We start from the raw sequence: 115,343 nt of genomic DNA, 5'->3' as shown, positions 1-115,343 counted from the left end.
TTCTCTTCAGTCATGTCGGCTGCTTTCATCCAAGCATTACCAAATACTTTTGGGTTATACCAAATAAACCCAACAAAAAGCGCCGAAACGGCAGCAACTAGAATTGCTAAAAAATTCATTTCCATAATAGTATAAATTTTAGTTAGAAGTTAAATATAAATAAAATTATAATACTAACTATTTTAAACACTCAAAACCAGTTAAATAGCTTGAGCTTCTAACACCAAAATGTCGTTCTTATCCTCAAGCGCCTTAGTAATAAACTCATTAATAGCGTCATTCTTATCTAGGCCATTTTCTAACAAAACTCCCAAAACCAAAGTCACCGCAATACGAGTTCCTACCTTTTTTACCGCAGTATTGAAAAGTGGTGCCAATTCGTCGTAACTTACTTCTTTTGCTAATTCTTGTATTTCGGCCTTCACTTTCGCCTGTTTATCTTCTGGATAATTAGTGTATTTTTTTCCTAATTGCTGTATAACATTGATGGCCTTCCGTTGCGGTTTTTGCGGAGTAGATTTATTTGCCTGTTGTTCCTGTTTAGGTTTAGGTTTTACTTTAGCCCAAGAATCTCTTAACCCCACCGTTTTGTTGAAGATTAATTTTTCTTCGGAAGCATCATCATCTACATTAAAATAACCCAATCGTTGAAATTGGAATCGCTCACTTATTTTAGCCTCTTTTAAACTAGGCTCAACAAAAGCTTCAATGGTTTTTAGGGAATTCGGATTTAAAAACTCCATAAAATCCTTGTCTTGATGTGCATCAGGGGCTTCATCCATAAACAACCTGTCGTACTCCCTAACCTCAGCTTTTATGGCATGTTGAATCGATACCCAATGTAGTGTCCCCTTTACTTTTTTAGAAGTATCTTCAGAATAGGTACAGTGGATTTCAGTAATGTTTCCGTCACCGTCTTTTACAACACTTTCAGCTTTTATGATGTAAGCATTTTTAAGTCGCACTTCGCCTCCCAGCTTCAATCTGAAAAATTTGTTACCTGCTTCCTCTTTAAAATCGTCTTTTTCAATATAAAGCTCTCTTGAAAACGGCACTTTTCTAAATCCGGCGCTTTCGTCCTCTTGGTTGTTTTCAGCATCCAGCCACTCTACTTTATCTTCTGGATAATTAGTAATAACAAGTTTTATCGGGTCTAAAACAGCCATAACACGAGGTGCTGTTTTATTTAAATCCTCACGGATGCAAAACTCTAAAAGCGATACATCAATCACATTATCGCGTTTGGCCACTCCAACGGTTTCCACAAACTTTCTTAACGATGTTGGGGTATAGCCGCGACGTCGCAAACCGGAAATAGTAGGCATTCTAGGATCGTCCCAACCAGAAACAACACCTTCTTCTACCAATTTGAGCAACTTACGTTTACTCATAATGGTATAGCTTAGGTTTAAACGTGCAAATTCGCGTTGCTTAGGCCTTAACTTGTCAGGATTAACCACTTGGTCTAAAAACCAATTATAAAGCTCTCTATGTGGCTTAAATTCCAAGGAGCACAATGAATGTGAAACCTGTTCAATATAATCACTCTCGCCATGTGTCCAATCGTACATGGGGTATATACACCAATCGTTACCCGTTCTGTGGTGCGCCTTTTTCATAACCCGGTACATAATAGGGTCGCGCATTAGCATATTAGGGTGTTGCATGTCAATTTTAGCACGTAAAATGTGCTCGCCCTCGTCAAACTCCCCGTTTTTCATGCCTTCGAACAAATCCAAGTTTTCAGCTATAGTCCTATTTCTATAGGGTCCATCAACGCCTGGTTGCGTTGGTGTGCCTTTCTGTTCGGCCATGGCTTCACTACTTTGTGAATCTACATAAGCCTTTCCTTCTTTAATCAGTTTAACGGCCCAATCATACAACTGCTGAAAATAATCTGAAGAGAACAATTCCTTGTCCCAGTTATAGCCCAACCAAGCGACATCCTTTTTAATAGCATCGACATATTCTTGCTCTTCTTTGGCCGGATTGGTATCATCAAATCGAAGATTAACCGGGGCTTTATAATACTCGCCCAAGCCAAAACTAATACCAATGGCTTTGGTGTGCCCAATGTGCAAATAGCCGTTAGGTTCGGGTGGAAAACGGAAACGCAAATCGTTTTTAGGCAATCCGTTTGCCAAATCTTCTTCTATAATTTGCTCAATAAAATTGAGAGATTTTCTTTCTTCAGACATAATGTGTACTTCATTCAAAATGAGATCTACAAAATTAGGTAATTTTATATGAATTTAATGTTGTGATGGCTTTTAAAATGTAACACATCAATCGTATTTACTACCAATAAATAAAACACAAAACCATGCAGCACAGAAATTACGAATGCCCTAAATGTCATAACAAAACTTATAAGGTGGGACAAATGCGAGCCACTGGCGGTACGCTATCCAAAATATTTGATGTTCAAAGCCAAAAATTCACTTCGGTAACTTGCGAACACTGTACATATACCGAATTTTATAAAACCAAAACAAGTGCTATTAGCAATGTTTTTGACTTTTTTACAAATTAAGTGAGACAAATTTCTTTATGAAATTTTACTTACTATAACGAACTGAATAGTATTTTTGCCACATGGGAATTATAAAAGTTGAAAACATACGAGTATTTGCCTACCATGGCTGCTTAAAGGAAGAAACAAAAATAGGCAGTGACTACCGTGTGGATTTAGAGATAGAAGCCAACTTACGTACATCGGCTAATACTGATGCATTGAGCGATACGGTTGATTATGTGTTTTTAAATAGGGTTATTAGAGAGGAAATGAACATTGCCTCACATCTTCTCGAAACCGTTGCAAAACGCATTTTATCACGTATTTTTGAAGAAGATAAACTAGTTGATCGCGCCACAGTTTGGGTAAGCAAACTCAATCCGCCTATTGGTGGTGACGTGGAGCGCGTTACGATTAAAATGACCGAAAAACGTAAAAATTGATTTTAACTATTGAAAAGTCTTAATTTTTTTTACATTTGCAGCAGATTCCCGATGTCTCGGGAATGACAATTTCAGAGGTTTATCAAAACCTGTTTTGATAATCTTTTTTTAAAATTGGCGTCGTGGCCGAGTGGCTAGGCAGAGGTCTGCAAAACCTTTTACAGCGGTTCGAATCCGCTCGACGCCTCTAAAAGCTTTCAGTTTGGGCTGGAAGCTTTTATTGTTTTAACTTTAGATATAAAACATTCAATCGATTTCATATCAAGTCGTTGTGGCTAATTTGATAATATCGTACTAAAAACAGGATGACTAAAAAGAAATCAAAATGGATAATTAGAATTCTACTGTTTTTGGGAACTATAATCTCTTTGTATTTTGTTCCTTGGCCAATAATAAAGGCATGGATAAATCCCCTTCCAGAAAACGTTCAGGAACAAGTTAATCAAGCAACTGATTATGGTTTTGATGGTATAATTGTATATGTAGATATAGGTGGAAAGGAGCCTGATTTTTATGCTGCTGGAACTAAAAACAGGGAGAGTAAAACCCCAGCAGATCCACATGAATTATTTAAAATTGCCAGTGTAGATAAACTGTATAATGCAGTTGCTGTCTCAAAACTAGTGAATAGAGGTAAACTCTCATTAGATAAAACCCTAGTCGAATATTTACCTGAATTGAAAGGTAGAATAGAAAATGCTGATAAAATAACTGTCAGAATGTTAGTTCAGCATCGTAGTGGCATCCCAAATTTCACGGATACTTTTAATTACTGGGTTAATCCAAAAGAATCTGATAATGAAAAATTGGCCTTAGTTCTTGATAAGAAAGCAAATTTTGAACCTGGTGAAGATTATGAATATTGCAACACAAACTATTTATTACTCAACAGAATAATGAACCGAGTCCTTGGATATGATACATTCCGTTACATTCAGGAAGAGATTTTAACCCCTCTTAACCTAAACTATACTTTTGGCTCAATTAAAAATGTAAATATAGATGATGTAATGAGTGGTTACTATGTAGGCTATGATAAAGATTTAAAAACTGATGATATTGGCTCAATGTTGGCAACAGCGGAAGATGTAGGCAAATTTGTTAGAGCTCTAAATGATGGCTCTGTATTTACAGATAAAAAAGAACAGGGAATCTACACCTCAATATACGAGTTTGAACATACAGGTTTGATTCCAGGCTATCAAACGATTGCCAAATATAACAATGATATCGATGCGGTAGTCATTCAATTTACAAATACAGTCGACTTTGAAGGCTACAACTGGAGATTATCGGAAATAATGTATGATAGAATTATAAAAATAATTAGAAATAAAAACTAGCCACAACAAAGCGTATAGTGCATACCCTTCGGTTTACACACCATATACAAACCGTTAAACGAACCCATTCTAAAAATCAATTAATCGGGCTAATCTGCTCTAATTTTTCTTTGTTCTTCTCGTAAGTTTTTGGAAACAGCCCCTGTAAAAACAACAATACTCCAAAACCTAAAATAACCATAGCTATTATTTTTTTGGTTTTAAAAATAAGCCTTGGTGTTAACTTAGCTTTCAGTTTTTTAGCTATTAAAATCTTGATGATATCGCAAACAAAATAAGACAGCAACATGCCACCAATAAAAACAAAACTGCCATGTTCTGAACTAGTTAACGAGTCGCCCAACACGATAAAACCCAGCCAACCCAAAAGCACACCGATATTTATAAAATTAAGTAAAAAGCCTTTTACGAATAGCTTTCCGTAACCTTTTTTTATTTCAACTTTGTGGTATTCTTTGACTATGGCTCGAAAAGATTTCGAGGTTTTCATAAAAGAAATAACCCCATAAACCATTAACAACACGCCACCAAATATTAAAAAATTAGGATCGTTGCTTATTTTTCCTCGAAGATTATTGGTGCTATAAAAGGCAATGATTATGAAAATTATATCTGCCAGAATTACGCCTAAATCAAAAATTAAAGCGCTCCTGAAGCCTTTGGTCGCACTAGTTTCCAAAAGCACAAAAAATACCGGCCCGATGGTGAAAGCGAGTATAATTCCGAAAGGAATAGCCGTTAAAATATCATCAATCATAAAAATGAGAGGGTTTCAATACAAAGTAAAGAAATATTTTAAAACTATTGTCCTATCGAGGATTGGATTTGACTTTAAGGGACAAAAAAAGGGCATGATAATTAAACCACACCCTTTTTAAAAAGCTACTAAACAAACTAATTCTTAATGAGTTTTATACTTCCAATACCGTTTGCTGTTTTAATTTGAGCAAAATATAAGCCTGCCTTTAAGCTTGAACCGTCAATGGTTGTTTCTCTACTATTGGGCGTAAGCGATAATACCGTTTTTCCTAATGCATCATAAACTCTGATTGCTTGCATTTCTATATCCGCAGTCTTAACCGTCCAATTACCTTGCGTAGGATTAGGATAGGTTTGTAGTTGTGCTAAAATATTATCACTAACACCTAATGTTGTGTTTTTGTGTAAATAAAGGTTATCGTAATAAACCGTACCTAAATTAGATGTTATGATGAACTGTACAATATCATTTCTATCAGCGTTGGTAACAGCTGTAAATTCGCTTAATGGAATATCTATAGAAATCCAAGTGCCAGGATTTGGGTTTGTTAAAAAGTTTCCATTTGTTCCTGAGTATTCAAGAGCATTGGCTTCTCCGCCTCCGCCATTCCAATTAGACAGCTTAATGTTGAAACTTTTATCTAATGTTTCTGTTTCCGTAAAAATATCCATGTGGAAATGAGTAAAATTAGTAGCATCAAATCTACCTGAAACAAACTCGACACCCTCGCAGCCTAAACCAGTAACTTTTTTAGTGGCGTTTCCGTCTACCATAACTTCTTGCGTCGTTCCTGGACACCATGGTGTATCAAAAGTATCTACCGAAATATTAGAATAGGCATCACTAAATATTGATATGACATCAGCAGCGGCTCTTGCAGGTGGTGTTGGAGCAGCCATTGATGGCCCCTCTTCAATAATAGATACTGTATATGTTTCGGTATCAGTTCCATTTTGTGCAGTTACTACAACCGTAGCATCTCCAGGTATACCAGAAGCTTGAGTTATAACAGCAGTTGCCGAGCCATTAGTTGTTGTGGCTCCAGTAATTTGAGGAACGTCAACCGTTCCTGTTGGAACAGCGTATGTATAGTCTGTTGTTGCTGGACTAAAACCACTTATTGTAGCTCCTTCAACTTCTAAATCACTCAAAGTCGCATCTGCCGCTGGGTCTGCTGGTGACTTCCAGAAATACAAATTATCTACATAAATACCATCAGTACTTCCATTTCCGCCATCAAATTTAAATTGAATACAATTGGAAAGGTCGCCTGTTATGCCAGGTACAGCAATATCGACGCTTATCCAGCTACCTGCTCCGGTATTGGTTATAGGGTTTGCTATTTCAGCTCCTGAACTTATCACATATATATTGGGGTTAAAAGACCCATCTACCCAAATATCAACGTGTAAAAACTCCATAGCCGATATGTTTTGTGCACTGCCAAACTGAACACCTTGATAGTTAAAGTTTGGGTAACCTAATACAATGTTTCCCGTACCTGGGTCAAAACTAGTATTTGCTGTTCCAAAACCACTCTGCCCCCAATTAGGGTTGAATTCTGAACCTGCAACATCCGTATAGGCTCCGCTAAAAATGGATATAACATCAGCAGCGTCTCTAGCTGGTGGGTCGGTGGCATTATCGGTTGGGCCTTGCGCAAAAGCAAACGACCCAACAATTAATAAGACAGACATTAAAGTAAATTTTTTCATCATAATATAGTTTTAATTAATAATTAGTTTTTTGGTTTTCTTAAAATTAGTCAATTGGTAATGAGATATATAAAATCAAGCCACAACAAAAAACATACATTCACAAAAAAATATGGGTTTTTTTATGAATTCAGTAATACAAGGGGTTTTCAGAGCAATTATAAACATGATTTAAGACGTAAAACAGACCATGTTGTGGTGATGTTGTGGTGAAACAATTTGATGTATTGAAACAAATAATAATTTACCTTAACTTAAAGTTCGCTATAACAACTTTTTAGCTCTTATTTTAAGTGGAAAAGGTGAAAATTTAGTCTCTTCATCTTTATCCCATAAGCCCCAAAAGGCACCTACATCACCTTCGGAACCAACCTTCCAAGATTCATCAAACGACGAAAAATAGAACATTTCGATATCATCTTCTTCAGACCAAAATTGAGAATTCACAAAGTATTTTATGGCGTTTTGATAGGAGGGAAGCGCGCCTTCTAAACCTTCACCTTGACTGGGCCATCCCGTTTCGGTTATAATTACTTTTTTTCCATTTCCAGCTTTTACTGCTTGACGAAACATATCTTTCATGTACAACAAGGCATAATCAATATGGCAACCTTCCCAATAGGGGTAACAATTTGCTAAAATAACGTCGCAGGCTTCAGTTATTTTGGGTCTTTGTCTAAACTCATAGTATGCATCAACATATCCCATTGGAATTTCAGCGGGTATTGCATCCTTTACTTGCTTCATAAAGCTTAAAAGTTCAGACTCTGTTAAATCACCTCTGTACATCACTTCATTGCCCACTGCAGCGATATCGACAAAACCTTTATTAGCCAATTTTATAAGGCCTTCAACTTCTTTTCTGTTTATTTCGGCATCGTCACCCAACCAAGCGCCAACTAAAGTCTTTATGCCATATTCTTTGGCTATCACGGGAATCAATTCATTACCATCAGTACACGAAAAGGAACGTATCCAATTTGTATAGGGCTTAATTATTTTCATGCGCCTTCTAATCTGTTTCTCTGTAATTTGGTCGCCGGGTTGCTGGCCTTCTTCATAAGGACTAAAACAAATACCATGCATCCCTTTTTTGAGAACGCGTTTAAATACATTCTGTAAGCCCTTAGTTGTTTTATTATCAAGATTTACTCCTGCTAAAGACCCTATTTTTTCTTCTCTATACGACATTTTTCATCAAGATTTTAATTTATAATTCACCTCGTCTTGCTACCAGTTCATCTTTTATTTGTCTCGCTCTATCTTCATTTAGGCTATACCTCCACATAACAATCATGGCCAAGGCCGCAGTCGTGGCAGGCACAACGATATCAGCAATTCTAAGTTGTGTCATCGTTTCGGCAGCTTGAACGGATACATTCTGGTCGAAACCAACAATTTTTAATATCACACCGCTCAATATAATAGCTAATGCCTGACCCAATTTTACCATCCACCAATAGATGGCACCAAAAGTACCTTCCTTACGGGGCATACCATTCTCAAGCTCATCTAGGTCACAAACATCAGCAGTCATACTCATCATTAACGTAAACAGTCCACCCATCCCGAAAGCAAATAAAGGAATTGGTAAAAATATAAGCCATGGAACGCCATTACTCACGTCAATGCTAAACCATGACATTCCCATACTATCCAAATATGGATTTAAAACTTCAAAAATTGAACCTACACCTCGGTTTAAACTTTGACCAAAAGCCGTTTGATTAAAACTATCATTTAGCTGCACATCGAAACCCCACCATTTTAATAGGTACCCAAGAATTGATAGGAATGTTGAAATTAAAAATGCATTTCGTTTCCCCCATTTGGTGGCCATTTTAGAAATAATAGGAATTACCAAAAAAGCTGTAATCATGGCGTTTAAGGTGTTAAACCAAGCTGGCCAGGTACCCGCTTCCACCCAACTGCCGTGATTCATGTAGAATACAATAATAAACACCGAGAACGCCGCCACAAGTTGAAACCCATTGAAGACTAAAAAAGTAGCACCGCAGAGTTTCATGAAAGGCTTATTTTTAGAGACTTGTTTAATGCCTTTTACAAGCTCTTTTAAATTAGCCGCAAGCGTTCTAAAATTAATGACTTGCCGGTTTTCCATGTGTGCAGAATCTATTCCTCTGCAAAATATAGCTGGTAGTATTCCAAATAAAATGCACACGCCACCAACAATCACCGCCATGGTCCTGACACCTTGAGCGGGATTATCGAACGTATTTACATCTGGAATGATAACATATAACCAAGGCACAATCATCCAGGCAATTTGCCCCATAGAATTCGCCAAACTCATTAGTCTGGTTCTTTCATTATAATCGGAAGTCATTTCGTAACCTAATCCAACAAGAGGTGTAGCAAACATCGTGTTTCCTACAAGAAATAGTATTTGCAGAATCATCACATACCAGAAATTGAAGGTTTGCGATGCATTTTCATCCAATTGCCACATTAATATGAAAAGTATGCCACTAATTAATGCGCCTCCAAAAATATAAGGCCTTCTTCGTCCCCAACGTGATTTGGTATTATCTGAAATAAAACCCATTATTGGGTCTGTTAAGGCATCAAATATTCTTGGCAACCCTCCCAAAAGACCTGCCCAAACGGGGTCCATTCCAAAAGCCGTTAAGATGAACACTTGCAAATAAACACCTAATACTCCTGGTAGCAAATTAAGAACGAAATGGCCTGCACCGAATGCTGCCTTTTGTCCTACTGGAACTTTATCCTTTGCTGCTGTTTTTATCTTAGACATATTTTTTTGGTTTAGTTGGTTTTTAATTATTTATTTGAAATAATCACGGTTTGTAATGCTTTCCCATCTATGGCAAAGCGTTTTGTTTTGCCCTCTAAGGACAGGTTAATACTTTTTGGTATTTCAGTTTCGTTAAAAATGACCACTGCTATGGTACCGTCTGGATTTTTTGCGGCAGCCATCATAAGGTCTTCATCTGGATTCTCTATGCCAATAACTTGGGCATTCGGCCTAATGTATTTACTAAAATGTGCCATGGTATAATAGAGCGGGGTAAAGTAAACTTCATCTTTATCGGGGTCTACAATTACAGGAGCAACGCACCAATTTTCGAACCAGTTAGGTCCGCCTTGTCGGTCTAAAACCATATTCCAATCTACCCAACCATCTACCCAATTATTAAGGCAGCCAATAATATCTCTGGCATATCGGTTAACAGGTGCATACTTTGGATGTAAATATTTTTCATCCTCTGATGCCCAGTCCCAGCCCCAATCGGTGGCTTCCTTAGCCCAATACCACGCATCGTCATACCATTTTGGTACTTCAGAATCCACACAGCCTTCGGTCTCAATTAAAAATTTATTAGGCGCTTTTTTATGGGCATACTGCAAGGCTTCAGGAAAATAATCATAGGTGCTTTCATACCAATGAATAGCCGTTCCATCAAAGTATTTTGACGATGCATTATCTCTGTACATTTCATCTACCCATTCCTTTAATCCTGCACGGTTTTGGTCGTAACCCAAAATTATTTTATCGCCGTAACCATCTGCTTCTAATTTTGGTCCCAAATGAAACTGAACAAAATCGGTCATTTCCTTGGGCGAAAAGTGCATACTTTCCCAGTTATTGCCATTTCCGTGCGGCTCATTTTCTACGGTAAAACCCCAAATATCTATGCCTTCAGCTTTATAAGCATCCAGGTATTTTGAAAAAAACAAGGCCCAAGTATCATAATATTTAGGAAGCAATTTTCCACCAACCCAACTCTTGTTGTCCTTCATCCAAGGTGCGGCTGTCCATGGTGATGCAAATATTTTAAACCCATCTTCTGAAACGGCCATGGCATCTTTTATCATGGGAATTAAATCGTCCCTATCTTCTTCTATAGTAAAATGCTCCAAGTTTTTATCGCCTTCAACAGGTGTATATGAATAATTGCTGAGTGAGAAATCACAAGAATTCATGTGTGTTCGTGTAAGCGAATATCTAGCTCCATTTTTTCCAAAATAGGCTTGAATAATGGTATCTCGATTGGCTTTGCTTAGCTGATTTAAGAGATATGCTGAAGACTCTGTAAATGCACCTCCAAAACCGGTTATGGTCTGATATGTTTTTTCTGGCAATAGATTGACATTTACCAAACTATCTGAATGTTGAAATGCCTTTAATTCGGTAAGTTTATTTCCTGCCAATGAGGTTTCAATAATTTTAACTTCCAATTCTTTTTGCGTTTCAGTACAACCCATAATGATTAAAAAAAGTCCGTAAAAAAATATATTTAGTGATTTCATTATCTCATATTTTAATTTCTGATTAATGTGATATGCTCGTTTCAACCTCAGCTGGTGGAACCAAAACATCTTTCATTAAAGCATCTTTATCGCCGTTATATGTTTTTGTAATGGATTTTCCGTCCCTTGTCAATCCTTTAAAAATGCCTTTATCAACCAAGTCCCAAATAGCATATTTGGCCTGGCCTTTAAGATTGATAAGGCCGAAATGATTTTCTGAACCCAATTTGTTTGCGGCATCTTTCCATTGCTCATCGAAAGCCTCGAAATAAAAGCAGGATATGTTGTTCTTATTTGTCCATTCTCTAATGAGCTCATGGTAGCGGCCAGATTTGTATTCATCGCAAGCCCTAGATCCTTTTGCTCCATAATGCCCGTTAGAAACCGATGCCCAACCTGTTTCACCAATATGCACTGGCTTATTAACCCCTAAACTTTTCATGTAATTGGAAACACTGTCGTGTTGTTTTTGTGCAAACCTTAAAGCACGCTGCATGGCTGCTTCTATCTTTTCATCATCAGAAAGTTCATTTTCACCTTCCGGAACTAACCAAAAGGCAGGATTATAGTGAGAGTTATGCATAGGGTAGGTATGCATTGAAATATAATCGACTGCCTTGCTTAGTTGTTCTAAATCTTCTGTATGATAACTTGGATCTCCGCCGCCCCATGATGAAAAATCATCAGAACTGGTTATCCATAACTCTTTTGGTAATTCGCCGGATTGCTTTAAATCCTGTAAATATGTTACCCACTTTAAAATGACCTCGGGCTGTACATAATAACTTGTTGCCCAACGTACCATAGCTTCGTTTCCTACAGCAATTATTTTTACAATGTCTGGGTACTGTTTAGCCAAATTTACGGCGCGGGCAATTTCGCCTGCGTTTTGCTCGCTTTCAATATGGTGGTTTGGCTCAAGGTCTGTCCATGCATTTATACAATCAATCCATGCGCCAAGCATCACATACATTTCAAAACTAGAATCCTGTTCCTTTAATTCCTTTATAGCCTTTAAAATATTAGGAGCCTGTTGCAACTGCACATTATAGGTTCGCAATACTTTTATGCCCATAGCCGCCAAAATTTTCAAATCCTCCTTAAGCTGGGCTATTGAGGGTTGGCTATCTCTTGAAATATCACGATAACCACCATAAGAAATGGCTAAGTATTCCGGGTTTCCTAAAATATCCGCTGCTGAAATATGCTTAGTTCTTGTCACGATTTTAATCTCTTTTTTTGAATTATGCACACACCCAAAAACACAAATTATAAGAGCAACTACCGCTAAAATGTTTTGAAGGCATTTCATTATTATCATTTAAGGTTTTTTACTGATACTACTATCCTGTCTATATCTCCAGTGCGTTCAAATATGGTTTTGGAGGTGCTTCCATCAAGTTTTAAGCTGTCGAACTTTTTCAATGTTCCGTTGTTGTAGAGCACTTCTAATTTTTCGGAATCTGACAACTTGTAAACAACAGGAACTTGGCAATAGGTAAAACACAATGAATGTTCTTCTAAGCCTATTTGCTTTTCATCTCCATTAAGATCTACATAACCAAATGTTTTTGGTTCTTTTATCAGCTCACTTTCACGAAGCAAACAAGGATTAAAAACCACGGTTCCATCCTCAACAAAAACACCCAGTTCACCAATTCTGCATAAAATATCTTCTTTCACTTGGCCAGTCATTCCAGGCTGTTGAGCCCCTTTGGTTGCCGGCGTATGGGAGTAGGGGTCGGTTGGAAATGCACCGTATAATTCTGGAGATTTATGCACCCCAATTCCCGCCTGTATTTCATAATAGTGTTCCAATAATCGTCCTATGATTTCTTCACTTTCATTGGAATTAATAGCGAGCAAGCAATTTTCCTGAACCGCCAATAGCAGCTTTGAAACCATGTGCCAATAGATAGACCCTAAGCCTTCATAGCCATAGAATGTACCCGAACGCCCTGTAAAAGCTTTATGGTTAAAAACCTCTTCAAAGGCATCTAACACTAATTTAGATTCGGCATTAACTAATGATTTGTATTCATTCGGAAGCTGTTTTAAAGCTTCGCTTAAACTATCAGCATTGTTGAAATTACCGTTAAAGTGGTAATTGCCATTCACATCCTTTTCAATAATTTGACGGTTGCCCGCCTCAACCAACTGAGAAAGTAATTTTGAATGTTGCACCTGCTCTTTCGAGATGTTGTTCTTTTTATCAAAACGGGGCAATTCTTTATTCGGATATAAAATATAACTGTATTGGTCTGGCCTAAACAAGGTGCTATTTTTTAAACCGTCCAATAATTTTAATGCTTCTTTAGGGACTAAATAGCCAGAACTCAATACGGCTACTTGGCCCTCTAACATTTCCGGTAGATAGGAAATGGATATTTCCTTATCGTTTTCAACCGTCATTAAATTGTAAGCGTGATACATGTTATCTACCCGCTTGTTGGCTTTTATAGTTTGTTGTAAATAAGCCCTTGTAATGGTTAAAAATTCTAATATACTTTGCTTACCTAATGTTTCTTTTTCGCCTGTAAAACCATCTTTATAAATTGTCAATCGATAATCACTTCCTGCTTCACCAAGGCCATCTAAAACCGTTTTTCTATCCTCGTTTGAAATGGTTTGATTCAAAATATCCTTGTTCGCTTCGAGTGTTGCGTAAACACCTCCGAAAAACGTTTTCAACTCTGAAGATAGCTCAACGGATTCTACGTTGGACTTAGTTACAACATCTTCGAAAAACGTTAAAAAGCGTTCTAAGTAACATAGTGTTACCATAGAAACGCCGTTTCCTACTAAAGCGTTATTGGCATCGTTCCATTCTGGACGTTGGGTATTTAACCAAATACCGCCCTCTGGAATAAAGTTTGAAACTTTTGCCAGCACAGTTACAAGCAATTTTTCGATTAAATTCACTTTGTAAATACTCAATTTTTGGTCTACCAAAAGCGCACCATCCGCACCCAGCTGACTTTTCTTTTCGTTGATTTTATGATCCAGTTCATAATCAAAATCAATAGTGTCCTTCGGGTTTCTTAAAATATCGGTATGGCTCTTAATTTTATAAGGCACATTGGCGTAAACAAATACGTCTTGGTTAAATAAATCTTCAAGAGCGTTAGGGTAGTGGGTTTCTATAAATTCTAAAAACTTTAACAAGTAAATTATTTGGTGATCACCCCAATAGCCAATGTAAGACCATGGGTCGTTTTCTTCAATAATTTCCCAGTCAAAACCATCTTTGGTTACCCTATAAGGGTTATAGCCATCAAAAGTTGTCGCATTAAGAAACTTGTGAATCATACTCTCGATAAACTCGGGATAGGCATGGGCGAGGGCTTCCCAGTTTTGAAAAATGTCGCGCCAGTTTCCTTCGTAATCTAATATTTTTGAGCCGTCAATTTCACTTTGTGTGTTGATAGAAAATTTATTCCACGGTCTACTGGGATCGCCATGTCTTCGGCTAAACTTCAACGGTAAGTATTCCAAGCACAAGCGCTTAAAATCTTTATCATGATCGTTCTCAGCAACGTTTCTAATATATTTTTGAGTAAATCGCTCCGGTAGATTTTCCAAAAGCTCTTTTTTACTTATATAAACCTTGGTGTTGGCTTTTTCTAAATATGTTAAAAAGTCCCATTTTTCAATGTTATAATCATCATCAAAAATACCTCCACGCATAATGTTGAACAATGTATTTGCAAAATGCCTAGTATTGGTCAATGCATCGGCAGTAAGTTGCAAGCCGTCTGAAGCCGCAGCCAGGGCTATTAAATTTTCAGTACCCCTGTTAATGTCCTTTTGAACTATATCCTCGAGATTGGATTCATTTTTAATTCGTGAAGCCATATCTTCAATCTGCGTTACAGACTGGTTTACATTAGCCACAAAACTCCATGTTTTTGATTCATTGCCATTTAATCCTAAAGTTTCACTGATGAAATAAGCCCCTTTTTCAGCTTTAATATCTTCCTCTTGCTTTACATCACCAACTCGTCTAAAATTATCCAACTGCAAAGAAGACAGTAAATACTTTGGTTTATCCAATCCAAATGACCAAATCATGTTTGCTTTGAGAGCCTCACTAGGTTCTGCTTTATCCACAATGATAGAGCTTAAGGCATAAATTCCTAATCCAACATTTGGTTTGAGTTCGCTCTTTTTATAAGCATCAACCAAGTTGCTCCTGGAATTTTGCAAATCAGAGCCAACACCATATGGTATAATATTTTGCAGCCCATCGAGAAGGGTTACTTCAACTTTATCGGAGGAATTATTTATCAATTCAGACTTCTTAACAAAACCGAATTTGTTGCTAGAGTTCCATTGGTATCTAAACGTTAAACCTAAATCTTCATTGATTTCTTCAAAAACTACTTTATTTCCATAGACATTTTTGTATAGGTTTTGCTGTATCTTATACATGCCTATTTGACGGATTGAAAACGGTTCCCATATAAAAGTTTTTCCATTTCTGTTCAAATGAAAAATGGATTTGCTCCCTGTAATATCAGCAGATTCGCTTATTTTATCGTCCGTGTAATAGGGAAATAATGCATATTCTGAATTTTTCCTTCCCGCGGTAAGGCCGCCATTACTTGAAACAAACATCCAATGGTTGGAATCTGAAACTATACTCATAAAAAATGGGCGCATAGCATCACTATTTTCTATCTTGTAATAGTCTTCGTTTTCAAAGTCTACAAGACCTCCTTTTGTAAAATATTTGTCTTCTAAATTCTTGTTTTCAGTTGCTGTAATCATTACTTAATTAACTTTTAAGGCATAATAATGCCCCATGAAATTTAAATTTTATAAATAAGTTAAAGGGATTAACCTTTTAAAATTGAATTATTCGTACACTCTAACATAGTCTACCTCCATAGTTTGCGGAAACACAGTTTGAGCATTTGGTGACCCTACATAATTCCCTCCCACTGCTAGATTGATGATGATATAGAAAGGATGATTGTAAACCCATTCACCAGGCACATCGTCTGGGGTAATTTGGTTATACAAAAAGCCATCTACATAAAAATTAATGTAATCTTCGCCCCATTCAATACCAAAAATGTGAAAACCCGTATCGAAACGGTCGCCTTCCAATTCGAACGGTTTAGTTACCGCCTCTCCTCCAGAATATCCAGGACCATGAAGGGTTCCATTAATAATTGTAGGTTCTTGACCGCGGTTTTCCATAATGTCGATTTCACCAATTTGAGGCCAAACTTCCATACCATTATTGTCATCGCCCAACATCCAAAACGCAGGCCAAATTCCCTGTCCCCATGGCAGTTTAATTTTCGCTTCAAATCTTCCATAGGTTTTTTGAAACTTACCCTTGGTTTGAATTCTAGCTGATGTATAAGAAGCACCTTCAAACGATTCTTTTATGGCAGTAATATGAAGCATGCCGTTTTCAACCTTAATATTTTCAGGTCTATCGGTATAATATTGCAATTCGTTATTCCCCCATCCCGGAATACCTTGTTCTGCACCGTTGCCCATATCATAATTCCACATGGCTGTGTTTGGTGGCCCATCAGTATCGAACTCATCGGACATTACTAAGCTATTCAATGTTGTAACGGTTTGTGTTTCGTCGGTTTCACAATTAAAAAACAGCACCGATAAAAGCGATAAAAGCAGCGCCCTGTAGCGAAGCGTTTTTATGTTATATGTAATTTTCATATTTAAATTTTTTAATTCGTTTTCTTAATTCGAGAAGTATAGGTTATCGATAAACAATGTTCCGGTTGGCGCATTCACTAAAATGATTTGTGCAAGATGAGCTGTGCTCGTTAATCCTGTAAAATCGGTTAGAGGTATATTGTATCGAACCCATTGGTTGGTTGGTGTTGGTCCTAAATTAATTTCAAATTCAGAATCGTCGCCTCCTTGAAATGCCCCATTTGCACCAAAGTCAACTAATTTTATCTTTAATTCATTGGCATCTGGAGACCAAACATCTAAATGAAGCGTTGTGGTTGCTGAAGCATCGATAATATTTGCTCCAAGAAACTCGAGTCCTGTGAAATTTAGATTAGAATATTTTAAAACTTCATTTGAAGCAATGGTCTCAACCGATAGAACCGAACCGCTATCAAAATTATTCAACCCGTCATTTCCAATATCTGAATAACTATCACTAAAAATAGAAATAACATTGTTGGCAACTTCATCTTCCGTTGGCGTATCGGGCGCATCAGTTGGTGTTGTTGGAACTTCATATAAATATAAGTTATCCACTAAAATATCGGTTATTGTTCCTGTTGCGTTAGGGTTTGTTCCTTCTGTTACCAAAACTATTTGCCCTATGTTAGCCTGTGATGTTAAACCGAAACTAGACAACAGAATGTCAATACTGGCCCAGCTGCCACTAACTAATTGTGCATTGGTTATGGTAACGCTACCTGCAGAGTCGTCACCACCACTAAACGCAGCATCGGCACCAAAATCCCTTAATTCAACTCTAACAAAGTCTCCCGGATTTACTGGGTTTTCAACTTGAATATCGATGTGCATGTGCGTCATTTGTGAAGCCGCAATTGTTGGCGAGGTAAATTCCATTCCCACAAAATTCATTTGCGTATATTTTATAATATTATCGCCATTAATTACAATATCGGCTTGCCCTTGAGTAGTTTGGAAAGGCGCATAATAGCCATTATAAAAATCTACTGGAACATTAGTATAAGCATCACTAAAAATGGAAATAACGTTAGCGGGATCTCTCGTTGGAGTGGGAGCAGGCGTAAAATCGCCTAAAGACTCTAAGGTTAGTGAACCCATAGCCTCTAAACCACCCAAGGTTGCAGTTACAACCGCAGTACCACTACCCACAACCGAAACTACTCCTAAATCGCTCACCGTAGCCACATTAGGGTTTGAAGAACTGAACTCGAAATATCCAGGAGCCGCATTAACCGTTTGGTCTAAACCCGTAGACAAATTAAACGTTTGGGTAAGCCTATCTAATACATTCGATGACCCAATAAAGGTTTGTTGAACCACATCTTCACCTCCCAGAATAGCAGGTCTTGGCTGGGCTATGGTTCCTAGTTTTTCAAACTTTAACTCGTCTATCCAGAACGAATAACCTTTGCTGTCCTCAGGACCTTCGGCGTACCAAAATAGCCCAGCTTCCTCTGTTAATTTTGAAGCATCAGGAATAGGAATAATATATTGTCTCCAGTTTGTTGTTAACTGAATACTTGTACTCACTTGATATTTGTTTTCCTCGAAGTCTTGACCAAAACCAATTTCGTTTATAGTGCCACCCGTGGTCCCTTTTGCCCAGAATGTTAAAGCATCGTATTCGGTTAAGTCACGACCCGTTGCTGTTCTAAAAATAGCACCCGCATAAGCGCCTGAAGGGTCTCCAACGTTGGGTACATCAAATCGCATAGATGCCGTTCCGTCATATTTTTCTTCATCGTCAACACTAAACGCTTCGAAGTAAGAATCACCAAAAGGAAAATAATCTAAACCACCACTAAACCCATCAATAAAAACATTGGGGTCTGAGCTAAAACCTGCGAGTTCTTTGTCGCCCGAAGGGTCTCTTTCACAGCTCAAGCTTACAAAAACCAGAGCTAAAATGAATGTGAATTTTATGTTATCGAATTTTATAGTTTTCATTGTTCTCAGTTTTTTATTTTCCAATGTTGATGTGTATATATGTTCTTATTTCCCATTCTTGGCCATCATCAAACCCCACAGGGCTTAAAGGAGCCACGCCAAATTCTGGAGCTTGATTAGGCAAGTATCTTGGTGAATTTTCGTTAAGCGAACGCCATGTGCCACGAATTCCAACTTGTGTGTTCGGAAGGATAAACCAATCGGGTTTGCCAACTGTTGTTGACACATCCAACATTAATTGTACTGGAAATGTTAAATTGAAATCGCGGTGGTAGTCAAAAGGTCCCCAGTCATTAATTTTAAATGCATGGGTTACTTTTAGTTTGTTATAAATTAACCTGATATCTCCACCAACGCGTTTAATTAGTCTTTCGTCACTACCATTGGCTTGAGCGTTACCAGCATAAAGATTTGCAATAACACCAAGGTCTGGACTTACTTTTGATACAATGCGGGAATGTGCTTCCCATAAATCTTGTGCTGGTGCCGAGCCGGGAAAAGCAAATAAAGTACGGTTACTCAAAAACCCGATAGCAGCATCTTGAGCCGTTGGATGATGCCTAAACACAAAACCTAGATTAAATGCGAATTTGGCATCTTCAGACCTATCGTTGTCCCATTCGTACATCCACGTACCTGGGGTAGGGTCGTATGTTAGCAAAAGTTCTCCTGCTGTGGTTTCTCTGTTTCCCCGAACCGCAAATGGATCATCAAAAATATTTCTTAACCTTCCAGGGGCCTCCACATCATTGGGCATTGGGCCAACAATTGGTTTTTGCCATAAAAAGTTAGGCGCTATTTGAATATTACCAAATGTATAGGTAAACCCTGTAAGGAAGTTAGTCTGGTTTCCGCTACCACTATCTTTTAGTCTCCACCCGGTAAATGTTTTGGTATTGTCTGCACCGCCGTTGGCAACCAAGCCCATTGCAGCACCTTGGGCGTACCAATTGAACCGCCCTTTTTCAAGCGTGATTTTAGCTTTTGCTCCCCAATTGTCTTTGCTACTAATTTTATCGGTGTATACCGTGTAATTCCCTGCATCGCCTTCGGTGTATTGGAATTCTCTTCCGTTTAATGGTTGACCGGCCCAAAGACCACCCAACTCGATTCCTAAGGAACCGAACTCTCTTTTAAGATAAAGCGATAGCCTTCGTGTTTGCGGCATCGGTATAGCGTTTGAAGAAACCACTTCTCCTATATCGTCGATATCTTCATGATACACCCCTGCAATATCCCAATGAGCCAATTTTGTTTGGTACTTTAATAATATCGCTGGGTTTGCTCCCCACCATAATTGAGGGCCGAAAGCCGCCTTAAATCCGTCTATCGCTCCTTTACCATCAACTTCAAAACCTGAAATTTCACCATTGTATATATCAAGGTTTGGACCATAATTTGCCTCTGGATATAACCCAAAGAAATCACCCTCATAACCCCAGTGGTAATGCCCCGTTCTATAAAACCCTCTTAAATTGAAATCTTTGGCATTCCATTCATAAGATGCATTATAAACTTGAACTCTGTTATTATCAGTTAAAGTTACGGGGCCGTTATCTGAATTTACTGTTATTGGTCTTGCTCTGTTTTCATAAAAGATTTCATCAATAGGATTTTCAGCCACATTGCCAATGATGTTGAAATTAACTTCCGCTCGCATATTGGCCGAAGGGTTTCCTTCTACACCAACAAAGTAGGATTGCATATGATCGAACCCTAATTGATTCGGGTATACTTGCTCATCTGGATTAGGCGCGTCTGGGGTTGTAATTAAACTTCCACCTGTATTGAATGTGGTAAATTCTGCCCTTAAATTACTTAGGCGAATTTTACCACCGCTTTGTGCTTCTAAAGCTGCTTTATCGCCACGCGCTTTTAAAACAGCCTCCATGAGCTGAATGTTACTAAAGTAGTTTTTCACAAAATCGGCATCAACACCTTCTCCATAAGGGTTTAGTTGGTGCGCTTCCTTTAAAGCGTAATAAGCTGCACGCGGATACAATTCGTATAAACCTCTTGCGTTTGTTGGCCCTTTTGCGCAAATACCAAACCACTCTTCATTCATATTGTTTTCACCTTCGGCAGCTAAATCTAAAGCATAACCGCCGTTGGACCATGATGCATTATTATCGTGTACATCGGCATTCTTCCTGTCATCAAAACCATACTTCCACCAACCATCACTAAATTGAAACGTAAATCCTCCAATGGTGTTTCCAGCTTTACCTAAACCCGCCGCATTTTCATAAATCTCTTTCCAGTTATTAACCATGTAATAGGCTTGAGACTTTTGGTCTTCCCTATTTTCTATGGCATTGAAGGCATCAGCACCAAACTCTGTAAACATTAATGGCTTATTAAGTTTTTCCTTTACCACTTTAAACATATCGGTAAACGATGCCCCGCGGTAAGTGTTTGTTCCGTATATGTCAACATCTTTACATTCTTCGGCTACAATATCTATAAACAACACATCGCCATTACATATCGCCACAGGGTGCGAAGCGTCCATAGACTTCATTTTTTTTGCTGCCTCGTTCATTAATTTGTACATGGGTCTTCCTCTAGATTCGCCTATGTAGTCTATTCTTTGTTGGTCGTCTGGAAAATCTTCAGTTTCTGCACCTTGCCAAAACAGTCCGTAGTTATTTTCATTTCCTAATAAGTACAGTAGCAAACCAGGGGTGTCCTTATATTCTCGTACTAACTTCTCTACTTCAGACATTAAAAACTCTTGAGTTTTTTCTTCTGAATAAATGGTAACTGGTGTCCAAACACCATCTAATGTTAAACCATAACGCCCAAATGAATGATTGAGCATGGTGTAAATACCATAGTTTTCGTAGATATACTTTATCCAACGCGCCGGAACGCCCGTATACTGACGTATAACATTAACATTCATGTTCTTTAACAGTGACATTTCTGTATCGAGACCCGCTTTAATAACATCATCGGATTTTTTCCAGAAATCGGCATTAACGGTATTGGTGCCTATAGGAATGTAATCCCAGTTCATACCATTAATCATGAAGTCCTTTCCATTGACAACTAGTTTCATACCTTCCTCATTGCTTACAATAGATACTTTATCGGCTTGAGCAAAAGCGGTTATGGTTAAAAAGAAAAGTACTAATCTTAGAAAATTGTTTTTCATAGCTTATTAAGTTTAAGTCAGTATTTAGAAACTTTCCATTTGAAAATAGATAAAGCTTCAAGGTGTTTATAGAGTTCGAAAACTCGCATCGTTTTCGGATTATTTAAAATTACTCTATTTAAATATGAATTTGATAAAAAACACCTCAACAAAAAACATACAATTCAAAAATTATGTGTAATTACTCCTGATTACGCAATAGTATAAAGAGATTATTAAGGTTTTACAAGTGTTTTAAAACTTTCCTAAATAGATAAAAAACATGAAATGTTGTGGTCTTGTATAGGTGTAAGGGAAAGATGTTGTACTCTTAAATTTCTAGAATATAGTCAGTAAAGCCTGCTTCGTATTGTAATTCAAGTTTTATTCTTAACCTGTATTGTTTAACTCCAGCACCCTTTCCTAGGTTTTATTTAAAAACATACCTATACAAGCTCGAAACATTTCTTTCTCCTAAATAAAAAAGGGTTGACCTGCTTTACACAGGTTAACCCTTTAATTTTTAAATATAAAATTATTCATAAACTCTTACATAATCAATTTCCATAGTATCTTGGGTAAAATTAGGATCTATTGTTCCTCCTAATGATCCTCCCATGGCTACATTTAAAATCATAAACATATCGGCATTGTAAGGAATATTACTACTGTTTTCAAGCGACATGAAAAATTCGCCATCTACAGATAATTTGATACTTTCTTCTGTCCACTCTGCACCATAAACATGGAATGCTGTGGTTGAAGTTGGGTTGGAAATTTCATCGGTAGGCGCATCGCCACCCGAATTACCAGGAAAATGAAATGCCCCGGATGTTTTTGATTTATCCTGACCCGTTTGTTCCATGATATCAATTTCACCACAATTTGGCCATCCAACCGTATCGAAATTAGCTCCAAGCATCCATATAGCTGGCCAAGTTCCTTGGGCCGCCGGTAGTTTCGCTCTCACCTCTACTTTTCCGTATGTAAACTCATATAAGTTTTCAGACTTTAATCTGGCGGAAGTATATCCTCCATTTCCATCCGCTTTTGCGGTTATTTTTAACAAGCCATCTTCAACAACCACATTTTCAGTATTATCGGTATATGTCTGTACTTCTTGGTTTCCCCATCCGCCAGCACCTAAATCGTAGGTCCAGTTGGCTGGGTCTGGTGCACCATCCGTATCAAATTCGTCAGACCAAACCAAGGTTTCAAAAGAACCTGCTGCATTTGGATCTTGTGTTTGAAATGTACAATACCAAGCTAAAGAAGGATCTACACCATCAACAACTCTTACATATAGTGTGCTATTTGTAATTGTAATGATTTCAAACAAGCTGTTTTTACAGTACCAGCTCATAAAACCGTCATCAGATAATAAGATACTAGTTCCTCTATAAGATGGATCTTGAGCATCTTCTGTTGCTACTGATGATGAGGGTATTAAAGACACATTACTTAATTCACCTAATGAAGGCACAATATCTTTACCATGACAGGTATCACCATCAACACCTAAACTTCCAGCAACGCCTCCAGGAAGGTAGGCTTGACCAACAGTTTGTTGAAATGTTAAATTGCCTTCAGCATCTTGAGAAAATACTAACTCAGCGTCGTACATACATAATTTATCCGGATGAAATGGATTTGAATTAAAGTAGGTCGGAAAGGTATGATCTCCCGGATTTGGGACATCTTTTATGTTACTTCCTAAAGCAATATTACTTGGTTTATCAGCTGCCCAGTACCATGTTTTACTGTTTCCAGCACCACCACTTAAAAAGTCTTTGGCCTCTGGGTCTTCAAAAGCACTGCGTACCGTTACGTTTTTTGATATACTGGATTGCACACCGCCTGTGCCAACAGCGTTTACAACTACGGTATAAGTGTTAACCCCAACACTGGTAAAACGATGCGTGACTTTTCCTGTTTGATTAGTCTCGGTAAATCCATCGCCAAAATCAAATTTATAAGCCAATGCACCACTAGAAGTGGCTTCAAAATTTACAAGACCGCTACCATCTCCATCTGCATCGCTACAGCCTTCGCAAACCACTGTAGGTGTAAGCTTCAAATTTGTTGGAGCTATTATATCTCCAAATGAAGCGTCATCATCCTGACATCCTGTAAAAACTAACGCCAGTGCAAGGAAAATACCAATGCTATATTTTAACTTTATATTTTTCATAATTTATTCTTTTTAGATTTTCACTAGTTTATATTGCCATATTACACCTCCACCAACATCAATATAAACTGATATCGTATTACTATCTATAAACTCAACATTATAAACTACAGCCTCTGGTGCTTCTGAAGGACTACTAAGTTCAGCGCCGTTAACAGCTTTGGCAAGGCCAATATATGCCCCTACACCGTTTAATGTGAACGTTCCGGCACCACTATTATAACTATAAGTTGCTGGATTGGAACCATCATGAGGAGCTACAGGCGCACCGCATGATTCTCCGCCCCCTTGCCAAGCTTCTGTCCATGTTTCTGAACCTAGTTCATTTTTAAACGAACCATCTGATCCAAATACATATAAGTCATCATAGTAGCATGCTCTATCTCCAACACAAGTGGCATCACAATTCCACCAGCTCGTATCTCCTAAGGATGGACCTACTCCTAAAGCACCTGCTTCATTAGCTAATTGCCATGTTCCGGTTAAAGGGGTAGACACCACGCCTGCTCTTATTAACCTAAATTGCCAAAATGTACCACCTCCCACATCAATACTCACGCTTATGGTATCGTTATCTAAAAATTCAAGGTTATAGGTAATTGATGCCGGAGCATCACCAGGATTTGTTAGTTCTCCTCCATTAAATGCTTTTGGTAAGCCTATAAACGCACCTACCCCATTTAAGGTAACGGTTCCAGCACTTTCATTATAAGTATAAGTTGCAGAGTTGGAACCATCGTGCGGAGCAACTGGAGCGCCACATGCGTCTCCACCTCCTTGCCAAGATTCAATCCAAGATTCGGCACCTAAGTCGATTTGGAAAGACCCATCTTGTCCAAAAATGTAAACATCATCATAATAACACGCTCTATCCCCAAAACAGGCCGTATCGCAATTCCACCAACTTACATCTCCAATAGCAGGTCCTACTCCTAAAGCACCTGCTTCTGGAGCCATTACCCATTGGCCAGGTAATCCTGTAGCGCCAGTTGATGGTATGGTTTGATTAATATCATCAATATAAAATGTCCAGTCTGAACCTCCAGAACCTACAACACCAAAATCAAAAAAGAATACTAGTTTTTGATAGGATTGCGATTCATCAATGTCGGATAGATCAAAAGTAACTTCTTCCCAAGCACTGTTTCCTTCAAGGGTAGTTTCCTTCTCAATAAAAATAGTGTTATCATCAAGGTTTTCAATTTTCAATATCAGTTTACCTCCTGGTCTTGGAGACCAAACTTTCATCTTCATTGCTTTTTTTAGACTAAAATCGATTGGTGAAGACATAGTAATTACATTTCCTGCCCATACTTCTGGTCCACCTTTTACAATTTCACCAACTTTTGCTGATGAATTTCCATTGGTATCAGGATTGTCAATCACTGCTGCCGAAGCACCACCAAACCCGATAAAAGCAGAATCATCAAAAACTTCAAAATCGATTGGGAATACTACTGGAGCAGAAATAGTGACTACCTGTTCCAACTCACTAGATTCGGCACCACCACTTAAGGCAACCACTTTAATGGTGTAATCGCCTACACCAGGATATTCATAGCTTACAGTTCCGTCTAACTCCAAAGGTGTCCCTTCTTCTTCTGGATTAGAAGTATCAAAGAATACTATAAAACTAGAGGCATAATCAGCACTTGCAGATACATTTAACAAAAATGGATTTGCTCCATCAATTGCAGTATTAATAACTATGTTTTCAGGGGGTCTAAACGATACATTTACCGTTTGTGTACCAGTGGCAGATTCACCATTAATACCAGTAGCGGTAATAATAGCTTGATAAGTTCCTTCAACATACACATGCTCGGCATATTCTCCAGGGGTTAATGATTCTGACAGTTCAGAACCATCTCCAAAATCTACTACGTAACTTGCTGCACCCTCACCTGTAGGTGTTATTTGCGTAAGCCCAGTATTATCGGGAATTACATTCACACCAGCAGAAATGTTTGTTGGTACTGCAATATTGTTAACAAAATCGATGTTTTCATCCTCCTCGCAACCAAAAACCATCAGTAAAGCGACAAAACAAAAACTACTTATAAACTTCATTGTTTTCATAATTTTTCTTTTTTTTTAATAATTAGGGTTTTGTTCCCAATTTCCGTTAGAAAACTGGATTTCTTCAATAGGAATAGGAAACACATTATGTTTTCCTTCCTGAAAACCAGGAATTCTAGATCCATTATCTGTTCTAACCAGGTCGAAGAAACGATGACCCTCTCCCATGAGCTCAAGGCGTCTTTCATTAGCAATATCAGCAGTTAAATTTGTGCCCGTATTGGTAATATCTACAGAGCTATCTGTAACGCCATAGGCGCGACGTCTTACTCTGTTAAGGTATTCTTGTGCTTTTGTATCGCCCAAACCACCACTATTATAAGCCTCTGCAGCCATTAATAGCACATCGGCAAAGCGTATAGCCCTGTAATTCCCCGGGTTTGTTAAGTTTAAATCTCCTGCTGCATCCGAACTTCTTTTTCTCGGAATATACTTTCTATTAAAAAAGCCTGTGTGCTCATATCCCGTTCCAAAAGTTGCACCTTCTTGTGCGGCCCACGCATCAATATCTAAAATAGCTATATCCTTCCGTAAGTCAATGTCATCAAAGGCATCATACGCTTCTTGGGTTGGCACATTAAAACTAAATCCTGAGGAAAATAATGGTCCTGTATAATTTCTAATACCACTAAAACCAATAGCTACGTTGCCTTCACTACATTGTAAACAATCGAATCCTGCACCTTCAACATCTGTATATTGTACTTCAAATACAGACTCGATACTATTTTCACCTTCAGCTTCCCAAAGCATTTCGTAATCTTCAACCAACTCATAGGGTCCCATTTCAATTAAATCATCCAAAACTGATTTGGCCTCACTATATTTCTTTTGGTACAAATACGCTTTTCCTAATAGTGCTTGGGCAGATCCTTTAGTTGCTCTACCTGCTTGTGGTGCTGTATAGGTTAAATTATCAACTGCAAATTTTAAATCGTCTTCAATTAAATCGTACACATCAGCAACAGGTGAACGCGGAATGGACGTTTCGTCACCAATTTGAAAACGTGTTTCTTTTAAAGGAATTGGCCCAAACCATTTTACTAATTCGAAGTAGTAATAGGCTCTTAAAAACCGAGTTTCAGCTATAAGCGATTCTCTACCATCAAACTCTGTTTTGTCTTGAAATTCCAAAATAAAGTTTGTTCTACTAACGCCAGCGTACATCCAGTTCCATACATCTCTAAGGTTACTATTAACTGGGGTATGAATCATATCATCAATTTGTTGCCAGCCTATTACATCTGTGGCACTTTCTCCTCCACATAGGGTGTTATCTGAAGCTATTTCTCCAAGTATAGCGTTTACGTAAGTAGCTTGTAACAAATCATAGGCTCCTACTAAAGCATCATAATAATCGGATTCAGAATTGAAATAATTCTCTGAATCAATATTATATACTTCAACATCTTCTAAGTAAGCATCGCCACAAGAATGAGTTCCAAATGCAATTAGCGTGATTGCTATAGCTTTCGTTATTTTTTTTATATATTTTTTCATCTTGTAAATTATTTTAGATTGATAGATTTAAACCAATAATAAATTGTCTCGCAATAGGGTAGAAACCATAATCGATTCCTCCTCCAATAGCATCACCATTTGTTGCTGCTGGATCGTAACCATTATATTTAGTAAACGTAAACGGATTATTTATTAGAGTATAAATGCGAAATTTGCTTATTCCTAGTTTCTCAATGACATCATCGCCTAGCGAATACCCTAACTGAATGTTCTGAATTCTTAAAAAAGAAGAATCTTCTACATAAAAGTCTGAAAACAATCTATTTGTTGTTCCTGCATTAGTTACTCTTGGCACAGAGTTGCTCGTACCTTCACCGATCCATCTGTCTAAATAGAGTTTTAATCTGTTTACATTAGATTGGTCACGCTCATAATTTCTTACCGTTTCTTTTCCTAGCTCTGCATACATGTACGCCCCGAAATCCCAGTTCTTATAATCAAAACTTAGGTTAAGCCCCATAATATAATCTGCTTGTGGTTTTCCTATTTTGGTTCTATCTGCATCAGTGATTTCTCCATCGTTATCAATGTCTAAAAATCGAATATCTCCGGGAGCGGCATTGCCGGCCTGTGCCGAAGCATCGACCTCTGCTTGGTTTTGGAATAAGCCATCGGTTTTATAACCTAAAAAGTATCCCACTGGCTGCCCAGGCTCCAAAACGGCTATTTGAGGTTGTCCTACACCAAAGTCGCCACCTCTAGAAGGAATATTATCTCTTACTTCAAGTACTTCGCCTTCTATTTTTGTGACATTATAGTTTATACCAAAAGAAGCATTATCATTAATTTGGCTTTTATAACCTATAGCTAATTCAATACCTGTATTTCGAGTGGTACCGGCATTAACAGTTGGTAAACCTGCACCGGGTGCAAAACCACCAAGAATTCCAGAGACAGGAAAATTCTCTATCAACAAATCCTCTCTGTCTTCAATGAAATAATCTGCAACAATGGTTATTTTGTTATTGAACATGTTTAAATCCAAACCAACATCGAACTTTTTAGCGGTTTCCCAAGTTGCGTCTGGGTTTGGTATTCTACCACTAGCTCTACCGTTAGTAATTGCGCCGTCTAAAACATATGTGGCTTCACCATCTAATAATGCTCTGTATAAATCGGCACCGGTATTATTACCTAGCGTACCAAAACTACCTCTTAGTTTAAGAAAATTAATGGTATTGGAATCTTCTAAAAAAGGCTCATCTGAAATTTTCCAACCAGCTGTAACCGAAGAGAAATAATCTATTCTGTTATCTGGGGCAAAATCGGAAGATCCATCGCGACGAATCATCGCAGAAAGCAAGTATTTACCTTTATAGTCGTATTGCAACCTTGCAAAATATGATGATAGCCTACTATCATATGTAAAGGAGTTAGCGTTTTTAGTTTCGCTAATACCATCTGCTAGTTGTATCTCGGCAAAGTCCCAAGAGTTATTTGGAACATCAAAACCAGTTCCGCTTAAATTATCGCCCCAATCCCTAATGGCACTGGTACCAAGGGTAAACGTAGTATTGTGATTATCGGCAAATGTTTTTTGATAACTAGCAAATGTTTCCCATGTATAAGAATTATTGGTGTTTCGATATTGATTAACACTGCTTCGCGGATTGTTAAATACCTTTCCAGAGCCATATTCAACCTCTGGTTTAAATGTTTTTCCTTTATCGTTATAAGACCTTATACCAAGACGCGAAGTGATTGATAGGCCCTCTATAGGGGTATAAACCAATTGAAAAGTACCTTCAATAGCATTACCCGTATAATCATTATACGTGTTTGCTATTTGCGTTAAAGGATTAATGACCTCATTACCTAAAAATCCAGAAGGGTCTCCTTCATTAATGCCATAAGTTGGTGCATAGTTAAGTGCATTAAATAAAGGCTCTCCTAAGGCATTTTCGCCAATGGTTTGTCTGTTCGAATTAAAATAATTAGCCGATGTTGTAAACTTCAACTTCTCACCAATATCAAATCCCAATTTAATTTTAACGTTAGCTCTCCTAAAGTTTGATTTTTCTGGAGATATAATACCTTTTTGGTCTATATAAGATCCGCCAAAGTAATAGGTGCTGGATTCTCCACCTCCTGAAGCGCTTACATTGTGGTTCATTATAGGCGCTGTGGTGAATAATTCATCTTGCCAATTAGTGCCAACACCTAAGCCACTTATGTTAGGGTAGGGCAAGGCCTCTCCGTTTGCTGCGTGACTTTCATTTAGTATGAGTGCATACTCTGTGGCATTGAGATAAGGGAGTTTACGTGTAGTTTGTTGAACACCTGTAAACCCATTATAATTAATTTTTAAAGCCTGATTTTTCTTGCCACTTTTAGTTGTAACCAATACTACCCCATTTGCACCTTCAATACCATAAATAGCAGCTTGCGCATCTTTTAATATAGAGAATGTTTCAATGTCACTTGGGTTAATGGTATTTAAATCACCTTTATAACCGTCAACAATAACCAAAGGTCCGTTATCTCCGTTTGAACTTACACCTCTAATTAAAATATTAAATCCTCCACCTGGTGAACCTGAGGGTGCCGTTACAGCAACCCCTGCAGAAGTTCCTTGTAGAGCTTGTGCAGCATCTACCGGTTTTAAATCTTCAATGGTTTGGGAATCAACAATTGCTACCGCGCCTGTAACGTCCTTTTTCTTTTGTGTACCATAACCAATAACGACCACTTCGTCTAATTTGGCTAAATCTTCTTCCATTATAATGGTCAAAGAAGAAGTGTCATTTATTGTTACTTCTTTAGTTATATACCCTATATAGCTAAAGGAAATTACCGAGCCCGTACTGACATATGGAATTGTAAAATTCCCATCGAAGTCCGTAACAGCTCCTTTAGTTGTGTTTTTTACTATAACATTTACTCCAGGAATCGGAAATCCGGTATTGTCCTGAACCACGCCGCTCACTTGTATATTTTGAGCGCCTGAGTATGCTATGAAAAATAACATCAAGATTTTAATTAATGAGTGTCTCATAAAGTTAGATTTTTCGTTTCGGTAAAATTAAGCTCAAACTTTATTGTATTGAAATAAACAGCCACTACAAAAAGTATACATCACAAAAAAAGTGATTGAAAATTACGAATATGTTAATATATCCTTAGTTTTACTGTGCCTATGAAAGGTTATAAAAATAACCAAACACACCAAGAAGAACATAAATGCTGTGGTATTGTATAGGTGAAAAAACCTATTGTTGTGTTGTTATATTTCTAAAATATAATCTGTTAAGCTAGATTCGTGGGGTAAATCCATTTTTTTTCGCAACCTGTAACGCTTTACTTCAACACTTCTTGGGGATATGTTTAATAGCGGAGCAATTTCCTTTGAAGATAAATTTAACCTAAGGTAAGTACAAAGTCGTAAATCGTTTGAAGTCAATTCTGGATGGATACTTTTTATTTTCTTTAAAAAATCTTTATCGGCATTATTGAAGGCCTCTTCAAATAATTGCCAATCATCTGCGTCGTTTAAGTTTTTATCAATGATTTTAACAACTTGATTGACGTTACTGCCTTCCTTCTTTAACTCCTTTTTAAGATTGTTTAAAAATTCATTTTTCTTAATGATATTCATCGTTGAGATACTCAATTCTCTATTTTTACTTTCAATATCCTGCCTTAGTTTGTCGTTTCTAAATCGAGTTAATTGCTCTCTATTTTCGAGTTCCTTTAGCTCTAGATCTCGCTGTGTTTTTTCAAGTAATTTTTCTCTTTGTTTTCTATAGTAGCGCTTATAAACATTATGCATAAATAATGAAAACAAAGCTATAAAAGCGATGTAGACGGCTATCATCAGTTTGCTTAATAACCAAGGAACTGCAATCTTAAAACTATAAGATTCCAAATTTTTTGACATTTCATTGCCAATGCGCGAACGAACATAAAAGGTGTAGTCTCCAAAAGGCAAGTTCTCGAAAATCTCATTGGGTTTGGTTGACCACTGACTCCATTCATTATAAATACCATCTAACCTATATTGGTATTCGGCCACTTGGTACTTATTAAATATAGGTACACTATAATGAAACTCTAAATTGTTTTCTGTGTTTTTAAATTGACCATCAGCTGAAGAATCTATAAATCTTGAATTGGCAGCATTCTTTGAGCTACTAACTAAAATCTGATTAATTTTTACGCTATGTTCTTGGTTGATTAAATCATCTAAATTAATTAAGATGTAACCAGATGAAGTTCCGTACAAATAGGTATTTACATTAATCTGGGTTATATTTTCAAAACCAATTACGTCATTTCTAACAGTACTAGGTAATGGTATTTTATTAATTTTTGGTACACCACTCAACCTATCGGTAGTTAAATAGTTTATACCAAGTTTAGAAAAAGACCACAGTTTATTGTTATTTGTACCTGCAACCAACCTACCTGAAGTATAGTTATTAACATCAATTAATCCACTAAGAATCGTATCTTTAATAAATTTACTCTTCCCTAAATGGTATTTAAAAACCCCTTTTTTATCAGCGTATAAAATATCCTGAACATACTCTATTAAACTAGTGCTTTCTCCAGAGTTTTTAAAATCATTTACCGTTGCCACGGTAGCCTCTGTAAACTCATTATTTAATATGATTTTAAAAATGCCTTTGTATTCATGGTTTACCAATAACTCGGTATCGTTAATCATTTCAAAGTATCTACTTGAAACATTAAAACCTTCAATTTTGTTTCTTAATGACCATGTTCCATCTATATTTTCAATCACATATAAACCATCATAATTTCCTTGAAGTAATAAATTTTTATAGTTTTTAAATGACTTTATTTTCCAAGTACCTTTAACATCTGAGACCAATTCAAAGCTATTACCATTCACTACAAACGTGCCAGAATCATGACCGCAAAAAAGGGTTCCATTAATATTATTTAAGGTCCAAACAGCCCCTTGTGATTCATCAATAAATTTAAATTCCTTTTCTGTTTTATGATTGCGATAGAAAAGTCCGCGATTAGTACCCAGATACAAATTGTCATTAAAAACAATAGATGTGTTTACAGAACCTATTTTACCATCTCTGTCGTTATAAATTCTGAATGGAGATTTAATATTTATACAATTAATACCAAACTCTAAACCCAACCAAATGTTATGTTCTAAATCTTCGAAGACTGACAACACTGTATTACTACCCAATCCTTTATGTTGATTAATTTGATAATTTATTTCTCCTTCTGGTGTTAAGTGTAATATACCATTAGAAATACTGCCTAGAATAAAACTTTCATCCTTCAATTTTGTGCTGCAATAAATTCGATCTTCTAAAAGTGTACCGTTGGCTTCAATATTCCATTGGATCAATTTATTATTGTTTAAAATAAAAAATCCTTGATCTTGTGTTTGTAACAATAGCTTTCCTCTGTGATTAAACATATTAACCATGAGGTTTTCCTTTAAAATAACATGATTAGAGACTAGTTTTGCTAAACCTTTATCAATTTCATATAAACCATCTTTTGCCTTTTGAAAATAAACCCGATTATCAACTTTAAAGCTTTTGTTTATAACAGTTTCAGAGTCAATAATGCTGTAAGTATTATTTTTTACATTGTATATATATATCCGCTTTAATGATTGGAACAAAACAAAATTTTCAATACCAATTATATTCCATATGTCTTCGTCTTCAAGAAAAGCGACATTAAGCTGCTTCGAAATGGAAACATAATTTAAAACACCAAGGCTATTTTTAGACCAATAACCAAATTCTCGGTAACAACCTGTATAGATTCGATTATCAATAACCTCTACCGATCTTACAATGGTTTTATTTGGAGATTCATACAACTGCCACTCCTCGCCATTAAATTCGAGCAATCCTTTGTTATTGCCTACATAAATAAACTTGTCTGAAGATTGAGATATCGACCAATTTTGATTTTGAGCTCCGTAAATATCTGGAGTATATATTTGAACAGGCGGAAGCTCTTGAGCCTTAATTTTTAAGGAATTACAAAAAAGGAAACCTAGTAGTATTATTCCTAGTAGTCTCAATTTAATTTGGTATTAGTTGTATAGGTACTAAGATAATAAAAATAAAGACTTAAAAGTTTACAGTAGTGTTTTTGTATAGTTGTTATATAAACAAAAAAACACCAATATGGCGTTTTTTTTGTTTATCTATTATTAAAATTATCTACTACATACGGGTTATCGTACCACCTAACACTTTACTTTCGTTAATGGTTTCTGGATTGCCATAAATATAAATAGTCCCTCCAGCTCTTACTTTGGCATCAACCTGTTTTGAAGCATTCACGTAAGCTTCTCCCGCAGCGCTAATAGATACATCGGTACTTTGAGTTTTTAGAGATTTTCCATCATAAATGCCGCCGGTTAGCAAAGAAATATTTTGCTTTTTTGATGAACCTATTGTAGTTACTGAACCTCCAGTAACAGCTCTTACATTAGCATATTTTACATTAATAGGTACTTCTATAATACCTCCTTCTTGTGCTTTTAAATCTATTTCAAACTGTTCGATAATGTCTTTGGAAGCTACTTTAGAACCTTCATTTACGTCTATAATATCAATGGCTGTATAATAGAGAACCACTTTGGTTTCAGCACCATCAAAAGCTTCATCAAGTTTCATTTTAATTTTTAGCTTTCCTTCGTTATTAACAATTACAACATCTTCTTTATTTTCTCCAGAAATGATGGCTTTATTCTCATTCGACTTTTTTAGTTCTACCTGAATTAAATCAAAAACCTTTAGTTCGGTAAATTCTCCAACTTCTTTTTCAATAGTATTCTGAGCAAACAAAGTTGTAGTGACGAAGAGTATAAAAAATTTTACTAGTGTTTTCATTATTTTTATATGATTGATTTTTATAATAACGCAAACCTATCAATAATTATTCCACTGCAATTCAGTTTTGTGAAAACATTAATAATTTCAATATAACTTTAACCTAGGAAACTTTCACTGCTGTACCTGTTGTAGATACTAAAATATACGTAGTGTTTGGTACAGTTTCAAAATCAATGGTAATTCCAACAACAGCATTGGCTCCCAATTTTATGGCATTTTCCTTTAGTTTTTGGAAGGCATCTTCTTTTACTTCTTCAATGCTGTTTTCTAAGGTTTGTAGAAACTTTTCAATTTTAAAAGAAAAAGATGTTTTTCTGGTATTGGCACCAACTCCTGAAACTACACCCAAATAATCGGTTATTTTAAAGCCTTCGATAGTGTTTGTCGTGGTTAATATCATGGTTTTTAGTTTTAATATGAGTATTATTTTCAACTAAAATGTTACACTTTAGGCTATTTAAAACGAAAAACTGTAATTAGATTTTATTAAATCAAATTTACTGAACAGATTCTTACGTTGTACCTCCCTAAAACAACAGCTAATCTTCAGGTTTACCAATAAGATTAAAATCGAGATGTTTCTTAACTAAATCGGTATTTTTAACTTTCACTATAACCTCCTCGCCCAATTGATACATGGTTTTAGTATTTCGACCAACCATAGCGTATTGGTCTTGATCGAAAGCATAATGATCGTCCTTCATATCACGAACACTAACCATACCTTCACATTTGTTTGAAATTATTTCAACGTAAATACCCCAATCGGTAACTCCTGAAATAACGCCAATAAACTCTTGATCTTTATGGTCTTCCATAAAACGGATTTGCATATATTTTATAGAATCGCGTTCGGCTTTAGTCGCTAACATTTCCATATTACTGGAATGCTGGCACTTTTCTTCGTAAGCAGCTTCGTTTGCTGATTTTCCTCCATCCAAATATTGTTGCAACAAACGGTGCGCCATAACATCTGGGTAACGCCTAATAGGTGATGTAAAATGGCTGTAATAATCGAAAGCCAACCCATAATGACCAATATTGTGTGTTGTATATTCAGCTTTGCTCATACTTCGAATAGCCAATGTATCTACTAAATTTTGCTCTTTTTTACCAACTACTTCTTTTAATAAATTATTTAGTGAAGCTGAAGTGGTTTTACGGTCCTTAAAATTCAGCTTATAACCAAATTTAGAAACAATACCTTGTAAGTTGGCTAATTTACTATCGTCAGGTTCATCGTGTACACGGTACACAAATGTCTTTTTTGGTGATTGTTTACCAATAAATTCGGATACTTTCCTATTGGCCAACAACATGAATTCTTCAATCAGTTTATTAGCTTCTTTACTTATTTTAAAATATACACCTTCCGGATCGTTATTTTCATCCAAATTAAATTTTACTTCAACCTTATCAAAGGAAATGGCTCCATTAGACATACGTTTTTTTCGCATTATTTTTGCGAGTCTATCGAGTACTAAAATAGCTTTAGCAATTTCAGGTTTGGTTTTATATTCCTTTTCTGAAAGTGAAACTTTTTGAGGAATTTTAGTATTGATTGATGAGATTCCTGCCTTCGCAGGAATAACAAAATCAGTATTATTTTCAATAACAACTTGCGCTTCTTCATAAGCAAAACGGGCATCACTATACGTAACGGTTCTACCAAACCATTCGTTTTTAATTTCAGCTTTGTCGTTTATTTGAAACACAGCCGAAAACGTATATTTTTCTTCATTTGGTCGTAAGGAACATGCATTGTTTGATAACACTTCTGGAAGCATAGGCACTACACGATCTACCAAATAAATAGATGTAGCCCGTTCGTAGGCTTCATCGTCTAAAACTGTACCTTCTTTTACGTAATGCGATACATCAGCAATATGAATACCTATTTCGTAAAGTCCGTTATCTAAACTCTTAAACGATAGCGCATCATCAAAATCCTTAGCATCTTTTGGATCGATGGTAAAGGTTAAATCCTGTCGCATATCGCGGCGTTTGGCTATTTCTTCCTTAGTAATTGATGTATCCAACTCGTTTGCATAAGCTTCTACATCATCAGGAAAATCATGCGGTAAACCATATTCGGCAAGAATAGCGTGTATTTCGGTATGGTGCTCTCCTGGTTTTCCTAGAACTTTTAAAACGTTTCCATAAGGTGAATCGGCTTTTTCTGGCCAATCTTCAAGTTTTACAAGAACTTTATAGCCATCTTCAGCATCTAACGTTTTATTGATGGGTACAAAAATATCTTTATACATTTTTGTACTATCGGGAATAACAAAGGCATAATTATTATTTTTTTGCATTTGAATAACTCCAACATACTCCGATTTTGCACGCTTTATAATGTTGGTGATTTCACCTTCCATTCTACCGCGCTTTCTACGTTTGTATACGTAAAATTCTACTTCATCACCTTCTAATGCCTTGTTAATATTATTGGATGCTATATAAATATCCTCATCAAAATCTTTTGAAATAACATATCCTGAACCTCTTGCGGCTAAATCTAAAATACCAATATGATATTCGGCCGTTACAATAGCTTTAAACTTACCTCTATCTACCTGCTCTATCTCTTGCTTTGCTGCTAGTTTAGCCAGGGTTTTAATAATTTGGTTACGGCTACTGGCATCGTTAACACCAAGTTTAGCTGCTATTTGTTTATAGTTGTATGATTGATTTCTGTCTTTTTTTAAAATACCAAGTATGGTATTTGTAAGATTGGAAATGCCTTTTTTGGATTTCCCTTTTTTCTTTTTACTCATTAATTTTTGTAATCTTAATTGAATTTCTAAAGTTAATTGAAATTCGGTTATTTAATAGCAATAATTTAGGCGAAGAATTTGCTATTTGTTTTACAAAGCTACGATTTAAATATTAAACCTATGTTTTGTTAAGATTAAATAAAAAAAAGACTCTCAAAGTGAATGTCTTTTAAAGTATATTTTAATCTGTAATTATTCTACAATTATTTTCTGAGCAGACTTACCTTTATGGGTTTCTACCTCCACATAATAAAGACCACTTTTTAAATTTTTGGTGTCTATTTTATTGGTTTTAGCTGAAAACAAATATTGGCTTTGAATGTTGTAAATGTTGATTTGTTTTAGTTCTAAACCAGTATTTAATTCGATGTTTAAAACATCGTTTACTGGATTGGGATAAATTTGAAAACTATTTTTTACTAATTCGTTAGTAATCAAGTTTTCACAATTTTCATTGAAGCTAGCAGTAGTATCTTTTCCTGATGACCAATTGGTATTCATATAATCGGCGTCATCTACTTGGATGCATTCTAGGTTTAGGTTAGAAGTAGCATTAAAATAACCTATTATGGTATTATTACCATTTTTTAAATTTAAACTAATTAAGTTATTATTAGAACAGATTAGATTAACCAAACTAGTGTTTTCACTTACATCCAAACTAGTTATACTATTCCCTTCACATGATAAATCTCTTAAATTGGTGTTTTTAGTTACATCTAAATCACTTAAATTGTTATAAGAACATCGTAATCCTGTTAAAACAATATTAGAACTAACATCTAGATTAGTAAGATTGTTATCAAAACATGATAGAATTAATAAATAAATGTTCTTGCTAACATCTAAACTGTTTAATTTATTATCAAAACAAAATAAATCTTCAAGGATAATATTTTTACTAACGTCAAGAGAACTTAAATTATTCCCATTGCAAAATAAAGTTTCTAAATTAACATTCTGACTAATATTAAGAGTGTTTAAATTATTGTTAGAACAACTTAAATTGGTTAAGCCTGTATTAAAACTTACATCTAAACTACTTATATTATTTCCAGAACAATTAAAATAATATAGATTAAGGTTTTGGTTTATATTGATGTTACTCAAATCATTATTTGTACAAGCTAAATAAACTAAATCAATATTATTTTCTACATCTAAATTACCAATATTATTATCAGAACATGACAGCTGCCTTAAAGCTGTATTTCCACTAACATTTAAACTATTAAGATTATTACCATAACAAAGTAATTCAGTCAAAGCAACATTAGAACTAATATTTAAACTGTTTAAGTCGTTCTCGTAACAACGTAAAGACTTTAAAGCAATAAAATCTTCTATTCCTGTTAAATCGGAAATATTTTTATTATTTACATTCAAATGCGTAACACCACTAATATTTTCTGTTAAAACATAATCATCCAGCACATCATCATAACCTAAATCGATTAAAGCCTGCTCAAAGTTATCATCGGGTACATATGTTTGTTGGGCGGTAAGGAAATTACTAATTAAGATTAAAGCAAGTAGTAAGTAATTATTTTTCATATTTATAATTGTATACATTCCTACAATATTACAAAATATACTTTTTAAAAAGTAAAAAATCCTACAATCAACTTAAATGCTAAACTTATCCACATTATATATCATATTAATATTTTCTTTTAAAATTTAAAAAATAAAATGTTGGTTATTATAGGCTGTTAATATGTGGTATAACTTTTTTTACTTTTATTTTGATTACAATAAATTTACGTTCTATTAAAACTTAGTTAACAATAGATATTATTTTAAAGGGTTAATTTTTAAATGATTTCAATTTTATGTTCACAGTTGTTAACAACCTAAATTAACTATTTATAACTAATAAGTTTTTTTCAATGGTTGTTTATATCCATCAAATTTTAGTCTGAAAAGATTTCCAGAAAAAAGGAATTAAAAATTAGGTTTTTAATATTGAATTTTTGCTTGGAAAAATAAATGAATAATCCCAATTTTAGTTTTATAAAACTATCAACACTTATTAACAAGTAATGAATACAACCATTCACAATGTTAATAATTGTTACCTTTGTATTATTATACTTTAATATATAAAAAATGAAAATTTCTATAGGCAACGACCACGCCGGAACCGATTATAAACAAGCTATTGTTAAACACCTGGAAGCTAAAGGACACAGCATACAAAACTATGGTACCAATAGTAATGATAGTGTAGATTACGCCGATTTTGTACATCCTGTAGCCAATGATGTTGAAAACGAAAAAGCCGATTTTGGTATTCTCATCTGCGGAAGCGCAAATGGTGTAGCCATGACTGCAAATAAACATCAAAAAATCCGTGCCGGTTTATGTTGGAATAAAGAAATAGTACACTTAATACGCAGTCATAACAACGCTAATATTTTGTGTATTCCAGCGCGATATACAGCTATACAACAAGCAATAGAAATGGTAGATGTATTTTTAACTACCGATTTTGAAGGTGGTCGCCACCAAAATAGAATCGATAAAATTCCTATTTCGTGCTAAATGGGTCATAGCCACTCGCATAACCATTCTCATGGGCATCCCGATTTAAAAGGCCGGAATCTGCTTATTTCTATTTTATTAAACATACTTATTACGGTTGCCCAAATTGTAGGCGGACTCATTTCTGGTAGTTTGGCCCTATTAAGTGATGCCTTACACAATTTTAGCGATGTGGTATCATTGGTTATTAGTTATATAGCTAATAGAATTGCTAAAAGAAAAGCCTCTTTCCAGAAAACATTTGGTTATAAACGAGCTGAAATATTAGCGGCTTTTGTTAATGCCGCTACTTTAATTATTGTAGCCGTATTGTTAAGTATTGAGGCGATTGAGCGGTTTCAAAATCCCCAGGTTATAAAATCTAACCTAGTTATTTGGCTGTCCATTATTGCTATTTTAGGTAATGGTTTAAGTGTGCTTTTATTAAAAAAGGAATCCAAAACCAACATGAACTTAAAAAGTGCCTATTTGCATTTACTTACCGATATGATGGCTAGTGTTGCTGTATTAATTGGTGGTTTGCTTATGAAATTTTATGAGGTATATTGGGTAGATAGTGTTTTAACTTTTGCGATTGCTATTTATTTGGTTTACATGGGATATGATTTGTTAAAAGATTCCACAAAAGTATTGATGTTGTTTACTCCAGATAGTGTACCTATAGATAAAATTGTTTCTGAAATAAATGCTTTTGAAAGTATAAAAAATGTGCATCATGTTCATGTTTGGCAATTGAATGAAGATGAAATTCATTTAGAAGCCCATATTGATTTTTCCGAGGACATTACCCTTTCAGAATTTGATGTTATTTTACATAAAATAGAAGATTTGGTTCTCTCTAAATATGATATTAACCACGTTAATATTCAACCGGAATACGGAAAAGTAGATGCTAAAGATGTAATTGTTCAAGATTGATAAATTTATTTATCATACTTAACTTGTTTCAGTATCCCATTACAGACTATGATAAAAATAGAAGTCAAATCTTTCGAAGAACTAAATAAGCAAGAGCTCTATGATATGCTTCAGCTTCGTAGCGAAGTATTTGTGGTAGAACAAGATTGTGTATATCAGGATATTGATGGAAAAGACGAAAAGGCACTGCACGTTTTAGGTTTTAATAATAATAATAAATTAATTGGCTATACTCGAATTTTTAAGCCAGGCGATTATTTTAAGGAAGCTAGTATTGGTAGGGTAGTAGTGGCTAAAAGTGAAAGGTACCATAATTATGGAAATCAACTTATGGAAGCTTCAATTCAAGCGGTAAAAGAATACTTTAATAAATCTTTAATTAAAATTTCCGCTCAATGTTATTTAAAACAATTTTATAATAATTTGGGATTTAACGCGGTAGGAGAGGAGTACCTTGAAGATGGTATACCCCATACAGCTATGTTAGGTTCTTTTTAGCGTTTCAAACGCTTATCAATCAAAAACAAATTATCAAAAACATTTTATAGGCTAAGCTATTAATTGGTATTACCAATGTAAGTTATAACAATTTCTACCCGCCTGTCTAATTTTGGGTCGCCACCCAACGGAAATTTTCGGCGCATTCCTAAATGGCGCATCCGTTTTTTATCTACGCCCTTTTTAGCAAAATAATCGTAAACGTATTTGGCCCGTGCTTCCGATAAATTACGTTTTTTTGTGCGCCTATCTACGGCATCTCTAGTAAATTGGGTGCAACATACATGGCCCTGAATAGTGAAATAAATATCGTCGCGTTCAACTAAAGCTTTTGCAATAGATTCTAATGTTTTTTTGGAGCCTGGCGTAACGGTTGCGTAACCAGTTTTAAATAAGATATTTTTAAAAATAATTTTATCACCAACGGCACTCTCGTTAATAAGGTCTATTTCATTTTTTTCTTTGGGTTGCTTTGGAGTTTTGGCTACAACAGGTTCTTTGGGTTTAGGTTTTACAATAATTTCTACTTTTCGGTTTAAGCCTCTAATTTTTAAAAGGTCTTTTTCTTCAACTATTTTTAACAGAATTTCACCTTTTCCATCAACGTTAGAAATAAGGTCTTCACTAATTTCATTGTTGGAGAAAATGGCCTTAATAGCATCGGCACGTTGTTGCGAAAGTTTTAAATTATAGGTATTTGCTCCTCGGTCATCACAAAAACCAAAAATGGATATGGATTCAATATCTAAATCAGAAAGAGTAGAAATAAATAAAAGCAAACGGTTTTCTTCGGTTGGGGGCACAACAAATTTATCTGTATCAAAATATACTTCATGCTTTAGCTCGTTTTGTGATGAAACAACAGAACAGCTTAAAGTCAGTAATATTAATACCAATAATTTACGCATATAATAGGGTAATAGAAATAGGTAATAAATATACCATTTTTAATCGAAAACCGTGCCAGAAGCTTATAAATAGGATGTTTTATAGGTTGATTGTAGTTTGTTGACTAATATTTATTTTAATTTTCATGCATTTATAATTATTGCAAATAGTTATGGTATGTTGAAAGATTTCCTAAAATTTCTGTTGCCTTTTTAATTTCAGGATTGTACATTTTATAATAGTCATATAGGCCTTCACGATAAACGTACCTTTTAACTATTTCTTCAGTAAGCAGTTTTAATAGAAAATCATTATTTTCATCTATGATACTGCTTTTTGATTGTTCTAAATTAGAAATCAAGTTATTGTAATCGATTTCAATATCATCGTTTAATTCTTCTTTTTTAGCGGTTTCAAAAGCTTTTTTAAGTGCTTTTTCTGTATCGGTTTCAAAAGAAAAATTATTGGATTTCAAATAGTTTTTAAAATCTAAAAAGTCTTTGCTGGTAAGTTTAAAGCTATTGATATCATCGATTTGATGACTGTAATGATACTTTGTAGCGTAATCGAAAATTAAATTATTGTTTACAATGGCCGTTGTAATGGGTGAGGTTTTATAGGTGCCCATGGGAACATCAGGATAAACTCCACCGCCATCAAATACTTTTCTTCCATTTTTGGTTTTAAACTCATGGTAATTTTCTTGATCAATTTTAACCGCTTCACCTTTTTCGTTCCTGTTCCAATAATCTAATGCCTGGATACATCTACCAGAAGGGGTGTAATACCTGGAAATGGTTATTTTTACTTGCGTACCATAAGTAAGTTGCTTTGGCCGCTGCACTAAACCTTTACCAAAACTTCGGGCACCGACAATAACTGCACGGTCTAAATCCTGTAATGCTCCAGACACAATTTCGCTTGCCGATGCACTTTTTTCATCAATTAAAATAATTAATGGAATTTCAGTATCAATAGGTTCACGTTGTGTAAGATAGGTTCGGTTATATTTTTTTACTTTCGACTTTGTAGTAACTACCAATTGCCCTTTAGGTACAAATAAATTAACAATATGGATAGCTTCATTTAATAATCCTCCTGGGTTTCCGCGTAAATCCAAAATCAATTTTTTGGCACCTTGGGCTTTTAAATCACGAAGTGCGTAGTTAGTTTCGACATAAGCTTTCCTACTGAACCGGCTTAAAACTATATAACCTGTTTTATCGTCAACCATTGAAAAATGTGGCACGGCTTTTATCTCTACTTCAGCCCGTTTTATCGTTGCTGTTTGGGTTTTGCCTTGGCGTTTAAATGTTACTTCAACCGGAGTGTTAGGTGTACCTTTTAATAAATCTCCCGCATTCTCTTTATAGTCAGCAACTACTGTGTTTCCTACTTTTATAATTTCATCACCAGCTTTCAATCCTGCTTTGTCAGCAGGATAGTCTTTGTATGGCTCAACAACAATTAATTTATCTTTTAAAGTTTGAATTTTAGCACCAATTCCCGTGTAATCGCCCGTATTGTTTATTCTAGCAGCTTCAACATCCTGCTCGTTCATAAAATTCGTATAAGGATCTAAATCCTCTAACATACTTTTTATGGCCGTATCCATTAAATCTGCTGGATTGGTTTCGTCAACATAGTTCATGTTTAGTTCTTTGAACATTGTTGTAAAAATTTCTAGCTGTTTGGCGATTTCAAAAAAATCGTTTTGAAAGGCCGTGGTACTAAAAAAGATAGCACTAGCAAGTATGGGAATTATGATTCTTTTTTTTAGTAAGTATTTCATGTATTCAAGGTTTCTATTATTCTGAAATTTTACTCAAAAATTTAGCAAACAGCTGGTTCATTCGAGTTTCAATAAGGGTAAAATTGGGTTTTTCTTTGCCAATGTACAAAATCATAAACGCATGTTGTGTTGTTAAATTGTTAAAATAACCTGCTTTATTTATACGGTAAGCTTCTCTTAGTAAACGTTTTATATAGTTTCTATCAACAGCAGTTTTAAAATGGCGTTTACTAACAGATACGCCGGTTTTAGCAATAATATTTTCCTCAAAAGAAGTGCTTAAATAAACCAAACGTAATGGAAATGCAGAAACCGATTGTCCCTCGTTAAACATTTGGTCAATCAGCTTTTTACTTTTTAGTTTTTCTCTTTTTGGGTAAGATGCATCCATATTAAAATTTGTAAACGCAAAAGTAACAATAACAAATAACACCACACTCGGGTTTAAGCTACATGATAAAAATCATTTTTAGAATCCATAAATAACGGTAATTTAATCTTTTTAAATTGAAAATAGACCTTGTAATGTTTTAGCCTTTTCTTGGTTTAAGAATAATATTGTAGTTTAAGTTCAATTTTAAATGATGTCGTTATGGGAGATTTAAATGTTGCTAAATTAAAAACCAAAAGAGACAGGGTTAACTACATCCATCATTTACTAAACGACATTAAGGCATTGGATATGTTGGTTGATAATGGGCTGATAGAAGATGGACCATTACGTATTGGTGCAGAACAAGAATTTTGCTTAGTAAATGATGAGTTTTTACCCGAAAGTAAGTCATTAGAACTTCTTGAAGCTATTAATGAAGACCATTTTACAACCGAAATAAGTAATTACAATCTAGAAATTAACCTAGATGTATTTGAGCTAGGTAATGATTGCTTTTCAAAACTGCACCAACACCTTGATTCTTTATTGAATAAAGCAAAAAAAATAGCAGAAAAAAAAGGTATTAAGCTTATTTTAACGGGTATTTTACCTTCGTTGTCTGTTAATAATGTTGATGAGAAAAGCATGACTCCCGTTGAGCGTTATTCCGTTTTAAACGATGCTATTAAGGAAAGAAGGAAAAAAAGTTTCGATATCCATATAAAAGGTGTCGACGAACTTAATTTATTGCACGATTCTGTTATGTTGGAAGGTTGTAATACCAGTTTTCAAGTGCATTTACAACTTAGCCCCAATACTTTTGTTGACAATTATAATTGGGCACAAGCTATAGCCGGACCGGTTTTGAGCGCCTGTACAAACTCGCCCATTTTGTTTGGAAAAGAACTGTGGATGGAAACCAGAATTGCTTTGTTTACGCAAAGTATTGACACACGGGCTAACAGTTATTTGTTAAATGAAAAGCAGTCTCGAGTTAGTTTTGGCAACAATTGGCAAACAGGATCTATCTCAGACATTTTTAAGGACAACATTTCTAGATTTAGAAGTTTTTTAACTACCAATTTTACCAAAGACAGCGCGGAAATGATAAAAAATAATGAAATTCCAAAACTACGCGCTCTGGGTTTACATAATGGCACTGTATATCCATGGAATAGGGTTTGTTATGGCACGACTAACGGCAAACCAAATTTAAGAATTGAGAATCGATACTTGCCTTCTGGACCCACTACCTTCGATGAAATAGCCAATATGATGTTTTGGATAGGTGTCATGTTAGGAAAACCTAAAGAATATGATAACATCCATAAAAAATGGGATTTTAAAGATGTAAAAACAAATTTTTTTAATGCCGCACGTTACGGTAAGGCCACCCAATTTTATTGGGATGGTAAATACGTGTCAAGTCACGCCCTTATTTTGGATGAATTGCTCCCCATGGCATACAAAGGCTTGTACAGGTACGGTATTGCACCAAAGGATGCCGAAAAGTATTTAAAAATTATAAAAGACCGAGTTATGGGAACCACGGGATCAGAATGGCTATCACGGAATTATAGAATCCTATTGAAAAACCATGGTCGGTTTGAAGCCATGCAAATCCTTACTGCCAAAATGTATGAAAAACAGGAAAGAGGATATCCTGTTTCTACATGGAATATGCTCGATACCTTTAAAGATGGAGCATTTATCAAAACCAAACTGGTAAAACATGCCATGAGCTCAGATATTTTTTCAGTAGATAAAAAAGACAGTATTGAATTGGTTTTACATATAATGAAATGGAAAAATATTCACCATATGCCTGTAATAACACACGATAGTGCTTTGGTTGGCCTACTTACATGGAAGGATGTTGAACCTCATTTAAACGAACTTAAAAAGCAAAATCTCAGTGTTTCTAAGTTAATGAAAACTGAACTGATTACTACAGACGAATATACATCATTAGAAGAAGCAGAAAGATTAATGAATCAACATGGTATTGGGTGTCTTCCTGTAGTCAAAGAGAAAAAGTTGGTAGGTTTAATAACGAAAAACGATTTAAGCTGAACAAATTGAACATTTTCTATTTATGATTGATTTATACAGTAAAGCATTAAAAGCGAGTTTAAAAGTTGACCGGATACTTGGCAAAATAGAGGGCCTTCAACCGGGTCCTACCATTGTATTTTTTGGAGGCATTCACGGTAATGAAAATTCGGGTGTTTTTGCACTCAAAGAAGTGATGCGAGGAATAAATCGGGCTTATGTAAAAGGGACTATCTACGGCATTTCGGGAAATTTAAAAGCTCTAAGTGAACAAAAGCGCTATATAAATGAAGATTTAAACCGGCTTTGGACTAAAACCAATATAGAACACATAAAACAAAAAAGTGACTTAAATCCAGACGAAAAAGAATTGTTGGAGTTGCTAGACATCTTAAATGCCATTTTAGAAAACCAACAGCCCCCGTTTTATTTTATCGATTTACATACTACATCCAGCAAAACACTCCCTTTTATTACCATTAACGATGCTTTGATAAATAGAAAATTTTCGCAACAGTTCCCTGTACCTATTGTTTTGGGTATCGAAGAGTATTTAACGGGGCCATTATTGAGCTACATCAATCAATTGGGTTACGTTTCATTAGGATTTGAATCTGGGCAACATTATGAGTTTTCTTCAATATTAAATCATATCGATTTTATTTATTTGGCATTGGTTTATTCAGGGATTGTAGAAGAAAAAGCAGTTATGGACTTTTCAAAGCATTATGAGCAATTAAAGAGTCAAGCGCAACAAAACTCTGATATATTTGAAGTTATTTATGTCCATAAAATAAAACCTCAAGAAATTTTTAAAATGCAAAATGGTTTTAAAAGTTTTGAAAAAATAAAAAAAGGTTCACCTTTGGCTGAAAGTAACGGTATTAAAATTTCAGCAGCCAACAACGGAAATATTTTTATGCCGCTTTATCAACAAAAAGGAGCAGAGGGTTTTTTTATAATTAAGCCTATTAATTCTTTTTTCTTAAAATTATCTTTAGTACTAAGACGTTTAAAAACAGATAGTTTTTTGGCTCTTTTACCGGGTATTTCATGGGTGGATAAAAAAGAAGGTATTTTGCAGGTAAATTTAAAAATAGCTAAATTTTTCGCTAAGGCATTTTTTCACTTGTTAGGGTACAGAAACCGTCAAATAACCGAAACCCATTTAAGGTTAAATAATCGAGAACGCGTTGCAAAAACCGCTATTTACAAAAAAGAACCATGGTATAAAGGTAGAATTTGACTGTTGTTATTGTTGCTTAATTTTTTCCTTAATTAGGGAATAGGCGGTTTTAAATTCGAACAATCTTCCTGTTTGAAGTATGGTTTCACTCTGACCATTTTTTAAAAGGAACACAATTCTGTTTTCATTATATAAAGTTTGGGCATCAGCATCAGCAATTGGACTCCGTCCACCAAATATCAGAAACTGTCTTTTTAGAAAAATAGTCCTTTCAATATCGTTCAGGCGAATTCTTATAGTCTTATTAAATTCGGGCACGAAACTTTTTGATTCAAACTCTACAAACTCATTATTAATTCTCAAATAGTTTTTTGATGAAAATAAAGCGAACAGAGTACTAATGAAAACTATAATCAATCCAAAAAAGGACAGTTCCTCATAATTTTTTATAAAAATTGGAATTACCATAAGAAGGAATCCAATTATAAAAAGGGCATATTTAAAATTAGTTAGCCGTTTATTATTAGGTATAATTTTAAACTTTTTATTCACCATCAAACTTTTGAAGCTAGTCTAATTCTTGTTTTTTTGAGCCCTAAGCCGCTTTACATAATTTTTATAAAGCTGTCTCCAGCTTCTACCGTTGTTATTTAAATATTGCTCGTTCTTGGTTTTATAAATTTCGAAAATGGCCGAAATTTGTTTCATATTTTTAAAATCTATGGCCATTTCTCGCGCTTGCTTAAGATTTTTTAAAAGCTCGGCATCTTCTTTTGGCGTCATATCGGTTACAATTTCACGATAGGCCTTCATGGTAAAAGCCACTTTACCAATGGTGTATTTATCTAGAACAGCTTCTACTTGCTCATCACTCAGGTTTGCTTTAAGTGTTGACATTAAATTGTTGTGAACGCTCTCTGGCATGGCCGAATCGGCTATAATTGAACGGTCTAAATCACTTAACTTTTCACCAGTTCTGGGGTTTATACCTGCTGGAACCTCGGTATGCGGATGGCTGTTGTGCCAATTACGCACTTCGGTTAAATGGGTGGCAATGGTTTTAGTAACTTCTTCGGCTTTTTTACTGTCTTCTAAGTTGAACTCTTTAACCCAGGATTGAGCTTTTTCCCATTGTTGGGTGCTTTTAATATTTTGTGCAAGACACAGATTTGCCAAAAGCAGTAGGGTTATGATTGTTATTTTCTCAGGTGTCTTAATTTTCATAAAAGTTTCTATTTTTTATTGTTCTCTTTATCAATATCTGCCATCATATTTTTTGGATCTATTTCTACAGATTTTATAGCTTTTGAAGTTTCAAAAGAATAGGTTGGGTGGGCCCAGGCCCAATCTTTTATAATGGTTGCTTCGGTTGGCTTTTCGCCACGCATCATCTGTAATGGGATATAAAAATCTTCTGAAGAACCATCGGTATAAGTTACGGTTAAATCAATAGGCATAGGCATTAATCCAATACGTTTTAAGGTAGCTTTATTGCCTTGAACCGACTCTACGCTGTAATCAATCGTATTAATGGTGCGCGTCCAATCGTTGAGGTACCAATCTAATTCTAAGCCAGACACTTTTTCGGCAACCCTAATAAAATCAGTTCTAGTAGGATGTTTAAAAGCCCAATCTTTAAAATATTGCTTTATGGTTTGTTTCTGGTTTTCTTTGCCGATAACATAAGCCAATTGATTTAAAAACACATAACCTTTGTAATAAGCAGCAATTGCCGAAGATTGATTGTAGTTAAAACGATCCGCATGGGTAGTTTGTGGTTGCTCGGCACCTGAATTAACGTAGTAATAATAGATATCGTAAACGCGTTTTGTTGGTTTTTCAAATGGTTTATTGAAAATTTCGCACTCGGCTAGCTCGCCGAAGTATTCTGTAAAACCTTCGTCCATCCAATAGTTGGTCAGCTCGTTGGTGGCCAATAAAAACTGAAACCACGAATGTGCCATTTCATGGGCGGTTACACCAAATAAACCGCTAAATTCGCCCTCGCCAGCAATTAGGGTGCACATACCGTATTCCATGCCGCCATCACCACCTTGAATGATAGAGTATTGGTCGTAAGGGTATTTCCCAATGTTTTCACTATAAAACTGCATGAGTTCTACAGCTTTCGGTTGGAGTTTTTTCCAGTTGTTCAATTTATCTTTTGGCATACTATTTTTGTATAAAAAATGCAATAGCGGTCCATTTGGAACCTGTATAGTGTCATGAATATAATTGGGGTCTGCCGCCCAAGTAAAATCATGCACCGTAGGTGCCACAAAATGCCAAGTCAGTTTTTTTGTGTTGGGTTGTTTTAAGGTGTCGGTTTGGTATCCGTGCCCAATTTCGTTAGGGTTTTGTAAATATCCAGTGCCGCCCAAGGTGTAATTTTTATCAATGCTAATTTTTACGTCAAAATCACCCCAAACCCCATGAAATTCACGGCCTATATAAGGGTCGGCATGCCATCCTTCGTAATCGTATTCAGCTAATTTTGGATACCACTGCGCCATAGATAAAGCCACACCTTCATTGTTAACTCTGCCTGAACGCCGAATCTGTACTGGTATTTGGGCATCAAAAAGCATATCGAACGTTACGCTTTCCCCAGGTTTTATGGGTTCTGCTAATTTTACTTCTAAAACGGTACCTACGGTTTCGTAGGTTAAAACTTGGCCGTTTTGTTTTAACGAATTTACTTTTATATATCCAATTTCGTCTGGTTTTAATTTACTTATACGGTCTTCTACACGGCTATCTGGATCGGGAATGTTACGTGAACGAACATCCATTTCGCTACCTGGTTGAAAAGCATTAAAGTACAAGTGATAAAACACCTGGTTTAAAATATCGGGCGAGTTATTGGTGTACACCAAAGTTTGCTTGCCCTCATATTGGTAGTTATTTACGTCCACATCAATTTCCATTTTGTAATCGACATGTTGCTGCCAATAACATGGATTGGATGAGGTTTCAACGGTTAGAGGTTGTGGCGTTTCTGGAGCCTTAGGCGTTTTCGGGGGATTTTCAACCATTTGAGAACTTCCGCATGATAAAATAAGGATAGAGGAAAGTATGTAAAAATAAATGCGATTCATAAATATTGAATTGAAAAATAAGGCTGTTCAAAATTTATTATGATGAACAGCATTAAAAGAATTTAAAAAATTATTTAGACATTTTAGCGGCCATAATCAAGGCATTATAAGCGTTTACCATTTTTGAAGATTTTGATAAATCGGCAAACGGACGAATATCACTAGTATCACCACCAACAATAACTTTAGTGTTTATTGGTAAACCTGATTCCATTAAAATTTGTTTCACTTGAGCTGCGGTTAATTTTGGGTAATAAGAACGAATTAATGCAGCAACTCCTGCCACAGCCGGGGCGGCCATAGAGGTCCCTCCTTTTGTGGCATATTCATTTTCAGGAGTTGTTGAATATATGTCGTCACCAGGAGCAAAAACATCAACATTATTTTTTCCGTAATTTGAAAAAGATGCTACCATGCTCGACCCGTATTTAGGAGCCAGTGCACCAACCCTAATGTAGGTATCGGTTACTTCTTTTCCATTTACATTATCATCTGGGAAATTAGGTTCTACATCTACATCTTTACTATCGTTTCCTGCGGCATGCACAAACAAGACATCGTTTTCACCGGCATATGCAATGGCATCACGAACCCAATCGCTATGTGGTGAGAAGCTCTTACCAAAACTTCCGTTGATGATTTTTGCCCCGTTATCAACCGCATATCTAATGGCCAATGCTACATCTTTATCGTATTCATCACCGTCGGGTAAGGTTCTTACCGACATAATTTCAACGTTGTTTGCAACACCATTGGCTCCTTTACTGTTGTTGCGTTCTGCGGCAATAATTCCTGCAACGTGTGTACCGTGGCTTTCTTCTTTTTTAACAGGTTTAACGTTGCCATTGCCATAGTATTTGGTTGATAAATCTTCAGGGTCGTCACCGTTTACACGTCCTTTAAAATCCTTGTTAAGTTTATAGTTTAGAAAATCGTTTATGGTTTCTAAAACACCTTCAATTTCTTTTAGGGCACCAGTTAAAGTGTCGTCATTACTGAACATGTATTGTGCCATTTGCTTAGCTTGGTTTAGCCCTTGGTCTTGGGTGGTAATGGCATTAACTTCATCTTTGGTGTAATCTTCTTTTCCTAGGTGTTTAACCAAGGTTTCGTGGGCGCCTTTTATTTGATGATAAACCTGATCATGTTGTGTTTTTCTCTGCATCCATACTTCATACTCTTTCTCGTATTCTGCTTTAGCACGTGCATAGTCAGGGTTGCTGGTATCACCACTAGCTATAATTCTAACGTATTCTAATTGTTCGTTGTAGCCATCACCCAAGAAATTCCAACCATGTATGTCGTCAATGTAGCCATTGTTATCGTCATCTTTTCCATTATTTGGAATTTCATCTTTGTTAGTCCAGATAACATCATCTAAATCCTCATGGTCTATATCAATTCCTGAATCTAGTACAGCTACCAGTACCTTTTGTCCTTTTTTGTTTTTAATAAGTTCGGAGTAAGCCTTGTTAACACTCATACCCGGAACGGTATCTTTAACAAGGTCTAAATGACCCCATTGTTTCTTTTCAGCTTCAGTTAATTCTGACACTTTTAAAGGTGAAGTATCTATGTTTTCAACTGGGGTTGATAAAATATCTGCAGTACTGCCACAGCCATAAATTAAGGCTGAAAGGAATAGCGATGCAACAAGTATTTTTATTGTTTTCATTGGTAATATTTGAATTAGTCTATTGTTTTATAAATTAAATATATCTCGGGTTGTAAATGTTTCGTTTAGCCTAACCCCTTTTTCGGTGTTTTTAACCGTGATGATTTCGTTATGTGCGTCATGCTCTAAGAACAGATAGAAATTGTTTTTTGCAGCTAAGTTTAAAAAGGTTTCTTTTTCATTTAATGTTAATAAAGGCCTTGTATCGTAGCCCATAACGTAGGGTAGCGGCAAATGACCAACCGTTGGCAAAAGATCAGCCATAAAGGCTATAGTTTTGTCTTGGTATGTAATAAGCGGAATCATTTGCTTGTCGGTATGGCCGTCTGCAAAGAAAATGTCGAAATCCAATTCTGATTTTTTAAGTATATCCCCATTTGGAAGCGAGGTAAGCTTTAATTGCCCGCTTTCTTCCATGGGCAGTATATTCTCTTTTAGGAAAGATGCTTTTTCTCGCCTATTGGGTTCTGTTGCCCAAAGCCAATGGTCTTTATTACTCCAAAAGTGTGCATTTTTAAAAGCAGGTTGGTAACCTGTTCTATCTTTATTCCATTGAATGCTGCCGCCACAATGGTCAAAATGCAAATGGGTCAAAAAAACATCGGTAATATCATCGCGATGGAAACCGTATTGTTTTAAAGAATTATCTAAACTGAAATCACCCCATAAGTAATAATAACCAAAAAATTTGTCGGATTGCTTATTGCCCATTCCATTATCGATTAATATTAGCCTGTCCCCATCTTCAATGAGCAGGCAACGGGTGGCGATATCAATCATATTATTGGTATCGGCCGGATTGGTACGGCTCCATAATGATTTGGGTACTACTCCAAACATAGCTCCTCCATCAAGTTTTAGATTTCCTGCATGTATGGGGTATAATCGCATTGAAAATTTTTAAGTCTTGCAAATTAATAAAAGTGGTAAAAATATAAGGTTTTCAGTGTAAATTATAGCTTTAATTTAACACTTACCCCAAACATTATTTTTGATACACATGAAAAATGAACTAAATTTAAGTATATAAATTAGCGTAGTTTTATAAAAAGAATTTCAGAAAATGGACATGATAATAACTTTTGCTATTATTCTTTTTGGTGTAATCCTTTTTGTTAGGGACTATTTTTCTATTGATACCACCTCCATACTCATTATGGCCATGTTTATAGTTGCTGGTGTACTAAGCCCTGAAGAAGGTTTTTCGGGTTTTAACCACCCAGCTACTATTACTTTGGGCTGTATTTTTGTGGTTAGTGGGGGTATTTTTAGTTCTGGTATTTTAGATGGACTTAGCCATAGAATTATAAAGTTGGCTAAAATACATTATAGTGTTGCTTTAATTGTATTTTGTTCCATTTCAGGGCTGTTTTCAGCATTTATTAATGATACAGCAGTGGTAGCGTTATTGCTCCCCATAGCTTTAACGGTCTGTAGAGAAACTAAAATTAACCCAAGCAGGTTGCTTATGCCCATTTCATTTGCCGCACTTTTTGGAGGAACCTGTACACTCATTGGTACTTCAACCAATATTTTGGTGAGTAGTTATGCTAAAAAATATGGCGTTGATGAGTTTGGAATGTTTGAGTTTAGTTTAGCAGCACTTTGTTTATTGGCCATTGGTTTTACTTATATCTTTATTATGGGGCCTTTTTTGCTACCTAAAAATAGAGGGGGAAACGAGGAGTTCACCAAAAAAGCAGAAACCTATATCACTGAGCTTTTTGTTGAGAAAAACTGCAGGGATAAAAACAAATTCATAGGAAAATCCGAATTGGTGAATGACTATAACGTGAATATTCTTTCTCTTCTACGGAATGGTGTTTTAAAACATAATTTTGATACTGATACTAGAATAGTGGAAGGTGATATTTTAAAGATTATCGTTCCGCCGGAAACCTTGTCGCGCCTTTTAGATGTTGAAGGCTATAGTATTAAAGGAAATAAACGTATGCAGGAAGCTGAAAAAAAGTATAAGTCCTTCAATTTATATGAAGTTATTATTCCTTTTGGTTCAGGTTTATCTGAAAGCTCGTTAAAGGAAATCAATTTTAGAAGACAGTATAATTCGTCTGTTATTGCCATTCGCCAGCGAGGAGAGATTATATATGATAAACTCACCCATGTTACCCTAAAAGAAGGCGATATGTTGCTGATGCTGGGCCAACCCGAAGAAATTAACAGCTTAGTATCGCAAAACCTAATTGTAAAGCTTTCGGAATATGTAAAAAAGAAGACCAACTATAGAAAGGCTATTCCTGCTGTGTTAATTGGTGTAGGCGTTATTACGGCGGCATCACTTAATATAACTTCTATTTTAATTAGTGCCATGGTAGGCGCTCTTGTAATGATATTAATAGGCGTCTTAAAGCCCATGGAAGCCTATAAGGCGGTTGAGTGGAAGGTGATTTTTATGATGGCCGGTGTACTTTCCATGGGTACAGCACTTGAAAAAACAGGTGGTGCGGCGTTAATTGCCGATTACATTATGAATACTTTGGGTCAGTATAGTGCCCAATTCACGCTGAGTATTATTTATTTATCGGCGTTTATATTAACTAATTTAATATCCAGTAAAGCTACAGCTGCTTTAATGGTGCCTATTGTTATCACCTTGGCGCAGTCTATGCAAATTAGCGAACGTCCGTTATTGGTAGCCGTCATGTTTGCTTGTTCACTAACATTTATGACACCAATGAGCTACCCCACAAATACCATGGTCTATGCTCCGGGAAACTATAAGTTTATAGATTTTTTAAAAATGGGAACACCTTTAAATCTTATTATCTGGCTGGCTGCATCGTTCGTGATTCCTTATTTTTTTCCGTTCTACCCAGCTTAAAAAGCTGAATTCGATTATAAAAATACTAATATACAGTTAATTGTCATTTCGACTGAGCGAAGTATGAGCGATGAGAAATCTCACAACTTGACGGAAATGATGGGATTCTTCCTCGTTATGCTCTAATTTGGTATTTTCAATCAAAATATATTTTGATTTCAATAACGTTCGGAATGACAACCTAACACCAAACAGAAATTTAAATGATTGAATATTATAACAATCTAAATCAAGTTTAAAGCTAATTTAACCATGATTTTTTATAATGACTTGCTTCAGTCGTTTTCCAAAATCAAACAGGGCTTTTATTTCTTTTACACTGGCCAATCGCTCCCGTCCAAAAATAAGTAAGGCGTCGCCATCAGATTCAACATGGTAATAGGGATTACTTTCAAAAAAACGAATGACATCGTCATCAAAAAATTCAGCAATTCTAGTTTCGTTTTCACCAAGTAAATAAAAACGTTTTGAAAAATCCTCGTGGTTATCAATAGGAATATCTTTAAATCCGGCAAAAGCCGAAACTTTTTCCAAAAAGCCTTCTCTATCTAAAGTAAACTTTGGAATGTTTTGGTTAAACTGAGTATGAATCATAGTGGTGCGAACCACCTCTCTTGCTATAAACTCACCTTCGGTAAATTCGATATCGAACAATTTTATATCACTTTCATCATGTGATAAAATATTGTAAATATGGTCTATATTCTTGGTTTTGAAAAATGAGAAGTTGTTTAAAAAGTAAACTTCTTTTATATGTTTGGAGCTGTAGTTAAGTTGGTAGTCTTCAGCCAAATCCTCCATGTTAGTTTGACGTCGGGTTAAGCTCTTTTTTATAATGTTGGGAACGCTAAGCAAACGTCTTGAAGCAAACGGGTGTTTAGAGTCTGTATCATGCAAATCCAATCCAACTACATCAAAATGACCTCCACGTTTAGCAAATAACTCTTGGTAATCGCTCATGTTTTCCATAACCGTATCATCAACAAATTCACAAAGTGAAAAATCGACTATTACATCGGAAGTTTCTGGAACAGCACCCAATTTTTCCTTTAGCCTAAAATAATTTAAAAAGCTACAAAAATGCTTAACACTTACATGGTAATTGTTCTTGCTGTCTTGCTCTTTGTACATTAAAACATTTGGTTTCAGAATGTTTCTAAAAAATAAGCCAGCACTTTTATTGATGACAAAATGAATAATTAAAGTGGCTAAGACACCGCCTAAAATACCCGTGATTAGTCCTACTTTTAATGTAAGGATTAAGGTTATAAAAAATATAATGAGCTGCTCTTTTCCTATAGATGACATTTTTGTGACTACCTTTGGTGAGGCCAGTTTGTAACCCGTGTAAACCAAAATAGCCATTAACGCAGGTAGCGGTATTCTGGTGAGTTGTGAACTAAAAAACACAATAAATACAACCAAAAACAAGGCATGAAAAAAGTTAGAAGACCGGTTGCTGGCGCCGTTATTTACATTTACCGAACTTCGAGCAATTACGGTTACCACGTTTAGTCCCCCTATTAGTCCACTTCCTATTGTTGCCAAACCAAGTGCTTTGAGATCTTTGTTTACGTTAGAACGTCGTTTTTCAGGGTCTAATTTATCAACGGCTTTTATGCTTAAAAGTGATTCTATACTCGATATGAGCGTTAATGCCAAAACACTTCCCCAGAACGAAAGGCTCCAAATACCACTAAAATTAGGCGTTGGCAATTCGGCTATAATTTGTTGAAATTCTGGGATGCCCGAAATCATATATTCTTTGGCTATGGGATTAGGTTCGTGCAAGCCAAACTCAAAGTAGTAACTAAACCCGATGGATAATATAACTATCCACATGGGTGCAGGTATGAGTTGTAAATATTTGTTTCTAATTTTAGAGTAAAATACCATAATGGCCAAGCTGATGATGCCAGCTATGGCCGCATAAATCAATCCGCTTCTTCCATAATGTAAAGCATCGTTTATGGTATAGGGAATTTCAAAAAGGTAATCTACCGTATCGGGCCTCTTAATTTTATGGGCCAGCATAATGTGGAACTGCTTCCCTAAAATAATTAATCCAATGGCAGCGAGCATCCCTTGAATAGCAGAAGATGGAAAAAAATCGGCCAATTTACCCATTCTAAAGAAGCCTAAAAGCATTAATAAGGCACCCGAAAACATAATGGCCACATAGGCATTTTCTAGGCCTAAAGTTGTAATGGCTATAAGAATTACACCTACCAAACCGTTGCCCGGACCCGCAATGGTAACATGGCTTCCACCTAAAATAGACACAGTAACACCGCCAACAATGGCTGCAATAACACCAGATATTGGTGGAGCATCACTAGCCATGGCAAGACCTAAACCAAGCGGCAATGCAATAAGGCTAACCACAAACCCAGAAAAAATATTTTTGGGTAAGCTTTTAAAAAAATATTTTATGTTATTCTTTCTTAGGCTCATTGCAAAATCAATACATCTGTTGGCAGCTCGGTTAAAATGTGCTCAATATCGTGCGGAAATAAGCGGTCCCAAAATGTCATTTTCATGGGTGCATTCATAACCAGTAAATCGGCTCGGGCTATTTGTGCATAATGTCCAATGGAATACCCCTGCTTTCCGAAAATAGGTTGCAGATTTATGTTTTTTTTTGCGGTGTATTCCTCTGGAATATGACTTATTATTTCTTTGATTCTAGAGTTTTCGCGCATTCTAATGCGTTCTTTCATAATATTGGCGCGGCGCAACGATTTATCGTCTTCAACCTTTACCGAAATCTGTTCTTGCTTAATTTCTTCAACAATAGTAATTTTTTCGGCACTTAGTTTATGGGCCACGTAAAAAGCGGCAGTTATGGTTTGTTCGGTTTTTGGGTCTTCCAATCCGTTTACCACTACATGCTGGCAGGGCACACGTTCAACCGAGGGCTTTATTAATAATAATACTGAACATTTGGATCTTCGAGTAATTTTTCTAGCAATTGAACCAACGTAATATTTAAAGAACCTTTCTCGTTTTAGGGCTCCTAGAATAAGTAGGTCTATACTTTTTTCTTCGGAAACCGATAAAATAACATCAACAGGATCTCCTGTTTTAAAAACGACTTCGTAGTCAAGGTTATCTTTTTTAAAGCTTTTTAAGATTATGCTTAGCATATTTGTTTTTTCTTCGGAAGCTTCGCCAACATGAATTAAGTACATTTTAGCTCCAAAAAAAATTGACAATCTTGCCGCCTCAAAGAGGTTTGCTCTTAAATTTGGGGAATAAGCCACCCCAATTCCAATATTTTTAAAAGGCTTTATCGACACTTTTTGACTTTAAAATTTTTGTAAAAGTTGAAAGATAACATTTTTTTAAAAACATGAAAACGAATCCCAAAAACAATAAAGATAAACGCCCAAAATCATCTGTTTTTATTTAAATTAGTCATTTTAATAGGTATTTATATGTTAGAATTAGCTGGAATCATCATATTAGGAATATTGGCGCAGTGGGTGGCTTGGAAGTTTAAAATTCCGGCCATTTTGCCTTTAATATTAATTGGTTTGCTAGTAGGACCTATTGCTGCTGAGTTTTTGAGTGATGATGGCAGTAAGTGGATTGAACCCGTTTGGAACGGAAAGAATGGATTATTTCCAGGCGATGGCCTTTATTATTTTGTGTCCTTGGCCATTAGTATTATTCTTTTTGAGGGTGGGCTTACATTAAAACGTTCTGAAATTAAAAATGTGGGACCGGTTATTACCAAATTAATAACGCTTGGCTCGGGTATTACATTCTTTGGAGGTGGTATTTTGGCCAATCAAATTTTTGGATTGAGTTGGGAATTATCATTTTTATTTTCGGGCTTAATTATTGTTACGGGTCCAACAGTAATAACCCCTATCTTAAGGAATATTCCGCTTAAAAAAGATATATCTACAGTATTAAAATGGGAAGGCATTTTAATTGATCCCATTGGAGCCTTAGTGGCGGTATTGGTTTTTGAATTTATTAGTGTTGAAGGTGACAGTGGTTTTACAAAAACAGCTTTAATTGAGTTTGGTAAAATTATACTTTTTGGAACCACCTTTGGTTTTACGTTTGCGCATGCTTTGGCCTTTGCAATTAACAAAAAATTTATTCCACATTATTTGTTGAATGTAGTTTCACTATCAACCGTTCTTTTAGTTTTTGTAGAGTCGGAGGTATTTGCGCACGAGTCGGGTTTATTGGCAGTTGTGGTTATGGGCATGGTGCTAGGTAACAGCAAACTCAATAACATTAAAGAACTCCTTTATTTTAAGGAATCTCTGAGTGTGCTGCTTATTTCAATCCTATTTATACTATTGGCAGCAAATATTAATTATCAAGATTTAACTTTACTCTACACTTGGAAAACGGCCATTTTGTTTGCCGTAATTGTTTTTATTATTAGGCCGTTGGCGGTGTTTGTCTGCACTCATGGATCCCGATTAAAAACTAATGAAAAAACATTTATTAGTTGGGTAGGTCCCCGAGGTATTGTTGCGGCCGGTATCGCGTCACTGTTCGGCGGTAAACTTATTAGACAAGGGGTAGAAGGGGCAGAATATATTACGCCGCTAGTATTCATGGTAGTTCTGGGCACGGTATTATTAAATGCTACAACGGCAAGAATGTTTGCAAAATTGGTTGGTGTTTTTCTCAAAAAATCTGAAGGTATACTAATTGTTGGCGCTTCAAAAATATCAAGGTTATTGGGTCATTATTTGGAAACGAACGGACGCCATGTTGTGCTTATAGACAGTAATGAAAGAAACATTGAAAAAGCTCAAGAACTGGGTTTAGAAGCTATAGCTACCAATATTTATTCTGACACATTAATGGATAATATAGAATTAAGTGATGTGGGTTATTTAATGGCGCTTACGGGAAATCCAGATATTAACAAATACGCCATTAAAAAGTTTAGTGCTCAATTTGGTGAAAATGGTTCGTTTAGATTGGTAACCACACAAGAAATGTTGGATGATTCCAATAATCCTAAAGAGGGATTATTTTCTCATAAAGATGATTTTAATAGTTTATCTGAATTGACCAGAAAACACCCTTCCATACAGGAAATTGATTTAGAAAGTAAAGAACACTACGAGGAACTGATTAAAATTTCAAATAGTGACGATGATATTATACCATTGTTTATAAAGGATAACGAGGGTGAATTGCATATTATATCCTCTTACAGTTTAAAGGTTAAAGATATTGAAGAAGATTATCAGCTAGTGTATTTAGGAAAACCTTTTGATGTTGAAAATGTGCCCACGGCGGAAACCAAAGCATCTAAAGAGGAGTGACTATTCTGAGTTTGTATAGGCGTTGTTTAACTGTTCTAGATTAGTTAATTCTAATAGTTCTTTTGGCTTGGGTTGTCTGATTTAATACTGGGCATATTGAGTCCAAAACAATGTTGTCCTTATTTCTGTCAAAATCAATAATTTTCAATATCTAATTTGGGGCCAAAAAAAGCCCCACTTTTTCAAGTGAGGCTTACAATATTAATATGTTATGTGCTTACGCCATGATGTGTAGCTCGGTAAATTCTTTTGTAAGAGTTAACGTGTTATCACCATTAAGCTTCAGGTTTTTAAATGGAATTTCAACGTTGTCAACTTCAATTTTAGAAATTTTAAAAGGCAAGCCATGTAAATTCAATTTAAAGGTTTTGTATGTGGTTACATATTTACCTGATTTATGTTGTTGGATAATTAGCTCATCTTTTTTACCATGCAGTTTAAAGTTTCTTAAACTGTATCTACCTTTAATATAATCGTAACCGTCGTGAGCATCTTCATAAACCATTGAATTTTCTTTACCTTGTTTGTAATAAACGTCTAAAATCAACTCATCAATGGTTTTTTCGCCCACATATTGTTGTATAGGGTATTTAGGTATAATGGAACCCTCTTTTACAAAGATAGGCATGCTGTCTAAATCAGCATCAACCCAGTGCTCTTGTCCACCCTTAACAACTTCATCATCCCAAAAGTTGTACCATTTTCCGCGTGGAATATACATGCGTCGTCCTTTCTGGTTAGGTCCATTAACAGGGCAAACCAGTATTTTTTCACCAAAAATAAACTCGTCGTTTCTATAATGGGTTTGCAGGTCTTCTTGGTCGTAAAGTACTAACGATTTTAAAATAGGAATACCTTCATCAGCATATCTCCAAAATGCGGTGTATAAGTATGGTAGTAATTGATAACGAATCTCAACAAACTTTCTTACTACATCGGTAATGGTTTTACCAAATGCCCAAGGCTCTTGGTCTCCATGATCACCAGAAGAATGCGTTCTGCAGAATGGGTGGAAAATACCCAATTGTATCCAACGTGCGTAAAGTTCTCCATTAGGTTGTTCAGCAAACCCGCCAATATCCGATCCAATAAACGAAAAGCCAGACATGGCCATACGCTGTGCTTGTAGGTTGGCGATATTTAAATGGTCCCAAGTTGCTATGTTATCACCGGTCCAGCTAGAAGTATAGCGTTGTGTGCCAGAATAAGCTGCTCTTGTAATAACAAAAGGTCTTTTTGGGTAAGCAAATTTCTTTAACCCTTGGTATGTGGCGCGAGCCATTTGCATACCGTAAACATTATGTGCTTTACGGTGGCTGCAAGGGTTACCGTCGTAATCGTGGCGTACATCATCTGGGAAGGTTTTTCCTGGCACATCCATTACGGCAGGCTCGTTCATATCGTTCCAAACACCTTTTACGCCAATATCTTCAACCAGTTCTTTAAATAAATTAGACCACCATTCTCTTACTTCTGGTTTGGTGAAATCTGGAAAATAACATTCACCGGGCCAAACTTTTCCTTTCATATAAGGGCCATCGGCACGCTTACAGAAATAGTCTTTATCTAGCCCTTCTTTAAACACAGAATACTCCATGTCTATTTTTATTCCTGGGTCGATGATTACAATTGTTTTAAAACCATCATCGGCCAGTTCCTTTACCATGCGCTTCGGGTCTGGGAAATATTCTTTGCTCCAAGTAAAGCACCTAAAACCTTCCATATAATCAATATCCAAGTAAATGGCATCACAAGGAATCTTAAGTTCTCTAAACTTGGCCGTAATTTCTTTTACATTAGATTCTGGATAATAACTCCACTTACATTGGTGGTAACCAAGCGTCCAAAGTGCTGGCATTTCGTGTGGCTTACCTGTTAAATCGGTATAATTGGCCACGACTTCAGACATTTCTGGACCATAGATAAAATAGTAATTCATTTCACCACCGTGTGCCCAAAAACTGGTAATGTTTCGGCGTTCACTACAAAAATCGAAATACGAACGGAATGTATTATCGAAAAATATTCCGTAAGATTTTTTATGGTGAAGACCCGTGTAAAACGGAATAGCCTTATAAATAGGGTCGGTGTCTCTGCCATAAGCGTAAGAGTCTGTCACCCAATTCTCAAAACGTTTACCTTTTAAATTATTGTCTACCGGTTTGTCTCCCAATCCATAATAACTCTCACCTGGTTGTGCGGTTTTTGACATTTTTACCACATCACCACCAAATTCATAGCTTTCTTCCCAATGGAAACCGAGTTCGTCCTCGCATATCAAACTTTTATCTTTGGCATCGTAAATAGAAGACCTTAAATCTAGTTTTGAAATGTGACATATCAATTTTGAAGTGGTTATGATATAGTTATCATCATCTTCGGTAACTTCTAGGTGGTTATAACCACGGCTGGCATATTTTGTTATGGCATACGAAAAATCGTTATCAAAAATACCTGTTGTAGTAAACCTAAATCTAAGAATACTATCGCGACGCACAGTAACTTCTAGCTTTACGCCGTTAGCTGTAGTGAAAGACAGTACGTTCAGGTTTTTTTCGTACTTTATTATTTTAGAAGGAAATAAATTTCCTTTATATTCTAATTCTGTATTTAATATCATAAAATTATGCGTGAATAATAATTGCCGAAATTACTAATTTTTAAATTTGTGTAACGACTAATTTTATTAAAAAATCAACTGAATATTTGTGTAATACTCAAATATTCAACGATATAGTTGCTGATACGATAAAAAATACAGATTAGCACTTTTTTTAAGTTTTAATTAGCTGATTTTTGAAAGAATTAATAGCTTTTTTACTTTAAATATGAAGAAATATCTTTACCCCTTTATGTTGCTCTTCATAAAGGGGTAAAGGTCAAAATTTTAAGATTTAAATTGAAAAACCGTAACAGCCAAAGGTGGCAGCGTAACATCTGCTGAATAGTCTTTGCCGTTCCAAGGTGTTTTCTTGATACTGATTTGTTTGGTGTTTGAAACACCGCTACCACCAAATTTTTCTAAATCACTATTGAAAACCTCTTTTAGCTTACCTTTTACAGGAACGCCAATTCGGTAGTTTTCTCTAATAGAAGGAGTTAGGTTGCATATTACAACTACATTTTCTTCTGGTTTATACCCTTTACGGATATATGAAATAACACAATTTTCCTGATCATCGTAACTTATCCATTCAAATCCTTCACCTGTGAATGCTTTTTCGTAAAGAGCTGGTGTTGTTTTATAGAATTTGTTGAGTTCTTTATAATAATTTTGCGCGTCTATATGTGGTTTAAAATCAAGTAGGTTCCAGTCTAAGCTTTCTTGAAAATCCCACTCGTTGTATTGTCCAAATTCACCACCCATAAATAATAGTTTGGTTCCGGGGTGCGTAAACATATAACCATAAAGCAATCTTAGGTTGGCAAAGCGCTGCCACTCATCTCCAGGCATTCTTCCTATAATAGAGTTTTTACCATATACAACCTCGTCGTGCGATAACGGGAGCATAAAATTTTCGGTAAAGGCATATGCCAAACTAAACGTGATTTCGTTTTGGTGATACTTCCTGTAAACCGGGTCTTTTGCAAAATATTCAAGCGTATCGTGCATCCATCCCATCATCCATTTCATTCCGAAACCTAGGCCACCAACAAAAGTGGGTTTTGAAACCATAGGAAAAGCTGTAGATTCTTCTGCAATGGTTTGCACATCTGGAAACGAAGCATAAACCTCTTCGTTCAGCTCTTTTAAGAAACTGATAACAGCCAAGTTTTCCCTGCCGCCATAAATATTAGGTTCCCATTCGCCATCTTCGCGAGAGTAATCTAAAAACAACATGGATGCAACTGCATCTACACGTAAGCCATCAGCGTGATATTGATCCATCCAAAAAATGGCATTACTTATCAAAAACGAACGTACTTCGTTTCTTTCGTAATTAAAAATTAAACTTTTCCAATCTTGGTGATAGCCTTTTCTCCTATCGGGATGTTCGTATAAGTGCGAACCATCAAAAAAGCCCAGGCCGTGAGCATCTTCAGGGAAGTGTGATGGCACCCAATCTAGAATAATCCCGATATCGTTTTGGTGAAGTTTATCAACCAAATATTTAAATTCTTCGGGGTAACCAAAGCGCGATGTTGGCGCGAAATATCCCGTAAGTTGGTAGCCCCAAGAAGGATCATAAGGGTATTCCATGATAGGCATAAGCTCCACATGCGTGAAATTCATGTCTTTGACGTAATTGACTAAATCGTCTGCCAATTCGTAATACGACATGAACCTATTTTCTTCTACATTCTTTTTCCATGACCCTAAATGGACTTCGTAAACAGAGTATGGCGCATCTAGGGCATTGTTCTTTTTACGGGTTTTCATCCAGCTTTTGTCTTTCCACTTGTAGCCATCGTCCCAAACTATTGATGCGGTATTAGGTGGGTGCTCATAGCGGCGGGCATAGGGGTCGGCCTTTTCGGTTTTTATATCGTTATTATTGCTTTGTATTTTGTATTTATATTTTGCACCCTTTTCAACAAGCGGAATAAAACCTTCCCAAATACCACTTGAATCCCAACGCACGTTAAGCTGGTGCTCGCCCTCAATCCAATAATTAAAATCACCAATTACAGAAACTTGCTTGGCGGTAGGTGCCCAAACGGCAAAGTAAACGCCTTCAATTCCATCAACGGTTACGAGGTGCGAACCAAATTTTTCATAAAGTCTATAGTGTTTCCCTGCTTTAAAAAGATTGATGTCAAATTCTGTAAATAAACTGTGAACTTTTACTTGTGCCATATATTTTAATGATTTATAATATTAGATATTCCCTTAAGTGGGATGATTGCCCACTGAGGGCGCGAGTTGAGTTCGTAACCCAACTCATAAACTGCTTTTTCGAGCAGGCAATATTTTAATATGAAAATGCGCTCTTGGTTGTAGCCAAGATTTAAATTTGCGTTTTGCGTTTTTGAAACATAGGTACCTAAAAACAGACCTGTTATGTAACGATATAAAACCTCTGAAGCTATAAATAATTCATCTAAAGTGGCTTTATAATGTTGTTCAATATTATTAAAAACCGTGGCATAAATTGCATAGTGAAATGACCTGAATAGACCCGCAACATCCTTTAATGGCGGTTGTTTTACCTTTCTATCGCGAATAGTGCTTTCTGGCTCGCCTTCAAAATCGAGAATGTAAAAATCGTTTTCTTTAACCAGAATTTGACCCAAATGATAATCACCATGTATTCTGATGCGTTCACCTTTTAGTTTGGTCCAGTCAAAATTTAAAAATCGTTTTCTTATGGCGTTTTTTTTATCTAAAAATTCGTTTGCCAAATCTAACGCCAGTCCTTCCAATTTATTTAGATTGTTTTCAACAGTGTTCAATCTATTTTGAAATTGATAAAGCATTTTATTCTTCAACCAAACTGTATAATCGCCGTTATAATGTGTAGGCGTGAATGCTGTTTCTTCAAACTCAGACCCCAGAGCAATGTGCATTTCGGCTGTTCGCTTAGCTAAGGTTTGTACTTGGTTGAATATATTTAAACCAGCCCAATCAATAATTTCTGGAGGAATGTCATTAATTTTTAATCGTTGGTACAATTGGGTATTTGGCAACGTTTCAATAGCAATGTTTTTATACTCTAAGTTGGAAAATACTTTGTGTAATTCCTTTAGCGTATAATCCCAAGCATCACCTTGGTTAGGCATCATTTCTTGCATGAGTCCAATGGTTATGTTTACATCGTCTTCACCCGCTAAATTAATGCTACCCAAATAAGAAGGTGTGTTTTTGAATTCTTTTTTTTCAGATAAAAACCGGCTCATTTCGTAATCGGGGTTTTTGTCGGCAAAAATTCGCCTGAAAAACTTCAAAACATATTTTTCATTGTAAACCAACGAAGTGTTGCTTTGCTCTAAGCCCATAAACCTTGATGATTCATAATTTACATTGCTAAATAAAGGGCTTTTGTGGTATTGTACTTTTGTAGTGTCTTTAGGTTCTGCCGTGGCAATACGCTCAAACACCAATTTCCTGAAGGCTTCTAAATTAGTTGCATCAATAATATACCCAAATTGATTATTTATCTCAATGGGCAGAATGCGATCTTTTTGTGCAAAATCTTCATCGGTAACGAATGCAATGGGTAAAAAGTAATGTTGGTAAAAGGCTTCAACAAAATTAACTGCTAAAATAAGCCCATAATAAACTTCTCCATTCTGTTGAATTTTAAAAAATTCTGAAAGTTCAATATACTTGATTTGGCTCGATTTTCCACCATACCAACGTTGCTTTACCATATATTCTTCCAGAACGTCAGACATAAAAGTGTCAACAAAACCTGTATAATCCAATAGCTCCTCCCATGGCTTTGAGCTCACGAAAACAGGATTGCTAGATTTTGCTGAAACATTACTGCACATGTTTATTTGTTTATCTTAAAGATATGAAACGGTAAAGTAGGATGCAACTCTACAAAGCACCATTCGCTATTCCAGTTGTAACGACTGTCTGTAATTAAATCGTGCATTTCAAGATTGTGACCATGATGAACACCAATATCGTGCAGCGGTACTTGTACGGTACCTTGCTGCGAATTGTGGGAGTCTAAACTGATTAGAACCAAAATCTCATTGGTTCTGTCTTCATTCCATTTATAGAACGCCATTAAATTATCGTTTTGGATATGGCAAAACTTAATGTTATTGGTTTGTTGAAGCGCTTCGTTTAAGTTTCTGATGTAGTTAATTTTTGCAATAAGTGTTATTAGCTTATTTTTTATGTTCCAATCGTAATGGGTGAATTGAAATTTTTCGGAATTTAAATACTCCTCTTTGCCAAGAAGCGGATCAGACAACATATATTCAAAAACAGGCCCGTAAATACCAATGGACGAACTTAATGTGGCCGCCAAGGCATAACGTATCATGTGCATAGACTCGTTAGCGCCCTGTAAATGGTAAGGGTTAATATCGGGAGTATTGGGCCAAAAGTTGGGTTGCATGTACTCCTTAAGTTCCGATTTTGTTAGTTCTTCAACATACTGGATGAGGTCATGCTTACTCTCTCTCCATGTAAAATAGGTATAAGATTGTGTAAAGCCCTGTTTAGCTAATTGTTGCATAACTTTCGGTGCTGTAAAAGCTTCTGCTAAAAAGACAACATCTGGATGTTTTTCTTTTACTTTAGAAATAATCCAGCTCCAAAAATAGAACGGCTTTGTGTGTGGATTATCTACTCGAAAGATGTTGACACCGCAATCTATCCAATAAATCAAAATATCTAAACATTCTTTCCAAAGTTTTTCGTAATCTTCACTCTCCCAATAAATAGGAAGGATATCTTGATATTTTTTTGGAGGATTTTCAGCATATTGAACCGAACCGTCTGGTCGCCATTTAAACCAGCTAGGGTGGTCTTTTACCCATGGGTGGTCTGGTGCTGCTTGTAATGCATAATCCATGGCTATTTCAAGGTCATTATCTTTAGCGGCCTGAATTAAAGCTTTAAAATCATCTAAACTGCCAAGTTGTGGGTGAATACCTTTATGGCCACCGTAATGAGAGCCGATACCCCAACAAGAACCTACATCGCCTGGTTTGGCTTCAGTCGTATTATTTTTACCTTTACGGTTTACTTCACCTATGGGGTGAATGGGCGGTAAATATACCACATTGAAACCCATACTTTTTACTCTTGGAAGTAACCGGGCACAATCGTTAAATGTACCATGAACGCCTTCTTGCTCTGAAGCAGACCTCGGGAAAAACTCATACCAAGTGCTAAATCGTGCTCGTTTTCTATCTACATAAACTTGAAACTCGTTTGACGAGTTGGCTAGAATTTTGGCGGGGTTATCAAAAAATATTTTGTAAAGTCTGTCTTTAGCTGCTTCAGTTATGGCTTCGCCGTAGTGGGTTTCGTTCTTAAAAATATGGTGCAAATGCTCTAAGTATACCTTTTCATCACCATTAGCTTTTTTAATCAGTGGTTCAATAAATTCAGCGCCTTCCAATAACTCAGACACCACGTGTTGCCCATCGTTAATTTTTCTTATTAAACCATACCTCCAATTAAGTGCATAATCAACCCAAGCTTGCACTTTGTATGTATAGAAGCCTTGTTTTTCAACTTTAAAGGAGGCGTGCCACTCATCGTTAGAGCGCAAGGTCATTCGGGTTTCGTTCCAGATTTTATCGTTTTCATGTTTGTATAATATTGAAGCGCCTAAAACATCATGGCCATCTGCCAAAATGTGTGCATCAACATTAACAATTTCGTTTACTACTCGCTTAATGTAAAATTCGCCACAATTAACGCTGGGCGACACATAATCAATTACAACTCTTTTTTGATTTAGCATTATTTGGTTAGATATTTAGTAGAATTCATTTAAACTTTTTTTTTGCTAAAAACTTCTAATTTTCGCTTAAATCCAAAAAGTTTAAATGAGCTCTGAGTAAAATAATTATTATCATTTAAAGAATAAATCCTTTTGGAATGGTAGCTCCGTTTTTAATCACTACAATTCCTTCTTTAACACAGTAGGTATCGGTTTCGGTGTCTTCTAAATGAGACCCTCCGTTTATTCGTACATCGTCTCCAATTCTACAGTTTTTATCAATGATACAATTTTTAATAAAGCAGCGTTCACCGATACCCATTAAGATGTCTATTTTATTATTTTCCATCTCGTCCAAGGTTTCATAATAGTCGCTTCCCATCATATAGGTGTTTATAATGGTTGATTCCTTACCTATTCTAGATCGTATACCAATAACCGATTTTTCAATTTTAGCAGCGCTTATAATACAACCTTCGGAAATAACAGCCTTATCTAAAGACGTGCCGGCAACCTTTGTTGTTGGTAGCATTCTGGCATGAGTATAAATACGTTTGTCTCTATCATAAAGGTCAAACTGAGGAATATCATCTGTTAGACCAAGGTTGGCTTCAAAAAATGATTCTACGGTTCCTATGTCTGTCCAGTACCCTTCGTATTGATAGCTTAAGGTTTTATGGGTATCTATGGATTGCGGAATAATTTCTTTTCCGAAGTCATTAGTATCCGGGTTTTCCATGAGTTTAACCAATAAATCTCTGTTGAACACGTAAATGCCCATGGATGCCAAGTAGTTACGTCCTTGAGCTTTCATGTCGTCACTAACTTCAGAGGTCCATTCTGGCAGTAAGCTGCTGTCTGGTTTTTCTATAAAGGAGGTAATAACGTCTTCGTCATTTGCCTTGAGAATGCCAAACCCGGTTGCGTCTTTGGCGTTCACAGGAATAGTGGCAATAGAAATTTCGGCACCACTTTCTTCATGTGCTTCAATCATTTTATCATAATCCATTTGATACAGTTGGTCACCAGATAAAATTAAGGCATATTCAAAATCGTGGTTTAAAAAGTGGTGCATACTTTGCCTTACGGCATCGGCCGTACCTTGAAACCATGTTTTATTGTTAGGTGTTTGTTCTGCAGCCAATACATCAACAAAAGCACTGCTAAAAAAACTAAAGTGATAGGTGTTTTTTATGTGTTTGTTTAAGCCCGCCGAGTTGAATTGCGTTAACACAAAAATGCGCTTAATATCTGCATTGATACAGTTGGAAATAGGAATATCTACTAGTCTATACTTGCCTGCTATTGGAACTGCTGGTTTTGATCTTTTATCGGTTAATGGGTGAAGTCTAGATCCTTGGCCACCGCCTAAAACAATGGCTAAAACTTTATTGTTAATCATATCTTTTTAGTTTTAAGTGCTTAATTATTATTATATCAAAGATTTGTAAAGGTCTTCTACTTGTTTGGCAATGGCCACCCAGTCAAAATAATCCTCTACACGTTTTCTTCCTTTTTTAGCCATAGATTCTCTTAAGGGTTTATCATTAATTACTTTGTTGATACCATCGGCTAAATCTCGAGAAAACTTATCGGGGTCAACAGGTTCAAAGGGTGCTTCAGTTTGCTGTTCTAACGGAATTAAGAGTCCGGTTTCACCGTTAACAACTACTTCCTTTATACCTCCAACAGCACTGGCTACGACTGCAGTTTTACAGGCCATGGCTTCAATGTTGATAATGCCAAATGGCTCATAGATTGATGGACAACAAAATACATCGGCATGTGAGTATAGTTGGATGATTTCTTCTTTGGTAACCATCTTGTCAATCCAAATGACATTTTCTCTAGTTTTTTTCACTTCATTAACGGCGTCTTCCATCTCCTTACCAATTTCTTTAGTGTCTGGCGCACCGGCACAAAGGACGATTTGCGTATTAGGGTCTATATATTTTATGGCATTTACCAAATGAATGATACCTTTTTGGCGGGTAATACGCCCAACAAAAAGCACATAGGGTTTAGATTTATCTACACCGTATTGATCTAAGGTTGAAGTTTCAGAGGTAACGTTGTATTGTTGGAGGTTAATACCATTATAAATAACCTTAACTTTATTTTCATCGACATTAAAATGCTTAAGAACATCTTCCTTTGTTTCTTCTGAAACGGCAATTAAAGCATCGGCCATTTCAATGGCTGTTTTTTCTACCCAAGATGAAGCATCGTAGCCTCGACCCAATTGCTCGCGTTTCCATGGTCTAAGCGGTTCTAGTGAGTGCGTGGTTATAACAAGGGGAGTACCGTAGCACAGTTTAGAAACTATACCAGCAAAGTGGGCATACCAAGTATGGCAGTGCACTACATCGGCATCGGTTGGCTCGGCATTCATATGTAAACAGGTGCTAAGTGTTTTAAAAACAGACTTTAACTTCTCATCAGAGTTTTCGAAAACACCATCTTCAAAAGGAAACCCCTTAACAGAGAGGGTGTTTGATTTTTCATCTTGATCCCCAAAGCACCTAACATCCATATCCATTAATTTCGACAACTCGTCTGCTAAGTATTCAACATGAACTCCCGCTCCGCCATATACATATGGAGGAAATTCTCTTGTGTAAAAAAGTGCTTTCATATATTTATTCTCTAATAAAATTGGTTAATAGCTTAACAAAAAAAAAGAAATTTAACAAACAAACGATGCTTTTAAGTGTTACTAAATTGAAAAATTGCAATAACTATTTTTCGCTTCGTTTTATTCTTAAAATAAAACAAAACCTGATTAAGAAATCATAAAATTGTTAATAACCATTAATGAGTAAGACTCCACGATTAGCTAAAACTCAATTTTAATCAAGTAAGATAAATTAAGGGTTTATTGCGCGTTTGTAAATTTATTCCAGTTACTATTTTATAAACATACAAAATAATTATTAACAATTTGAGCTAATTTTATTTTTTGAAGAAATTGAAGCAAAACAGCAAATAGAGAAAATTATCAATAAAAAAATGGATTAAAAAAGTGCTTTTGGCTTCAATCATTCATTTTTTTTTATGGAAGTGTTAAAAATTTATAGCCTTTTTTGAGAAATTCATTTAAACCTTGATTAAAAAACGAATGTTTTTAAACAAAAAACACCAAATGCTAAATTGGCACATGGGCTTTGAAGTGATTTTTTAAAGAGAAATGGTTAATCGTTCAGTTTTAAAACGGCCATAAAAGCTTGCTGCGGAATTTCAACATTACCCACTTGGCGCATACGTTTTTTACCTTTTTTCTGTTTTTCTAAAAGTTTACGCTTACGCGAAATATCACCTCCGTAACATTTTGCAGTAACATCTTTACGGAGCGCTTTAATGGTTTCTCGCGAAATAATTTTAGCACCGATAGCTGCTTGAATGGGAATATCGAACTGCTGACGTGGAATAAGCTCTTTTAATTTTTCACACATTTTTTTACCAATATTCTGAGCGTTATCAGCATGTATTAATGCCGAAAGCGCATCAACTGGTAAGGCGTTTAATAAAATGTCTAAACGCACAAGTTTTGATACTTTCATACCAATTGGGTGGTAATCGAAAGACGCATAGCCTTTAGAAACTGTTTTTAAACGATCGTAAAAATCGAATACAATTTCTGCTAAAGGCATTTCAAAGGTTAATTCAACACGCTCTGTCGTTAAATAGGTTTGATTTAATACAATGCCTCTTTTTTCAATACAAAGTGACATGACGTTACCAACGAAATCAGCTTTAGTAATAATGGTTGCTTTAATATAAGGTTCCTCAACTCTATTTACTGTTGAAGGATCCGGTAAATCTGATGGATTATTTACTATAAACGCCTCGTCAGGGTTTTTATTTGTAAAGGCGTGATATGATACATTGGGAACGGTTGTAATTACCGTCATATCAAACTCACGTTCTAAACGTTCTTGAATAATTTCCATATGAAGCATGCCTAAGAATCCACAGCGGAAACCAAAGCCTAGAGCCGCCGAACTTTCCGGAGCAAATACTAACGACGCATCATTTAGTTGAAGTTTTTCCATCGAGTTACGAAGCTCTTCGTAATCTTCAGTATCAACAGGATAAATACCTGCAAATACCATAGGTTTTACATCTTCAAAACCTTCAACAATATTGGTGGTTGGGTTTGCGAAATCAGTAATGGTATCACCCACTTTTACTTCTTTAGCGGTTTTAATACCTGTAATTAAGTAGCCTACATCACCTGTTTTAACACTTTGCTTAGCAACTTGCGTTAGTTTTAGTGTACCAACTTCATCGGCGTAATATTCTTTATCTGTGGCAACAAATTTAATTTTTTGTCCTTTTTTAATTTCACCATTAAATACTCTAAAATAGGTTTCAATACCTCTAAAAGTATTGTAGACAGAATCGAAAATTAAGGCTTGTAATGGTGCGTTTGGATCGCCTTTAGGCGCAGGAACACGCTCAATAATGGCCTTTAAAATATTATCAACACCAAAGCCTGTTTTACCACTGGTGTGGATAATTTCATCGGGGTCGCAGCCTAACAAGTCCACAATATCGTCTGTTACTTCTTCGGGGTTGGCGCTTGGTAAATCTACTTTGTTTAAAACGGGAATGATTTCTAAATCGTTTTCAAGAGCCAGATATAAATTAGAAATGGTTTGCGCCTGTATACTTTGTGCCGCATCAACAATTAAAAGCGCCCCTTCGCAAGCCGCAATACTTCTTGAAACCTCATAAGAAAAATCAACATGACCTGGGGTGTCTATTAAATTCAACACATATTTTTCGCCTTCAAACTCATAATCCATTTGTATGGCGTGCGATTTTATGGTAATACCACGTTCGCGCTCCAAATCCATATTATCTAGCAACTGGTTTTGTTTTTCGCGTGCAGTAACTGATCCGGTATGGTCTAGCAAACGGTCTGCAAGTGTACTCTTACCGTGATCGATGTGTGCAATAATGCAAAAATTCCTGATGTTCTTCATAAAGCAATCTATACCAAGATTCAATTTGCAAATATAGATGTTTTAAGATGGATTATTTGCAAATAATTTTATCTGTTAGCAATATGAACATAAAAAAGTTTTTCTTACAAATAAAATTTACTTTTATATATCTTTAAGGCTTACTTTACTGAATACCCAGATATTTAAATGGACACAATTTTTATTAAAGCCAAACGCTATATTCTTATTTGCGTATTATGTATTATTTCGAATATACTTTATGTAAATGCCCAAGAGAAAAAATCAATTACAGATATCGAAAAAATATATGTCCACACAGATAGGTCGTACTATGTTTTAGGTGAGGATTTATGGTACAAAGCCTATGTGGTGAATGCCTATAACCATCAACTTTTCGATTATAGCAATGTGCTTTATGTGGAGTTGGTTTCCTCTGATGCAAAAATAGTTACAAGAAACAAAACTATGATAAAGGAAGGTCTGGGCCATGGCGATTTTAAATTAACCGATTCCACAGGTGTAAAACCAGGAAAGTACAGGCTTAGAGCTTACACCAATTACAGTCGAAATTTTGACGATGACTTTATTTTTGAAAAAGATTTAGAAATCATTGATGTTTACCAACAGTTTAAAAATGAAAAAGAGGCTTTAAATGGAAAAAACACAAAAGCCACAGCCTCGACTTTAAATACCGAAAAACCAAAAATAGATATTCAATTTTTCCCCGAAGGCGGCTCTCTGGTTCACAATGTAGCATCTGCTGTAGCTTTTAAGGCTGCTGATGGTCACGGAAATCCGGTTGATGTTAAGGGCGAAGTTTACGACTCCAATAACCAATTGGTATCTTTATTTTTAGGGGTACACAAGGGCATGGGAAAATTTCAGTTGAAACCCAATTTCGGAACAACTTATCATGCAAAAATCACAACATCCAATGGGTTGACTTTTGAAAAACAGTTGCCAGAAGTCATTGAAACAGGTTTCCTTTTGTCGTATAAAAAATACCAAAGCAAGGATATAGTAAGTATAAGAACAAATGCAAAAACATTGGCAGAACAAAGTGGCGAAGTGACTATTTCATGCAATACGAGAGGCATTAATTATCTTCAAGGCACACAACAGCTAAACAAAACTGTACTCTCTTTTGAGTTGCCAACGCACCAGTTTGCAGAAGGTATTTCGCAAATAACATTGTATGATGCCAAAGGGCTTCCACAGAGTGAACGATTGGTTTATATTGAAAAGCCTCAAGACTTGCAAGTGCAACTCTCTACACATAAAAACCAATATAAAAAAGAAGAGCAAGTCCAATTAAACGTTTCAAGCCAAACCAAAAATGGCAGTGGCGTGCTTGCAAGTTTTTCATTGAGCGTTATAGATACTAATGGCCAGGATCAAAAAAAGAATTATGACTCTAATATCTGTTCCCAATTTTTGCTGGAATCAGACATTCGAGGAAAAATTATAGATCCGGCATATTATTTTGACAAGAGTAACAGGCAAAGATTGGCACACCTCGATTTACTTCTGCTAACTCAAGGTTGGCGAAATTTTCTTTGGAAAACCATGCCGAAACATTCAGCTGAGGACTATTATGAGGTTGAAAAAGGCTTTAAGGTTACCGGTATGGTAAAACAACTTCTTGGTGATAAACCAAAAGCAGATCTTAACCTAACTTTGGCCTTAATGGGTGAAAAAGGCATGAACATTTCAAATACGGTAACTGACTCCCTTGGTCATTTTAAATTTGATAACCTTATGGTCGTTGGAAAAACCAATATGTTTTTAAACTCTAGAAATGACAAAGGAAAATTCAGAGGAGAAATTGTAATGAACCCCTTCGGAACTCAACCGATGCCTGTAGATTTAATTGAAAAAGACAGCGTTTTTTCTGAGTCAATCGATATTTCTGAAAAAATGATTGAAAACGTATATAGAAAATACGCCGCCTTTGGTATTGCACCCGAAAATGTTTTAGATGCCGTAGAAATTACAGCAACAAAGAAGAAACAATCAACGAGTTTGCACGGCACACCAGACTTCAGCTACGTTGTTGATGAAGATGCGCCGGTGGTTAATGATATTTATCAATTTATTCAGCTTACCATTCCTGGTACGATTGTTACAGGAGATTCCATTCGCTTTATGCGATTTAGTGGTGCTGCACATATCATATTGAACGATTTCCCTTTGTTTAGTCAAGCCGATTTAGATTTTGTGCTGCCTCAAGATGTTGAAAGAATAGAAGCTCTTAAAGGCCCTACGGCTGCTATATATGGGGCAGAAGGGGCCAATGGTGTCATTGCTATTTATACGAAAGAGGGTACAGGGAATCAGTCTGCCAAAAAAGTATTTCACAGTATAAAGGAAGAAATAGAAGGGTTTTATCGCGAACGTGTTTTCTATACCCCCAATCCTGAAGAACCAAATTTTGAAAAGGATAATAGAGCCGCTGTGAGAAACACCATTTATTGGAACCCTTACATGCACACAGATACCACTGGAACAGCTAAAGTAAGTTATTATAATACAAAGGTTGAAACCGATGTAAAAGTAACTTTAGAAGGTATTACAGCTACAGGAATACCTGTTGTGGAAAAAGCTTATTACACTATTGAAAACTAATCAAAGCCCTAAAATTTTGGCATCAACATTAAACACGGTATCAATAAGCACCTCTATTTGTTGTGATGTTGTTTCGTCTGCAATGGCCATTACTCGCAAGGTAAATTGTTCTTCTTTAAGATAGGCTTCTAGTTCCTTATCTAATACATCAAGTTCGAGTGTGCTGGAATTTAAGTTTTCAATATCTGTTGAGTTGGCTATTTCGACTTCTTCAACATTATCAGACTTTATGTAGATATGTATCTCTTTTAAAAAATCAAAATTGGCATTTTCTGGCGCAGTAATGTTGAGCACCATACTTTTTAAACGTATACTTTCAACCGAATTTTTATTGGTCTTGTTATTGCTAAACGTAGTTTCGCTGTCGGTTTCTATATCTGGAGTCGATAAGCTAACTGGGAGGTTTACAATAGCAACCGGAGGAATGGAATATGTGGTTTGGTAATCCATTTCAAACTTGGTCAATTCATCTAATTTATCGACAACGTCGCAGTTGAATAACACTAAAAAAGCGAGGCAGGAAAGTAAAATTTGTTTTTTCATAGGTTAAGATTTGGGCTTAAATATACGGCTTTCAGATTAATAGCTTAAAAATTCAATGTTTAATGACTTTTAAAGAACGAATAAAATACTGTATTTTTGCGCCAAAATAATGAGACTTGGTAAAAATAGACCATATAGAACTTCCTGATTTTCCGTTGCTATTAGCACCTATGGAAGATGTTAGCGACCCACCATTTCGTGCCCTTTGTAAAGAGCAGGGTGCCGATGTGGTGTATACCGAGTTTGTGTCTAGTGAAGGCCTGATACGTAACGCTGCCAAAAGCGTTATGAAATTGGATATTTACGAAAAGGAACGCCCAGTGGGGATTCAAATTTTCGGTGCCAATCTAGATAGTATGCTGCAAACCATCGATATTGTTTCGGCTTCAAAGCCCGATATTATTGATATTAATTTTGGCTGTCCTGTAAAAAAAGTAGTGAGCAAAGGTGCTGGTGCAGGTATTTTAAAAGATGTTTGTTTGATGGAACAACTCACTGCTGAAATGGTAAAACGAACCAATATTCCCATTACCGTGAAGACCCGTTTGGGTTGGGATCACGATTCTATAAAAATTGTTGAAGTTGCCGAACGCTTGCAAGACGTGGGCTGTAAAGCGATAGCTATTCATGGGCGTACTCGAGCACAAATGTACAAAGGCGGCGCCGATTGGAAGCCTATTGCACAAGTAAAAAATAATCCACGTATGCATATTCCCGTGTTTGGAAATGGTGATGTAGACACCCCCGAACGCGCCATGGAAATGCGCGACCAATACGGGTTGGATGGCTGTATGATAGGCCGAGCAAGCATTGGGAATCCGTGGTTTTTTAAGCAGGTTAAACACTTTTTTGAAACAGGAGAACATCTTTCGCCCATTTCATTAAAGGAACGTGTTGAGGCTGCTAGACGACACTTACAAATGTCTATCGATTGGAAAGGTGAAATCTTAGGTGTTTTTGAAACACGTCGCCACTACACCAATTACTTTAAAGGTATTCCGCATTTCAAAGAATACCGCATGAAAATGGTAACCAGCGATCATGCTGAAGATGTTTTCGCCGCCTTTGATGAGGTTGAAGAAAAATTTGCCAACTATCAGTTTATGGAGTAGATAGGTGGATTTGAGTCATTTCGACCAAAAGGGAGAAATCACATAAATTTTTGAAATTAAGCTCACTGTTTGTGATGTCTCTTAACGTCGACATGACTTATAAAGCTTTTGGTTTTTTAGTGTCATTTCCAACAGGCGTGAGAAACCTTAGAATATTTTTGAAAAGGCTTTTAAATATTGTGTTTGATGTCTCAATCGTTCCTCATTTCGACATGACAAAAGGCAGTGAATAGAAGTTTACGGTCATTTTGACCGAGAGGGAGAAATCACATAATCAAGTTTTAAAAATAGTGATCTTATAGGTTTTGAACTAAAGACTTGGTAATACGTGCAGATGCTATTTTTGAAGCCAAAATACCTAGAACAGAAATCGTGAAAAAAACGATAATAAAATTTTCAAGTTTTATGGTCACTGGGTATGGTAAAGTAGGTGTAATCATTACCCAACCAAAGGTTTTTTGAAGAAAAGTAATAATCAAAGCTACAACCAAACCAATAAGTCCACCTACAACACTCATAAGGCTACCTTGTAAGAAGAATATTTTCCGGATGTCTTTCACCGTGGTGCCCATATTAAAAATGGTATTTAGGCTTTGCTTTTTATCCAACATCATCATGATTAACGACCCAATAACATTAAAAAATGCGATAATGAGTACTAAAGTAAAAATAAGATAAACCGCTAAATTTTCGGTATTCAGCATTTTATAAATAGCATCATTAAGTTGAGCACGATTTTTTAACAGTACTTTATCGCCTAAAACAGATTGTATGTTTGTTTTAGCCTGTTCTTCATCAACCCCATCTTTTAATTTAAATTCTAAAGCAGAAAACTGGTTCGGGGCATAATTCAACAGGTTTTTAGCCAAATCTATAGAAGCGTAAATGTAGCTCTCATTTAAAGTTTCATTAATAAAAAAAACACCTACGTTTATAGCCCTTAGGCTGTTAAATGCATTTTTTGTTGAGGTTATTTGTCCTTTTCCTGGCTTCGGGACAAAAACATTTACAGGTTTTGTAAAATCCAAGACACCCAACGACAGGCTGTTTGAAATGCCCCAGCCCACTACAATCTGATTTGATTTCTGCTCCAACCAATTGCCATAATCTATTACCGAATCAATATGTACCACATTTTCAAAATGTTCGTCAACGCCTTTTAATACGGCCAGGGTGTTTTTGTTATCGGAAGCAATAAAAACCCGTTCTTCAATAATTTTAGAATATTCGGCAATATCATCCAGAGCATTCAATTTATCGACTTCGTCATCCGTTAAAACAAACGATTTTCCACTGGTGGGTTCAGCCTTTAAATCGGGATCTACAACTGTAGAGAATTGTAAGGTAAAATCCTTTAATCCTGCAAATCCAGAAAGAACTATAAACAATGAAGCAGCCCCTAAAACAACACCTACAAGTGCAATGTTGGTTATAAAATTAATAGCGTTGTTACTGCTTTTAGAACGCAGGTAACGTTTGGCTATGTATAAGGGGAAGTTCAATTTATGATTTTTTTCTTTTGTCTAAAGAATCTGGATTTTTAATAGGGTTTTCTTCGCCTTTAAGTGATTTTTCAATCTTTTCAATGTACTCCAAAGAATCGTCGATTAAAAAATCTAAGTTGGGCATACGGCGCAATTGGTTTTTGGTACGCTGTGCCAATTCGTGACGAATTAAAGGCGTGTTAGAGCGAATGCCCTTTAATAGTTCTTTGGCTTTATCGTTGGGAAAAATGCTCAAATACACCTTGGCTATCGATAGGTCTACCGTTACCTTAACTTTCGAAACAGAAATCAATACACCGCGCATACCACCTTGTGTGGCTGCACCTTGTAGTACTTCAACCAAATCTTGTTGTAAAACCGACCCTATTTTCTTTTGTCTTTGACTTTCTTCCACAGTATAAATTTTTTAAACCTCCCGACAGCAATCAGGATGGGCTAGAGTGCAAAAATAACGGATATTTAAGGATAATGTTACATTTAGCTTGCTATTTTCGTATTTTGAAGCGAAATAAAGCCACAAGTTAAAAAATTAACGATGAACAAAATTGAACATATCGGGATAGCCGTTAAAAGCCTTAAAGATTCAAATGAATTATTTTCAAAACTGTTTGGCGAACCACATTATAAAATTGAAGAAGTTGTTAGCGAAGGCGTTAACACCTCATTTTTTATAGTGGGCGGTAACAAGGTTGAACTTTTAGAAGCGACAAAAGAAGATAGCCCTATTGCAAGATTTATAGATAAAAAAGGCGAAGGTATTCATCATATCGCTTTTGCAGTAGATGATATTAACTCTGAAATCGAGCGGCTAAAAAAAGAAGGTTTTGTAGTTTTGAATGATATTCCGAAACAAGGAGCAGACAATAAATTAGTGGCGTTTTTGCATCCAAAATCAACAAACGGTGTTTTGATTGAGTTGTGCCAAGATATAAAACAAGATTTGGAGTATTAAATCGTGATAATCGAGTAAAATTTCTTGTAGAGTTATAAAATATGTAGTAATATTGCACACTCTTTTAAAAGAGTGATATTAGTGTGAGCTAATAGGTCCTATAACTCAGTTGGTTAGAGTATCTGACTCATAATCAGAAAGTCCCTGGTTCGAGCCCAGGTGGGACCACTTTAAAAACCTTCCAAAATCTTGGGAGGTTTTTTTATTTCATTATTTAGGATTCATAAACTGCTCAATTTTGCCTTTCGAAATCTTAGGATTTGCGCCTTCACTCTGTGCCACCAAAGCGCCAACGGCACAGGCAAAATCAATAGCTTTTTGAGGTTCAGTATTGTTGAGCAACTGGCTTATTAAGGACCCCAAAAAAGAATCACCAGCACCAACGGTATCAACAACTTTAACAAGGTAGCCACTGTTGTAATAAAGTTTGTCGTCATATAGCAATACCGCGCCATGTTCACCTTTGGTAACACAAATATGTTTGGTGTTGGTCTTTTCTGCTATGAAGTTTAGATTTTGTTCTAGGGATTTGTATTTCGAGCCCATGAGTTGACTCACCTCGTAAAGCTCATCGTCATTAAATTTTATAAAATCGGCTTTATCCATTAAATGAAAAAGTACTTCTTTGGTATAATGCGGCGGCCTTAAATTAAGGTCGAAAATTTTATATTTGGCCAATTCTACTAAGCTATATAAGGAGCCTCTGGATGTTTCATCGCGGGCGACCAAACTTCCAAAAACAAAGGCATCGGCGTTTTCAACTATATTTTGTGCTTCGTCGGTTAATAGAATTTTATCCCAAGCACGGGGTTGTTTTATTTCGTAAGAGGCCGAACCTTTATCGTTGAGCATTACCCTAACCTTACCGGTTTTATATTTGTAAAGTACTTGAACGTGGTCTGTATTGATGTGGTTTTCGTTGAGGTAACTCAATAACTTTTCGCCCCAAACATCGGCGCCAATGGCGCTTACCATAGATACATTATGCCCGTACAAACTTAATCTACTTGCAACATTTAATGGTGCGCCACCTATTTTTCTGTGTTCAGGGAATACATCCCAAAGAATTTCTCCAAAACATACAATTTTACTCATTTTATTACTTTTTTATGAAAGTCATAAAAAAAACAATAATACACAAATGGATTGCGGTGAAATAAAGGTTTTTCCTTTTTCGATTTCTGTTATTAGTTGAAAAACAAAGGCTAAAAACCGTGGAAAGTTTTGGCTATTTTACAATCAATTAAATACTTAAGGCGGAGCTGTAAATTTATGGGTTGCTCGGCAAGGTGCTGGGTATAATAGAGTAGTCCGGCCGATTTTTCGTCAAGTTCAGGAATACTATTTTTTCCAAAAGATTGTGTTCGCCTAATGTTATAATCGTATTCTTCAAGGGTTATGTGGGTTAAATCTTTTTTAGCCAAATGTTGAATAAGTTTATTTCGATTGACGGTCGTAATTTTTACGGATTTGATATCTTTTTGGTCACCCAGTTTTGATTTGCCAGATTTTAAAATGATGGCTGTAATTAGGAAGTAAAACTGAGTCTTTTTCGAATTATCGAATAGCCAGCCTTCCTTAATTTCGTTTTTTTTATTTAGAAATGAAAGTTCGAAAGTGAATGTTGGTAAATCTTGATTAAGGTAGTGTAATTGGGCCTTTTCGTCAATTAAATATTCGTTTAAATTATGGCGAAAAATAACATCAATGCCCAAGTGTTGGTTTTCAAGGTTGGTTATGCGGGAAAATTCTAGGTTTTTCGATTTATAAATGCCATCTAAATAATTATTCAGAATTTGTTCTTGTTTTAAATCGAACTTAAAATGAGACACTATTTTATTTCTTTTTTACTTGGTTGTAAAGTGTTTGGCCTATTTTTTCTACCACCCCAACCACTAGTGCGTTGCCCATAAAAAAGGCACGTTTGGTATCTGTAATGCCATCGAGTTTGGTGTGGTTATCTGGAAACATGTTGAGCCTTTCCAGCTCCACGGGTGTCAATCGCCTAAGTCCCTTTTTAGTGGTCACAACGTGTTTAAATCTCGAAGGCGACTTGCCGCCTTCACCCGTTATGATAGTGCGCGATGCATTATCGAGAGGATCAGGATAAATCATGGCCCCTTCGCTGTAATTGTACTCAAATCCAGCCTTGGTTTTCCGCTTTTCTTTTTTAGATCCTTTTAGGTACTCCCATTTTGGTTTATCACTTTCGTTTAGAAAAAACTCAGGGGTGACTTCGCCTTTTTGAAGAACATCGCCCAGAACCGTTTTTTTACCTTCGTAAAGTGGTTGGGTCTTGACCGTGTAAACCTTGCCATTTATTAAAACCCCAGTGTTTTGAAATGGGGATAGAGTGCCATTTTTATTGAAATTGTTGGTAATTTCTACTAAAGTGCCTTTTAGTTCAATCTTCTTTAAGGAATCATTTTTTTCAACAGGAAATGCTTTGGCTATAGTTCCTTCTGTATTGAGCCAATTTGCTTTTGAGGCCTTTTCAATTCTCTTATGAACAGATGAGGTTTTGTGGTAGCCAATAAAAAATACACGTCGCCGCCGTTGGGGCATACCGTAATCGGCAGCATTGATAACTCGCCATTCCACGGCGTACCCCAATTGGTTTAAGCTTTGCAACATGACTGCAAAATCACGACCGCGCTGCGTTGAGGGTGATTTTAATAGCCGGTCTACATTTTCTAAAAAAAGATATTGAGGTTTGTTTTTCTTTTCCTCTAAAATTCTCTGAATAGACCACCACAAAACACCTTTTTTTCCTTTTAGACCTTTAGAGTTTTGTAGGGTTGTGGCGACCGAATAATCCTGGCAAGGAAATCCGCCAACCAACACATCGTGGTCTGGAATGTCTGCGGTTGGTACCGATGCGATATCGGCATTAACGTGGTTATCTTTTCCAAAACGAGCTTCGTAAACCATAGAAGCATGTTGGGTTTTTGTGCTGGGTTCCCATTGGTTGCTCCAAACTATATGGTAGTTGGAAGCTTCTAAACCAAGCCTAAAACCCCCAACGCCGGCAAATAATTCTACAACTTTTAACATAAGCAGATTCCTAATTCTTCATGAGTAATTAAAGAGAAACAAATTTAAATAATGAATAGTTTTGGTCTTGACAAAAATCAATCTTTTATAAAATTGTTATCAACTATAAATGAGTATGGAAACAAACAGAAATTATACATATATTTGTTCGAAACTTAATGAAGGGATTAATTTTTGATATCTTTTTTAGTAAAAAAAGTGTGTTTCATCGATGTTTTTTGCGTTTTAAAGATGTTTTTTGTACGTAAAAATGATAAAGATTTTGTGAAACTGCTTTTTTTTATACATTTGTGACCCAGATGACAATACAAAATAAAAGAATATTTGCCTCAATCTTATTTGTATTAATAAGTTTTGTATGTGCTGCTCAAGGGGAGGCTATGCCTCCTCCCGGACCACCAACACCACCACCAGGTTTGCCAATTGATGGAGGCGTCTTGTTTGGTCTGGCCTTTGCTCTATTTTACGGTGGAAAAAAATTAATAACCCGGAAAGAATATTAATTAAGCTGGTCAAGTTCTACAAGTCTAGCTACATATTTACCCAAAACATCAAATTCTAAATTTACAACGGTTCCCTTTTTAAAGGAATTAAAGTTGGTGTGCTCGTAAGTATATGGGATAATGGCCACGCTAAAACTATCTTTTTTGGAATTCACCACGGTTAAACTCGTTCCGTTTACAGTTATCGATCCTTTTTCAATAGTGATGTTATTTAGTGAAGAATCGTAACTAAAGGTGAAAACCCAGCTTCCGTTTGCTTCTTTAATATCAGTACAAGTTGCGGTTTGGTCAACATGGCCCTGCACGATATGCCCGTCAAGGCGGTCGCCCAATTTCATAGCCCGCTCCAAATTTACTTTATCATTAATTTGTAAGGTTCGTAAGTTGGTTTTTTCTAAAGTTTCTTTAATGGCTGTTACCGTATATTCATCACCATCAATAGCAACTACGGTTAGGCAAACACCGTTATGGGCTACACTTTGGTCTATTTTTAATTCAGAGGTTATCTGACTTTTTATGGAGACATGAAGATTATCCAACTCCTTTGTTAAATTTGAAACTGTGCCAATATCTTCAATAATTCCAGTAAACATATTATTGTCTGTTTATTTAGTTAAATTTGCCAATCGAAAGAATTTCAAAATTACGAACAAAAGTTGTCATTTTTCAATGAAGCACGCAGAAAATATAACAGTAGGCATATCGATAGGAGACTTAAACGGTATTGGAGGTGAAATTGTTTTAAAAACTTTTGAAGACTCCCGAATGCTCGATTTTTGCACGCCCGTAATTTTTGCGTCCATAAAAGTGATGTCGTTTTTTAAATCACACTTTAACTCTGAAATTAATTTCAATAGTATCCATAATATCGACCAATTGGTTCATGGAAAGGTAAATGTGTTTAATTGCTGGAAAGAACCCGTTGATATTGAATTTGGAAAAGAAGATTTGAAAATTGGCGGGTACGCTATAAAGTCTTTGGAAGACGCAACAAAGGCTTTAAAAAATAATGATATTGATGTTTTGGTAACCGCACCAATAAACAAGCACAATATTCAATCTGAAAAATTTAAATTCCCTGGCCATACGGATTATTTGGCTCAAGAACTGGGGGGTGAAAGCCTTATGTTTATGATTACCGATACCTTGCGGGTAGGTTTGTTTACCGATCATGTTCCTGTAAAAGATATTGCGAGCCATATCACAGCGGAATTGATTGAGCAGAAAATAGGTACAGTTTACGATTCCCTTAAACGCGATTTTAAAATACAAAAGCCTAAAATTGCTGTTTTGGGTATTAACCCACATACCGGCGATAATGGTGTAATTGGCAGTGAGGACGATGATGTTTTAAGACCTACTCTGCAAAAAATAAAAGAAACAGGGAAACTGGTTTTTGGTCCTTATGCGGCTGATAGTTTTTTTGGCTCCAATAACTATAAAAATTTTGATGCCATAATAGCCTCATACCACGATCAAGGTTTAGTGCCATTTAAAACTTTATCGTTTGGGCAAGGCGTTAATTTTACGGCAGGTTTAAGTAAGGTAAGAACATCCCCAGACCACGGTACGGCTTTTGAAATTGCAGGACAAGGAAAAGCAGACGAAAACTCCTTTAAAGAAGCTGTTTTTAGTGCTATTCAAATTTTTAAAAACAGAAGGAGTTACGAAAAACTCACCAAAAATCCACTTAGAAAAGCACCCAGAAAAGAGCACCGTTAAGCGCTCGAATTTAGTAAATAATTGTTAAAATCAAGAGATTGAAAGAGATAAACAAAAAAATGTTTATAAGTCATGTGGCGTAAATAAAAATTTATATATTTGCAGGCTCAAAATAGATGTTGATAATGAAGCTATTAAAAGAATTTACAATTCCATTTGTTGGGTTGAAAATAGGGAAGCATCATTTTGAGTACAAAATTGAACAAGCGTTCTTTGAACATTTTGAGTATGAAGATTTTAATGATGTAAGCGTCTCAGTTGATGTAGAGCTTGAAAAAAAGACAACCTTTCTAGAGTTACATTTTAAAATTTCTGGATGGGTGAACGTTAATTGCGACCTTACCAACGAACCTTATAATCAAGATATAGAAAACGATTTTAATCTGGTTGTAAAGTTTGGAGAAGAGTACAACGATGATTATATTGATATATTGATTGTTCCTCATGGTACTTTCGAAATTAATATACAGCAGTACATTTATGAATTGGTTATACTAGGGGTTCCTTTAAAAAGAATACACCCAGGAATTGAAGACGGCACCTTAGATTCAGACATACTTGAAAAATTAGAAGAGTTAAGCCCTAAGCAAAAAGAAGAGAAAGAACAGGAAGAGGAAATAGATCCTCGATGGAATAAATTAAAGAAATTATTAACGGATAAATAACATATAAAATGGCACATCCTAAAAGAAAAATCTCGAAAACTAGAAGAGATAAAAGAAGAACACATTACAAAGCAACTGCGCCACAGATTGCAACATGCCCAACAACAGGTGAAGCGCACTTATACCACAGAGCACATTGGCATGAAGGAAAACTATACTACAGAGGTCAAGTGTTAATTGACAATTCTGAAGAAGTAGAGAACGTAGCATAAAAATGGTTATGTAAGTATATAATAAAACGCTCATTGTTGGGCGTTTTTTTTTATGAAATACTTTTTCTAAAAAACAAAAACACGTAATTTGCATTATATTACGTCAAAATTTAGTAGTTTTCGTAAAATATTGAGCGTTTTCCCACTATTTTTAACGATTTTGTTAATCGAATAATTTAAAAGGTATGAGTAAAATCTCAGCGGCAATTACAGCTGTAGGTGCGTATGTGCCAGAATATGTATTGACCAATCAAATGCTTGAAAACATGGTTGATACAAATGACGAATGGATTACCTCCAGAACTGGAATCAAGGAGCGTAGAATCCTAAGAGACAACGGTAAGGGCACATCTTATCTTGCCATAAAAGCAGCACAAGATCTTATTAATAAAAAGGGGATAGACCCAAAAGACATTGAACTTGTTATTGTTGCAACAGCAACTCCAGACATGAAAGCGGCTTCAACAGCATCTTTTACGGCTGCTGGAATTGGTGCAACCAACGCTTTTTCTTTTGATATGGATGCGGCTTGTTCAAGCTTTTTGTATGGAATGTCTGTGGCAGCCAGCTATATTGAGTCTGGAAGATATAAAAATGTCTTGTTGATAGGTGCCGATAAAATGTCATCAATCATTAATTATAAAGACCGCGCAACTTGCATCATTTTTGGTGATGGCGCTGGTGCCGTTTTATTTGAGCCTAATGAAGAAGACTTAGGGCTAAAAGACGAATACTTAAGAAGTGATGGTACGGGGCGTGAGTTTCTACAGGCCACTTATGGAGGTTCATCTTTTCCTATAACAGAAGAAGCTATGGCAAAAGGTGGGCAATATGCTTTTCAAGAAGGTCGCACCGTTTTTAAAAATGCCGTGTTCAATATGGCCGATGCCACGGTTAAGATTTTAGAGCGCAATAATTTAACTAAAAGCGATGTAGATTGGTTGGCTGCTCACCAAGCCAATAAGCGTATTATCGACGCTACAGCGCAACGTATTGATCTTGAGGAGGAAAAAGTGATGGTTAATATCCATAAATATGGAAATACCACGTCTGCAACATTACCTTTATTGTTGAACGATTACGAAGCAGAACTTAAAAAAGGAGATAAAATTATTTTTGCAGCCTTTGGTGGCGGATTCAACTGGGGCGCTATTTATCTAAAATGGGCCTATAATTCTAATAACTAACAACCCACTAACTAAAATTAGTAAAATTATGGATATAAAAGAGATTCAAAACCTAATCAAATTTGTTGCCAAATCTGGCGCAAGTGAGGTTAAACTAGAGATGGAAGATGTTAAAATCACCATCAGAACAGGGTCGGATTCAGGAAAAAATCCAGCGGTACAGTACGCACATGTTCCATCTCAGATACCGCAACAGGTAGTTGCAGCTCCACCAGCTGAGGCAGCGGCACCTGCAAAAGCAGCTGAATCTGAAGCACCAAAAGCAGCAGACGACGATTCAAAATACATAACTATAAAGTCTCCAATAATTGGAACATTCTACAGAAAGCCATCTCCAGACAAACCTTTGTTTGTTGAAGTAGGGCAAACCATTGCAGAAGGTGATGTGCTATGTATAATTGAGGCTATGAAGCTTTTCAACGAGATTGAGTCTGAAGTTTCAGGAAAAGTTGTAAAAATATTAGTTGAAGATTCTTCTCCTGTAGAATTTGATCAACCTTTATTTCTAGTAGACCCATCTTAATATTAGGTTATTAGATCACTCGGTTATTAGATCTTTATTTGTCTAATAATCCAATAATCGAATAATCCAAATGACTAATTAATCTAACACAAAAGAGATGTTTAAAAAAATATTGATAGCCAATAGAGGGGAGATTGCACTTCGTGTGATTAGAACCTGTAAAGAAATGGGCATAAAAACGGTAGCGGTCTACTCTAAAGCAGATGCAGAGAGTTTACACGTAAAGTTTGCCGACGAAGCCGTTTGTATTGGTCCAGCGCCAAGTAGCGAGTCTTATTTAAAAATGTCCAACATAATTTCGGCTGCAGAAATTACCAATGCCGATGCCATTCATCCTGGATATGGGTTTTTATCAGAAAATGCAAAATTTTCAAAAATTTGTGAAGAACACGGTATCAAATTTATTGGTGCAGACCCAGAGATGATTGATAGAATGGGCGATAAAGCCAACGCCAAAGAAACCATGAAAGCGGCAGGAGTACCATGTGTTCCTGGAAGTGATGGCGTTATCAAAGATTTTGAGGAATGTAAAAAACTAGCAAAAGAAACGGGTTATCCTGTTATGCTTAAAGCTTCTGCTGGTGGTGGTGGAAAAGGAATGAGAGGGGTTTTTAAGCCTGAAGATTTAAAAGATGCATGGGATTCTGCCAGGCAAGAGAGCAAAGCCGCCTTTGGTAATGACGATATGTATATGGAAAAGCTTATTGAAGAGCCTAGACATATAGAAATTCAAATTGTTGGCGATTCTAAAGGAAGAGCTTGTCATTTATCAGAACGCGATTGCTCGATTCAACGTCGCCACCAAAAACTTACTGAAGAGGTGCCATCGCCATTTATGACCACCGCATTGCGTAAAAAAATGGGTGATGCCGCAGTAAAAGCTGCTGAATATATTAAATACGAGGGGGCAGGAACTATCGAGTTTTTGGTAGATAAGCACCGTAACTTCTATTTCATGGAAATGAATACGCGTATTCAGGTAGAGCATCCTATTACCGAGCAAGTTATCGATTTCGATTTAATTCGTGAACAAATTTTGGTAGCTGCAGGTGTTCCAATTTCCGGAAAAAATTATTTACCAAACCTACACTCCATTGAATGTAGAATCAATGCAGAGGATCCATACAATGGTTTCAGGCCATCGCCTGGTGTTATTACAACTCTGCATGCTCCAGGTGGGCACGGAGTGCGTTTAGATACTCATGTTTATGCAGGATATGCCATTCCGCCAAACTACGATTCTATGATTGCCAAATTAATTACTACGGCACAAACCAGAGAGGAGGCTATCAGTAAAATGAAGCGTGCTTTAGACGAGTTTGTTATAGAAGGCATAAAAACGACTATTCCGTTCCATAGACAGCTCATGGATCATCCAGATTACATTGCTGGTAATTACACCACAAAATTTATGGAAGATTTCAAAATGGAAAAACTAGAAGAATAAACAATTATAACTCCGAAAGCAATTTCGGAGTTTTTTTATGGTGTTACTTTTGCCAAAAACAAAAGTCAGGCTATCCACTGTATCTTTTTTTCGTACCTCAAAAAAGGATGCCGCTCCTATCCTTAACACAGGTTCACGGTATTATTTAAAGCCTTAAATTAGCATGATGAATCTGTCTTATTGGGAAATAAAGTCGTGGTTAACCAACGTCAAATTTTGTATTGTTGGCAGTGGTATTGTGGGTTTAAACTGTGCACTTTTTTTAAAAGAGAAATTTCCAAAAAGTAAAATACTTATCTTAGAAAAGGGTTTTTTACCTCAAGGCGCCAGCACAAAAAACGCCGGATTTGCTTGTTTCGGGAGTCTTAGTGAAACTATAAACGATCTAAAAACACATTCCACAGATGAGGTTTATTCGTTAATAAAGAAAAGAGTTGATGGCCTAGAATTATTAAGACAAAGGTTGGGAGAATCCGCAATGGGTTACAAAAATTATGGCGGATATGAATTGTTCTGCAGTAATGATAAAGTACTATTTGAAGAATGTATTTCAAAGCGTTGTGAAATAAACAAAGTACTTTCACCTATTTTTAACGCCGAGGTTTTTAACTTAAAAAAGCACGATTTCAATTTTAAAAATATTGAAAAAACGACCATCTATAATCCTTTTGAATCCCAGATTGACACAGGGAGAATGATGGAAAATTTGCTTCAACAAGTTTATGCCTCTGGCATTAAAATTCTAAATAATATATCAGTTGAGGGTTTTTCAGAAAATCAAAATTCAGTTAAAATAGAAACCAAAAAATTTGAATTTTCCGCTTCAAAATTATTAATAGCTACAAACGGATTTGCCTCGCAATTAATTAATGAAACAGTTAAACCGGCTAGGGCACAGGTTTTAATTACAAAGCCAATTAAAAATCTAGAAATTAAGGGAACGTTTCATTTGGATAAAGGCTATTATTATTTCAGGAATATTGACAATCGAGTTTTGTTTGGAGGCGGTAGAAATCTTGATTTTAAAGGAGAAGAAACTACAGAATTTGCCCAAACCAGTTTAATTCAAAATAGACTTGAAGAACTTTTAAAAACAACTATCCTACCCGAAACTACTTTTGAAATTGAACATAGATGGAGTGGCATAATGGGGGTTGGTAACCAGAAAAAGGCCATTGTAAAACAAGTTTCAGATAATGTATTTTGTGGCGTAAGACTTGGCGGGATGGGAGTAGCTATAGGTAGTCTAATAGGTAAAGAACTAGCAGAATTAATTTAGTCTTTTGTTATTCCTGCGCAGGCAGGAATCTATTTTTTAATAAGCAAATGAACATCAAACAGCAATTATACAATCAGTGCCAAGAATACGTAAACAACCGTTTACGAACCATCAATAATGCCATTCTTGAAATTCAAAATTCGTTAACTTCAGAAACCAAAAGTAGTGCTGGCGATAAGCACGAAACAGGTCGTGCGATGCTACAATTAGAACGTGAAAAAGCTGGAAACCAATTGGCAGAAATTGAAAAAACAAAACAAACTCTATCTAAAATAAATATTGAAAACTCTTCAAAAACTATTGGTTTAGGAAGTGTTATTTATACTACCCAATCCAATTATTTTATTGCTATTAGTGCTGGAGAATTAATAATCGAAAAACAAAAATTTTATGCGATTTCGGCAAATACACCAATAGGGCAATTGTTAATGGGAAAAACAAAGGATAATACAATTGAATTTAGAGCACAGACGTTCAAAATCAATGAAATTTTATAGACTGTTTTTGTCAATAGCTAGGTAAACTGATTGCCCAATTTTTAGTTTAGAAGGGTTTTCAAAAAATACTTTTTCGCCATTCAAATCGGCTTCAATGAGGTAGTAACTTCCTTTAAAATAACTTTTTGTAACCATAGTTTTCAAATCTGATTTTTCAACTGCCTTTAATTGGTTTGCATAAATAATTTTGCCATTAATGGTGTTGAATTCTCCAAAGAAAGACGCAATTAATGGTGTTTTAGGTTTATGATATAGCTGTTCTGGAGTGTTGTATGCTTCAATGTTATGGTCATTTAAAACTATCATGTGGTCAGCAAACCCAAGAACATCTTCCTTGTCGTGTGTGGCCACGATACAAGTGATATTGTTGTCTTTTAAATGTTTAAAAACATTTCGTCTTAAACTCTGCTTTTTAAAGTTGTCTATGTGGCTAAAGGGTTCATCGAGAAGTAAAATTTCAGGTTGTTTGGCCAAAGCCCTGGCTAAAGCGACACGTTGTTTTTGCCCGCCACTTAATAGCTTTACCGTAGTCTTCGCAAAATCGGTAAGCTCAACTACTTCAATTAATTCGGCCGTACGCAGCTTTTTTTCTTCTGGATAAAAATTAGATAGAAACTTACCTATATTTTGCTCAACAGAAGTAACGGGCATCAAATCGAATTCCTGTGCCACATATTTTATAAAATCGTAACCTACTACCAGATTGAATTTTGGTCCGAGAATTTCTTTGTCTTTCCAAAAAACATGACCTTCATCCAAATCGTATTTACCATACAAAACTTTTAGCAGAGTACTTTTTCCAGCGCCACTTTCACCAATGATGGCTAGATTTTCACCTGGTTTAACTTTAAAGGAAATCTCTTTTAAAACAGGCGTTTTTTTATAGGAAAAAGTGAGGTTTTGGACATTTAGCATATGATTGTAAAAATAAGCTAATGAAATTTAATGGTTTGTCAGGCTCTTATATCCCATATTGAAGAGTGTAAAAGCAAAGACATCAGCGTATTGTTCAATGATTTTACTTACAGGGGTGCCAGCACCGTGGCCCGAATTCGTTTCAATTCTGATTAAAGTGGGGTTTGTTCCGCTTTGTTTACTTTGCAGCTCGGCGGTAAACTTAAAACTATGTGCCGGAACCACGCGGTCGTCGTGATCTGCAGTAGTAATTAAAGTAGCAGGATATGTTGTGCCCTTTTTAATATTATGCAAAGGTGAATAGCCTTTTAAATATTGAAACATGGCTTTGCTGTCTTCAGCTGTTCCGTAGTCGTATGCCCAGCCAGCTCCAGCAGTAAATGTATGATAACGCAGCATATCTAAAACACCAACAGCAGGCAAGGCGACCTGTGCCAGATTTGGGCGTTGGGTCATTACTGCGCCAACCAAAAGTCCGCCATTAGAGCCACCTCGTAGTGCTAAATATTCTGATGAGGTATAGTTGTTTTCAATGAGATATTCCGCGGCAGCGATAAAATCATCAAATACATTTTGCTTTTTCATTTTAATACCCGAGTCGTGCCATTTTTTACCATATTCGCCACCACCACGTAAATTGGGCACAGCCAAAATACCGCCTTGCTCCATCCAAACTACATTGGTGGTACTAAAACTGGGTGTTAAGCTAATATTGAATCCGCCATAACCGTACAAGATAGTTTGATTTTTTCCGTTGAGTTCCAATCCTTTTTTATGCGTGATTATCATGGGGATTTTAGTGCCATCTTTGGAAGGATAAAATACTTGATGGCTTTCATAATCTGATGTATTAAAATGAACAGAAGGCTCCCAAAATAGGCTTCGATTATCTGTATCGGCATTAAGTTTATAAATATTCAGAGGTGTATTGTAATTAGTAAAATAAAAGTAAATGGTTTTTTGGTCTTTTTTGCTTCCAAAACCCGAAGCAGTACCTAATCCGGGAAGTTTAATATCTCGTACAAAAGAACCATCGTAACGAAACTGTTTCACCTTTGAAACCGCATCAACCATATAGTGCGCAAACAAATAACCACCCCCTTTTGAAATGGTTAATACATGCTTGGTTTCCGGAATAACATCCACCCATTTTACTGGAATAGGGTTTGAAGCATCAACCGAGACCACTTTTTTGTTTGGTGCGTTTAAGTTGGTTATTAATAGCAGTTTATCGCCGTCATTGTCAATGAGCGTGGTGTCGCTATCGGTGTGGCTCAGAATTGTTACAAACTTGTTGTTTGGTTTCGATAGGTCTTTAATCAATAGTTTGTTTCCTGAGGTTGAAACGCGTGGTGTTATCACCAAAAACCGACTATCTTCGGTAACCTTAGCGTATATGTAGCGGTGTTTTTCTTCTGGTTTTCCACCGAAAATTAATGTGTCTTCTTTTTGAGTAGTTCCTAGTTTGTGGTAATATACTTTGTGTTGATCCGTTTTTGCCGAAAGCTCGCTGCCCTCTGGTTTGTCGTAACTGGAATAATAAAAGCCTTCATCTTTAAACCAAGAAATTTGAGAAAATTTAACGTTCACCAAAGGGGCTTCGACTGCTTCTTTCGTTTCTGTATCCATTACAAAAATTTTTCGCCAGTCGCTGCCGCCTTTAGAAACCGAATAGGCTAAAATCTTGCCATTTTTTGAAAAGCTTAGTGCGTCCAGCGAAATCGTGCCATCTTCTGAAAATGTGTTGGGGTCTAAAAATACTTCAGCTTCTCCATTTTCTTTTTGCCTGTATATAGCACTTTGGTTTTGTAAGCCGTTGTTTTTTGAAAAATAATTGTAATCGCCCTCTTTGAAAGGTGCGCTGCGTTTTTCATAATTCCATAGTTCTGAAAGGCGTTCTTTCAATTGGTTCCTAAAAGGAATGCCCTCTAAATATGAATTGGTGACTTTATTTTGTGCTTTTACCCAAGCTTCAGTTTCTTTGCTTGTATCGTCCTCGAGCCAGCGGTAGGGGTCCTCCACTTCAACACCAAAATAGGTGTCTATAATATTTTCGGCTTTAGTTTGAGAATATTTCAAAGCAAAATTTTAAAAATTTCAGTTTCCAAAAATAAATAAAAAAACTCCTGTAAAAGCATACAGGAGTTTTAAATATATAATCTAAGATTTAGATAACCTACACTAATTTGTTTTCAATTAAATATTCAGCAATTTGAATGGTATTGGTAGCAGCACCTTTACGAAGGTTATCGGCCACAATCCACATATTTAATGTGTTGGGTTGCGTTTCGTCCCTTCTAATACGGCCAACAAAAACTTCGTCTTTTTCATGTGCAAAAATAGGCATTGGGTATGTGTTGGTTTCGGTATTATCCTGAACTATCACACCCGGAGTTTCGCTCAATAATTTGCGTACATCGGCCAAATCGAAATCATTTTCAAATTCAACGTTAACAGACTCTGAATGCCCTCCAGCGGTTGGAATTCTAACAGCTGTAGCCGAAACAGAGAACGAGCGGTCGTTCATAATTTTTTGTGGCTCACGCGCTAATTTCATCTCTTCTTTGGTATATCCGTTTTCTTCAAAAACATCACAGTGTGGTAATGCATTTCTACCAATAGGGTAAGGATAGGCCATCTCGCCTTCAATACCGGCAATTTCGTTTTCTAATTGACGTACAGCTTTAACACCAGTGCCAGAAACCGATTGGTAAGTTGAAACTACCACGCGTTTCATTTTATATTTTTTATGAAGCGGATTTAACGCCATGACCAATTGAATGGTTGAACAGTTAGGATTGGCAATAATTTTGTCATCCTTTGTTAATTCATTGGCGTTGATTTCTGGAACCACCAATTTTTTGGAAGGATCCATTCTCCATGCTGAAGAATTATCAACCACTGTAGTACCCGCTTCAGCAAATTTTGGAGCCCACTCTAGTGAGGTGCCGCCACCTGCAGAAAATAAAGCAATGTCAGGACGCATAGAAACAGCTGTTTCCAGACCAACTACCTTATAATCGGTGCCCTTGTAGGTTATGGTTTTACCCACAGAGCGCTCAGACGCTACGGGAATTAATTCGGTTATAGGAAAATTGCGTTCTGCAAGAACTTTTAGCATCACTTCGCCAACCATACCAGTGGCGCCAACAACAGCTACTTTCATCTTTTCTAACGTTTTAAAATTTGTGAGGACAAAACTAAGTATTAATTCCATTTTAAAATCTAAAAAAAGCCCCCATTTTTAAAAAACAGGGGCTTTTTAACAACAAATAACAGGTTGTTATATTATTTACAGTTTGTTATTTTTTTAACAAATCTCTAATTTCACCTAATAACTCTTCTTGAGTAGGGCCTTTAGGCGCCTCTGGTGCAGGTTCTTCTTTTTTCTTCATTTTGTTAACCCCTTTTACAATCAAGAACATCACAAAAGCCACAATAATGAAGTCGATAACGTTGGTTAAGAATGCACCCCAAAGTACTGAAACTTCTCCTGCCATTTCGCCTGCATCGTTTAAAGTTCCTTCTTTAATAACATATTTTAAATCTTTGAAATCTGCATTGAAAATTAATCCAATCAACGGAGACACAATCCCCCCGGTAAATGCTGTTACTACTTCTTTAAAAGCAGCACCCATAACAAAACCAACTGCAATGTCAATAAGGTTACCCTTCATTGCAAATTCCTTAAACTCTTTTAACATAATTTTAAATTTTTTGTTAGTAAAGGTCAAATTAACTAAAAAAAATTAACATTTGATAATTTTTTACTTTAAGAAAACCCTTTTAACCCGCTGTGATATAGATGTTATAAGCTCATAAGAGATTGTGTTTGCCGTATCAGCAATAGTTTCGGCCGTTGGGTTTTTACCAAAAACAATAACTTCATCCCCTTCGTTACAATCAATATGGGTTATATCAACCATAATCATATCCATACAAACATTGCCAATAATTGGGGCTTTTAGGTTATTTATGGTAACATAGCCTTTACCATTGCCGTATTGTCTGCCAATGCCATCGGCGTGGCCAATGGGTAATGTTGCCGTTTTTATTGTGGTATTACTTTTAAAACCTCGGTTGTATCCTACAGATTCACCATTTTTTATTTGATGAATTTGCGAAATAACTGTTTTTAAAGTGCCAATGGGTTGCAAATTTTGGTTCTCTTTTTCAGAATTTCCAAAACCGTAAAGGCCAATGCCGCTCCTAACCATGTCAAAATGCGCTTCGGGGTAATTTAAAATTCCAGAAGTATTACACATGTGAAGTATTGGTTTGTAACCTATAGCTTTTGTAAAATTATTGGCAATAGTTTTAAACCGTTCAATTTGGTTTTTTGTGAACGCTTTTTCACCAAGATCTTCGCTAGCCGCCAAATGCGAAAAAATAGATTTTGCTTTTATGGCTTCGGAAGTTTTCAGTTTCAAAACGATATCATCGACGGCCTTTTCATCAAACCCCAATCGGTTTAAACCAGTGTTGAATTTAATATGAACGGGATAGTTGCTTAACTCGTCCGCCGAGGCAACTTCCATAAATTCCTTTAAAATTTTGAAGCTATACAAACTAGGCTCTAAGCAGTGCTCAATAAGCTGTTTAAAATTTACCGTTTGGGGGTGTAAAACTAAAATGGGTTTGGTAATGCCTGCTTTTCTGAGTACCATGCCTTCATTAATGTAGGCTACTGCGAAATAATCAACCTCCAAATCTTGTAAATAATTAGCAATTTCGCAAGCATCACTACCGTAAGCATACGCCTTTACAACTGCCAAAAACTTGGTTGGCGGTTGTAATTTAGATTTAAGGTGTTCAAAATTATGGTGAAGTGCGTTAAGGTTTATTTCAAGCACTGTTTCTTGTGCTTTAGGCATCGGAATCTTTGGGTTTGTTTATTATTTCTTCGGCATCGTTTACCTTCATGTTTCTTACTTTATCGCGCAACATGGCTTTGTAGAATGCGGCACGGCTAAGCGGCTCGTATTCTTCAACTTCTCCTAATAGCACCAAATTGTCATTTTTAGATTTTCGGTAGCTGTATTGGGCCAAATTTCCGGTACGAGTACAAACGGCATGTACTTTGGTAACATATTCGGCCGTTGCCATTAAATTGGGCATGGGGCCAAAGGGGTTACCTTTAAAATCCATATCCAATCCGGCCACAATTACCCTAACGCCTTTGTTGGCCAAATCGTTACAAACCCTAACGATTTCATCATCAAAAAATTGGGCTTCATCAATACCCACAACATCACAGCCATCGGCCAAAATAGGTATGTTGGCGGCGGCTGGTACGGGCGTTGAGCGAATTTCATTATCATCGTGGGAAACAACCATATCTTCATCATAACGCACATCAATGGCGGGTTTGAAAATTTCCACTTTTTGTCTTGCAAACTGCGCACGTCTTAAACGTCTTATAAGTTCTTCGGTTTTGCCAGAAAACATTGAGCCACAGATAACTTCAATCCAACCAAATTGTTCTTTATGATTTACCGTATTTTCGAGAAACATTTCGTAATTTTAGCACTAAAACAAAGCAATTATTAGTTCTGTATAAAGGTGGCGTAAATTTAGTAAAAAACAAAAGCCTATAGCACAATAATTTTAAAATTGTAAACCATGAAGAAGAAGATAGAAGCCGAGTTGATAAGTATCGCGGAGAGGATTATTGATTTAAAAGGGAAGGAAGATGTACTTAAAATGCATGCTGAGGTATCGGTGCTTTACGAAAAGTTATCGGTATTGAAATTTGCACACGATAATTTTGAAGGCGAACTGCCAACCATTGGAAATGATACTGTTTTTTTTGGAATGCGAGGTAAAGCTTTTGATGATAAAATAAGCCATAATATTGAGGTTGAAGATAAAATATACGTGAACCTTGATGAAGATGAAGAGGATGCTATTATGGAGCCAGTTATGAACAAAATCAAAGATATGGTGGCCCAGATGCCAGATGATACCGATGATAGAGATACGGCTTTTAAAGAAGCTAAACCGGAAGCACCAATAAAGAAATATGATTTGGAAGATATTACCGCGGGGTTTGATGAAACCCCTATTTTTGAGCCTGCAATTCACAGTCAAAATGGGCATCCTGATGAAAAAAAATCTTTAAACGATAAACTGAAAATAGGAGGATTAAACATTGGTTTGAACGACAAAATAGCATTTATAAAACACTTGTTTGAAGGCCAGAGCGAAGACTACGACCGTGTAGTATCACAGTTAAATACTTTTCAGACCTATACCAATGCCAAAAACTTTATAGAAACTATGGTGAAACCAGATTATAATAACTGGCTTGGTAAAGAGGAATTTGAAGAACGTTTTATGCAAATTATTGAAGCCAAGTTTAACTAAAGTATGAGTAAACTCTACATTGTGCCTACACCCATAGGTAACCTAAAAGACATTACCTTCAGAGCTATAGACGTTTTAAAAGAAGCTGATTTAATCTTGGCCGAAGACACCCGGACTTCAGGTAAACTATTAAAACATTTTGAAATTTCGACCCACATGCAATCCCACCACATGCACAACGAGCATAAAACGATTGAAAGGATTGTGCAAAAATTAAGAAGCGGGACTACCATAGCTTTAATTAGTGATGCTGGTACCCCGGCCATTTCTGACCCTGGGTTTTTATTGAGCCGCGCTTGTATAGAAAACAATATTGAAATAGAATGTTTACCTGGCGCCACTGCTTTTGTGCCTGCTTTGGTAAATTCTGGTCTTCCCAACGATAAATTTGTTTTTGAAGGGTTTTTGCCCGTTAAAAAAGGGCGCCAAACCCGATTGCTACTTTTGGCACAAGAACTTCGAACCATGATTTTTTACGAAAGTCCACATAAATTAGTAAAAACTTTAGGTCATTTTTGTGAATATTTTGGTGAAGACCGCCAAGTGTCGGTATCACGAGAGTTGACTAAACTTTACGAAGAAACCATCCGTGGAACGGCACATGAAGTATTGGAATATTACACCAACAAACCGCCAAAGGGCGAAATAGTTATTGTTGTGGCAGGAACAAATAAATAGAGATAGATGTCATCCTGAACTTGTCACACTGAGTGGAGTCGAAGTTTTATTTCAGGGTCTTATCATGACAGTACACTATTTTAAATTATAGAAATGAATATAAATACATTTAAGAATAAATTAAAAGAAACTCCTGAAGCTATTGAATTTTCAGAAACTATGGCTGTAATAGAGGCTAACTATGAATTTACGCCAACGGCTTTTAAAAACGGAAATATTCAAAATAGAGCAAGCGAAAATTCTGGGTCGTGTAAGTTGTTAGCTTTCGCCAAGATTCATGGCTTTTCAAAAGAAGAGGCATTGGCTTGTTTTGGCAAGCACTATTTTGATGATGTATTGAAAGACCCGAACGGAAATGGACATCAAAACATCCGAAATTTTATGAAAACAGGTTTTGATGGTTTGAGTTTTGAAACACAGCCTTTAAAGGAAAAATAGTAGTTTTTGTCATTCTGAACTTGATTCAGAATCTCATCAAGTAACATGCAAACTTTACTCAAAAATATAAAACAATGCACGATTTGTAAATCACATTTACCTCTTGGTCCGCGACCTGTGGTTTCTGCACACCCTCAATCAAAAATTGTAATTGTTGGTCAAGCTCCTGGAACTAAAGTGCATGCTTCTGGAATTCCCTGGGATGATCCCAGTGGCAAACAGTTACGTGAATGGCTTGATGTTTCAGATGAAGAATTTTATGATGAAACCAAATTCGCTATTATCCCCATGGGGTTTTGCTATCCAGGAAAAGGAAAAAGTGGAGACTTGCCACCACGCCCCGAATGTGCACCGCAATGGCACCAAGCTTTGTTTGAGGAAATGAAAGAGGTGGAGTTGGTACTTTTAATAGGTATGTACGCCCAAAAATACTATTTGGGCAAGAAGGCTAAAAACACATTAACCGAAACCGTTAAGAATTATAATGAATATCTGCCCAAGTTTTTACCGTTACCGCACCCGTCGCCGCGAAACCGATTTTGGTTGAGTAAAAACCCATGGTTTGGGGTTGAGGTTTTACCCGAGCTACAATTAGCAGTGCGTGAATTTATTTAAAATTGTTTTAAGAATTCTTGATATTTAAATACTTCTTGGGGGTTGGCTTTAATATCTATACGTTTTATTTCTTCATTATTTTCGTTCAATTCTATTATATAGCTTTTGTCGCCATCCTCCAGCATTCTAAAATATAATTTTAGGGAGCCATCTTCATTGAAAAACTTCATGGCTTCAAAATCGTCATAATTTGATGAAATGTATTCAGAAAACACCTTTCCGCTTTTAATAGTTTGAGTAAGGCTCCGTCCGTCTTTTATGAACATTTGAGATTCAATGTTACCAATCAAATCGTATGAGATAGATTCAACTACTTTTTCATCCTTGATTTTAGATTCAGATTTGATATTTCCATTATCAAAATAAGTCTTGCTTTTTCCGTAAAGTATGCCATAGTTGTATGTGCTTATTTTTGATAAATTTCCCAAAACATCATATGTTTTCTCTTCACCATGAAGTTTGCCGTTAACATAATGGGATTGAGAAAAAATTTTCCCGTTATTATGAAAAATAATATAAGCACCATTTAAAATGCCCTCTTTCACTTTAAACTCTTCCCATTTTTTAAATTTATCACCAACTACAAAATAGCCACTCATGGGTTTGCGGTTTTCGTTGTTTCTGTAAACACTTATCCCGTTGTATGAATCAATAAAGTATGAGTTTCTTTCAATTAGTTTAAAGTTGTTATTATCCGTTTCATTTTTGCAATTATAATAAAAGCCTAAAATGATTAATAAAGTAAGTGTAACAAGTTTTTTATGAGTCATGTTTGTGTTTTTTCATATTTGCTAAATGTGCTTTCCTTCACTCCAGCCATACTTTCCTAAATACCGCTCACCACTTTCAACGGCGCCATCTTCAATAGTGGTTGCCATGCTATCATTCCATCGGTTTAGGTAGCCAAAAAGCGAAATTACCCCGAGCATTTCAACAATTTCACTTTCATTCCAATGGTCGTACAATCGACTTTTTATACTTTCATCAACGGCATTCGGCACTTGGCTGGCTGCCAGACTAAAATCTAAAGCGGCACGTTCGGCTTCGTTAAAGGCAGGGTGGGTTTTGTAGTCCCAAATATTATCCAGTTGTTCTTGTTTAGCACCGTAACGTTCTGCGGCACGGATGGCATGCGCTTGGCAATATCGGCACCCTGTAGCGTTGCTGCTTACCCAGGCAATCATTCGCTTTAAAGCAGATGTTACACGGCCTTCATTGGCCATAACGGCTTTGTTTAAATTAATAAAAGCTTTGCTGATTTCTGGGCGGTGTTGCATGGTAAGTACCGAATTGGGACAAAACCCCAAGGTTTCATTAAAAAATTCAGCTAATTTCTTGGTTTCCAAATCATGATCGGCAGATAAAGGCTTTACTAAAGGCATTGTTGTGAATTTTGTAGTATTTTTGATATCTACAATTAACAAAAAAATAGTTTAAATGGCAGTAAAAGTTTCTACAAAGTGGCTAGGAAACATGAGGTTTGAAAGCACGAATCCTTCTGGGCACAATTTATTTATTGATGCAGGAGAGGAAAGCGGAGGAAAAGGTGAAGGTTATCGTCCAAAAGCCTTGATGCTTTCTGGTCTTGCCGGATGTTCGGGGATTGATGTGGCCGCCTTGATAAAAAAAATGAAATTAAAGGTTGATGATTTTAGTATTGAAATTGAAGCCAATTTAACCGAAGAACATCCAAAATACTACGATAAGGTAAGCGTGCATTTTCATTTTTATGGTGAAGATTTAAATGAAAAAAAATTACAGCGTGCTGTTGATTTGTCCATTGAAAAATACTGTGGCGTTATGGAAATGTTTCGTCAATTTTCAAAGATGGATGTGAAAACTCATTTCCATTATGATAAAGTGGATTTTTTTCCTGTAGGGTAGTTTAAGTTGTTTGTATGCGTTGGACCTTAAAACCACAACCTGATTCTGATAAAGTTAAATCGTTACAAAAGGCTCTGCAAGTCGATGAAAATATCTCTACTTTGCTTTTGCAGCGGGGTATTGAAACATTTGATGAGGCCAAACGGTTTTTTAGGCCCAAACTAAAGCACCTGCACGACCCGTTCTTGATGAAAGACATGGACAAGGCCGTGGCACGCATTGAGCAAGCTTTTGCTAATAAGGAAAACATTTTGGTTTATGGCGATTACGATGTGGATGGCACAACGGCAGTTGCATTAATGTCTACCTATCTTAAAACGCGGCATGGATTAGTCTATACATATATTCCTGATAGATATGATGAGGGTTATGGTATATCGTATAAAGGGATAAACTTTGCGCTAGAAAATGATTTTTCCCTCATTATAGCACTCGATTGTGGAATAAAATCAGTCGAAAAAGTGGCACATGCCAAAACATTAGGTATAGATTTTATTATTTGTGATCACCATAGACCAGGGGATGAAATTCCGGATGCCGAAGCCGTTTTAGACCCCAAGCGAGAAGACTGCAACTATCCTTATAAAGAATTATGTGGTTGTGGTGTTGGCTTTAAACTTGTTCAGGCATTAGCATCAAAACAAGGAAAAACAGCTGCCGATTTAACCGAATATCTAGATTTGGTGGCCACAGCTATTGGTGCCGATATCGTTCCCATTGATGGCGAAAATCGCGTATTGGCCCATTTTGGCCTAATGGTAATAAATACCAATCCCAGACCAGGAATTAAAGCTATTTTAAAGCAGGTTGAAAAAACAGAACTTACCATTACCGATGTAGTTTTTGTTGTGGCACCAAGAATTAATGCTGCTGGCCGGATGGAGCATGGCAATTATGCGGTAAGTTTATTGGTAGAAGAAGAAGAGGAACTGGCCGAAAAGTCTGCTGAAGGCATTAATAACTACAATTTAAATAGGCGCGAAACAGATAAGCAAATTACTGAAGAGGCCCTTAACCAGATAGAGGAATTAAATGAACAAGACCGATTAAGCACCGTAGTTTATCATCCAGAATGGCATAAAGGCGTTATAGGGATTGTGGCGTCGAGGTTAACGGAAACGTATTATAGGCCTACTTTGGTATTTACTAAAAGTGGCAATAAATTGGCCGCATCGGCAAGGTCTGTTAGAGGTTTTGACGTTTATAACGCCTTGGAAGCTTGTAAGGAACACATTGAACAATTTGGTGGACACAAATATGCAGCGGGTTTAACCCTTGAAGAAGAAAACTACGAAGCATTTAAACAGGCTTTTGAAGATATAGTGTCTAAAACCATCGACCGAAACTTACTGATACCAGAGATTAATATCGATACCCAAATCGACTTAAAAGACATCACGCCAAAATTTTATAGAATTTTAAAACAGTTTGCTCCATACGGCCCTAGTAATATGACCCCCGTTTTTATGACCGATAACTTGGTTGATACAGGCTATGGAAAGTGCGTAGGCGAAGATAAAACCCATTTAAGGCTTACGGCTACACAATCTGGCTCATCAAGCACATTTGTCTGTATAGGCTTTAGTATGGGAGACAGGTTTGATGTTATTTCTGAAGGAAAACCATTTAAATCTGTTTACTCCATTGATGAAAATGATTGGCGGGGTAATGTAAGTTTGCAATTAAAACTAAGAGATATTAAATAGTTTTAATTTTATTGAATAAAATAAAAGTATAAAACAATTTATTTTAGAATTTAACATAAAACTAAAACAAAAATCAATTTAATTTAGTTTTTCTTATTTTTGTAAAATAAAATATTTTTATGGATAGCTTTCAATCAGGAAAAAAAATAAATCAAGGATTTTATAAAAGTTTTGAACCTAATTTAATTAATAGGGAGTGGCAAATTACAGATATGCAAGTTTTTGCTCTATTAAGTAAAGCAGATAGGCATTTAGGAAGGCTGGATATGTATTCAGAATATGTAAACTTAGATTTATATGTGAGTATGCATATTGCAAAAGAAGCTACTCAATCTTCTAAAATTGAAGGTACACAAACCAATATGGAAGAAGCTTTTTTAAGTAAGGATGAGGTTTCAATAGAAAAAAGAGATGATTGGGAAGAAGTACAGAATTACATAGCTGCAATGAATGAAGCCGTTAAAATGCTCCATACGCTTCCTTTCTCGTCAAGGCTTATAAAACAGACACATAAAATCTTGTTAAGCGGTGTAAGGGGAGAGCATAAAATGCCTGGAGCATATAGAACAAGCCAGAATTGGATTGGTGGAGCATCAATAAATGATGCTGTTTTTATTCCACCAAATCATAATGCAATTAACGACTTGTTGTCAGATATTGAAAAATTTGCAAATGATGACTTAAACCAATTGCCTGACTTGCTTAAGATAGCTATTATTCATTATCAATTTGAAACTATTCACCCTTTTTTAGACGGCAATGGAAGAGTAGGTCGATTATTAATTACTTTATATTTGGTAAGCAAGGGGATTTTAAAACAACCCATTTTATATCTGTCTGATTTTTTCGAAAGAAATAGAATGCTCTACTATGATAATTTAATGCGGGTAAGGACACATAATGATTTATCTCAATGGCTTAAATTTTTCTTAACCGGAATTATTGAAACGGCACAAAAAGGAGTTAAAACATTCGACGGAATTTTACAACTTCAAAAGAATATTGATGAAAAAATTAAAAAATTAAAAGGAAGAAGTACCAGTGCAAAACAGCTAATAGACTACCTATACACAAAACCTGCAATAAACGCAACAACAGTCGCTGAAGTTATAGATAAATCTCCAGCATCGGCTTATAAGCTTCTTAGAGATTTAGAAAAATTAAAAATTTTAGAAGAGGTTACGGGTTCGGAAAGAGGTAGAATCTATATGTTTAGGGAGTATTTAGATTTATTTTCTAACAGAAATTAATTCTATGGCAAAAACAGACCCGTATGCCGCTCTTCGGATAAAGGAATTCAATATATTCTTGCTAGTACGGTTTGTCCTAGTTTTCGGCTGGTCTATGCAATTTATTGTTATAGAGTGGGAAGTATATAGCCTAACCAAAGACCCACTTTATCTCGGGTTAATTGGCTTAATGGAAATTATCCCGGCATTTACAATGGCACTGTTTGCCGGACATATTGTTGATCAAAAGGAAAAACGAAATTTATTGGCCATTTGTATTGCAGCTTTTTCGTTAATTAGTTTAGGTCTTTTTTTATTGACATGGAATAAGGTTGTTGGCAATTGGAACACAAATTCTATTTTATATGTTATTTATGCTTTGGTGTTTTTTGGTGGCTTTTTACGTTCGTTTTTTGGCCCCACTATTTTTTCGTTGGTAGCACTTATTGTTCCGAAGAAAATATATCCCAACGCCGCAACTTGGAGCACGAGTACATGGAAAGCCGCGGCTGTATTGGGGGCTCTTTTGGGCGGCTTTTCCATTCATTGGATGGGCGTGCCGAAAACGCTGTGTATGATATTTGTACTTGTTGTTATTTCCTTTATTTTGACTTTTCTAATCAAGAAAAAACCGATTTTAAATCCTAAAATAGGAGAGCCTGTTAAGGAAAGCTTAAAAGTGGGTGTGCGTTTTGTATTTAGTAACAAAGCCATTTTAGGAGCTTTAACCTTAGATATGATAGCTGTTTTATTTGGGGGAACGGTCGCATTATTGTCGGTATTTGCTCAGGATATTCTAGAAGTTGGTTCGAAAGGTTTTGGCATTTTAAACGCTTCCATTTCTTTGGGAAGCATTTTTAGTATGTTTATGACCACCTATTTACCTGTAAGTAAAAATGCCGGGAAGAAATTATTGGCTACTATTTTTGGTTTTGGTATTTGTATTATTGTCTTTGGTCTATCAAATATATTTTGGGTAAGTGTTCTGGCCTTATTTTTAAGTGGAGCTACCGATGGGGTTTCCATGGTGATTAGGCAAACCATATTGCAGTTAAAAACACCCGATGATATGCGGGGTAGGGTGTCGGCAGTAAACTCAATGTTTGTTGGGTCTTCAAACGAATTGGGTGCTTTTGAAAGTGGACTGGCAGCAAAATTAATTGGCCCTGTGGCAGCAGTGGTTTTTGGTGGCACCATGACATTAATTACTGTTGCTTCGATAGGTGTTAAAAATCCAACGTTGCGAAATTTGGATTTAACCGAAGATTTTGAAGCCAGTGAAAAAGAGGATTAATATTCTTTTAATTGAAATGTTTCGCCATCAAAAACTCCGAAGGTGTAATAGGTAATCCAGTCGCCAGTGTTGACGTATTTAGATTTCTCATTGAGATTGATTTCTAATGGTAAATGACGGTGACCAAATACAAAATAATCGCGGTGCTTTTCTTCAAGTTTGCGTTTACAATACAGCGCCAGCCATTCGTTTTCCTCACCCAAAAATTTGATGTCTTCATCGCCAGAAATCATTTTGTTTTTTACTGAAAGGTACTGCGCCATACGCACGCCCAAATCGGGGTGAAGCCAACGGAACAGCCATTTACAAAATGGGTTTGTGAATACCTTTTTCATCCGTTTATAGCCTTTGTCGCCCGGGCCTAAACCATCGCCATGGCCAATAAAAAAAGTCTTATCATTAAAAGTAAATTCCTTTGGCTTGTGGTAAACGGGAATGTTGAGTTCTTCCTCAAAATAGCCATTCATCCAAAGGTCGTGGTTGCCCACAAAGTAGTAAATGGGTATGCCAGAATCGCTTATTTCGGCCAGTTTACCTAGGGTTCTGGTGAAACCACGTGGCACTACGGTTTTAAATTCCATCCAGAAATCGAACAGGTCGCCCAGTAAAAAAATGGCTGCTGCGTCATGCTTAACCTCGTCTAACCAGGCTACGAATTTTTTTTCGCGCGGAAGTGAGGCTTTGGCTGTTGGGGCGCCCAAATGGTTATCGGAAGCGAAGTATATTTTTTTTCCTTTTGGAATTTGCATGGCGTAAATATACTTAATTCCTGTGAAGACAGGAATCTCACCTTTTTATTTTTGATGTTGCCTTTGGTGGTATTATTAACCATTGGTTTAAGCCAAGAACACAGCAAGGTGGTGCGCTAGGGATTGCAGTGGAAAGCCCGCAGCGACGCCGGAGCGCGTACTTGCAACGTAAAGCCCGACCTGAAAAGGTAGCGCCCTAAATGTTATCGTATGAAAACCATTCGGCAAATGAACTTTCGGTTTCTTGTAGTTTTAAACTGTGTAGGCTGATGTGCTGGGGTAGGCGCTTACTGATTTTATTTGCAAAATCAATAACCATCATCTCGCTTGTGGGCTGATAATCGACCAAAAGGATGTTGTGCCCGCGATCTTGCAGTTCTTTTGCCAGCTCAACGTGCGGGGTGTTTTTGTTGAAGACTGTGGCATGATCGAACACATTTACAATTTCTTCTTTTACAATTTTTTTAAGGTCGCCAAAATCGATAACCATGCCATATTTTACGTTGGAACGGTCGGCTATGGGTTTGCCAATAACGGTAACAAAAAGCTTGTAACTGTGGCCATGAACGTTTTTACATTTTCCGTCGTACCCGTATAGTGCGTGGCCGGTTTCAAAATCGAATTTCTTGGTAATGCGAATGTTGTTGCCCATGGAGAAAGAATTATGTTGCAAAGATATTGATTTTGTTTTACCAACCGATTTTTAGATTACATTTGCTCGCTTTTATTTAACTACAGATAGGGCTTATTTTGTTAATGATTTATGAATCATCTCTTTGAGTCTATTGATTTTGAGGAAAACCCTATTTATGAGCAGATTATTGCCAACATAGGGAAAAATCAGTTTAGTATTGTTGAGAATTTCTTCACTCCCGATGAGGTTATGCAGCTAAGGCAAATGTTGCTTAAAAAACATGAAGTAGATGCCTTTAAAAAAGCGGCTATTGGTAATCGGGTTAATGAAACCATTGTAAAATCAATTCGTGGCGATTTAATTTTGTGGATGGATGAGAGCAAAGCCAATACTACCGAACAGTTATTTTTTACTAAAATAAATGATTTGGTGGCGTATTTAAACCGCACTTGCTTTTTAGGGATTTTACACAAGGAATTTCACTATGCTATATATCCTTCAGGAACATTTTATAAGCGACATATCGATACATTTCAGAACGACGATAGGCGAAAACTATCATTTGTTTGTTATTTAAATGAAGAAGATTGGTTGCCCGAAAATGGTGGCGAACTGGTGCTTTATCTTAATGAAAATGGTGAAGAGAAGGAAGAGGTTATTTATCCCTTTCCTGGAAGAATCGTAATTTTTGAAAGCCAAGTTATTGAACACGAAGTAAAGCCCGTAAATACGAAACGTTTAAGTATTACAGGTTGGCTAAAAACAAGGTAGTTTTATTTGGTTTATCTACGGCCTCTGTTTCGGTTGTAAAAGTAAATGATGATTAAAACTATGGCTAAAATTAGAAAAAGTCTGTTGCCCATTATTCTTTATTTATTTTATTCTTGTTGTATCTGTAAATGAGGTAAGCAATTACCACTAAAACGATAAAAGGTAATATAGTGCCAATAAAAACGCCAATTTCGTAACCTTTATCTGGAGCACTGGCTATTTTTTCTTTTATGGCGTCGATATCTTGCGCGACAGTAGTTAAAAACATTATAGTTACGTTTAATGGCAAAGTTATTGTTTTTCTCCCAATGGTAAAAAGGTCTGCCGGAATTTCACAATTAAGGGAATGCCTCGAGCCAACATCCAAAAGGTCATGGCAATAAATATGGCGTGTAGTTTATAGCCCAAACTATCCAGCCCAAATAAAATGGGAACAAATATGATGAAGGTAGAAAATAACAATACGTTTCTGAGGTATTTCATTTTGCCTAGACCTTTAAAAATGCCATCAAAAATAAAGGCTAAAGTACAAAGCGGCTGCATGGCCAAGATTATCCAGAAGATGTTGTAAAAGGCATTTAATACTTCGGGTTCTTTGGTAAAGATACGTCCGATGGGGTAATAAAAAATAGCACCTACCAGACCTAGAATAATACCTATGACAAGTCCATATTTAATCAGTTTATTGCTTAGTTGAATTAAGGTTTTGTAGGCTTCGGCACCAAATAATTTACCCGATAGAATATTTCCTGCACCAGCATAGCCATCAATTACAAAAGCACCAAGAAACCATAAGTTAATAGCAATGGTATAGGCCGCAATATAGCTGGGTCCATAACTTGTAGCGAAAGCACTGGCATAATACAAGGTAACGTTAAGTGCCACTGTTCGGACAAACAGATTGAGAATCATAAAGATAAAGCGCCTGATTTCTGGATTGAACGGAAAGCTCACCCTTAACGGAATAACCGTTTTTTTTAGCAAAAAGTAAGCGGATAAAATCGCCATTAAAATTTGAGCTAAAACGCTCGCATAGGCAGCTCCTTCAATATTCATTGGGGTAATGTAGCCTTCAATGCCGTAAACCAAAATAACATCTAATACAATGTTGGAAGCCGCCCCAATAATGGCAATTATCATGGGGTGATAGGTGTTTTGTAATCCTCTAAAAGCCCCAAAAACAGCAATGGTAAATAGGGTAAACGGAAATCCCAAGACTCTTATTTTATAATAAATGACGGTGTAATCTAAAATAACATTGGAAGCGTTGTAAAGTTTGAAAATAAACTCAGCAAATGGATAGGTTGAAGCAATAATAAGGAAGCTTAAAGAAGTAATAATTAAAATGGCCTGTGCAGGCAGGTTTTTAATATTGTCCAGTTTGTTGGCACCAACATATTGTGATACAATGGACGAAATAGCACTTCTTGTTTGTCCCAACACCCAAATAAGCATTGATAAAAATGTTGAAACGATACCCACAGCAGCTAATGATTCGGTGGCGTGCAAATCAATGTTGCCTACAATGGCGGCATCGGTTAGCGATAAAATGGGCTCAGAGATTCCGGCAATAAGTGCTGGGATAGCTAATTTGTTTATGTGTTTTAAACTGATGTCTATGCTCATAGAATCAAAAGGGGATTTTAAACCATAAATTTTGTTGAAAAATAAAAGCAAATCTACATTGTCCGCTTTGCAAATAATCAAAATGTATTACTTTTGCAGCGAAGTTATTGTATTTTCAGTATTAATCTATGAGTATGAAGAATATTTTAGTTCCCGTAGGGTCGTCAAAAAATGCAGTTAGCCATTTGCAGTATGCTGTAGATTTTGCTGAAGCTTTTGGAGCAAAACTTTTTGTGGTGCAGGTTTATAATGTGTACACCAAGGCTGGAACCATGATAAAGGTTGATAACATCATTGAGCGTGAAAGCATACAGTTTTTAAACTCTTTAATGTCTCAAATTGATACCAAAAATGTTGACGTAACGGTTAAAGTTTTAAAAGGAAAGTTAATTGATACTTTAGAATTGGCTTGTAAAGTGGCCAATGTAGATTTGGTTTTGGTTGAACCCAGAACAAACTCGATAAAAGACGAAGTTTATTTAGGAAAAACATCTGGTAAAATTATCAAGCAAATGCAGGTTCCGGCACTTATTGTCCCCGAAGGTTACGTGTTTTCTGCTCCAATAAGCATTTTAATGGCAGTAAAATCGGCTATTATAAAAAAGAAAAATGCTTTGGGACCATTAAGCGCGATAAGGGAAAGGTTTCAATCTTCGGTGGATTTGTTATTGGTGAAAACACCTTTTTACAATGCAGATGATTTTAAGCTTAACAAAGATTTAAAAACCTTGGTTAACAATATTACAAAAACCGAAAGCCCCACGACATACCAAGGAGTGTTGCGTCATTTTGAGTCGCACAATCCGGATATGTTATGTGTAGTTAGAAGAAAGCGTGGTTTTTTTACCAAGAAATGGGAAAAAAACACGATTTTGAAAAAAGATTTTCATAGCGATATACCAGTATTGGTATTAAGCGGATTAAAATAATTTAATGGGGATGTAACTCAGTTGGCTAGAGTGCTTAACTAGTAGTCGGGTCGTTTCTCTCATTTATTCCAATCCCTTTAATAATAGGGTTTTCAAGAGATTTTAATTTTCAATAATTATTGGTGATAAGGTATGGCGTTGGGTTTTATCACATCGTCTTTCTCATTTGGAATGACATATATCCTTTTAAACTTAGAATAAAAAGTCCGAGGGAAGTTATTACGCTGCCTGAACCTACCAATAAGGCACCCCATAGAAGAACTTTACTAGAAACACCAAAAGTTCCTCTAATTCCAATAAACAAGGTCATAGAGCCTATTATAAGGTATATCAAAGCTCTTTTAAGCGCTTTCTTTCCTATTTGTGTTCTAACCTTAAAATATTGCGACCTTACTAGGTCTTTGGGTAATTTAAATTGTTTACTAGCTTTATTAATAATATAAAACCTAACGCTAAGTTGTAGCATTTGATGAGCTAAATATTCTTCTAGTAATCTAATTTCATCTTCTTCCATTGTATATTAATATGCCCGACTTAATTGTATGGGGTAGTTAAGTTGTTTTCAACTCAGTTCTTTGTTGTAAAACGTTTTTTTATTCATTATTTAAATCAGTCCATAATTTATAAGCTCCGAGAAAAAGTCCGATGGGAATACATATTCCAAACAAGCCAAAATATTCTTTTTCAGAAATAGCCTTTGTAATAAAAAAGTAAATTATTGTGAATGAAGATATGATTCCAAATATTGCGAAAAGTTTTAACATTCCAGTTCCCATAACTTTATTAAAATTATTGCTCATTCGAGTCGAGTCCTTTGAAAGACTTGAAAAAAATAAATAGAGCATATGATATCCGACATTAATTGCTATTAGAGCAAAAATCCTTTCTTTAATTTCAATATCAGTTAAAAAAATAACAAGTAAAATACTGAAAATCAGATTTATATATCCGAAAATTTTGTAGTATTTTTTTATATCAAATTGATTGGTTATTTCCATTTAGACTATGTTTCGTAAATGTCTTGTCCTGAAATATGGCTACAGGTTAAAAATTGATTTACGCTGTTAATTTATATACCATATTAGGTGTTTTAAAGTCTAAAGATAAATGTAATCTTATTTCGTTGTATAAATTAATTGCATTTTTTGTAGCTCTTTTCGCGTGTGCCACATTATCAAAGGTCTGGTCAAGATAAAATTCATCTTTCAAGATGCCGTTTACACGTTCTGCCATGGCATTTTCATAACAATGGTTTTCTTCTGTCATACTGATATCTATCTTATTTCTTTTGAGAATTTGTGTGTATACATTGCTGCAATACTGTATGCCCCTGTCAGAATGATGGATAAGTCCGTCAATATCTTTAGCTTGGTAAATGGCTTTATTAAGCGCTCTGACGCATCCTTTGAGTTCCAGGCTATCACTAAGGTCATAACCGATAATCTTTCTGGAATGCATGTCTGTAATGAGCGCCAGGTAACAAAACCCCTTTATGGTTCTGATATAGGTAATGTCACTTACCCAAACTTGGTTGGGTCTTGTGACTTCCAGGTCTTTGATGATGTTTTTGTACTTATAGAACCTGTGCATTGAATTGGTTGTTCTGGAACTGTATTTCTTTCTGAGCGTAAGCATATTGTGCTTTCTAAGGATATTAAATAAGGTGTCCCTGCCGACTTTAAGGTTAGCTCTATTAAACTCGTCCTTTAATGATTTTTCGAGCTTACGCACACCCTCTCTGGGCAGGGATTTACGTCTGTTTTTCACTATGGCCACAACCTTTTTTTCAATTTCAATACGGCTGTCTTCTCTACGTTTAAATTTGTAGTAAGCATCGCGTTTTAGTCCGAAACAGGCTGTTATAGTTGAAAGAGAAGTAAATCCCTTAGATTTTTCCTTGGCCTTTACCAGGGCTAAATATTTAGTTTTTTTTTAAGTTCAAGAACAGATTTGTATCCCAGTTGTTCTGCAGCTACTTCTAGGTAGGACTCATCCACAAGAGCGTCCATATCCTTTTTTAAAAGCAGTTTTTTAAGTTGTTCAATCTCTTTTTGAAGCTCTTTAATACGTGTTATCTCGTCTTTGGTTTTCACGGTTACTCTGGTGTTCATGAGGTCTTTACGGTTGTACTTCTTGATCCATTCGTTAATGGTGGTAGGAGCAATACCGTAAGCTTTACCTAGTTGATACTTGTTAAGTTTTCCGGTTGTTAGTTCGTCCAGAATTTTCAGTTTAAAAGGTTCTGAATACCGTCTGATTACTTTGTCATTTTTGTACATAATGTTTAAAATTATGTAGCCTTTATTCAGGACGGGTCATAATGAAGCACAACGTTGATGTATAAGGAAAGTTGCGTGTTTGTGTGCGAGGATTTTCCGAAGGAAAATCAGAAGCTAGCAAACGAGCAACTAACTTTGGTTTAGGTAAAACTAGCAATTTTTTTTATACGGTGTTGTAAGTAGTTTTTTTATTTTTTGTCCGTTGTGTTTTCTTTTACAGAGTCTTTTATTAGTGCATTATAAATATATTCAGGTGTCTTTTTCTTTAGCTTAGACATTTCTTTTTCGATGTGTTTAGAAAGAAAATCTTTTTCCTTATTATTTAGGTTTTCAAGAATTCCAACTCTACCATAAAAACTTATATTTTCATCATCTTTATGGACAAGAACGATTAGCGGATATCCTTTTTGAGCCTCAAACATTTCCAAATTATTCTCGATTCCAGTTTTTGGATTTGGTCGGTCTAAAAAATAGGTAAAACTCACATTTTTTTCGATTGTACTGTCGAAAGGGTCACTTGTCGGATTTGCATAATTTATAATTCCTTGAACTTCATAAAAATCGGTTTCGTCATAGTCCGAGTATTTCTTTTCAGACTTGCAAGAAAAAAGTCCGAATGACAGAATTAACAGTATGTTTAGCGTTTTTCTCAAATTACTTACAACGTGATTGTATATGGTTTGTTGCGTGGTTTAAGCACCTAATTTAGCAAATAAAAACCGAATAGAAAATCCGCGAGGATTTTCGTAAGTAGGCTAGAACTAGCAATAAATTATATACGGTGTTACCACACGTTTTTTATTTCAGGTTGATATTTATATGGATTTTCAAATTCAGTTTTTCCATCGTGATAGATTAAAAATTCCACGTTATTTTCTTTAAATTCTATAGTTTCTATTTTATCAATTCCAGTTACGCAAAAGTTATTTCCGACGTGTTTTATTTTGTCCAGAATAAGAAAGGTACTTTCTGTAATAAACAAACTTTCTCCACACGCCATAAATCCACCATCTCTGACTTCTATATTGTGTTTTTTATCTATTTCAAATTTTGCTTTTGGTGGATGAAATGGCATTGCTAAGAGATAGAAGAAGATAATAGGCATTTCCCAAATCAGACTCGAAATTCCAAATATAACGAGAGGAATTGTTAAAATTCCACTTAATATTTTAGTTCGAGTTTTTTTAGTCAATCCGAATAATATAATTGTCGAGATTAAGAAAGTCAGTCCAATAATTGTGGTTGTGTACTTTCCTTTAATTCTAAAGTCAAAAACCAAAAGTAAAGCACAGGTTAAAATTCCAATTAAAGAATAAAACGAAATTCGTTTAAAAACCTTTTCCAATTTTGGTAAGTCAGATTTTGTCAAAATCAGCACTAAACTAATTCCTAAAAATATTGCTATTAAAACTAAAAATTGCGTCATTTCTCAAATGTGTGGTAACGGTCTCGTATAACCGTCAGTTACGGGTTAATATGCGTTAATTTTCAGTTTGGCACTGACGCTCGCAATTCCGAGTGGATTCGGACGCAGTCGAATCCGCCGTAATTGCGGTTATACATTGTTGTAGTGCGTTTTTTTATATTCCATTTCTTTACCAACAAACCAACTTGTTATTCCGCCTTGTATAGATCCG

Annotated in this window: 95 protein-coding genes and 2 tRNA genes (1 of these 97 running past the window's edge); 34 read left to right on the top strand and 63 right to left on the bottom strand. The window is 36.0% G+C overall.

Going from position 1 to position 115,343, the window contains the following annotated elements:
* Both ACIEHO_RS00485 and ACIEHO_RS00480 read right to left on the bottom strand, forming a co-directional pair.
* Positions 1-125, bottom strand: partial view of a DUF1761 domain-containing protein gene (locus tag ACIEHO_RS00485; protein WP_406967527.1) — the start only. It extends 355 nt beyond the left edge of the window; only the first 125 of its 480 coding nucleotides appear in the window; it begins with the start codon at positions 123-125; the stop codon falls past the left edge of the window.
* 75 nt (positions 126-200) lie between these two features.
* A complete protein-coding gene (locus ACIEHO_RS00480) occupies positions 201-2,198 on the bottom strand; it encodes a glutamine--tRNA ligase/YqeY domain fusion protein (protein ID WP_406967525.1) in 1,998 nt (665 codons plus the stop codon).
* Positions 2,199-2,323: 125 nt separating this feature from the next.
* Between ACIEHO_RS00480 and ACIEHO_RS00475 the strand changes: the two genes are divergently transcribed.
* The 4 genes from ACIEHO_RS00475 to ACIEHO_RS00460 all read left to right on the top strand — a co-directional run bounded on the left by ACIEHO_RS00475 (position 2,324) and on the right by ACIEHO_RS00460 (position 4,301).
* Positions 2,324-2,533 (top strand): zinc ribbon domain-containing protein, encoded by a 210-nt coding sequence (locus ACIEHO_RS00475; RefSeq protein WP_406967523.1) that lies wholly within the window; start codon positions 2,324-2,326, stop codon positions 2,531-2,533.
* Between the two features lie 62 nt (positions 2,534-2,595).
* On the top strand, positions 2,596-2,958 hold the full coding sequence (gene folB, locus ACIEHO_RS00470; protein ID WP_406967521.1) for a dihydroneopterin aldolase: 363 nt from the start codon (positions 2,596-2,598) through the stop codon (positions 2,956-2,958).
* Between the two features lie 116 nt (positions 2,959-3,074).
* Positions 3,075-3,145: transfer RNA gene (locus ACIEHO_RS00465), tRNA-Cys, on the top strand.
* Between the two features lie 118 nt (positions 3,146-3,263).
* On the top strand, positions 3,264-4,301 hold the full coding sequence (locus ACIEHO_RS00460) for a serine hydrolase domain-containing protein (RefSeq protein WP_406967519.1): 1,038 nt from the start codon (positions 3,264-3,266) through the stop codon (positions 4,299-4,301).
* A gap of 76 nt (positions 4,302-4,377) precedes the next feature.
* On the opposite strand, the gene ACIEHO_RS00455 is transcribed toward ACIEHO_RS00460, so the two are convergent.
* The 19 genes from ACIEHO_RS00455 to ACIEHO_RS00365 all read right to left on the bottom strand — a co-directional run bounded on the left by ACIEHO_RS00455 (position 4,378) and on the right by ACIEHO_RS00365 (position 38,825).
* The gene (locus tag ACIEHO_RS00455; protein ID WP_406967517.1) at positions 4,378-5,058 is read right to left on the bottom strand and encodes a LysE family translocator; all 681 of its coding nucleotides are present in this window, start codon (positions 5,056-5,058) and stop codon (positions 4,378-4,380) included.
* A gap of 137 nt (positions 5,059-5,195) precedes the next feature.
* A complete protein-coding gene (locus ACIEHO_RS00450) occupies positions 5,196-6,779 on the bottom strand; it encodes a T9SS type A sorting domain-containing protein (RefSeq protein ID WP_406967515.1) in 1,584 nt (527 codons plus the stop codon).
* 261 nt (positions 6,780-7,040) lie between these two features.
* A complete protein-coding gene (locus ACIEHO_RS00445) occupies positions 7,041-7,967 on the bottom strand; it encodes a glycoside hydrolase family 17 protein (protein WP_406967513.1) in 927 nt (308 codons plus the stop codon).
* A gap of 19 nt (positions 7,968-7,986) precedes the next feature.
* The gene (locus ACIEHO_RS00440) at positions 7,987-9,552 is read right to left on the bottom strand and encodes an MFS transporter (RefSeq protein WP_406967511.1); all 1,566 of its coding nucleotides are present in this window, start codon (positions 9,550-9,552) and stop codon (positions 7,987-7,989) included.
* A 26-nt stretch (positions 9,553-9,578) separates the two neighbouring features.
* Complete coding sequence (locus ACIEHO_RS00435) at positions 9,579-11,069, bottom strand: glycoside hydrolase family 30 protein (RefSeq protein ID WP_406967509.1); 1,491 nt, start codon at positions 11,067-11,069, stop codon at positions 9,579-9,581.
* 22 nt (positions 11,070-11,091) lie between these two features.
* On the bottom strand, positions 11,092-12,381 hold the full coding sequence (locus tag ACIEHO_RS00430; protein ID WP_406968682.1) for a glycoside hydrolase family 17 protein: 1,290 nt from the start codon (positions 12,379-12,381) through the stop codon (positions 11,092-11,094).
* 5 nt (positions 12,382-12,386) lie between these two features.
* Positions 12,387-15,839: a hypothetical protein gene (locus ACIEHO_RS00425; protein ID WP_406967507.1), complete on the bottom strand. Its 3,453-nt coding sequence runs from the start codon at positions 15,837-15,839 to the stop codon at positions 12,387-12,389.
* A gap of 87 nt (positions 15,840-15,926) precedes the next feature.
* Complete coding sequence (locus ACIEHO_RS00420) at positions 15,927-16,766, bottom strand: glycoside hydrolase family 16 protein (protein WP_406967505.1); 840 nt, start codon at positions 16,764-16,766, stop codon at positions 15,927-15,929.
* A 24-nt stretch (positions 16,767-16,790) separates the two neighbouring features.
* On the bottom strand, positions 16,791-18,716 hold the full coding sequence (locus ACIEHO_RS00415) for an Ig-like domain-containing protein (RefSeq protein WP_406967503.1): 1,926 nt from the start codon (positions 18,714-18,716) through the stop codon (positions 16,791-16,793).
* Between the two features lie 13 nt (positions 18,717-18,729).
* Positions 18,730-21,873: a glycoside hydrolase family 2 TIM barrel-domain containing protein gene (locus ACIEHO_RS00410; protein WP_406967501.1), complete on the bottom strand. Its 3,144-nt coding sequence runs from the start codon at positions 21,871-21,873 to the stop codon at positions 18,730-18,732.
* Positions 21,874-22,387: 514 nt separating this feature from the next.
* A complete protein-coding gene (locus ACIEHO_RS00405; protein WP_406967499.1) occupies positions 22,388-24,043 on the bottom strand; it encodes a family 16 glycosylhydrolase in 1,656 nt (551 codons plus the stop codon).
* A 12-nt stretch (positions 24,044-24,055) separates the two neighbouring features.
* Positions 24,056-26,122, bottom strand: a complete 2,067-nt coding sequence (locus tag ACIEHO_RS00400; protein WP_406967497.1) for a PKD domain-containing protein — start codon at positions 26,120-26,122, stop codon at positions 24,056-24,058.
* A 15-nt stretch (positions 26,123-26,137) separates the two neighbouring features.
* Entirely contained in the window at positions 26,138-27,622 is a 1,485-nt protein-coding gene (locus ACIEHO_RS00395; protein WP_406967495.1) for a RagB/SusD family nutrient uptake outer membrane protein, read from the bottom strand.
* A 13-nt stretch (positions 27,623-27,635) separates the two neighbouring features.
* Complete coding sequence (locus tag ACIEHO_RS00390; protein WP_406967493.1) at positions 27,636-30,638, bottom strand: SusC/RagA family TonB-linked outer membrane protein; 3,003 nt, start codon at positions 30,636-30,638, stop codon at positions 27,636-27,638.
* A gap of 228 nt (positions 30,639-30,866) precedes the next feature.
* A complete protein-coding gene (locus ACIEHO_RS00385) occupies positions 30,867-33,674 on the bottom strand; it encodes a helix-turn-helix and ligand-binding sensor domain-containing protein (protein WP_406967491.1) in 2,808 nt (935 codons plus the stop codon).
* A gap of 145 nt (positions 33,675-33,819) precedes the next feature.
* Positions 33,820-34,491, bottom strand: coding sequence for a head GIN domain-containing protein (locus tag ACIEHO_RS00380; protein WP_406967489.1), 672 nt, complete (start codon positions 34,489-34,491; stop codon positions 33,820-33,822).
* Positions 34,492-34,594: 103 nt separating this feature from the next.
* The gene (locus ACIEHO_RS00375) at positions 34,595-34,894 is read right to left on the bottom strand and encodes a heavy metal-binding domain-containing protein (protein ID WP_406967487.1); all 300 of its coding nucleotides are present in this window, start codon (positions 34,892-34,894) and stop codon (positions 34,595-34,597) included.
* Positions 34,895-35,033: 139 nt separating this feature from the next.
* The gene (locus tag ACIEHO_RS00370; RefSeq protein ID WP_406967485.1) at positions 35,034-37,271 is read right to left on the bottom strand and encodes a ribonuclease R family protein; all 2,238 of its coding nucleotides are present in this window, start codon (positions 37,269-37,271) and stop codon (positions 35,034-35,036) included.
* 192 nt (positions 37,272-37,463) lie between these two features.
* Positions 37,464-38,825 (bottom strand): T9SS type A sorting domain-containing protein, encoded by a 1,362-nt coding sequence (locus ACIEHO_RS00365; RefSeq protein WP_406967483.1) that lies wholly within the window; start codon positions 38,823-38,825, stop codon positions 37,464-37,466.
* 555 nt (positions 38,826-39,380) lie between these two features.
* On the opposite strand from ACIEHO_RS00365, the gene rpiB reads away from it, so the two are divergent.
* From rpiB to ACIEHO_RS00350, 3 genes are read left to right on the top strand one after another with little or no spacing between them, the layout of a single operon-like run.
* Entirely contained in the window at positions 39,381-39,815 is a 435-nt protein-coding gene (rpiB, locus tag ACIEHO_RS00360; protein WP_406967481.1) for a ribose 5-phosphate isomerase B, read from the top strand.
* Positions 39,816-40,733 (top strand): cation diffusion facilitator family transporter, encoded by a 918-nt coding sequence (locus ACIEHO_RS00355; RefSeq protein ID WP_406967479.1) that lies wholly within the window; start codon positions 39,816-39,818, stop codon positions 40,731-40,733.
* A gap of 48 nt (positions 40,734-40,781) precedes the next feature.
* Positions 40,782-41,231, top strand: coding sequence for a GNAT family N-acetyltransferase (locus ACIEHO_RS00350; RefSeq protein WP_406967477.1), 450 nt, complete (start codon positions 40,782-40,784; stop codon positions 41,229-41,231).
* Between the two features lie 59 nt (positions 41,232-41,290).
* Here ACIEHO_RS00350 and ACIEHO_RS00345 read toward each other — a convergent pair whose 3' ends face one another.
* The 3 genes from ACIEHO_RS00345 to rnpA all read right to left on the bottom strand — a co-directional run bounded on the left by ACIEHO_RS00345 (position 41,291) and on the right by rnpA (position 44,302).
* A complete protein-coding gene (locus ACIEHO_RS00345) occupies positions 41,291-42,139 on the bottom strand; it encodes an OmpA family protein (protein WP_406967475.1) in 849 nt (282 codons plus the stop codon).
* Between the two features lie 137 nt (positions 42,140-42,276).
* The gene (locus ACIEHO_RS00340) at positions 42,277-43,911 is read right to left on the bottom strand and encodes a S41 family peptidase (protein WP_406967473.1); all 1,635 of its coding nucleotides are present in this window, start codon (positions 43,909-43,911) and stop codon (positions 42,277-42,279) included.
* Positions 43,912-43,927: 16 nt separating this feature from the next.
* Entirely contained in the window at positions 43,928-44,302 is a 375-nt protein-coding gene (gene rnpA, locus ACIEHO_RS00335) for a ribonuclease P protein component (protein WP_406967471.1), read from the bottom strand.
* Between the two features lie 201 nt (positions 44,303-44,503).
* Here rnpA and ACIEHO_RS00330 point away from each other — a divergent pair, with 201 nt between their 5' ends.
* Together ACIEHO_RS00330 and ACIEHO_RS00325 are read left to right on the top strand one after the other, a co-directional pair.
* Complete coding sequence (locus ACIEHO_RS00330) at positions 44,504-46,357, top strand: CBS domain-containing protein (protein WP_406967469.1); 1,854 nt, start codon at positions 44,504-44,506, stop codon at positions 46,355-46,357.
* Positions 46,358-46,379: 22 nt separating this feature from the next.
* On the top strand, positions 46,380-47,582 hold the full coding sequence (locus tag ACIEHO_RS00325) for a succinylglutamate desuccinylase/aspartoacylase domain-containing protein (RefSeq protein WP_406967467.1): 1,203 nt from the start codon (positions 46,380-46,382) through the stop codon (positions 47,580-47,582).
* A gap of 6 nt (positions 47,583-47,588) precedes the next feature.
* On the opposite strand, the gene ACIEHO_RS00320 is transcribed toward ACIEHO_RS00325, so the two are convergent.
* The 5 genes from ACIEHO_RS00320 to ACIEHO_RS00300 all read right to left on the bottom strand — a co-directional run bounded on the left by ACIEHO_RS00320 (position 47,589) and on the right by ACIEHO_RS00300 (position 53,186).
* Complete coding sequence (locus tag ACIEHO_RS00320; protein ID WP_406967465.1) at positions 47,589-47,990, bottom strand: hypothetical protein; 402 nt, start codon at positions 47,988-47,990, stop codon at positions 47,589-47,591.
* A 105-nt stretch (positions 47,991-48,095) separates the two neighbouring features.
* The gene (locus ACIEHO_RS00315; RefSeq protein WP_406967463.1) at positions 48,096-48,746 is read right to left on the bottom strand and encodes a DUF3826 domain-containing protein; all 651 of its coding nucleotides are present in this window, start codon (positions 48,744-48,746) and stop codon (positions 48,096-48,098) included.
* An 8-nt stretch (positions 48,747-48,754) separates the two neighbouring features.
* Complete coding sequence (locus tag ACIEHO_RS00310; RefSeq protein WP_406967461.1) at positions 48,755-50,620, bottom strand: M1 family metallopeptidase; 1,866 nt, start codon at positions 50,618-50,620, stop codon at positions 48,755-48,757.
* 70 nt (positions 50,621-50,690) lie between these two features.
* Positions 50,691-52,295, bottom strand: coding sequence for a S8 family peptidase (locus ACIEHO_RS00305; RefSeq protein WP_406967459.1), 1,605 nt, complete (start codon positions 52,293-52,295; stop codon positions 50,691-50,693).
* Positions 52,296-52,322: 27 nt separating this feature from the next.
* Positions 52,323-53,186 carry an MBL fold metallo-hydrolase gene (locus ACIEHO_RS00300; RefSeq protein WP_406967457.1) on the bottom strand — a complete coding sequence of 288 codons (864 nt, stop codon included), beginning with the start codon at positions 53,184-53,186 and terminating at the stop codon, positions 52,323-52,325.
* 172 nt (positions 53,187-53,358) lie between these two features.
* Here ACIEHO_RS00300 and ACIEHO_RS00295 point away from each other — a divergent pair, with 172 nt between their 5' ends.
* The gene (locus ACIEHO_RS00295; protein WP_406967455.1) at positions 53,359-55,137 is read left to right on the top strand and encodes an SLC13 family permease; all 1,779 of its coding nucleotides are present in this window, start codon (positions 53,359-53,361) and stop codon (positions 55,135-55,137) included.
* Positions 55,138-55,383: 246 nt separating this feature from the next.
* Here the strand turns inward: ACIEHO_RS00295 and ACIEHO_RS00290 are convergent, their stop codons facing one another.
* A complete protein-coding gene (locus tag ACIEHO_RS00290) occupies positions 55,384-57,591 on the bottom strand; it encodes a SulP family inorganic anion transporter (RefSeq protein ID WP_406967453.1) in 2,208 nt (735 codons plus the stop codon).
* Complete coding sequence (locus ACIEHO_RS00285) at positions 57,588-58,436, bottom strand: universal stress protein (protein WP_406967451.1); 849 nt, start codon at positions 58,434-58,436, stop codon at positions 57,588-57,590. The genes ACIEHO_RS00290 and ACIEHO_RS00285 overlap by 4 nt, the downstream gene beginning before the upstream one ends.
* Before the next feature lie 138 nt (positions 58,437-58,574).
* Here ACIEHO_RS00285 and ACIEHO_RS00280 point away from each other — a divergent pair, with 138 nt between their 5' ends.
* Positions 58,575-60,443 carry a cation:proton antiporter gene (locus ACIEHO_RS00280; RefSeq protein ID WP_406967449.1) on the top strand — a complete coding sequence of 623 codons (1,869 nt, stop codon included), beginning with the start codon at positions 58,575-58,577 and terminating at the stop codon, positions 60,441-60,443.
* 217 nt (positions 60,444-60,660) lie between these two features.
* Here ACIEHO_RS00280 and ACIEHO_RS00275 read toward each other — a convergent pair whose 3' ends face one another.
* The 7 genes from ACIEHO_RS00275 to lepA form a co-directional block, all read right to left on the bottom strand.
* Positions 60,661-63,063 (bottom strand): glycoside hydrolase family 31 protein, encoded by a 2,403-nt coding sequence (locus tag ACIEHO_RS00275; protein ID WP_406967447.1) that lies wholly within the window; start codon positions 63,061-63,063, stop codon positions 60,661-60,663.
* A gap of 267 nt (positions 63,064-63,330) precedes the next feature.
* The gene (gene glgB / locus ACIEHO_RS00270; RefSeq protein WP_406967445.1) at positions 63,331-65,241 is read right to left on the bottom strand and encodes a 1,4-alpha-glucan branching protein GlgB; all 1,911 of its coding nucleotides are present in this window, start codon (positions 65,239-65,241) and stop codon (positions 63,331-63,333) included.
* Positions 65,242-65,246: 5 nt separating this feature from the next.
* Positions 65,247-66,878 carry a trehalose synthase gene (locus tag ACIEHO_RS00265; RefSeq protein WP_406967443.1) on the bottom strand — a complete coding sequence of 544 codons (1,632 nt, stop codon included), beginning with the start codon at positions 66,876-66,878 and terminating at the stop codon, positions 65,247-65,249.
* Positions 66,879-66,880: 2 nt separating this feature from the next.
* Positions 66,881-68,818 (bottom strand): alpha-1,4-glucan--maltose-1-phosphate maltosyltransferase, encoded by a 1,938-nt coding sequence (locus ACIEHO_RS00260; protein WP_406967441.1) that lies wholly within the window; start codon positions 68,816-68,818, stop codon positions 66,881-66,883.
* A 115-nt stretch (positions 68,819-68,933) separates the two neighbouring features.
* Positions 68,934-70,199 (bottom strand): glucose-1-phosphate adenylyltransferase, encoded by a 1,266-nt coding sequence (locus tag ACIEHO_RS00255; protein ID WP_406967439.1) that lies wholly within the window; start codon positions 70,197-70,199, stop codon positions 68,934-68,936.
* 30 nt (positions 70,200-70,229) lie between these two features.
* On the bottom strand, positions 70,230-71,432 hold the full coding sequence (gene glgA / locus ACIEHO_RS00250) for a glycogen synthase (RefSeq protein WP_406967437.1): 1,203 nt from the start codon (positions 71,430-71,432) through the stop codon (positions 70,230-70,232).
* A gap of 556 nt (positions 71,433-71,988) precedes the next feature.
* Positions 71,989-73,785 carry a translation elongation factor 4 gene (lepA, locus tag ACIEHO_RS00245; RefSeq protein WP_406967435.1) on the bottom strand — a complete coding sequence of 599 codons (1,797 nt, stop codon included), beginning with the start codon at positions 73,783-73,785 and terminating at the stop codon, positions 71,989-71,991.
* A gap of 168 nt (positions 73,786-73,953) precedes the next feature.
* Here lepA and ACIEHO_RS00240 point away from each other — a divergent pair, with 168 nt between their 5' ends.
* A complete protein-coding gene (locus ACIEHO_RS00240) occupies positions 73,954-76,392 on the top strand; it encodes a TonB-dependent receptor (RefSeq protein ID WP_406967433.1) in 2,439 nt (812 codons plus the stop codon).
* Here the strand turns inward: ACIEHO_RS00240 and ACIEHO_RS00235 are convergent, their stop codons facing one another.
* Positions 76,393-76,935, bottom strand: coding sequence for a hypothetical protein (locus tag ACIEHO_RS00235; RefSeq protein WP_406967431.1), 543 nt, complete (start codon positions 76,933-76,935; stop codon positions 76,393-76,395).
* A gap of 116 nt (positions 76,936-77,051) precedes the next feature.
* Between ACIEHO_RS00235 and dusB the strand changes: the two genes are divergently transcribed.
* Complete coding sequence (dusB, locus tag ACIEHO_RS00230; protein WP_406967429.1) at positions 77,052-78,047, top strand: tRNA dihydrouridine synthase DusB; 996 nt, start codon at positions 77,052-77,054, stop codon at positions 78,045-78,047.
* Positions 78,048-78,343: 296 nt separating this feature from the next.
* Here the strand turns inward: dusB and ACIEHO_RS00225 are convergent, their stop codons facing one another.
* Positions 78,344-79,549, bottom strand: a complete 1,206-nt coding sequence (locus ACIEHO_RS00225; protein WP_406967427.1) for an ABC transporter permease — start codon at positions 79,547-79,549, stop codon at positions 78,344-78,346.
* A 1-nt stretch (position 79,550) separates the two neighbouring features.
* Positions 79,551-79,946, bottom strand: coding sequence for a 30S ribosome-binding factor RbfA (rbfA, locus tag ACIEHO_RS00220; RefSeq protein ID WP_406967425.1), 396 nt, complete (start codon positions 79,944-79,946; stop codon positions 79,551-79,553).
* Positions 79,947-80,087: 141 nt separating this feature from the next.
* Here rbfA and mce point away from each other — a divergent pair, with 141 nt between their 5' ends.
* The gene (gene mce / locus ACIEHO_RS00215; protein WP_406967423.1) at positions 80,088-80,504 is read left to right on the top strand and encodes a methylmalonyl-CoA epimerase; all 417 of its coding nucleotides are present in this window, start codon (positions 80,088-80,090) and stop codon (positions 80,502-80,504) included.
* A gap of 94 nt (positions 80,505-80,598) precedes the next feature.
* Positions 80,599-80,672: transfer RNA gene (locus tag ACIEHO_RS00210), tRNA-Ile, on the top strand.
* A gap of 42 nt (positions 80,673-80,714) precedes the next feature.
* Here the strand turns inward: ACIEHO_RS00210 and ACIEHO_RS00205 are convergent.
* The 3 genes from ACIEHO_RS00205 to dcm all read right to left on the bottom strand — a co-directional run bounded on the left by ACIEHO_RS00205 (position 80,715) and on the right by dcm (position 83,558).
* The gene (locus ACIEHO_RS00205; RefSeq protein WP_406967421.1) at positions 80,715-81,599 is read right to left on the bottom strand and encodes a carbohydrate kinase family protein; all 885 of its coding nucleotides are present in this window, start codon (positions 81,597-81,599) and stop codon (positions 80,715-80,717) included.
* Positions 81,600-81,709: 110 nt separating this feature from the next.
* Positions 81,710-82,336 carry a hypothetical protein gene (locus tag ACIEHO_RS00200; RefSeq protein ID WP_406967419.1) on the bottom strand — a complete coding sequence of 209 codons (627 nt, stop codon included), beginning with the start codon at positions 82,334-82,336 and terminating at the stop codon, positions 81,710-81,712.
* A 4-nt stretch (positions 82,337-82,340) separates the two neighbouring features.
* Entirely contained in the window at positions 82,341-83,558 is a 1,218-nt protein-coding gene (dcm, locus tag ACIEHO_RS00195) for a DNA (cytosine-5-)-methyltransferase (protein WP_406967417.1), read from the bottom strand.
* Positions 83,559-83,857: 299 nt separating this feature from the next.
* Here dcm and ACIEHO_RS00190 point away from each other — a divergent pair, with 299 nt between their 5' ends.
* Positions 83,858-84,061 carry a PID-CTERM protein-sorting domain-containing protein gene (locus tag ACIEHO_RS00190; protein WP_406967415.1) on the top strand — a complete coding sequence of 68 codons (204 nt, stop codon included), beginning with the start codon at positions 83,858-83,860 and terminating at the stop codon, positions 84,059-84,061.
* Here ACIEHO_RS00190 and ACIEHO_RS00185 read toward each other — a convergent pair.
* On the bottom strand, positions 84,058-84,654 hold the full coding sequence (locus tag ACIEHO_RS00185; RefSeq protein ID WP_406967413.1) for a riboflavin synthase: 597 nt from the start codon (positions 84,652-84,654) through the stop codon (positions 84,058-84,060). The genes ACIEHO_RS00190 and ACIEHO_RS00185 overlap by 4 nt on opposite strands.
* A gap of 76 nt (positions 84,655-84,730) precedes the next feature.
* Here ACIEHO_RS00185 and pdxA point away from each other — a divergent pair, with 76 nt between their 5' ends.
* The 8 genes from pdxA to ACIEHO_RS00145 all read left to right on the top strand — a co-directional run bounded on the left by pdxA (position 84,731) and on the right by ACIEHO_RS00145 (position 91,593).
* Positions 84,731-85,783 carry a 4-hydroxythreonine-4-phosphate dehydrogenase PdxA gene (gene pdxA, locus ACIEHO_RS00180; RefSeq protein WP_406967411.1) on the top strand — a complete coding sequence of 351 codons (1,053 nt, stop codon included), beginning with the start codon at positions 84,731-84,733 and terminating at the stop codon, positions 85,781-85,783.
* A gap of 125 nt (positions 85,784-85,908) precedes the next feature.
* Complete coding sequence (locus tag ACIEHO_RS00175) at positions 85,909-86,448, top strand: YceD family protein (protein ID WP_406967409.1); 540 nt, start codon at positions 85,909-85,911, stop codon at positions 86,446-86,448.
* 8 nt (positions 86,449-86,456) lie between these two features.
* Positions 86,457-86,660 carry a 50S ribosomal protein L32 gene (gene rpmF, locus ACIEHO_RS00170; RefSeq protein ID WP_034042489.1) on the top strand — a complete coding sequence of 68 codons (204 nt, stop codon included), beginning with the start codon at positions 86,457-86,459 and terminating at the stop codon, positions 86,658-86,660.
* A gap of 185 nt (positions 86,661-86,845) precedes the next feature.
* The gene (locus ACIEHO_RS00165) at positions 86,846-87,847 is read left to right on the top strand and encodes a beta-ketoacyl-ACP synthase III (RefSeq protein WP_406967406.1); all 1,002 of its coding nucleotides are present in this window, start codon (positions 86,846-86,848) and stop codon (positions 87,845-87,847) included.
* A 28-nt stretch (positions 87,848-87,875) separates the two neighbouring features.
* On the top strand, positions 87,876-88,370 hold the full coding sequence (gene accB, locus ACIEHO_RS00160) for an acetyl-CoA carboxylase biotin carboxyl carrier protein (protein ID WP_406967404.1): 495 nt from the start codon (positions 87,876-87,878) through the stop codon (positions 88,368-88,370).
* A 97-nt stretch (positions 88,371-88,467) separates the two neighbouring features.
* The gene (gene accC, locus ACIEHO_RS00155; RefSeq protein WP_406967402.1) at positions 88,468-89,817 is read left to right on the top strand and encodes an acetyl-CoA carboxylase biotin carboxylase subunit; all 1,350 of its coding nucleotides are present in this window, start codon (positions 88,468-88,470) and stop codon (positions 89,815-89,817) included.
* A gap of 166 nt (positions 89,818-89,983) precedes the next feature.
* The gene (locus ACIEHO_RS00150; RefSeq protein ID WP_406968680.1) at positions 89,984-91,096 is read left to right on the top strand and encodes an NAD(P)/FAD-dependent oxidoreductase; all 1,113 of its coding nucleotides are present in this window, start codon (positions 89,984-89,986) and stop codon (positions 91,094-91,096) included.
* Positions 91,097-91,143: 47 nt separating this feature from the next.
* Positions 91,144-91,593, top strand: a complete 450-nt coding sequence (locus ACIEHO_RS00145) for a 3-oxoacyl-ACP synthase (RefSeq protein ID WP_406967400.1) — start codon at positions 91,144-91,146, stop codon at positions 91,591-91,593.
* Here the strand turns inward: ACIEHO_RS00145 and ACIEHO_RS00140 are convergent.
* The 6 genes from ACIEHO_RS00140 to ACIEHO_RS00115 all read right to left on the bottom strand — a co-directional run bounded on the left by ACIEHO_RS00140 (position 91,588) and on the right by ACIEHO_RS00115 (position 98,022).
* Complete coding sequence (locus ACIEHO_RS00140) at positions 91,588-92,508, bottom strand: ABC transporter ATP-binding protein (protein WP_406967398.1); 921 nt, start codon at positions 92,506-92,508, stop codon at positions 91,588-91,590. The genes ACIEHO_RS00145 and ACIEHO_RS00140 overlap by 6 nt on opposite strands.
* A gap of 27 nt (positions 92,509-92,535) precedes the next feature.
* Positions 92,536-94,587, bottom strand: a complete 2,052-nt coding sequence (locus tag ACIEHO_RS00135) for a prolyl oligopeptidase family serine peptidase (protein WP_406967396.1) — start codon at positions 94,585-94,587, stop codon at positions 92,536-92,538.
* A 97-nt stretch (positions 94,588-94,684) separates the two neighbouring features.
* Positions 94,685-95,674, bottom strand: coding sequence for an aspartate-semialdehyde dehydrogenase (locus ACIEHO_RS00130; protein ID WP_406967394.1), 990 nt, complete (start codon positions 95,672-95,674; stop codon positions 94,685-94,687).
* A gap of 136 nt (positions 95,675-95,810) precedes the next feature.
* Positions 95,811-96,212 (bottom strand): large-conductance mechanosensitive channel protein MscL, encoded by a 402-nt coding sequence (gene mscL, locus ACIEHO_RS00125; protein WP_406967392.1) that lies wholly within the window; start codon positions 96,210-96,212, stop codon positions 95,811-95,813.
* A 63-nt stretch (positions 96,213-96,275) separates the two neighbouring features.
* Positions 96,276-97,382, bottom strand: a complete 1,107-nt coding sequence (gene alr, locus ACIEHO_RS00120) for an alanine racemase (RefSeq protein WP_406967390.1) — start codon at positions 97,380-97,382, stop codon at positions 96,276-96,278.
* Positions 97,375-98,022, bottom strand: a complete 648-nt coding sequence (locus ACIEHO_RS00115) for a thymidine kinase (RefSeq protein WP_406967388.1) — start codon at positions 98,020-98,022, stop codon at positions 97,375-97,377. Before ACIEHO_RS00115 ends, alr begins: the two co-directional genes overlap by 8 nt.
* A 108-nt stretch (positions 98,023-98,130) precedes the next feature.
* Between ACIEHO_RS00115 and ACIEHO_RS00110 the strand changes: the two genes are divergently transcribed.
* The 4 genes from ACIEHO_RS00110 (at position 98,131) to ACIEHO_RS00095 (ending at position 100,605) form a co-directional block, all read left to right on the top strand.
* On the top strand, positions 98,131-98,874 hold the full coding sequence (locus ACIEHO_RS00110) for a hypothetical protein (protein ID WP_406967386.1): 744 nt from the start codon (positions 98,131-98,133) through the stop codon (positions 98,872-98,874).
* Positions 98,875-98,877: 3 nt separating this feature from the next.
* Complete coding sequence (gene rsmI / locus ACIEHO_RS00105) at positions 98,878-99,552, top strand: 16S rRNA (cytidine(1402)-2'-O)-methyltransferase (protein WP_406967384.1); 675 nt, start codon at positions 98,878-98,880, stop codon at positions 99,550-99,552.
* Between the two features lie 93 nt (positions 99,553-99,645).
* Complete coding sequence (locus ACIEHO_RS00100) at positions 99,646-99,990, top strand: HopJ type III effector protein (RefSeq protein WP_406967382.1); 345 nt, start codon at positions 99,646-99,648, stop codon at positions 99,988-99,990.
* A gap of 45 nt (positions 99,991-100,035) precedes the next feature.
* Complete coding sequence (locus ACIEHO_RS00095) at positions 100,036-100,605, top strand: uracil-DNA glycosylase family protein (RefSeq protein WP_406967380.1); 570 nt, start codon at positions 100,036-100,038, stop codon at positions 100,603-100,605.
* Here the strand turns inward: ACIEHO_RS00095 and ACIEHO_RS00090 are convergent.
* Positions 100,602-101,375 (bottom strand): toxin-antitoxin system YwqK family antitoxin, encoded by a 774-nt coding sequence (locus ACIEHO_RS00090; RefSeq protein ID WP_406967379.1) that lies wholly within the window; start codon positions 101,373-101,375, stop codon positions 100,602-100,604. The genes ACIEHO_RS00095 and ACIEHO_RS00090 overlap by 4 nt on opposite strands.
* A 21-nt stretch (positions 101,376-101,396) precedes the next feature.
* On the bottom strand, positions 101,397-101,987 hold the full coding sequence (locus ACIEHO_RS00085) for a carboxymuconolactone decarboxylase family protein (RefSeq protein ID WP_406967377.1): 591 nt from the start codon (positions 101,985-101,987) through the stop codon (positions 101,397-101,399).
* A 55-nt stretch (positions 101,988-102,042) separates the two neighbouring features.
* Here ACIEHO_RS00085 and ACIEHO_RS00080 point away from each other — a divergent pair, with 55 nt between their 5' ends.
* From ACIEHO_RS00080 to ACIEHO_RS00065, 4 genes are all read left to right on the top strand, one after another.
* A complete protein-coding gene (locus ACIEHO_RS00080) occupies positions 102,043-102,489 on the top strand; it encodes an OsmC family protein (RefSeq protein WP_406967375.1) in 447 nt (148 codons plus the stop codon).
* Positions 102,490-102,503: 14 nt separating this feature from the next.
* Complete coding sequence (gene recJ / locus ACIEHO_RS00075) at positions 102,504-104,195, top strand: single-stranded-DNA-specific exonuclease RecJ (RefSeq protein WP_406967373.1); 1,692 nt, start codon at positions 102,504-102,506, stop codon at positions 104,193-104,195.
* A 119-nt stretch (positions 104,196-104,314) separates the two neighbouring features.
* On the top strand, positions 104,315-105,445 hold the full coding sequence (locus tag ACIEHO_RS00070; protein ID WP_406967371.1) for a Fic family protein: 1,131 nt from the start codon (positions 104,315-104,317) through the stop codon (positions 105,443-105,445).
* 4 nt (positions 105,446-105,449) lie between these two features.
* A complete protein-coding gene (locus tag ACIEHO_RS00065; protein ID WP_406967369.1) occupies positions 105,450-106,718 on the top strand; it encodes an MFS transporter in 1,269 nt (422 codons plus the stop codon).
* Here the strand turns inward: ACIEHO_RS00065 and ACIEHO_RS00060 are convergent.
* Entirely contained in the window at positions 106,715-107,467 is a 753-nt protein-coding gene (locus ACIEHO_RS00060; protein ID WP_406967367.1) for a UDP-2,3-diacylglucosamine diphosphatase, read from the bottom strand. The two genes, ACIEHO_RS00065 and ACIEHO_RS00060, sit on opposite strands and share 4 nt — an antisense overlap.
* 196 nt (positions 107,468-107,663) lie before the next feature.
* Complete coding sequence (locus ACIEHO_RS00055) at positions 107,664-108,119, bottom strand: 6-pyruvoyl trahydropterin synthase family protein (RefSeq protein WP_406967365.1); 456 nt, start codon at positions 108,117-108,119, stop codon at positions 107,664-107,666.
* Between the two features lie 111 nt (positions 108,120-108,230).
* Between ACIEHO_RS00055 and ACIEHO_RS00050 the strand changes: the two genes are divergently transcribed.
* Positions 108,231-108,872 (top strand): 2OG-Fe(II) oxygenase, encoded by a 642-nt coding sequence (locus ACIEHO_RS00050; protein ID WP_406967363.1) that lies wholly within the window; start codon positions 108,231-108,233, stop codon positions 108,870-108,872.
* 91 nt (positions 108,873-108,963) lie between these two features.
* Here the strand turns inward: ACIEHO_RS00050 and ACIEHO_RS00045 are convergent, their stop codons facing one another.
* Entirely contained in the window at positions 108,964-109,140 is a 177-nt protein-coding gene (locus ACIEHO_RS00045; protein WP_406967361.1) for a hypothetical protein, read from the bottom strand.
* Between the two features lie 23 nt (positions 109,141-109,163).
* Positions 109,164-110,498 (bottom strand): MATE family efflux transporter, encoded by a 1,335-nt coding sequence (locus ACIEHO_RS00040; protein WP_406967359.1) that lies wholly within the window; start codon positions 110,496-110,498, stop codon positions 109,164-109,166.
* 134 nt (positions 110,499-110,632) lie between these two features.
* Between ACIEHO_RS00040 and ACIEHO_RS00035 the strand changes: the two genes are divergently transcribed.
* Positions 110,633-111,427 (top strand): universal stress protein, encoded by a 795-nt coding sequence (locus ACIEHO_RS00035; protein WP_406967357.1) that lies wholly within the window; start codon positions 110,633-110,635, stop codon positions 111,425-111,427.
* A 148-nt stretch (positions 111,428-111,575) separates the two neighbouring features.
* Here ACIEHO_RS00035 and ACIEHO_RS00030 read toward each other — a convergent pair whose 3' ends face one another.
* The 6 genes from ACIEHO_RS00030 to ACIEHO_RS00005 all read right to left on the bottom strand — a co-directional run bounded on the left by ACIEHO_RS00030 (position 111,576) and on the right by ACIEHO_RS00005 (position 115,132).
* A complete protein-coding gene (locus tag ACIEHO_RS00030) occupies positions 111,576-111,941 on the bottom strand; it encodes a hypothetical protein (protein WP_406967355.1) in 366 nt (121 codons plus the stop codon).
* Between the two features lie 79 nt (positions 111,942-112,020).
* A complete protein-coding gene (locus tag ACIEHO_RS00025; RefSeq protein ID WP_406967353.1) occupies positions 112,021-112,425 on the bottom strand; it encodes a hypothetical protein in 405 nt (134 codons plus the stop codon).
* 58 nt (positions 112,426-112,483) lie between these two features.
* Positions 112,484-113,338: an IS3 family transposase gene (locus ACIEHO_RS00020; RefSeq protein ID WP_406968678.1), complete on the bottom strand. Its 855-nt coding sequence runs from the start codon at positions 113,336-113,338 to the stop codon at positions 112,484-112,486.
* A 2-nt stretch (positions 113,339-113,340) separates the two neighbouring features.
* Positions 113,341-113,706: a transposase gene (locus ACIEHO_RS00015; RefSeq protein ID WP_406967351.1), complete on the bottom strand. Its 366-nt coding sequence runs from the start codon at positions 113,704-113,706 to the stop codon at positions 113,341-113,343.
* A 188-nt stretch (positions 113,707-113,894) separates the two neighbouring features.
* Positions 113,895-114,359 carry a hypothetical protein gene (locus ACIEHO_RS00010; protein ID WP_406967349.1) on the bottom strand — a complete coding sequence of 155 codons (465 nt, stop codon included), beginning with the start codon at positions 114,357-114,359 and terminating at the stop codon, positions 113,895-113,897.
* Between the two features lie 131 nt (positions 114,360-114,490).
* Positions 114,491-115,132, bottom strand: coding sequence for a hypothetical protein (locus ACIEHO_RS00005; protein ID WP_406967347.1), 642 nt, complete (start codon positions 115,130-115,132; stop codon positions 114,491-114,493).
* Positions 115,133-115,343 lie beyond the last annotated feature (211 nt).

Source organism: Flavisericum labens (genome assembly GCF_045446075.1).
GTDB classification, from domain to species: domain Bacteria; phylum Bacteroidota; class Bacteroidia; order Flavobacteriales; family Flavobacteriaceae; genus Flavisericum; species Flavisericum labens.
The sequence above is the reverse complement of the archived record's forward strand: the minus strand, read 5'-3'. Positions and strand labels throughout refer to the sequence as shown.

What these genes read in the sequence shown, in the direction of transcription:
- ACIEHO_RS00480 (WP_406967525.1), bottom strand. Translation starts at nt 2,198, where the DNA reads ATGTCTGAAGAAAGAAAATCTCTCAATTTTATTGAGCAAATTATAGAA.
- ACIEHO_RS00475 (WP_406967523.1), top strand. Translation starts at nt 2,324, where the DNA reads ATGCAGCACAGAAATTACGAATGCCCTAAATGTCATAACAAAACTTAT.
- folB (WP_406967521.1), top strand. Translation starts at nt 2,596, where the DNA reads ATGGGAATTATAAAAGTTGAAAACATACGAGTATTTGCCTACCATGGC.
- ACIEHO_RS00460 (WP_406967519.1), top strand. Translation starts at nt 3,264, where the DNA reads ATGACTAAAAAGAAATCAAAATGGATAATTAGAATTCTACTGTTTTTG.
- ACIEHO_RS00455 (WP_406967517.1), bottom strand. Translation starts at nt 5,058, where the DNA reads ATGATTGATGATATTTTAACGGCTATTCCTTTCGGAATTATACTCGCT.
- ACIEHO_RS00450 (WP_406967515.1), bottom strand. Translation starts at nt 6,779, where the DNA reads ATGATGAAAAAATTTACTTTAATGTCTGTCTTATTAATTGTTGGGTCG.
- ACIEHO_RS00445 (WP_406967513.1), bottom strand. Translation starts at nt 7,967, where the DNA reads ATGTCGTATAGAGAAGAAAAAATAGGGTCTTTAGCAGGAGTAAATCTT.
- ACIEHO_RS00440 (WP_406967511.1), bottom strand. Translation starts at nt 9,552, where the DNA reads ATGTCTAAGATAAAAACAGCAGCAAAGGATAAAGTTCCAGTAGGACAA.
- ACIEHO_RS00435 (WP_406967509.1), bottom strand. Translation starts at nt 11,069, where the DNA reads ATGAAATCACTAAATATATTTTTTTACGGACTTTTTTTAATCATTATG.
- ACIEHO_RS00430 (WP_406968682.1), bottom strand. Translation starts at nt 12,381, where the DNA reads ATGAAATGCCTTCAAAACATTTTAGCGGTAGTTGCTCTTATAATTTGT.
- ACIEHO_RS00425 (WP_406967507.1), bottom strand. Translation starts at nt 15,839, where the DNA reads ATGATTACAGCAACTGAAAACAAGAATTTAGAAGACAAATATTTTACA.
- ACIEHO_RS00420 (WP_406967505.1), bottom strand. Translation starts at nt 16,766, where the DNA reads ATGAAAATTACATATAACATAAAAACGCTTCGCTACAGGGCGCTGCTT.
- ACIEHO_RS00415 (WP_406967503.1), bottom strand. Translation starts at nt 18,716, where the DNA reads ATGAAAACTATAAAATTCGATAACATAAAATTCACATTCATTTTAGCT.
- ACIEHO_RS00410 (WP_406967501.1), bottom strand. Translation starts at nt 21,873, where the DNA reads ATGAAAAACAATTTTCTAAGATTAGTACTTTTCTTTTTAACCATAACC.
- ACIEHO_RS00405 (WP_406967499.1), bottom strand. Translation starts at nt 24,043, where the DNA reads ATGAAAAATATAAAGTTAAAATATAGCATTGGTATTTTCCTTGCACTG.
- ACIEHO_RS00400 (WP_406967497.1), bottom strand. Translation starts at nt 26,122, where the DNA reads ATGAAAACAATGAAGTTTATAAGTAGTTTTTGTTTTGTCGCTTTACTG.
- ACIEHO_RS00395 (WP_406967495.1), bottom strand. Translation starts at nt 27,622, where the DNA reads ATGAAAAAATATATAAAAAAAATAACGAAAGCTATAGCAATCACGCTA.
- ACIEHO_RS00390 (WP_406967493.1), bottom strand. Translation starts at nt 30,638, where the DNA reads ATGAGACACTCATTAATTAAAATCTTGATGTTATTTTTCATAGCATAC.
- ACIEHO_RS00380 (WP_406967489.1), bottom strand. Translation starts at nt 34,491, where the DNA reads ATGAAAACACTAGTAAAATTTTTTATACTCTTCGTCACTACAACTTTG.
- ACIEHO_RS00375 (WP_406967487.1), bottom strand. Translation starts at nt 34,894, where the DNA reads ATGATATTAACCACGACAAACACTATCGAAGGCTTTAAAATAACCGAT.
- ACIEHO_RS00370 (WP_406967485.1), bottom strand. Translation starts at nt 37,271, where the DNA reads ATGAGTAAAAAGAAAAAAGGGAAATCCAAAAAAGGCATTTCCAATCTT.
- ACIEHO_RS00365 (WP_406967483.1), bottom strand. Translation starts at nt 38,825, where the DNA reads ATGAAAAATAATTACTTACTACTTGCTTTAATCTTAATTAGTAATTTC.
- rpiB (WP_406967481.1), top strand. Translation starts at nt 39,381, where the DNA reads ATGAAAATTTCTATAGGCAACGACCACGCCGGAACCGATTATAAACAA.
- ACIEHO_RS00355 (WP_406967479.1), top strand. Translation starts at nt 39,816, where the DNA reads ATGGGTCATAGCCACTCGCATAACCATTCTCATGGGCATCCCGATTTA.
- ACIEHO_RS00350 (WP_406967477.1), top strand. Translation starts at nt 40,782, where the DNA reads ATGATAAAAATAGAAGTCAAATCTTTCGAAGAACTAAATAAGCAAGAG.
- ACIEHO_RS00345 (WP_406967475.1), bottom strand. Translation starts at nt 42,139, where the DNA reads ATGCGTAAATTATTGGTATTAATATTACTGACTTTAAGCTGTTCTGTT.
- ACIEHO_RS00340 (WP_406967473.1), bottom strand. Translation starts at nt 43,911, where the DNA reads ATGAAATACTTACTAAAAAAAAGAATCATAATTCCCATACTTGCTAGT.
- rnpA (WP_406967471.1), bottom strand. Translation starts at nt 44,302, where the DNA reads ATGGATGCATCTTACCCAAAAAGAGAAAAACTAAAAAGTAAAAAGCTG.
- ACIEHO_RS00330 (WP_406967469.1), top strand. Translation starts at nt 44,504, where the DNA reads ATGGGAGATTTAAATGTTGCTAAATTAAAAACCAAAAGAGACAGGGTT.
- ACIEHO_RS00325 (WP_406967467.1), top strand. Translation starts at nt 46,380, where the DNA reads ATGATTGATTTATACAGTAAAGCATTAAAAGCGAGTTTAAAAGTTGAC.
- ACIEHO_RS00320 (WP_406967465.1), bottom strand. Translation starts at nt 47,990, where the DNA reads ATGGTAATTCCAATTTTTATAAAAAATTATGAGGAACTGTCCTTTTTT.
- ACIEHO_RS00315 (WP_406967463.1), bottom strand. Translation starts at nt 48,746, where the DNA reads ATGAAAATTAAGACACCTGAGAAAATAACAATCATAACCCTACTGCTT.
- ACIEHO_RS00310 (WP_406967461.1), bottom strand. Translation starts at nt 50,620, where the DNA reads ATGAATCGCATTTATTTTTACATACTTTCCTCTATCCTTATTTTATCA.
- ACIEHO_RS00305 (WP_406967459.1), bottom strand. Translation starts at nt 52,295, where the DNA reads ATGAAAACAATAAAAATACTTGTTGCATCGCTATTCCTTTCAGCCTTA.
- ACIEHO_RS00300 (WP_406967457.1), bottom strand. Translation starts at nt 53,186, where the DNA reads ATGCGATTATACCCCATACATGCAGGAAATCTAAAACTTGATGGAGGA.
- ACIEHO_RS00295 (WP_406967455.1), top strand. Translation starts at nt 53,359, where the DNA reads ATGGACATGATAATAACTTTTGCTATTATTCTTTTTGGTGTAATCCTT.
- ACIEHO_RS00290 (WP_406967453.1), bottom strand. Translation starts at nt 57,591, where the DNA reads ATGAGCCTAAGAAAGAATAACATAAAATATTTTTTTAAAAGCTTACCC.
- ACIEHO_RS00280 (WP_406967449.1), top strand. Translation starts at nt 58,575, where the DNA reads ATGTTAGAATTAGCTGGAATCATCATATTAGGAATATTGGCGCAGTGG.
- ACIEHO_RS00275 (WP_406967447.1), bottom strand. Translation starts at nt 63,063, where the DNA reads ATGATATTAAATACAGAATTAGAATATAAAGGAAATTTATTTCCTTCT.
- glgB (WP_406967445.1), bottom strand. Translation starts at nt 65,241, where the DNA reads ATGGCACAAGTAAAAGTTCACAGTTTATTTACAGAATTTGACATCAAT.
- ACIEHO_RS00265 (WP_406967443.1), bottom strand. Translation starts at nt 66,878, where the DNA reads ATGTGCAGTAATGTTTCAGCAAAATCTAGCAATCCTGTTTTCGTGAGC.
- ACIEHO_RS00260 (WP_406967441.1), bottom strand. Translation starts at nt 68,818, where the DNA reads ATGCTAAATCAAAAAAGAGTTGTAATTGATTATGTGTCGCCCAGCGTT.
- ACIEHO_RS00255 (WP_406967439.1), bottom strand. Translation starts at nt 70,199, where the DNA reads ATGATTAACAATAAAGTTTTAGCCATTGTTTTAGGCGGTGGCCAAGGA.
- glgA (WP_406967437.1), bottom strand. Translation starts at nt 71,432, where the DNA reads ATGAAAGCACTTTTTTACACAAGAGAATTTCCTCCATATGTATATGGC.
- lepA (WP_406967435.1), bottom strand. Translation starts at nt 73,785, where the DNA reads ATGAAGAACATCAGGAATTTTTGCATTATTGCACACATCGATCACGGT.
- ACIEHO_RS00240 (WP_406967433.1), top strand. Translation starts at nt 73,954, where the DNA reads ATGGACACAATTTTTATTAAAGCCAAACGCTATATTCTTATTTGCGTA.
- ACIEHO_RS00235 (WP_406967431.1), bottom strand. Translation starts at nt 76,935, where the DNA reads ATGAAAAAACAAATTTTACTTTCCTGCCTCGCTTTTTTAGTGTTATTC.
- mce (WP_406967423.1), top strand. Translation starts at nt 80,088, where the DNA reads ATGAACAAAATTGAACATATCGGGATAGCCGTTAAAAGCCTTAAAGAT.
- ACIEHO_RS00205 (WP_406967421.1), bottom strand. Translation starts at nt 81,599, where the DNA reads ATGAGTAAAATTGTATGTTTTGGAGAAATTCTTTGGGATGTATTCCCT.
- dcm (WP_406967417.1), bottom strand. Translation starts at nt 83,558, where the DNA reads ATGTTAAAAGTTGTAGAATTATTTGCCGGCGTTGGGGGTTTTAGGCTT.
- ACIEHO_RS00190 (WP_406967415.1), top strand. Translation starts at nt 83,858, where the DNA reads ATGACAATACAAAATAAAAGAATATTTGCCTCAATCTTATTTGTATTA.
- ACIEHO_RS00185 (WP_406967413.1), bottom strand. Translation starts at nt 84,654, where the DNA reads ATGTTTACTGGAATTATTGAAGATATTGGCACAGTTTCAAATTTAACA.
- pdxA (WP_406967411.1), top strand. Translation starts at nt 84,731, where the DNA reads ATGAAGCACGCAGAAAATATAACAGTAGGCATATCGATAGGAGACTTA.
- ACIEHO_RS00175 (WP_406967409.1), top strand. Translation starts at nt 85,909, where the DNA reads ATGAAGCTATTAAAAGAATTTACAATTCCATTTGTTGGGTTGAAAATA.
- rpmF (WP_034042489.1), top strand. Translation starts at nt 86,457, where the DNA reads ATGGCACATCCTAAAAGAAAAATCTCGAAAACTAGAAGAGATAAAAGA.
- ACIEHO_RS00165 (WP_406967406.1), top strand. Translation starts at nt 86,846, where the DNA reads ATGAGTAAAATCTCAGCGGCAATTACAGCTGTAGGTGCGTATGTGCCA.
- accB (WP_406967404.1), top strand. Translation starts at nt 87,876, where the DNA reads ATGGATATAAAAGAGATTCAAAACCTAATCAAATTTGTTGCCAAATCT.
- accC (WP_406967402.1), top strand. Translation starts at nt 88,468, where the DNA reads ATGTTTAAAAAAATATTGATAGCCAATAGAGGGGAGATTGCACTTCGT.
- ACIEHO_RS00150 (WP_406968680.1), top strand. Translation starts at nt 89,984, where the DNA reads ATGAATCTGTCTTATTGGGAAATAAAGTCGTGGTTAACCAACGTCAAA.
- ACIEHO_RS00145 (WP_406967400.1), top strand. Translation starts at nt 91,144, where the DNA reads ATGAACATCAAACAGCAATTATACAATCAGTGCCAAGAATACGTAAAC.
- ACIEHO_RS00140 (WP_406967398.1), bottom strand. Translation starts at nt 92,508, where the DNA reads ATGCTAAATGTCCAAAACCTCACTTTTTCCTATAAAAAAACGCCTGTT.
- ACIEHO_RS00130 (WP_406967394.1), bottom strand. Translation starts at nt 95,674, where the DNA reads ATGAAAGTAGCTGTTGTTGGCGCCACTGGTATGGTTGGCGAAGTGATG.
- mscL (WP_406967392.1), bottom strand. Translation starts at nt 96,212, where the DNA reads ATGTTAAAAGAGTTTAAGGAATTTGCAATGAAGGGTAACCTTATTGAC.
- alr (WP_406967390.1), bottom strand. Translation starts at nt 97,382, where the DNA reads ATGCCTAAAGCACAAGAAACAGTGCTTGAAATAAACCTTAACGCACTT.
- ACIEHO_RS00115 (WP_406967388.1), bottom strand. Translation starts at nt 98,022, where the DNA reads ATGTTTCTCGAAAATACGGTAAATCATAAAGAACAATTTGGTTGGATT.
- ACIEHO_RS00110 (WP_406967386.1), top strand. Translation starts at nt 98,131, where the DNA reads ATGAAGAAGAAGATAGAAGCCGAGTTGATAAGTATCGCGGAGAGGATT.
- rsmI (WP_406967384.1), top strand. Translation starts at nt 98,878, where the DNA reads ATGAGTAAACTCTACATTGTGCCTACACCCATAGGTAACCTAAAAGAC.
- ACIEHO_RS00100 (WP_406967382.1), top strand. Translation starts at nt 99,646, where the DNA reads ATGAATATAAATACATTTAAGAATAAATTAAAAGAAACTCCTGAAGCT.
- ACIEHO_RS00095 (WP_406967380.1), top strand. Translation starts at nt 100,036, where the DNA reads ATGCAAACTTTACTCAAAAATATAAAACAATGCACGATTTGTAAATCA.
- ACIEHO_RS00090 (WP_406967379.1), bottom strand. Translation starts at nt 101,375, where the DNA reads ATGACTCATAAAAAACTTGTTACACTTACTTTATTAATCATTTTAGGC.
- ACIEHO_RS00085 (WP_406967377.1), bottom strand. Translation starts at nt 101,987, where the DNA reads ATGCCTTTAGTAAAGCCTTTATCTGCCGATCATGATTTGGAAACCAAG.
- ACIEHO_RS00080 (WP_406967375.1), top strand. Translation starts at nt 102,043, where the DNA reads ATGGCAGTAAAAGTTTCTACAAAGTGGCTAGGAAACATGAGGTTTGAA.
- recJ (WP_406967373.1), top strand. Translation starts at nt 102,504, where the DNA reads ATGCGTTGGACCTTAAAACCACAACCTGATTCTGATAAAGTTAAATCG.
- ACIEHO_RS00070 (WP_406967371.1), top strand. Translation starts at nt 104,315, where the DNA reads ATGGATAGCTTTCAATCAGGAAAAAAAATAAATCAAGGATTTTATAAA.
- ACIEHO_RS00065 (WP_406967369.1), top strand. Translation starts at nt 105,450, where the DNA reads ATGGCAAAAACAGACCCGTATGCCGCTCTTCGGATAAAGGAATTCAAT.
- ACIEHO_RS00060 (WP_406967367.1), bottom strand. Translation starts at nt 107,467, where the DNA reads ATGCAAATTCCAAAAGGAAAAAAAATATACTTCGCTTCCGATAACCAT.
- ACIEHO_RS00055 (WP_406967365.1), bottom strand. Translation starts at nt 108,119, where the DNA reads ATGGGCAACAACATTCGCATTACCAAGAAATTCGATTTTGAAACCGGC.
- ACIEHO_RS00050 (WP_406967363.1), top strand. Translation starts at nt 108,231, where the DNA reads ATGAATCATCTCTTTGAGTCTATTGATTTTGAGGAAAACCCTATTTAT.
- ACIEHO_RS00045 (WP_406967361.1), bottom strand. Translation starts at nt 109,140, where the DNA reads ATGTTTTTAACTACTGTCGCGCAAGATATCGACGCCATAAAAGAAAAA.
- ACIEHO_RS00040 (WP_406967359.1), bottom strand. Translation starts at nt 110,498, where the DNA reads ATGAGCATAGACATCAGTTTAAAACACATAAACAAATTAGCTATCCCA.
- ACIEHO_RS00035 (WP_406967357.1), top strand. Translation starts at nt 110,633, where the DNA reads ATGAAGAATATTTTAGTTCCCGTAGGGTCGTCAAAAAATGCAGTTAGC.
- ACIEHO_RS00030 (WP_406967355.1), bottom strand. Translation starts at nt 111,941, where the DNA reads ATGGAAGAAGATGAAATTAGATTACTAGAAGAATATTTAGCTCATCAA.
- ACIEHO_RS00025 (WP_406967353.1), bottom strand. Translation starts at nt 112,425, where the DNA reads ATGGAAATAACCAATCAATTTGATATAAAAAAATACTACAAAATTTTC.
- ACIEHO_RS00015 (WP_406967351.1), bottom strand. Translation starts at nt 113,706, where the DNA reads ATGTACAAAAATGACAAAGTAATCAGACGGTATTCAGAACCTTTTAAA.
- ACIEHO_RS00005 (WP_406967347.1), bottom strand. Translation starts at nt 115,132, where the DNA reads ATGACGCAATTTTTAGTTTTAATAGCAATATTTTTAGGAATTAGTTTA.